We start from the raw sequence: 112472 nt of genomic DNA on the forward strand, positions 1-112472 counted from the left end.
GGATGGTGGTCAAGCTGTACTCCGTTGCAAACATCGCGTTTTCCGCGCGAGCGGGCACATCATTGTGCTAAGGCTTTGCGCCTTACGAAACGAGAAATTTCCGAGGCACGGGTGGTTTCTTCCGAAAGGCCACGCCTGCCATGGCGGCGGTGCCGCTCATGTGATGCACCGCAAACGTGCTGGCATAGCGGTGCTGCCGACATGCTTCCCATCGCACCGCAAACGGGGCCAGATTGTGTTCTATATGTGGCGCAGCCGACGGCAAAGTGCCCGTGATTTCGAAATTTCCGTATCAATTTCAGATTCGTCCTAATGAGATGGCGGTCCAGCGCCCCTAGAGTGAAAACACCTCACCGCTCTCGCCGACCCGCTTGCCGTTCCGTCCGTCCTCTTCTGTTTCGCCACCCGCCACCACGCACCCGCTTCGTGCTGCTGTCGATTCCACCCCACCCGCCGTGCACCCGGCACGTGTCAGCCGCAGCGCGCGTGCGTGGCGGCGCGCGTGCGCCATGGCCCTGGCCGTCGGCCTGTCGCATGGCAGTGTGACCGCGGCGCTGGCGGCGACCGTGCCGGCGTCGGCGCCAGCGGCGCATTCGCATGCGCAACTGCTGGGCTGGTCCACCGGGGTGCTCTGCGTCCTTACACCATGCCTGCTGGCGTGGATCATCGCGCTGTACCGCGAGGTGCGCCGGCGCCGGGCCGCGGAAACCGCCCTGAAGGACCACGTCGCGATCCAGACCGCGCTGCTCGATGGCATTCCCCAGCCGGTCTATCTGCGCGATGCCCGGCTGCGGCTGGTCGCCTGCAACCGCAGCTATGAGGAACTGATGGGCGCCACGCGCGGCACCCTGGTGGGGCAGCCGCTGGACGCACTGCAGGCCTCACATCCCCTTGCCGTCGACATGGCGGACCTGGCGCAGGACTACCGCCAGGTCATCGAAGACGGCGCGCCGCTGTGCGCGGACCGATGCCTGCGCCTGGGTAACCGTACCTTGCATGTGCTGAACTGGCTGACGCCGCTGCGCGGCGCCGACGGCACCGTCAAGGGCCTGGCCGGCGGCTGCGTCGACCTGACCGAGCGCCACCAGATGCTGGCCGAATTGGCCCAGGCCAAGACCGAGGCCGAGGCCGCCAACCGCGCCAAGTCCGCGTTCCTGGCTTCGGTCAGCCACGAGATCCGCACGCCGATGAATGCCATCACCGGCATGCTCGAGCTGACGCTGGCGCAAAGCCAGCTGCCGGACGAGCAGCGGCTGCAGCTCGTCACCGCGCACAAGTCGGCACTGGGGCTGCTGGCGCTGATCGACGACATCCTCGACCTGTCCAAGCTGGAGGCGGGCAAGTTCAGCATCCATCCGGCGCCCGCGTCGCTGTCAGCGCTGGTCGACGATACCCTGCTGATCTTCGGACCCGTGGCCGCGGAAAAAGGCCTGCCCCTGACCAGCGGCGCCAGTCCCGCGCTGGCGCCGCTGCATCAGGTCGACGCGCTGCGCTTCCGGCAGATCCTGGCCAACCTGGTGTCCAATGCGGTGCGCTTTACCGATAGCGGCACGGTCCACGTCCGGCTGGATGCGCAGGCGCCCTGCGACGGCGTCCAGCATGTCGTGCTGACCGTTTCCGACACCGGCGTCGGCATTCCCCTCGAGGCCCAGGCCCGGCTGTTCCAGCCGTTCGAGCAGGTGCACGGCTGCGCGCGCACCCACCCCGGCGGCACCGGGCTGGGGCTGGCCATCTGCCGGCGCCTGGCCACGGCCATGGGCGGCCGCATTACGCTGACCAGCCAGCCGGGCCGGGGCACGCGCGTGGTGGTGTCGCTGCCGCTGGCCATCGCCAGCGCGCCGCAGCCGGCCGAACCGGCCGAGCCGGCGCCGCCGTTGCCCATGGCCGGCTGCCCGCGGCGCAACGCCGGCATCCTTGTCATCGACGATCACGCCCCCAACCGCCTGCTGCTGCAGCGCCAGCTGGAACACCTGGGCCACCGCGTGAGCACGGCATGCGATGGCCGCGAAGCCCTGGTCGCGCTGGACCGCGGCAGCTTCGACGTGATCGTGTGCGACTGCGCCATGCCGGTGATGGACGGCCTCGCCTTCACGCGCGCGGTGCGGGCCCGCGGCGACGCCCACCGTTGCGTGCCCATCGTCGGCTGCACCGCCAGTGCCGTGGCCGGCGATCATGCCGCGGCGCTGGCGGCGGGCATGAACGCCGTGGTGGTCAAGCCGGTGGGCCTTCAGGCCCTGGATGCCGCCGTGTCGCAGGCGTGCGGCGGCCGGCCTGCGCCGCCGCCCAAGACGCCGGAGCCGGACCCAGCCGGCCCCGTCCAGGGGCAAGATCTGGCGCTGTCCGCCGGCACGGCAAGCGGCGCCAGTTCCCGCGGCGCGGCTGCTCCCGGCGCGCGGGCATCGTGGTGTGCGGTCTGCCGCGCGATGAACGTGCAGTGCGACCGCGTCGATCTGCCCGAGGACTGACCGCCCGCCTCAGGGCTCCATCGGCACTGCGCTGGTGCACTTGATCTCGTCCAGGCACACGCTCGACTTCACGCCGCTGACGCCGGGAATGCGCATCAGCGTATCCAGCAGGAAGTCCGACAGCGATTTCAGGTCGCGCGCGACCACCTTCAGCACGTAGTCGATATCGCCCGTCACCGAGAAGCACTCCTGGATCTGCGCCAGTTCCGCCACCAGCCGCTTGAAGTTGGACAGGTCGCGGATATGCCCGCGCTCCATCGTCACGTGGATAAAGGCAACCACGCCGAAGCCCAGCGCCGCGGCGTCCAGCCTCGCTTCATAGCGCTTGACCAGCCCGGCTTCTTCCAGCCGGCGGTGGCGCCGCAAGGTCTGCGCCGGCGACAGCGCGATGGCCTCGGCCAGTTCCAGGTTGGATGCCCGCCCGTTCTCCTGCAGCACTCCGAGCAAGCGGCGATCGGTGCGGTCAAGCTCGATTGATTGCACTTCGGTTTCCTCATCTCAAGTATTCAGGAAATCAAATTTCATAATCTAGGGTTTCCCTGCCTGTTTTACGAAATCCAATTTTGCCGCCCCGAATATACACTGCATCCCAAGCAAGCGCACCGCAAACCCGTGCCGTCACGGGTCCGGTGCCGAGCCGGCTGGCCCCGGCGCGACTGCGCAAGCAAGTGCTGAAGCCACAATATTATTTCCCGCCCCTACGTTCTTACCGAGAAAGCCATGGCCGACCTGTTTGACAATCCGATGCAGCTGATGGGCTTCGAATTCGTGGAATTCGCCTCGCCCACTCCCAACCTGCTTGAGCCGCTGTTCGAGCAGATGGGCTTCACGCTGGTGGCAAAGCACCGTTCCAAGGACGTGGTGCTGTACCGCCAGGGCGAAGTGAACTTCATCGTCAACCGCGAGCCGCACAGCCACGCCGCCTACTTTGCCGCCGAGCACGGCCCGAGCGCCTGCGGCATGGCCTTCCGCGTCAAGGATTCGCACAAGGCCTACGCCCGCGCGCTGGCACTGGGCGCGCAGCCGGTCGAGATCCCGACCGGCCCGATGGAGCTGCGCCTGCCGGCGATCAAGGGCATCGGCGGCGCGCCGCTGTACCTGATCGACCGCTTCGAGGAAGGCAAGTCGATCTATGACATCGACTTCGAGTTCATCGAGGGCGTCGACCGCCACCCGGTCGGCCACGGCCTCAAGCTGATCGACCACCTGACCCACAACGTTTACCGTGGCCGCATGGCGTATTGGGCCAATTTCTACGAAAAGCTGTTCAACTTCCGCGAAATCCGCTACTTCGACATCCAGGGCGAGTACACCGGCCTGGCCTCCAAGGCCATGACCGCGCCGGATGGTAAAATCCGCATTCCGCTGAACGAGGAATCGTCCAAGGGCGCCGGCCAGATCGAAGAGTTCCTGATGGCCTTCAACGGCGAGGGCATCCAGCACATCGCCTTCCTGACCGACAACCTGATCGAAGTCATCGACCGCCTGCAACTGGCCGGCGTGCCGCTGATGACCGCGCCGAACGACTACTACTACGAGGCGCTCGACACCCGCCTGCCCGGCCACGGCCAGCCGGTCGAGCAACTGAAGTCGCGCGGCATCCTGCTGGACGGCACCACCGAAGGCGGCAAGCCCCGTCTGCTGCTGCAGATCTTCTCCAAGACCGCGCTGGGCCCGGTGTTCTTCGAGTTCATCCAGCGCCAGGGCGACGAAGGCTTCGGCGAAGGCAACTTCAAGGCACTGTTCGAGTCGCTGGAACGCGACCAGATCGAACGCGGCACGCTCAAGGTCGAGGCCTGACCGGCATCGACCTGCACTGACCGGCCGCCTTCGTCGGCGCGCCGGTCCGGCAACGCGCACGCCCCGCGCGGCAGACACCCTGCCGCGCGCGCGGCGACGACCCCCAGGCCCAAGCGTCCGACTCCAACAACAGCCAGAGACGCGGGCCCGCATTCCATGAGAATGGGTAGAGGAAACACTGCATGCATTCCAGCAACAATGACGGCTCGCTCAAGCGCGGGCTGAAGAACCGGCACATCCAGCTGATCGCCCTGGGTGGCGCCATCGGCACCGGACTTTTCCTGGGCATCGCCCAGACCATCAAGATGGCGGGGCCCTCGGTCCTGCTGGGCTATGCCATCGCCGGCATCGTCGCCTTCTTCATCATGCGCCAGCTCGGCGAGATGGTGGTGGACGAGCCCGTCGCCGGCTCGTTCAGCTACTTTGCCGACAAGTACTGCGGCCACTTCGCCGGCTTCCTGTCGGGGTGGAACTACTGGGTGCTGTATATCCTGGTGAGCATGGCCGAACTCTCCGCAGTCGGCATCTACGTGCAGTACTGGTGGCCGGAGATTCCCACCTGGGTCTCGGCGCTGGCGTTCTTCGTCATCATCAACGCGATCAACCTGGCCAGCGTGAAGTCCTTCGGCGAGATGGAATTCTGGTTCTCGATCATCAAGGTCGCGGCGATCATCGGCATGATCGGCTTCGGCGGCTACCTGCTGATGTCCGGCAATGCCGGCCCGCAGGCCAGCGTGGCCAACCTGTGGCAGCACGGCGGCTTCTTCCCCAACGGCATGGGCGGCCTGGTGATGGCGATGGCGGTGATCATGTTCTCGTTCGGCGGCCTGGAGCTGGTGGGCATCACCGCGGCCGAGGCGGACTCGCCCGAGAAGACCATCCCCAAGGCCACCAACCAGGTGATCTACCGCATCCTGATCTTCTACGTGGGCGCGCTGGCGGTGCTGCTGTCGCTGTACCCGTGGGAGAACGTGGTCACCGGCGGCAGCCCGTTCGTGCTGATCTTCCACGCGCTCAACAGCAACTGGGTGGCCAACGTGCTGAACGTGGTGGTGCTGACCGCGGCGCTGTCGGTCTACAACAGCGGCGTGTACTGCAACAGCCGCATGCTGTACGGCCTGGCGAAACAAGGCAACGCCCCCAAGGCGCTGCTCAAGGTCAACCAGCGTGGCATCCCGCTGACGGCGCTGGCGTTCTCGGCGGTGGCCACCGCGGCCTGCGTGGTGATCAACTACTTCATGCCCGGCAAGGCCTTCGAGCTGCTGATGGGGCTGGTGGTGTCGGCGCTGATCATCAACTGGGCCATGATCAGCCTGATCCACCTGAAGTTCCGCGCCGACAAGCGCAAGGCCGGCCAGGCCACGGCATTCCAGAGCTGGGGCTATCCGCTGACCAACTACCTGTGCCTGGTGTTCCTGGCCGGCATCCTGGTGGTGATGTACCTGACCGAAGGCCTGCGCATCTCGGTGTACCTGATCCCGGTGTGGCTGGTGGTGCTCGGCGTGAGCTACCTGGTGCGCCAGAAGAAGGCCGGCGCGGCGCTGCAGGGCGGCGTGGCCGCGCAGCAGCTGCGCTGAGCGGCTCCCAGCCAGGGCGGCGCCTGCAGGCTGCGGGCGCCACCGGTTAAAATCCCAGGCTGCGCGGCGCCTTGCGTCGCGGCAGCCGCCCCCGACCCAACTCCATCGCATCCCATGTTCGCACACATCGAGGCCTTTCCCGGCGATCCGATCCTCTCGCTCAACGAGGACTTCCAGCGTGACCCGCGCACCGACAAGGTCAACCTCAGCATCGGCATCTACTTCGACGATGACGGCCGCCTGCCGGTGATGCAGGCGGTGGCGCAGGCCGAGGCCGCGCTGCTGGCCGACATGGGTCCGCGCCCCTACCTGCCGATGTCGGGCCTGGCGGCCTACCGCAACGCCGTGCAGGCGCTGGTGTTCGGCGAGGACTCGCCGGCGCGCGCCGCCGGCCGCATCGCCACGCTGCAGACGCTGGGCGGCTCGGGCGCGCTGCGCGTGGGTGCCGATTTCCTCAAGCGCTACTACCCGCAGGCGCAGGTGTGGATCAGCGACCCCAGCTGGGAAAACCACCGCGTGGTGTTCGAGCGCGCCGGCTTCACCGTCAATACCTACCCGTACTATGACGATGCCACCGGCGGCCTGAAGTTCGACGCCATGATCGACGCGCTGCGCGCGATCCCGGCCGGCAGCATCGTGCTGCTGCACGCCTGCTGCCACAACCCGACCGGCGTCGACCTGAACCAGGACCAGTGGCGCCAGCTGATCGCGCTGCTCAAGGCCAACCAGCTGCTGCCGTTCGTCGACATGGCCTACCAGGGCTTCGGCGCTGGCCTGGAAGACGACGCCTTCGCCATCCGCGAACTGGTGGCGCAGGACGTGCCCTGCCTGGTGGCCAACTCGTTCTCGAAGAACTTCTCGCTGTATGGCGAGCGCTGCGGCGGCCTGAGCGTGTTCTGCAACACCGCGGCCGAGGCCTCGAACGTGCTGGGCCAGCTGACCGGCGCGGTGCGCGCCAACTACAGCAACCCGCCCACGCACGGCGCGCGCGTGGTCGCCAAGGTGCTGACCACGCCCGAACTGCGCCAGCTGTGGGAACAGGAACTGGCCGAGATGTGCGGCCGCATCGCGCGCATGCGCGAGGCCATCCACCACCATCTGCGCGACCATGTCAGCGGCGAGGCGCTGTCGCGCTACCTGACCCAGCGCGGCATGTTCACCTACACCGGCCTGAGCGCCGACCAGGCCGAGCGCCTGCGCGAGCAGCACGGCGTGTACCTGCTGCGCTCGGGCCGCATGTGCGTGGCCGGCCTGAACGAGCGCAATGTCGGCATCGTGGCCAAGGCCATCGGCAGCGTGCTGAAGGGCTGAGCCCGGTCCCATACGGCCTCATGGCGGCGCCTTCGGGCGCCGTTTTTGTTTTCGGCGCCACGCTTGCGGGCAGCGTAATTTCTACACGCACCGCGTGACGTTTTTGACGCTTGCCGCGCCGCGTTGCCGTAGCGCCCACGGCGCCATGGCCGGGGCGCTGCCCGGCACTGAACTTGCAGCCTTCCGGTATTCCCGGCGCCTTCCGACGACATGCCGGGACGCCGACAGAAGGCTCGCCCATGTCCGAAGACAACGTTCCGGCCCATTGCAGCACCACCGCCCCGCCAGGCGCGGCCACCCGCGCGGTCACGCTCCATGTCAACGGCAAGCCCTGCACCCTGCAGCTGGAACCGCGCTGCACGCTGCTCGACGCGCTGCGTGAAATCCTCCACCTGACCGGCGCCAAGAAGGGCTGCGACCGCGGCCAGTGCGGCGCCTGCACGGTGCTGGTCGACGGCCGCCGCATCAACGCCTGCCTGACGCTCGCGGTGATGCAGGAAGGCCGCCACATCACCACCATCGAAGGCCTGGCCAGCGGCGACACCCTGCACCCGATGCAGCAGGCCTTCGTCACCCACGACGCGCTGCAGTGCGGCTTCTGCACCCCGGGCCAGATCTGCTCGGCGGTGGGCATGCTGGCCGAGGCGCAGGCCGGCCATGCCAGCGCGGTGCGGCCGCTGAGCCCCGCGACCTTGCCGCTCGGTGACGACGAGATCCGCGAGCGCATGAGCGGCAACCTGTGCCGCTGCGGCGCTTACCCCAATATCGTCGCCGCGGTCCGCGCAGCTTGCGGCAACGGCGACGGCGACGGCAGCTACTAGGGCCCGGTATGAATCCTTTCGCTTATGAGCGGCCGGGCTCGGTCGACGAGGCCATGCGCCTGGGGAGCCAGCCGGGCGCCCGCTATGTGGCCGGCGGCACCAACCTGCTGGACCTGGTCAAGGCCGGCGTGGAAGCGCCGCGGCTGCTGGTCGACGTCAGCCGGCTGCCGCTGGACCAGATCACGGCGCTGCCCGATGGCGGCCTGCGCCTGGGCGCGATGGCCAGCAACACCGATGCGGCCAACCACGCGCTGGTGCGCGAACGCTATCCGCTGCTGGCGCAGGCGCTGCTGTCGGGCGCCTCCGGCCAGTTGCGCAATATGGCCACGGTGGGCGGCAACCTGCTGCAGCGCACCCGCTGCCACTACTTCTACGACCTGGGCTTTCCGGCCTGCAACAAGCGCAAGCCGGGCTCGGGCTGCGGCGCGCGCGACGGCATCAATCGCATTCACGCCATCCTCGGCGCCAGCGAGCAATGCATCGCCGTGCATCCGTCCGACATGTGCGTGGCGCTGGCCGCGCTCGAGGCCGTGATCGTGGTGCGCGCCACCACCGGCGAGCGCCGCATCCCGATCGGCGACTTCCATCGCCTGCCCGGCGATACCCCGCAGTGCGACACCATGCTGGCGCCCGGCGAGCTGATCGTCGCCATCGACCTGCCGCCCTCGCCCTACGCCGCCCATGCGCATTACCTGAAGGTGCGCGACCGCTCCAGCTTTGCCTTCGCCCTGGTCTCGGTCGCCGCGGCGCTCGAACTCGACGGCAAGCTGGTGCACAGCGCACGGCTGGCGCTGGGCGGCGTGGCACACAAGCCCTGGCGCGTGCCCGCAGCGGAACGCGCGCTGGCCGGCCGGCCGCTGAGCGCGCACAGCGCGGCGGACGCGGCGCGGCTGCTGCTCGACGGCGCGCACCCGTATGCGCACAACGCGTTCAAGATCGGACTGGCGCAGCGCGCCGTCGCCCTCGCGCTGAAGGTTGCCAGCGGCCCGCCAGGAGCTTCGCCATGAGCGTAACCGGCACCCCGCTCGACCGCGTCGACGGCATTCCCAAGGTCACTGGCAGCGCCCGCTACACCGCCGACCACACGCTGCCGGGACTGGTCCATGCGGTGATGGTGACCAGCGCCATTGCCAGCGGCGAGATCGTCGCCATCGACACCGCCGCGTGCGAACGCATGCCGGGCGTGCGGCTGGTGCTGACGCCGTTCAACGCGCCGCACCTGCCCAAGGGCGGCAAGGCGGCCGCGGACATCCCCACCGCCGGCCATGTCATGAGCCTGCTGCAGGACACCACGGTCCACTACAACAACCAGCCTATCGCGGTAGTGGTGGCCGATACGCTCGAGCAGGCCCGCGACGCCGCGCGCTGCCTGCCGGTGCAATACCGGCAGGGCGATGCCGTACTGGACTTCGCGCAGGCGCGCGCGCGGGCGCGCAAGCCTGACGAGGATGAATCGGCCGACAGCCGCCGCGGCGATCCCGATGCGGGCCGGCGCGGCGCCGCAGCCGTGATCGACGCGGTCTACACCACGCCGATGGAAACCCACAACCCGATGGAGCCGCACGCCACCCTAGCCGCGTGGGACGGCGACCAGCTGACCCTGTACGACGCGACGCAATACGTCACCGGCGTGCGCAAGGCCGTCGCCGCCGCGTTCGGCATGGCTGCCGACAAGGTGCGCGTGATCTGCCCCTACGTGGGCGGCGGCTTTGGCTGCAAGGGCTCGGTGTGGTCGCACGTGGTGCTGGCCGCGATGGCGGCGCGGCAGGTCAGCCGGCCGGTCCGGCTGGTGGTGGAACGGACCCAGATGTTCGGCCCGGTGGGCGGGCGGCCATTTACCGAGCAGCATGTGGTCGCCGCCGCCGCAACCGACGGCGCGCTGCAAGCCTTACGCCATGACGTGACCACATGCACTTCCACGATCGAGGAATGGGTCGAATCCGCCGCACTGATCACGCGCCGGCTCTACACCTGCCCCAACCTGCAGACCAGCCACCGGCTGGTCGAGCTGGACATTGGCACACCCACCTTCATGCGCGCGCCGGGTGAAGCCACCGGCAGCTTTGCGCTGGAATGCGCGCTCGACGAACTGGCGGAGCGGCTCGGCCTCGACCCCGTTGCGCTGCGCCTGCGCAACCACGCCGACACCGATCCGGACAAGCAGCTGCCGTTCTCGAGCAAGTCGCTGCGCGAGTGCTATCGCGACGCTGCCGAGCGCTTCGGCTGGGCGAGCCGCGATCCGGCCCCACGCTCGATGCGCGCCGACGGCAAGCTGGTCGGATTGGGCATGGCCACCGCCACCTACCCCACCTACCGCTCGCCGGCCAGCGCGATGGTACGCCTGCTGCCGGACGGTACGGCGCTGGTGCGTTCGGGCTCGCAGGACCTTGGCACCGGCACCTATACGGTGATGACGCAGGTCGCCGCCGATGCGCTGGGCCTGCCGCCGCAACGCGTACGCTTTGAACTGGGCGATACGGCCTTCCCCGAGGCGCCGGTGTCGGGCGGCTCGCAGTCCGTGGCCAGCGTCGCGCCCGCCGTGCAGCAGGCGGCCGAGGCGGCACGGCTGCGCCTGATCCGTCAGGCCGTGGCCGATACCGCCTCGCCGTTGTCTGGCGCGCCGGCGGAAGATGTCGACATCGTCGATGGCTGGTTGCAACGCCGCTCGGATCCGGCGCAGCGCGAACCGATGTCCGCGCCGATCCAACGTGCGGGCGGGCGAGCGATCGAAGCCCGCGCCAGCACCAAGCCCGGCAAGGAACGCCAGGCGTATTCCATGCATGCCTTCGGCGCGGTCTTTGCCGAAGTCCGCGTCGACCCGGAACTGGGCGAGATTCGCGTCCACCGCGTGGTGGCCACCTACGGCGCCGGCCGGCTGCTGAACCGCAAGACCGCGCACAGCCAGCTGATGGGCGGCATCGTCTGGGGCATCGGCATGGCGCTGCACGAGAAGACCGAGCTCGACCTGGCCACCGGCCGCGTCGCCAACGCCAACCTGGCCGAGTACCACGTGCCGGTCAATGCCGACATCGGCACCATCGAGGTCATGGTGGTGGACGAGGACGATCCGCATATCAACGGGCTCGGCACCAAGGGCATCGGCGAGATCGGCATCGTCGGCGTGGCCGCCGCGATTGCCAATGCCGTGTACCACGCCACCGGCCGGCGCGTGCGCGACTTGCCGATCACGCTGGACAAGCTGCTCGACTGAAACGCCCTCCCGTCACCAGGCAGGAATCTGCAAGGCGCGCGCTGGCGGAGCCAGTGGTTGCGCCGGCCGCGATCCGGTGGAAAGATGTCATCCACGGGCCCCGCGCCCGCAACCTGGCTGCCCGCCATGCGGGCATGGAGGCTGCCATGACCGAGCGAATTCCACCGCGTACTTCCTCGTGCATCGCCCTGCTGCTGGCCACCGGCGCGTTGCTGGCCGCGGCCCCGGCCAGCGCCCAGACGCCGGCACCGCTGGCCGAATGGCAGTTCTCCGCCGGCATTCCGCTGCAGAAGCTGTTCCAGGACGACATCCCCGACTGGCAGGTCCGGCTTGGCGCCGCCGCGATGCTGCGGCCGCGCTACGACGGTTCGTCCGAGTACATCGTGATCGGCGGCCCCAGCATCGATATCCGCTACCGCGACCTCGCCTTTGCGTCGATCGGCGAAGGGCTGGGCGTGAACCTGCTGCGCGGCAGGAACTGGCGTGCTGGCATCGCGCTCACCTACAACCTGGGCCGGCGCGGGCAAGAAGACTCTCCCCACCTGGACGGCATGGGCAATATCAACCCGGCGCCCGAAGGCAAGCTGTTCGCAGAATACGCAGTCTCGAAGGAATTCCCGCTGGTGCTGCGCATCGATGCGCGCCGCAGCCTGGGCGGCAGCGACGGCTGGGTCGGCGACATCGGCGCCTATATGCCGCTGCCCGGCAGCTCGGAGAAATTCTTCTGGTTCGCCGGCCCCACCGTCACGCTGGCCGACTCGCGCTACATGAACGCCTGGTACGGCGTCAGCGCCGCGCAGGCGCGCGCGGGCAGGCCGCAGTACCACGCGCGCGGCGGGATCAAGTCATACGGCTTCGGCGTGACCTCGGTGTGGTACTTCGCCAAGCACTGGTTTGCCAGCTCTGACGTGGCCGTGTCGCAACTGGCCGGCGATGCGGCCGACAGCCCGATCACGCGCAAGCGCACCAACGCGGTGTTCGACCTGTCGGTCAACTACGAATTCTGACGATCATCGGGGCCGGCCCGGTTCGGCTATCGCACATTGGATGGCCCGCATCCCCGATTCAGCCGCCCCCAGTGCGGCACCGCACAGACTGCGTCCCGCATAATTGGCCGGCCGGAGCTCCGGCCGCAGGCCCCGCCAGGGGATTGCCAGGCATGCCAAAGAAGGAGACGTAGTTGAAGTCCAGCATCAAGCATCGCGTCGCGCGCAGCGCGCGTTCCATCGCCATCGCCGTTGCCGGCGTGGCCGCCATCCACACCGCCCCCACTGCCCTTGCCGCCGACGCGTGGCCGGCCAAGCCGATCAAGGTGATCGTGCCCTACACCCCGGGCGGCTCCACCGACACGGTCTCGCGGGTCGTATTCGAGCAGGTCTCGCAGCGGCTGGGCCAGCCCATCATCATCGAGAACAAGCCCGGTGCCAACAGCACCCTGGGCGTCGGCGTGGCCGCGCGCTCGGCGCCGGACGGCTACACCTTTGTCTCGGTGCTGGCGGCCTACAGCGCCAACATGTCGCTGTATTCGAAGCTCAGCTACAAGCCCGCCGACCTGGTGCCGGTGGCGGAAATGGCCGAGCTGCCGCTGTTCCTGTTCGCCAGCAAGAAGCTGCCGGTCAAGACCGTGGCCGAGCTGGTCGACTACGGCAAGAAGCATCCCGACACGCTGACCTTCGGCTCCAGCGGCGTCGGCAGCTCCGCCCACCTGACCGGCGAGCGCCTGGCGATGGAGTCGAAGCTCAAGCTCACCCACGTGCCCTACAACGGCAGCGCGCCGATCCTGCCGGCACTGGTGTCCGGCGAAGTCTCGGTGGCGTTCGACCCGTTGCTGGTGCCGATGCCGCACGTCAAGTCCGGCAAGATCAACGTGCTGGCCGTCGCCTCGGCCAAGCGCTGGCCGGGCGAGCCCAATATCCCGACCATGGAAGAAGCCGGCTTTCCCGGCTTTGTCATGAGCTCGTGGACCGGCCTGCTGGCACCGGCCGGCACGCCGCAGCCGATCGTCGCGCGCATGGCCCGGGAAATCGCCGCGGCCACGCGCAGCCCGGAAGTCACGAAGAAGCTGACCGACCTCGGCTTTGTGCCGGTGGGCGGTACGCCCGAGGAATTCCGCAAGCTGATCGAGCGCGATACCAGGCGCTATGCCGAGATCGTCAAGGCCGGCAAGATCACGCTCGACTAAGGCCGAGGGCTGGCCGGCGCCGGGCGCCGCCAGCCACGCCGCACCGCTTACCAGCGGTGCTGGTACATCGCCGTCAGCGTGATGCCCGCCGCCGGCAGCCGGCTGGTGTTGTTGCTGTTGCGCAGCAGCTGGCTGTACAGCGGGTAGTAATTGCGGTTGAACAAGTTCTCGATGCCGACCGTGATCGTGTCCTTGCGCGTCAGCTCATAGCGGCTGATCAGGTCCACGGTGGTATAGCTGCCGACCTCGCGCCGGCCGAAGCTGTTCTGGCCGTTGAGCCGGTAGTCGCGGCTGGCGTAGTAGCTCAGCTGCACGCGGTTGCTCCACTGGCTCACGGGACGGAACTGCAGGTACGCCGTGACCTTGAGCGGCGGAATGCGGTAACCGGTCATGTCCTGGAAGTCCGCGCTGCCCTGCGGCCGCTCGCGTCCGTTGATCCAGGTGATGGTGCCGCCCGCGCCCCAGCGCTCGTCGTCCGAGCGGTAGTCGGCGGCCGCTTCCACGCCCGCGATGCGCTCTTCGGTGCGGGTCAGGATCAGGCCGTTGTTGAAGCTCTGCACGTCGCCAAGCTTGGACGTGGTGTAGAACAGCGCCACGCTCGCCAGCGTATTGCCCAGCGCGCCGCGCCAGCCCAGTTCATAGTTGTTGGTCTTGACCGGATCGAGGCTGGACGAATTGATATCGAAGCCGGCACGCGCGTTGCGGATCTGCAGCCCGATGTCCGGCAGCTGGAAACCCTGGCTGAACGAGGCATAGAACTCCTGGCCCTTGACCGGCGCATAGGCCGCGCCCAGGTTGAACAGCCAGGCGCCATAGTTGACCGTGCCGCCCTTGACCGTGGCCGGGTTGCTCACGCGCGATTGCGACAGCGGCACGAAGTCATCGAAGCTGGCGCTGGCGCGCTCATAGCGCAGGCCGCCCTCGGCCGACCACTGCTCGCTGAACTTGTGCTGCAGCTGGCCGAAGATGCCGCCACTGCGCGTGGTCAGCGGCGGCATGTAGGTGGCCGTGCCGATGCGGTTGAAGACCAGCCCGCCGCTGCTGTCGTAGGCGCGCGGATCGAACAGGTCCAGCGGCATGTCGCTGCGCTCCTGGTTGTAGTCGGCGCCCCACAGCAGCTTGGTGGCCTTGGCCTGGCCCAGTGGCGTGCTGATGGTCAGGCGCCCGCCGAACACGTCGCTGTTCTGGCTGATCTGGTCGACATTGCCGCCGCGCGTGGCCACCGCGCGCGCATCGAAGGGCGGGAAACGCGTGAAATAGTCGCGGTAGTAGAACTGGCTCGATACCGTGCTGCCGAACAGGTCCTGGTGCTGGTAGTCCAGGTTGACCACGGTATTGCGCAACTCGTTCTGGTTGTCCAGCTGCAGGCCGCGGATCGCGCGCGCGGCGGTGGAGCCGGCCGGCGCCCGGGCCACCGACGGATCGGACGCATAGTCGGTGTTCTGCTTCGCCTGGTAACGGCTGACGCTCAGCTGCAGGCGCTGCTGGCCGTCGATGCGCCAGCCCAGCTTGCCGCTCAGGTTGTAGACGTTGGAATCGAAGAGATCGCCCTGGCTGGGCTCCGGCGCAATGCGGTGGCCTTCGGCATCGTAGGGGCTGCCGATGCGCTGCGCGCCGAGGTGGAAGGCATAGTCGATCGGGCCCTGGCTGCCGGAGAAATGCTGCTGCACGTTGGCGCTCAGCCCTTCCTTGCTCAGCCGCGTCAGCGGCGTGCCCAGCGTCACCGTGGTATCCGCGCTCGGCGGTCCGCCGGCCTGGCGCGTGGTGATCGAGATGATGCCGCCGCTGGCGCCCGCCCCGTAGAGCGCGCTGCTGCCGCGCAGCACCTCGATGCGCTCGATATTGCTGGGGTCGATGGTGGCCAGGTTGCGCGCCGAGTCGCGGTTGGTGTTCAGCGGGATGCCGTCGACCAGCACCAGCGCGCTGCGCCCGCGCAGCGTCTGGCCGAAATCCGTCACCGTGCGGCTGGAATCGGCCATGCCCGGGATGACCTTGCTCAGCATGGTGGCAAGGTTGGTCGAACCCGTGCGCAGTTCGTCCAGCTCCTCGCGCTCGATCACCGTGACCTGCCGCATCGGGTTGACCAGGTCGCTCTTGATACGGTCGACCCGGACCTCCACGGCATTCAGGCTGCCCGCTTCCACCGACGCCGCCGGCGCCTGGGCTTGAGCTTGTGCTTGGGCCTGTGCGGCCGAGACAAGCGGCATCGTGCCCGCGATGGCACAGATCAGCAGGGACAGCGGGCGAGGACGAAGGGCGAAACGGATGGAGGTGGCCGGAAGGGTTTGCATGGTGGCTGCAGCTGCGCGCGCTGGCTTTCTAATGATTTGTAACAAAACCCGGAATGATAATGATTCCTGATTGTGTCAGCAAGCGCGGATGTGGCCCTGCTTATGTCTGGCATGGCATATGGCAGCGCAGGACGCGATCGGAGCCCGCCCGGATTGCCGTGATAGAGTCGGCATTCGTTCGCTGCAGTCAACCTAACGTCGCCATCCATCGAGCCAACGACCGAGGAGCACCCATGTTTGACCACGTCAAATTCGGAGTCAGCGACTACGCCGTCAGCAAGACGTTCTTCCTCAAGGCGCTGGAGCCGCTCGGTGTAGCGGTAGCGTCGGAGGGGCCGCCGGCGTACGGCGTCGAACTCAGCGGCAGCGGCAAGGCTTCGCTATGCCTGTTCCAGACCGACGAGAAGCCCGCGCATCTGCACCTGGCGTTTGTCGCCGAGACCCGGCAGCAGGTCGACGCCTTTCATCGCGCAGCGCTGGCGGCCGGGGCCACGGACAATGGCGGCCCCGGGCTGCGGCCGCATTACCATGCGAACTACTATGCGGCCTTCGTCATTGGTCCTGACGGGCACAACATCGAGGTGGTTTGTCACGCGCCCGACGCATAACCCTTCAGACCAACATCCTGTCGTCATCATTGCGCTCCTGGTCGCAATCGACTAGGCGCCACCCTGCCGCTTTGGATTGATGCGCGTCAAGCGCGCATCGACGCCGGCATCTAGGCTGAATAAGGCGCCCGCCACCTTGATTCCGCACATCCCTTCGTCAGGAGACTCATCATGTACCAGCGCATCCTGCTCGCCGTCGATGGCAGCCGCTCTTCGGACCTGGCCCTGAGCCAGGCCATCATCATCGCCAGGGCAACCGGCGCCGAGGTCAAGGCCCTGTTCGTGGCGGACGACACCGATATCTTTTTCGAAGCCAGCTACTTCAACCCGAAAGAACTGGTCGACAGCCTCATCGCGCATGGCCGCAAGGCACTCGATGCGGCCTCCGTCAGGCTCAGCGAGGCGGGCGTGCCGCACCTGATGCAACTGGATGAAAAGCCGGTGGCGCCGGGCCAGATCTCGTCGACCATCGTTGCCGAGGCCGATGCCTGGAATGCCGACCTGATCGTGCTGGGCACGCACGGGCGCCGCGGGGTACGGCGCCTGCTGATGGGCAGCGTATCGGAAGGCGTGCTGGCCAAGACGAGCAAGCCCGTGCTGCTGGTGCGCAGCGAAATCGAAGGCTAGGCCCTGGACCGCAGGCATGTGGCGGTCCAAGCGGGTACGAAACCTGCAACGATTGGCTGGCATCCGTACTCACCACATTCATGCCATGAAACCTGTCACGCTGATTGGCGCCCCCACCGACGTCGGGGCCGGCACGCGCGGCTGCTCGATGGGCCCGGAGGCGCTGCGCGTCGCCGGCCTGGCGCAGGCGCTGTCTCGCAACAAACTGCAGGTCGAGGACGCCGGCAACCTCGACGGCCCCGCCAATCCGTGGGAGCCGCCCCGGGACGGCCTGCGCCACCTCGACGAAGTGCTGGCGTGGAACCGTGCCGTCTATGACGCCTGCCTCGGCACCCTGCAAGCCGGTCGGCTGCCGCTGCTGATGGGTGGCGACCATTGCCTGGCGATCGGCTCGATCAGCGCCGCGGCGCGCCATTGCCGTGACACCGGCAAGACCCTGATGGTGCTGTGGCTCGACGCGCACGCCGACGCCAATATCGGCACCACCACCCCTACCGGCAACATGCATGGCATGCCCGTGGCCTGCCTGTGCGGAGACGGTCCGGCACCGCTGACCACGCTGGCCGGCGCGGCGCCGGCGGTACAGCGCAGCGCGATCCGGCAGATCGGCATCCGCAGCGTCGATGCGGAGGAAAAGCGCCGCCTGCACGAATTACATCTGGCGGTGTACGACATGCGCTACATCGACGAGAACGGCATGCGCCACACCATGCAGCAGGCGCTGGCCGGCATCGACGCGCAGACGCACCTGCACGTCAGCTTCGACGTGGATTTCCTCGACTGCGTGATTGCGCCCGGCGTGGGCACCACCGTGCCGGGCGGGCCGACCTATCGCGAAACCCAGCTGTGCATGGAAATGATCGCCGATACCGGCCGGCTGGCATCGCTCGACGTGATGGAACTGAACCCGGCCTGCGACGTGCGCAACCAGACCGCGCAACTGTCCGTGGACCTGGTGGAAAGCCTGTTCGGGAAATCGACGCTATGGCGTCCGCCGCCCGCTTAAGAAGTTGCACGGCGTGCCTGTCGATACTTCAATGCCGTGCAAGGAAGCCGTCATGACGAAGCGCCGATGAGGTGCTATATTGGGAGCCATCGTTTCCTAATTTGCCAGTCTGCGGCATGACAGCAACCCACCCTCAGGATCCCACGCGCCCACGCAGCCGGGGCCGCCCGCGCGAGTTCAGCGTCGACCAGGCGCTGGATCGGGCCGTGCGCGTGTTCAGCGAACGCGGCTACCACGGCGCTTCGATCTCCGACCTGACCCGCGCCATGCGTCTCGCGCAGGGCAGTCTCTACAAGGCGTTCAAGGACAAGCAATCGCTGTTCCTGGCGGCGTTCGATCGCTACCGCGCGCAGCGGTCGGAGAAGCTGCACCGGGCCATCGACAGCGCCGGCACCGGGCTGGAACGCCTGCGCGCCACGCTGGACTTCTACGCCGACTCCGCCCAGGGTGCCACTGGCCGGCAAGGTTGCCTGGTCGTCTGCAGCGCGGTGGAACTGTCTGCATTCGACAGACCAGTGGCCAGCCACATCGCCGCCGCGATGGCGCGCAACGAGGCGTTGCTGGCCGACCTGATCCGCCAGGGCCAGCAAGACGGCTCGATCCCGGCCCATGTGGACGTCGAAGCGACTGCGCGGATGCTGTTGTGCCTGACGCAGGGCATGCGGGTCGTCGGCAAGACCGGACGCAGCCGCGAACAGATGCAAGCCGTGGCGACGGCCGCGCTGCAGGTATTAGCCTGAAAATTTTTTTCCCATTTAGGAAACAATCGATTCCATTTTAACCAAGGAGAACACCGTGAAGATCGCATTTCTTGGCCTGGGCACCATGGGCCTGCCAATGGCTGCAAACTTGCTCAAGGCCGGCCATGCAGTGCGCGGCTGGAATCGCTCGCCCGCGCCGGTGGCGAAACTGGCAGCGCTCGGCGCGCAAGGCGCGGCCACGCCCGTCGAGGCGGTCACCGATGCGGACGTGCTGATCTCGATGCTGGCCGACGATGCGGCCACCCGTGCCACGATACTGGACGCAGGGACACTGTCCGCGCTGAAGCGGGGAGCCATCCATGTCAATATGGCCACGATATCGGTGGCCCTGGCAGCCGAACTGGCTGCGTTACACCAGGCGCAAGGCGTGGGCTATGTCGCCGCACCGGTGCTGGGTCGGGTAAACGTTGCTGAAGCGGGCCAGCTCAACATCCTGGCAGCCGGCAATTCCGACGCCATTGCAACCGTGCAGCCGCTGCTGGATGTAATCGGCCAGAAGACCTGGCGCCTGGGCGAACGGCCAGAACAGGCCAATGCCGCCAAGCTTGCCGTGAACTTCATGATCGCCAGCGCCATCGGCACGATGGGCGAAGCGGTGGCACTGGCGCACGGCCATGGGGTGGACAAGGCCGGCTTTCTGGACCTGGTCATGTCTACCGCCTTCGCTGCTCCTGTCTACAAGGGCTATGGGCAGGCCATCGCCGAAGAGCGCTTCGAGCCAGCGGGGTTCAAGCTGGCGCTGGGCCTCAAGGACGTGCGCCTGGCGTTGGAAGCGGCGGAACAGGTCAACGTTCCCCTGCCGCTGGCCAGTACGCTGCGCGATACACATATCGAAAGCCTGGCCCATGGCGAAGGCCAGCTGGACTGGGCGGCACTGTCTCGCACGTCCGCACGCCGTGCCGGGCAGGCCTGAACGCCACCACACAGTGACCGCTTCGCAGAGGCTGGCACGAACCAGGGGCCGGCGCATGGCCGGCGCCTTCCTCATTTGAGTTGCTGGATCCGGATCATGTTGCCGGCCGGATCGCGCACCGCAAAATCGCGCACGCCGTAAGGCTGTTCTGTCGGCTCCTGCACGATCTCGGCGTCGCGGTCCTGCAGGCGCTGGAAAACGGCATCCAGGTCCTTCGCGCCAAGCAGCAGCATGGCGAAGGTACCCTTGGCCATCATCTCGGCGATGGTGCGCTTCTCCTCGTCGGTAACGCCCGGGGTCGCATTTGGCGGGTACAGGACGATGGAGGTGTCGGGCTTGTCCTTCGGCCCGACGGTGATCCAGCGGTGGCTGCCAAAGGCGACATCCTTGCGGATCTCGAAATCCAGGGCGTCCCGGTAGAACGCCAGCGAGACCTCCGGATCGGAATGCGGCAGAAAGGTAGAATGAATGGTGAGGTCCATGATCAGTCTCCGTGAGCGGTGAGGGGGTGAGGGTGATGCATGGACGCCAGTCTAGTCGGACGACGGTTCCGACGCTTCTCGATTCCTGACCGGTCGCGTCACCTGCCTGGCGATGCAGGACGGGATGCCCTCGGCCTCGCGCGCGCAATCGCGCCGGTAAATGCTGGGCGAGACGCCGACCAGTTCGGTGAACCTTGAACTGAAGGACCCCAGGGACGAGCAGCCGACCTCGAAGCAGACCTCGGTGACACTCAGGTCGCCACGCCGCAGCAGCGCCATGGCGCGCTCGATGCGCCGGGTCATCAGGTAGGCGTAGACCGACTCGCCATAGGCCAGCCGGAACTGACGGCTGAGATGACCCGCGGACATATGCACGCCCCGCGCAAGCGCCTCGACGTCCAGCGGCTGGGCGTAGTCGCGGTCAATGCGGTCGCGGACCCGGCGCAGCCGGGCCAGGTCACGCAGGACGGTGTCGGGGGTGGCGGCGGGCATCGGCGTATGGCCCGGCTCAGGCCCCGGCGGCCGGAGGCGGCGCGCAGGATTCGCGCAACACCATCTGCGTGGCCAGCCGCACTTCCTGCCCCGCCGCCGCCTTGGTATCGGCCCCGGCTTCGTGATCGCCAATGGCTCTCAGCAGGATTTCAGCGGCGGCCGTGCCCACCGCCTCGAGGTCCCAGCTGACTGCGGTGATGGCCGGCGAATACAGCTGCGGCAGGTCGCCGTCGCCGACGCAGATCAGGCTGACATCGAGCGGCACGCGATGGCCGCTTTGCCGCGTCGCCTGCAGTACGCCGGACAGTATCCGCGTGCCCAGGCAAATGAATGCCGTCGGCCGGTCTTTTGCCGACAGCAGGGCCAGCGCGTCGCTGAAGGAAAAATCCATGGCCGAGCGGCTGGAGCGCACGAGCGCCTGGTCCACCGCCACGCCGCGCTCCTGCAGCGCCGCGCGATAGCCGTGGATGCGTTCGCGGCCGGGGCGCAACGCGGCATCGGAGGTCATCAGCGCGATGCGCGTGTGGCCCAGGTCGAGCAGGTAGCGGCAGGCTTCGTATGCGCCGCGGAAGTGATCGACGTGGACGCCGGAACCGTGCTCGCCAAAATCGCGGTCCATCGCCACGACGGCAAGATCGCGCGAGACCTGGTCGAGGTACTCGGAGCGCTCGGCTTCGCAGGGGCCCAGAATCAGGCCATCGACGCGACGCCGGCGGAACAGGTCCACCATCAGCTCTTCCTGCGCCTTGCTGTTGTGCGTGTTGCCGACCACCATGGCGTAGCCTTCGCGCTGCAGACGGATTTCGACCGCGGTGATGATGCGGGCGTAGAGCGGATTGGCCAGATCGGAAACGAGCAGCCCGACCACGCCGGACGTACCGGTGCGCAGGCTCTGCGCGATCGGGTCGGGGGCATACGCCAGCGCCTTCGCCGCGCGCTCCACCGCCTGCAGGGCCGCGTCGCTGACGGGGCCACTGCGATTCAGCGCCCGCGATGCCGTCCCCAGCGACACGCCGGCCGCCCGCGCCACGTCTCTAATCGTGACGCGTGCAGGTGAGGCGGGGCTGGTAGTGCGGGTTCGGCTGCTCATCGGTGTTCCTGGCGGACAATAGCGGACGCATGCCAAGGGCGCCGCCGCAGGCGTCCCGGCTTGCGATTATCTCCCAAAAGCCGGGGAGCGCCCCGGCCGTGGCCTCAGTACACGGCGCGCCCGCCGCTGATGTCGAAGACGGCGCCCGTGCTGAAACTGCAGCGCGCGGAACACAGCCACGCCGCCATCTCGGCCACCTCCTCGACGCGCACGAAGCGCTTCATCGGCACGCGTTCGAGCAGGCGCGCCCGCAGTTGCGCGCGCTGGCTCTCGTCATATGCCCCGAAGATGTCGGTATCGGCGGCGCTCGGGGTGATGCAGTTGACCAGAACGCCCGCCTCGGCCAGTTCCTTGCCCAGGCTCTTGGTCATCGATATCAGCGCCGCCTTTGATGCCGCATAGGCGCCCGCGAACGGGTTGCCCTCCTTGCCGGCGATCGATGCCACATTGACCACCCGGCCATATCCCTGCTTCACCATCGCGGGCACTAGTGCCTGCGCACATTGCAAGGCGCCGAAGACGTTCACATCGAACACGCGCTTCCATTCGCCCATCGATGCCTCGGCCGTGGGGCCATGGCGTCCGAGAATGGCGGCATTGTTGACCAACGCCGTGGGCGTTCCCAGCGCTTCCGTGGATTGCGCCAGGGCCCGGACGACCTGCGCGCGCCCGGTAATGTCGACGGCGACATCGAGCACTGTTGCGCCGTGATCCCGCAAGGCCTGCGCGGCCTGTGCAAGCTGCCGGGCATCACGATCCCACAGCGCGATCGAGAAGCCGTCGGCGGCAAGCCGCGCGCCAATGGCGAGGCCGATGCCCCGTGCCGCGCCGGTCACCACCGCGACGCGTCGCGCCGGCTCCTTGCTTTCGATGACCGTCATGGCTGCGCTCCGATCCGGCGGATCGGGTCGGCGCCGTCCCAGTGCCGCGCCGCTGCGGCGATCATCGCGAAATATTCGCCCTTGCCGCCGCTCATCTCCGAGATCTCGACGATGTTGCCCGGCAGATCCGTATGCACATAGTAGGCAAAGCGTCCGCGCATGCCCATGCGCCCGCCGTGCCCTTCCACGTATCCACGCGCCCGCAGCCGCTCGGCGAACACGTCGAAGCGGTCGTCCGTCCAGTAGGCCACGTGCTGCATGCCCTCTCCGGCGTTCTTCAGGGAATCCAGATACAGCGACGGGGCATCGTTGCGTTGCTGGATCAGCTCGATCTGGACGCCGCCCGAATTGGCCAGCGCAATCGAAAGGTCTGGCAGCGCCGAAGCTGCGCCGTAGTAGCGGAACTCCGTGGTGCCGACTGCTTCCTTGTAGAACCACGGCCCTACCCCGAGCACCTCGCTCCAGTGCCGCATGGCCTGTTCGATATCGCGAACGACGTAGCCGACCTGGCAAAGACCACCGAACAGCAGGCTCATCGGATCTTCCCCCGATTTACTGGAAACGTTTCCATATTGATAGTCTAGTCAGGTTGACAGATGGTCGCTGCCTAGCGTTAACCATGATTGCGAGCGCGCTGCACGATTACGAAACTTGGTTGGAAACGTTTCCACATGCAGGAACAAACGAAAGACACCCGCGACCAGAATGGGTGATACCCCTTGGAGACCACCATGAACAAAGTCCTGGCAGGCGCCCTTCTCGCCGTAGCCACCACTGGCGCGCTGGCCGCCGACGAGCCTGGCTATCCGGATCGGCCGGTCCGTATGCTGCTGCCCTTCTCCGCGGGCGGCGGCGGCGACATCCTCGGGCGCCTGCTCGCGGAGCGCTTTGCCGCGCATCTCCGGCAACCTGTGGTCGTGGAAAACAAGCCGGGCGCGGCCGGAACGATCGGGACGCACGCGGTAGCTACTGCGGCGCCTGATGGCTACACGATCATGATCGGCGGCATGTCGACCCACCAGCTTGCACCGGCTACCTACAACAAGCTGCCCTACGACCCGGTACGCGATTTCCAGAGCCTTGGCGCGATCGGCAATTCGTCGATCGTCATGATTGCCGCCAACCAGTACCCCGCCAACAACGTCAGGGACCTGATCGCGCAGTCGCGCAAGGACGCCGCGCCGATCCAGTACGCAAGCTGGGGGGCGGGTTCGACTGGCCACTTCTGCGGCGAGGTGCTGAGCCAGAAAACCGGGATTCCGCTGCAGCATGTGCCATACAAGGGCACTGCGCAGATCGTCACCGACATCATCGGCAACCACATCTCAGTGGGCTTCGTCGACATGGTGACCGCCACGCCTTTCGTGCAGGAGGGCAAGGTCAAGGCGCTCGCCGTCTGCACACGCCGCTCGCCAAGCCTGCCGAATGTCCCTAGCTACCAGGAGCAGGGCGTCGACTTCGACCGCGAACTGACCTGGGTCATGTATGTGCCCGCCAGGACGCCGAAGCCTGTCGTCGACAAGCTCTCCCGAATCCTGGAAACCACGCTCAAGGAACCGGAAGTCGCCAGGAAGCTGCTGTCACTCGGCATCACGGCCAAGTACGTGCCGGGCCCCGAGCAGCAAGCCGCCAACGCCCGCGATATTCCGATGTGGAAGGCTATTGCCGCGCAGGCACGAATCAAGCTGGACTAGCCGCGCCAGCGCGGCGCAGGCCTCGTCATTATTCAAATTCCATCATCTCCGCAGGAGCCCTGTCTTCATGTCCAATGCCCTGAACACTGCACGCATCCAGACCGTACGCGATCACATGGCGCTGGAATGCGTGCATGACTGGGACGCCGTGATCGACACGTTCGCCCATCCCCGCTATGAAATGCACGGCAGCGGTGCCGTGTTCGACGGCGAGACCGCGGTGCGCGGATATTTCGACGCGTCGCGCATCCCCTTCCCCGATCTCAGGAATGAAATCATCGCCATTGCGGCGGCCGACGACACGGTCCTGGTGGAATTCTGGCTCCAGGGCACGCATCTGGGGCCGCTGCAGGCCAACGGCAAGACCTTTGCCCCAACCGGCCGAACCTTCCGTGTGCGCATGGCTGCCACGTTCGAGTTCGCGCCGGGCTCGGACAAGATCATCTGCGAGCGACCGTACTCGGCACCCGACGCCAAGCTGAGGGCACTTGGGCTGCTCTGAGCGCCTTTGGCGGCGAACGCCGGACTGGCAGTGCCAATGACGCCTACCCCTGGCGCAACACCCGGCATTCCGCGCTCAATCTCAACGGCGCGCCGCTCAGCGCCGCCACGGTTTCGAACGAAACGCCTTCCGCCAGGCATGTTCGAGCCTCATTGCTGCGGAATGCCGGTGTCCCTAACCACGCGCGCCCAGCGTTCGCGCTCGCTCTTGATAAAGCTGCCGAAATGCGCCGGCGTATCGCCGCCCGGGATGCCGCCCAGTTCCGCCAGCCTGGACTTGACTTCGGGCTCGTCCAGGATGCCGGCGACGGTTTTCTGCAGCCGGTCGATTACCTCCGGCGGTGTGCCGGCCGGTGCCACCAGGCCGAACCATGCCGTCACCTGGAAGTCTTCGACGCCGGCTTCCTTCATGGTCGGCACCTCGGGCAGTTCGGGCACGCGGCTGGCGCTGGTCACGGCCAGCGCGCGCAGCTTGCCCGAGCGGATATGCGGCAGCGAGCTGGGCAGGTTGTCCACCATCATGGTGACCTGCCCCGCCACCAGGTCGGCCACGGCCGGTGCCGCCCCCTTGTACGGAACATGGATCAGGTCGGTGCCGGTGCGCTTGCGAAACAGCTCGCCGGACAGGTGGACCGACTGGCCAGTGCCCGAAGATGCAAAGGAGTACTTGCCTGGCTGCGCCCTGGCCAGCGCAACCAGTTCGGCGACGGTGCGGGCCGGCACGTTGGCATTGACCACCAGCACATTGGGCACCGACACCACCAGGGTGATCGGCGCAAAGTCCTCGGCGCGGTAAGGCAGTTGCCGGTACAGGCTGTAGTTGATGGCATTGGGCCCGACATTGCCCATCATCAGGGTGTAGCCGTCGGCGGCCGACTGCCTGAGCGCCTGCGCGCCGATGATGCCGCCTCCGCCGGCGCGGTTTTCCACCACCACCGACTGGCCCAGCACCTCGCCCATGCGCTTGCCCACCAGGCGCGAGGCGATATCGGTCGTTCCACCCGCGGCCGCCGGCACGATCAGCCGGATCGGCTTGTCGGGATATGCCGCCAGCGCCGCGCCCGGGGCCGCGGCGGCTACACCAAGCGCCAGCCACAGCCCATTGAAAGCCTGCTTCATCGTCGTCTCCTGTTACGGCCTCGCCATGCTTCTTCGATGTGGTCGTGGCGCGGCGTCGATTGACGATAAATCGCCCGCCAGGGCGACGTGAATTCACGTTTGGAGAAAGAAGGCTTTGGCCCGACGGAAGCCGTGCGCACGGGGTGGGCGCGCTGTTGGCGCACTATCGTGCCTCTCGTGAAAAACCCGGACTGTGTATCGAAGTTTCAGCGCGCCTAGACACCGGCATCCGGCATCAACTCAGCGGTTTCCGAGGCTCGATGGCCGTGCGGCAAGCTCAAGTCGGCGCTCGAAGCAGCCGATATCCGCATGGAGCCGGCAGCTTCCCAGGACGAGTTCCAATCGCCGGCGAACCAGGAGAAGTACCACCGTGACAATGATCGAACCGATCGCAGCCAGGACAGCGGCTGCCGTGTCGATGGATACGCCTGCGGCAGCGCCCGCCTCCACCAGCGCAAGCGCCAGTGACGCGCCGGGGATCCGCACCCGGCCGGCGGCCAGTACCGAGATCCATATCTCGGCCCCCGGCCGGGCGCTGGCTGGCAACCAGGCCGCGTCAGTGCGCGACCACAGCGATGTCGACGACAGCGGCCTGCCCGATCAGGCCAAGGATGCGATCAAGCGACTGCGCGAGCTGCGCGCGCAGCTGGCGCGCAAGCTGCAGGAGCTGGAGGCAGCGAAGAACGCCACCACCGGCACGCCGGACCAGAAGCGCATCCGCATCGCGGTGCTGCAGCAGGAAATCGCCAGCCTGGGCGCCGCCATCACCACCACGACGGCGACGCTGAACCAGGCCATTCGCGAGCTCTCGGCAGAACAGCAGATGCTGGCCGGCAGCCTGGCGATGCGTTAGCACGCCAGGCTGCATCGCCCAGTCGCGGCATCGCTTAGTCGCGATACGCCCACAGGTCCACCACGCGGCCACCGTCGTCCGCGATCAGTCGGAACGAGGCCGGCTGGTAGTCGGTATCGATGGCGAGCACACCGCTGGCGCTGGCGGGCAGCGTGCCGCAGGCCGACGTCGACAGCTTCAGGCCCAGCGTATTGGGCATGGCCTGCGCGGCCAGCGTTCCCGATAGCTGGCACGCCGAAGCGCCGGGTGCGATCTTGCCTTCTGCGGTGACGGTGAAGCTGGCACTGGCGCCGCCAGGCAGCACCGTGGTGTAAGTGCCGGCCACGCTGGCAAGGTCGACGCTCCCGGCGGGCACCGCGGCCTGGCTCAGCAGCTTGACGCTGGCGGACGTGTCCGCTCCCGGCGCGGCGCCCCAGCTGCCGCCCTGGTCGCGGCGGTAGATGGCGGTGGCCTTGTCTTCGGCATCGGCCAGGACCAGGTAGCGGCTGCCGTCCGTGCCGGCGTAGTACTTGCCGACGGTCGGGTTGTCGGCATCGCCCACGCTGACGACGTAGGCACCGGGCTCCAGATCGGTGACCGACAGGGTCGCGGTGGCGGGCGGTGCGCCGTTGTCGGGCGCGTCGTTGCCGCCGCAAGCGGCCAGCCCCAGCACGGCTGCCAGGGGAAACAGGGAAATGAGGCGTTTCATCGGGACCTGCCTCACTGGCCGAACAGTTCACCCAGGCGCAGTCGCAGCCATTGCTGGCCGGCGGGACGCTGGTCGAAGCCGATCTGCATGGCGGTGACGGCGGTCCTGGTCTTGTAGACCACGGACTCGTCCTCCGCCTGCGCGGCGGTCGGCGTGCCGCTGCCGGCGCCGATGCCGAGCCCGTACGGCGCCGTGCCGCTGAATTTCAGCGCATAGGCGTCGAAGGTCCCATGCCGCGAGAACGCAAACGGCGTGGCCGCCGTCGGCGCGTTCGGGAAGTTGACGTTCAGCGCCAGTCCCGCCGGCAGCAGCGGGCCGCCGTTGGCCTTGGCCTGCAGCGTGCCGAGCAGTTTGATGGTCAGCTGCGCCACCACGCCGGACACCGGGCTCGCCAGGCCGGCATTGTCGACCGAGTCCGTGCCCGCGCTCAGCGCGATCGACGGAATGCCGCGCGCCGCGCCGAACTGCGCATTGCTGACGGTGCCCGAGCTGTTGACGATGCGGCCGACGTTCTGGCCTTCGTTGGGACCGGACAGCACCAGGTCCGGGGCCTTGCCCCAGCGTGCCGGCGCCAGCACGTCCAGGCCGTACATGGTCGCCATCACCGGCGTGCCGTGGGCGTAGTGGTAGTCGCCATTGGTGTAGCCCGCCTTGGTGAAGGGGCCGACCGCCGGCTCGCCGGTCCTGGCAGCGCCGTTGTGGCAACCGCCCTCGGCCTCGACCTGGGTCTTGTCGTTGTCCGGCACGATGACCGTGGTGCTGTACATCACGATGCCGGCGCCGCGGCCGCTCTGGCCGGTGCAGGGTACGCTGACGATGACGTTGTGGCCGGCACCCTTGAGCGCGTCGTACAGCGCCTTCAGGTTGCTGGTCAGGCCGTCGTCGTTGGTCAGCAGGATGTTCAGGGCGAAGGCAGGACTCGCCGAGGCGGCCAGCAAGGCCGCGGCGATCAGGCGGGATTTCATGTCTGTGGCAGGTCTGGATGGTTCAGGAATGCGGGCCAAGCGTGCCCGCGCGGCAGGCAAGTTACTGCGGGCAGCCCGGTGAGGCTGGCGGGGCGCACGCGCCGGCAGCGCCGATGTAGGTGGCGCGGGCCGGGCGCAGTGCCCTGGGTCGTCCGTGGTGGACGGACGCTACCTTAACCGTGCTTCATGACAGTTGCGTGAACAACAAAGGCGCTGCGCCGACGTAGTGCAGCCACCGGCCCCGGCCATCAAGGACGCCCCCCGGGCCGTTACTCACCTTGGTGGGAGCGAAGTCGATCCTCTGGCATGGATACGCTGCGATGCATGATGGCCTGTCGACCGACGCATGACCTGAATTTCGGGCCAGTACGGGATTCGCAGGAACTTGCTACATTGCTGACTGCTGGCGAAATCAGTCCAGGCAGCTGCCCCGCTCACCGCAAACCGACAAACCAAGGAGACATCGAATGCGCACCGCACTTCAACTTCGTTCGCAAATCAAGAGCAGCGGTGAACTCGAGCTGTCGCTAGAGAGCATCGACACGCCGCGGCCTGGTCAGGATGAAGTGCTCATCCGCATTGAAGCCTCTCCTCTCAACCCGTCCGATCTCGGCCTGCTGTTCGGTGCGGCCGACATGAGCACGGCCAAGGCCAGCGGCACGGCCGAGCGCCCCATCGTCACCGCGCGCGTTCCCGAAGGCGCGATGCGCAGCATGGCGGGCCGCTTGGATGTGTCCATGCCGGTTGGCAATGAGGGCGCGGGCGTGGTCGTCGATGCAGGCTCGTCCCCTGCGGCGCAAGCCTTGATGGGAAAGACCGTCGCTGCCATCGGCGGCGCGATGTACTCGCAGTACCGCTGCATCTCCGCGGACCAGTGCCTGGCCTTGCCCGAAGGCGCCACGCCTGCTGACGGCGCGTCGTCATTCGTCAACCCGCTCACCGCACTCTGCATGGTCGAGACCATGCGGCTCGAAGGACATAGCGCCCTGGTGCACACCGCCGCGGCCTCCAACCTGGGCCAGATGCTCAATCAGATCTGTCTCAAGGATGGCATCAAGCTGGTGAACATCGTGCGCAAGCAGGAGCAGGCGGACCTGCTCAAGGCACAAGGTGCGGTCCACGTCTGCAACTCCGCGTCGCCCACGTTCATGCAGGAGCTCACCGAGGCACTCGCCGCCACTGGCGCAACGATCGCGTTCGACGCCACGGGCGGCGGCAAGCTCGCCGGCCAGATCCTCACCTGCATGGAAGCGGCCTTGAACAAGACGGCCCGCGAGTACAGCCGCTATGGCTCGACCACCCACAAGCAGGTCTACCTCTACGGCGGCCTGGACACAAGCCCGACCGAGTTCAACCGCAACTTCGGCATGGCGTGGGGCATGGGCGGCTGGCTGCTGTTCCCGTTCCTGCAGAAGATCGGGCGCGAGCGGGCCAACGCGCTGAAGCAACGCGTGGTTTCGGAGCTGAAGACCACCTTTGCCAGCCACTACTCGAAAGAGATCTCGCTGGCCGAGGTGCTCGACCTGGAGGTGATCGCCGTCTACAACAAGCGCGCGACGGGGGAGAAGTACCTGATCAACCCGAACAAGGGCCTGGCCGGATAAATCACCGGGGGCGCCTTGCGCGCCCACCGTGTCAAGAACCAGCCGCTGCGCTACAGCCAGCGGCGCGTAGCGGCCGGCAATGAGTGAGCGCTTTCCAGTTCCGCGGCGGTGTGGAAGCTCGCCCGGGTGCTGCCCTGGCAGTCGTAGCGCACCAGCACGCGCAGGGGCAAGTCCAGCGCAACGCTGGGTGCCGCGAGCATCAACGGCGTTCCCCGCTTGGCGTTGCCATGGATCAGGACCTGCGTCGGCGGCATCTGGCTCCTGCCAGTGATGCCGCGGCCGTCTCTGATCGACCCATCTGCGCCGTTCGAGTCTTCCTCAACACGATGACGGCTATCCTTGTCCAACGGTCATCCGCCTGCTGCTGCTTCGGCAGATGGTCGCCATTTCAGTCATTCGGCAATCAGCGCGCCAACGGCAGAAAAAGGATCGTGGCAGCTGTTACAGGTTGCCATGCCTACGGCCGCTTACCACCGCGGACTCAGCCGACCACCATCCGAAATTACCCTGTACTCATGCTTGTCCGGCGCCATCACCCGGCCACTGGCTCCATTTCCGCCCCGCGCCCCTCCGTAAGGTCGCCCAATACATGACCCGAAGTTCCGAAGACAACTCTGCCTCTTCGATTCCGCATCCAGGTGGGAAGCCGCTCAAGTCAATGCCAAGTTCCACCGCCGCAGCTAGACAGATCACCATGCGCCTCGGGCACGCTGAATGCATCTCCGCGCGATAGAGGAGGAGCAGCGCGGCCTGGTATCCGATACCGTGGCGCCTGGACAGATGCCGTGCCTGCCGTGCGGTAGCACCGCGCCAGTCACGCATCTCGCGCAAGATGTCGCCAAGGCGGTCGATCAACCGGTCTTCGCTGCCGATGCGATGCCGGACACGAGTCTTCTGCTCCGCCACGACCGGGCGCTCACGGATATCCCGAATGTGGAGAGCAGGCCCGGCGGGCCACCGAAAAACATTCACGAGGGAACTCACGCCGGTTCGTGGCCGGGCCGGTGAGCGCCGGAGCTTGCTCGTTGCCTGAGGAGGAACTTCTGGATCTTGCCGGTCGACGTCCTGGGAAGGTGGCCGATGACCACCTTCTTCGGCGCCTTGAAGTGCGCCAAGTGGGCGCGGCAATGTTCGATCAGTTCGCGCTCGCCGACCCTGGCGCCATCGACGACTTCGACAAAGGCGCATGGCGTCTCCCCCCAACGCTCGTCCGGCTGGGCGACGACGGCTGCCACGCGCACCGCGGGGTGCCGGTAGAGCACCTCCTCCACCTCCAGCGAGTTGATATTCTCTCCGCCGGAAATGATGACGTCCTTGGAACGGTCCCGGATCTGTACATAGCCATCCGGGCAGACGACTGCGAGGTCACCCGAGTGGAACCAGCCGCCGGCAAAAGCTTCCGCCGTGGCCTCGGGGTTCTTCAGGTAGCCCTTCATCGTCATGTTGCCGCGGAACATGACTTCGCCGATAGTCTTCCCGTCCCGCGGCACCGGCACAAGGGTTTCGGGATGCAGCACGGCCATGCCTTCCTGTGCGGTGTAGCGGACGCCTTGCCGTCCTTTTCGTTCCGCCAGCGCACCGATGCCGAGGTCCTTCCATTCGGGCTGCTCCACGCAAACCGCCGCGGGGCCGTAGACCTCGGTGAGTCCGTAGATCTGGGTGATCCTGATCCCCATGCGCATCAGGCCTTCGATCACCGGGATCGGCGGGGGGGCGCCGCCGATGAGGCCGTGGACCGGATGGCCGATGCCCGCCTTCCACGCTTCGGGTGCGTGGGCAAGCATCGCATGCACGATCGGCGCCCCGCAGTAGTGAGTGACCTGGTGCTCGCGAATCGCATCGAGCACGGCGGCGGCCTCCACCCGCCGCAGGCAGACGCTGGTACCGGCGTTGGCCGCCAGCGTCCAGGCGAAGCACCAGCCATTGCAGTGGAACAGCGGCAGCGTCCACAGGAAGACGGCGTGCCGGGGCATGTCCCAGTCGAGCATGTTCGACAGCGCAGCCAGATAGGCGCCGCGATGATGGTAGACCACGCCCTTCGGGTTGCCTGTGGTGCCGGAGGTATAGTTGAGGGCGATGGCCTGCCATTCGTCGGCGGGCTCGCCGCCCTCCCAGTGCGGATCGCCCCCGGCCAGGAAGCCCTCGTATTCGATATCCGCCAGCCGGCGGCCCCCTTCGACGGCGGGATCGATGATGTCGATCACCAGCGGCTTGTCGTCGAGCAGCGTCAGTGCGGCTTCGACTACGTCAGCGTACTCCGTGTCGGTGACCAGCACCTTTGCCTCCGCGTGCCTGAGCATGAAGGCGATGGCGGCCGCGTCCAGGCGCACGTTCAACGTGTTCAGCATGGCGCCACTCATGGGCACGCCGAAATGCATCTCCAGCATCTCCGGCGTGTTGGCGGCCATCACGGCCACCGTATCGCCAGGCCTGACGCCGGCGGCCACCAGCGCCGACGCGAGGCGGCGGCTGCGGTCCAGCATTGCCCGCCAGCTCGTGCGGCGCTCGCCGTAGACGATGGCTGTACGCTCAGGGTAGACCTCGGCCGTCCTGCGCAGGAAGGAGATCGGCGTCAGGGGCACGAAGTTGACCGGGCTGCGCTCCAGCCCATCCGCGCTGTGTTCGACGTGTTCCATGGATTGCCTCACTGGCTGCAGCCGTGCGTCAGCGCGTTACGTCGCGGGAGATGATCATCCGCTGGATCTCGGAGGTTCCCTCAACGATCTCGAGCACCTTGGCATCCCCGAACGCGCGGGATACCGCGTACTCCGTCATGATCCCGTTGCCGCCGTGGATCTGCACGGCCTGGTGGGCCGCCTCCATGGCCTTTTCGGTTGCGAAGAGCTTTGCCATCGAGGCCTGCCGATCATAGGGCCGGCCCTCGTCCTTGGCCACCGCAGCGTCGTAGAGCATCAGGCGGGCAGCGTGCGCGTGGGTCGCCATGTCGGCCAGCTTGAACTGCAGCGACTGGAACTGGTCGAGCGTCTTGCCGAACGCTGTGCGCTCGCTCATGTAGCGGGCAGAGCGTTCCAGCGAGCCCTGCAGGATGCCCAGGCCCAGCGTTCCGATCAGGATGCGGCCGGTGCTCACCTGTGACAAGGTCTGCCTGAGGCCGGCCCCGACCTCGCCGAGCAGGTGGTTGGCAGGAATGGCGCAGTCCTCGAAGAACAGCTCGAATGTGGTCGATCCGCGCCAGCCGATCTTGTGCAGCTTCTTGCCATGACTGAAGCCGGGCGTACCGTTCGGCACGATGAAGTTCGATATCTCCTTGCGCCCGTCGGGCCGGATTCCCGTCACCGCCGCGATGACGATCGGGCCGGTGATCTCGGAACCCGAGTTGCTGATGAAGGTCTTGGCGCCATTGATAACCCAGCAGCCATCCTTCAGCACTGCGCGGGTCTGGATATTGGCGGCATCGGAGCCGGCGTTCGGCTCTGTCAGGCCGATGCAGCCGACCTGCGTGCCCGCCAGGATCGGCCGCAGGAAGCGCGCCTTCTGGTCATCGGTGCCGTAGTTGTTGAGCAGACTGGCCGCCGTCGAATTGGCCATGATGGCTACCGCCACGGCGCAATCGACGCGGGCGATCTCTTCCAGCGCAATGGCAAAGCCAAGCCAGTCGCCGCCGCTGCCTCCCCAGGCTTCAGGGTACGGCAGCCCGATATACCCCAGTTCGCCGGCCCGGCGCCAGACCTCGTAGGGAAAACTCTCCTCTTCCCACAACCGGTGGGCGACCGGTGCGATCTCTTCCTCGGCGAAACGGCGCACCGCCTCGCGGATCATCTCGTGGTGTTCTGCGATGTATGACATCGTCTTTCTCCTCAATACGATTCGTGCAGCATCGCCAGGTAGTCGTCGACCGTGGCAGTGCGGGGATTGGTGGCGTGGCAGTGGTCCTTCGTGGCGGCGACCGCGATGTCCTCCAACACGTCACGCGGCACGCCCATGGCGCCGAGACGAGCCGGCAAGCCGAGACCGGCGTTGAGTTCGCTGATGGCCTGAGCCGGGTCCCCGCCGGCGGGCAGGCCCATGGCCTGTGCCAGTGCGGCCTGCTTGGCTTGGGTCGCCGGCTTGTTGAAGCGCAGCACGGCCGGCAGCAGCACGGCGTTCAGCGTGCCGTGGTGCAACGAGACGCCGGGCACCGCGCCCAGCGGGTGCGACAGGGCATGCACCGCGCCCAGCCCCTTCTGGAAGGCCAGCGCGCCTTCCATGGCGGCCATCATCATGTTCCAGCGCGCGTCGCGGTCGCAGCCGTCGGCGGTGGCCTTGCCGATATTGGCCATGCCGCGGCGCAGGCCGTCCAGGGCGATCGCTTCGGCGGGCGGGTTGATGGCCGGCGCCAGGAAGGTCTCGATGCAGTGGGCGATGGCGTCCATGCCGGTTGCGGCGGTCAGGGCCGGCGGCAGGCCCAGCGTCAGTTCGGGGTCGCAGATGGCGAGCTTCGGCAGCAGGAACGGACTAAGCAGGCCGAGCTTGCGGCCGGACTCCATGACGATGACCGCGCCCCGGCCCACTTCGCTGCCGGTACCCGCGGTTGTCGGGATGGCCACCAGCGGGGCGACCCGGCTGGTGATCCGGCTCGCGCCGCCTTCCACCGCCGCGTAGGTCTGCAGCGGTGCCGGGTGGGTCGCCAGCAGCGCAGTGGCCTTGCCCAGGTCGATGGGCGACCCGCCGCCCACGGCCGCGATGCCGTCGCAGCCATTGCCCAGGTAAAGGCCGGTCGCGGCGGACACGGCGGCTTCCGTCGGGTTGGGTGGGGTGTCCTCGAAGACGGTGGGGGTGCAATCCGGGCCCAGGGCGTCGAGCACCTTGCCGGCGATACCGGCGGCGCGGATGCCGCGGTCGGTGACGATCAGCGGTCGCTGGATGCCCAGGCGCTGCAGCTCGGCCCCCAGCATCCGGATGGCGCCGAAGTCGATGTGAACGGTGGTCAGGTAGTTGATGACAGCCATGTTTTCCTCGTAGATATGTCGATGCGTCAGGCGCGGAATAGCGTCGGGTCCATGCGCGGAAGCGGCTCCGCCACGCGCACCGGAGGGAAGGCCATCAGGTCCAGTACCTGGGACCTGACGTCGATGCCGGGCGCAACCTCCTCCAGCACCAGTCCGTCTGGCGCCACCGAGAAGACTGCGCGCTCGGTGATGACCTTGGCCTCCTGGCCACGCTCGGCCACGTTGCGCCCCAGTGGATAGGTGATTTCGTCCACGCGCTCGACGAACTTGCGCACGCTCCCCTCACGCCCGACCGACAGGAAGCCGTCGGTGGTGTCGGCGACGAGGCCGCCGGTGGTGAAGGTGCCGGTGAACAGCAGCTTGCGCGCGTTGTAGGCGATGTCGATGAAGCCGCCCGGCCCTGGATTGGCCGCGCCGAAGCGGCTGACGTTGATGTTTCCGCCCCGGTCGAACTGGGCAAAGGCCAGCGCCGCCATCGGGCAGTTGCCGCCGTCGATGAAGTCGAACTGCGACGGGCCATCGATCAAGGCCTCCGGATACTTGTTGGCGGAGAATTGCCAGCCGCTCATCACGACGCCGCCGAAGGGGCCGTGCTCGGTGGTAAAGCTGTAGCGACGCAGGCCTCCGTCGGCGAACAGTCCGTCTTCCATCATCACCGTGGGCACGTCGGAAGAAGCACCGAAGCCGAAGATGCTGACCTCGCCGGGTCTGATTTCGCGGGCCGCCCGCCGGGCGATCACCTTGTCGGCGCCGGGCGGCAGGCGGTCCGAGGCGCGGCCGTCGAAAAGCTGGCCGCCGAGGTAGGCATCGTCGTACCGGATGTCGGTGGTCATCATGGCGTCGGGTTCCACCACGACGCGATCCACCAGCACGCCGGGAATCCGCACCGCGTGCGCCGGCCTGGCGTGGCGCGGCACCAGCTTGCGCACCTGTGCGATCACGGTGCCGCCTGACGCCTTCACCGCCAGCGCCATGGCCAGCGCGCACGACGTGATCGGCTCGTCCTCGAAGCTCAGGTTGCCGTCCTCGTCGGCACTGGTGGCACGCAGGAACCCCACGTCGAGCGGCCAGCTCGGATAGAACAGGTATTCCTTGCCGTCCAGCTCCTGCACCCGCACCAGGTCGTCGGTGGCGCGCGCCGTGTACTTGCCGCCCTGCTGGCGCGGGTCGATGTAGGAGCCGAGGCCGATGCGGGTCAGGTAGCCTGGGCTGCGCCGGGCGACTTCGCGCAGCCAGTGCATGGTGGCGCCGATCGGCCAGCAGTAGGCTTCCACCCGGTTCTCGCGGATCAGACGCATGAACTCGGGGCGCTTGCCGGTGGCCGGATTCACCGCATTGGTAAAGTTGCCCGACACGATCCGCTTCATCAGCCCTTCGACTGCCACGTGATCCATGCCGCGGATGCCCATGCCGTCGCCGACACTGACCGGGAAGAAGAAGGTCAGGTCACGAGGCGACCCGGTCTCGTGGAAGCGTTGCGCCAGCGCCTGGAACAACGCGTCCGGCGTCAGCCAGCCGATCACGCCCACGCTACCCACGCTCTGGCCGGGCCGGATATCCGAAACGGCCTGCGCCGCAGTACAGATCTTGCTCATGCGATCTCTCACCTTTCTCGCCGCTCGCAGCCCGGGCTCAGGCCTGGAAATGGATGATGTGGGTACCGACGCAGACCGTCTCGCCCCGCTGGTTGAGCAGCGTCGCCTCGGCCCACAGGCGCTTCTTCTCGTCGTCGGCGCGGGCAATGCGGTAGTTCACGGTGAGGGTGTCGCCGATGCGAACGGGCTTGGTGAAGCGCACGTTGTCGTAGCCGTAGGAGACCGCCGGGCGCTGGATCATGTCGAGATACTTGGTCACGGCGCCGGCGATGAAACCGACCATCATGGCGCCCTGCGCGATGCGGCCGCCGAAGCCCATGCGCTTGCAGTATTCGTCGTCCATGTGGTTGGGGTGGTTGTCACCGCTGATGCCGGCGAAGGCATAGATGTCGTACTCGCCGAGGGTGCGGGTGTAGCTGGTGTGCGTGCCAATAAGGGTGGATACGTTGCCTTCGTGCGGGATCTTGATGTCGGACATGTGGGTTCTCCGGAAGTGGGTTGGGGTTCAGACCTGGGTGGCGTCGATCCTGCCCGCGAGAATGAGCAGGGATTCGAGGAGAAAGTAGTCGCCCCAAACCAGTTCGTTATCCATGGCGACGCCATTGCGCTTGTTGAAGCAGCCGCCGGTGAGGATGCCAGGCTGCCGTTCATCGTCTGGACCGATTGGGGTCAGGTAGCGGGTCACGAGTTGCTCGATGCTGTCGACGGCAGCCTGGCGGTAGACCGCCGCGCGCTCCGGGACAAGCGCGGCCAGTTTGAGCAGGCTGGCGGCGGCGATGGCGGTGGCCGAGGTGTCGCGGTTAGTGTGCGGGATGGCGGGATCGTCGAAATCCCAGAAGGCCACGCGGTCGGCGGGCAGGTGCGCGACCCACCAATCGGCCACGCGGATCGCGTCGGATTTGAACGCCTGCTCGCCGCACGACAGCGCCTGTGCGAGGCCGAGCATGCCCCACGCCTGGGCGCGGGCCCACGTGCTGCTGTCATGGATGCCCTTGTGCGTGTAGCGCTTCACGAGCGAGCCATCGGCGGCGTTGAATGTGGCGGACTGGCAAACCGAGCCATCCTCCCGCACGCACAGGGCAATGTGCTGGCGCAGGTGCTGGCGGCCGATCTCTCCCGTGCCGAGCGCGGCGTCATGCCGCAGCAGCAGCGCCACGGTGCCCGGAATTGCATCGATGTTGGCCTCGCTCGTCCCCACGCTGGAGGCCTCCTCGGCCTCAGTGCCGAGCGGGATCAGGCGGGCCGCTTCGCTGTACATCTCCGCCAGGCCCCGCGTGCCGTCGAGGGCGAGTTCCGCAGCCTGCGGATCGGCCAGCAGCGAGCCGCCGAGTTGCGCGCCGTACCAGAAGAGGAATCCTTTGAACACCGACTTCGACGTAACCCGCGGTGCCAGCCGCGCGGACCACATGCGGGCGCTGTCGCGGTACTTCTGCTCGCCGGTGCGCAAGGCAGCCAGCCACAGCATCCCGACCCAGAAGCCCCCGGTCCAGTCGCCGGTCGGGGAGCGTGTCCAGGTGCCGTCGGCCGGATTGCCATAATGCGGAAAGCCCGCCTCGTCCTGCGCGATCGTTGCATCGATGCGTTGCAGGATGCGATCTAGCGCATCATCGGTCAGTCTGGAATCCATATCTTTGTCTCCATGGGTACATTGGCTTGTCCGGCCTCCGGTGCCAGCCTTGCGGACCGGCAGGGGTGGAGCGCGGAGCGGGTATGCATGGAATCGTAGGGATTGCACAAACTAGTGTCCAATATATAATTGATCGCTCTTTTATACTCGCAGGATATAGCGATGGACCTTCGCCACCTCCGCTACTTCATCGCCGTCGCCGAGGAACTCAACTTCACGCGGGCGGCCGAGCGCCTGCACATCGCCCAGCCGCCGCTGAGCCTGCAGATCCGCCAACTCGAGGAGGAGATGGATGTGACACTGCTGAACCGCTCGCGTCGGCACGTGGAGCTGACCGAGGCGGGTCGCATTTTCCTGGAGCAGGCGCGGCAGATCCTGCGCGCTACCGAGAGTGCGGTCGTCCAGACGCAGCGCGCGCATCGCGGTGAGACTGGCCGGCTGACGATCGGCTTCTTCGAGCACACGTCCTATACGCTGCTGCCGCCCATCCTGCGCGCCTACCGAAAGCGTTTTCCCTCCGTGGAGATCCTGCTGCGCTGGTTTCCGGTCGTCGAACAGGCAGAAGCGCTGCGGCGGGGTGACGCGGATATCTCCTTCATGCGGCCCGTGCCCGACCTCGAGGACGTGACGTGGGAAACCATCCTCGAAGAGCCATTCGTGCTGGCCGTGCCGGCAAGGCACCCATTCGCGAACGCGGAGTCAATCTCGCTGAAGGATTGCGCGCAGGAGCCCTTCATCATGTACATGCCCGAGGCGGCGCCGGACTTTCACGCCATGAACATGCGCATGTGCGCGTCGGCGGGTTTCGTGCCGAAGGTCGTGTCTGAAGTGGGGCAGGTCTACACGCTGGTCGGGTTGGTCAGCTCCGGTGCGGGCATCGGCTTCGTGCCGGCATCGGTCCGGCAGATGAAGTTCGACCACGTCGTCTACAAGCCGATCAAAGGCCGGCAACCAACCGTCGAGATCATGCTCGGCTATAGCCAGCGCACCCCAACGCCGCTGATGACGGCTTTCATCGAGACGGCGAAAAGCATGCTGTGAAGGTTCCCCCGGGCCTCGCCCGCTGTAACGTTGGCGAGGGCCGGAGAATGGCGCGGACGTTCAGTCGCGCGGCGATGCCGGCAATAGGCAGCAGCCGTACGTGGCGGCCGGGCGCCAGCGAGTTGCCGTCGGCCAGGGCTGCCCGCAACGGGCTTGAGACGAAGTTCTGATAACACACGGGGCACCGGAACCGCTCGATAGCAGCGCTGCCGACCGACGTGCTGCGCGCATCGGACAAAGGGGCGTTTAGATCTTCATGACGTCTTCTTCCCAACCAGCGGGCAGCCACCTTCTTCCACCGGCCTGAACGCCTCGTTGGCGGGAATGGAGGCGATGAGCTTGTAGAAGTCGCCCGCATACTTCGATTCCGACGGCTTCTTCACCTCGAACAGATAGAGCGGGTGGATCTTCCGGCCGTCTTCGCGAATGCTGCCCTTGCCGAACAGCTTGTCGTCGGTGGGCATCGCCTTCATCTTCGCTACCACGGCGCTGCCGTCGCCATCCGCCTTCATCGCCGTCACTGCCTTCAGGTAGTGGATCACAGCCGAGTACGTGCCCGCCTGCGCCATGGTCGGGAACTTGCCGTTGTTGGCAGTGGCGAATTCCTTGCCAAACTTGCGGTTCTCGTCGGTCATATCCCAATACCAGGTCTCGCTCAGCAACAGACCCTGTGCGGCCTTGAGGCCGAGCGCCTGGACGTCGCTGCTGAAGACGAGCAGGCCTGCCAGCTTCTGACCGCCGGCGGTCACGCCGAACTCGGCGGCCTGCTTGACCGCGCCGATGGTGTCGCCCCCGGCGTTGGCCAGGCCCACTACCTGTGCCTTCGAGGCCTGGGCCTGAAGCAGGTAGGAGGAGAAATCGTTGCCCGGGAAAGGATGCCGGACCTTGCCGAGAACCTTGCCACCGTTCTTGACGACGACAGCTTCGGTATCGCGTTCGAGCGAGTGGCCGAAGGCGTAGTCGGCAGTCACGAAGAACCAACTCTTGCCACCCGACTTGACAACCGCCTTGCCCGTCCCATTCGCCAGTGCCCACGTGTCGTAGGCCCAGTGGATGGCATTGGGCGTGCAGGCTTTGCCGGTGAGGTCGGAGGTGCCGCCGCCGGTGACAATCATCACCTTGTTCTTCTCCTTGGCCACCTGGTTGACCGCCAGGACGACCGACGAGGTCGGCACGTCGACGATAGCGTCCACCTTGTCCACGTCGAACCAGCGGCGGGCGATGCTCGCCCCGACGTCCGGCTTGTTCTGGTGGTCGGCGGCCACAATCTCCACCTTCAGACCATGCTTCTCGGGCGCGAAGTCCTGGACCGCCTTCTTCGCGGCCCAGACCGAACCGGAACCAGCCAGCCCGGCATAAACGCCGGTCTGATCGTTGAGCACGCCGATCCGGACCACGCCGTCCGTGATCTCGGCCTGCGCCGTCGAGGCCGCCAGCAGCGCGGCGAGCGAAAGCAGCTTGATGCGATTGTTCATCCTGTGTCTCCTCTACTGTGGGGATGTATATGGGGTGTTCCGTTCAGCGCTTGATTTCATGCCTTTCCTTCCGCGCGCCGGGCATGCACGCCTGCTCCGGCGGGCGTTTCGTCATGACTTGGTGCCGGCACGGCAGCGTGGCGCGGTGCGGGCCGGCCGCGGCGGTTGCCCACGATGTTCTGGCACAACGCGTTCAACTCGCCGACGATGCCGCGGCGGAACGCCAGCACGCACACGACGAAGATGCTCCCCATGATCACGGTGATCATGGAACCGACCTTGTCCGCCAAGGCGTTCTGGATGGCGACCACGATGCCCGCGCCCACCACCGGGCCGAAGGCAGTGCCAAGGCCGCCCAACAGCGTCATCAGTACGACTTCGCCGGAGGTGTGCCAGTGCGCGTCGGTCAGTGTGGCAAACTGAAAGACAAGGGTCTTGGTGGCCCCGGCAAGGCCGGCCAGGCCCGCCGAGAGGACGAAGGCCAGCAGCTTGTAGCGCGCGACGTCGTAGCCCAGCGAAGTGGTGCGCGCCTCGTTCTCGCGGATCGCCTTCAGAATCTGGCCGAAAGGCGAATGGATGATGCGGTGGATCAGCCAGAAGGTGAACAGGAAGATCGCCAGCACGAAGTAGTACATGCGCAGGTCCGACGCCAGGTCGAACAGGCCGAACAGCCTGCCTCGCGGAATGGCCTGCATGCCATCCTCGCCGCCTGTGAACGGCGCCTGCAGGAACAGGAAGTACAACATCTGTGCCAAAGCAAGCGTGATCATCGCGAAGTAGATGCCCTGTCGGCGAATAGCGAGCGCCCCGACGACAAAGCCCGCGGCAGCCGAGACGGCCGTGCCGAGCAGAAGGCCGAGTTCCGGGGTGAGCCCCCAGGTCTTCATGCCATAGCCCGATATATAGGCCGCCGTGCCCAGGAACGCCGCATGGCCGAACGAGAGCAGGCCGGTATAGCCGAGCAGCAGGTTGAAGGCGCAGGCGAACAAGGCGAAGCACAGCACCTTCATCAGCATCACCGGATAGAGCACGGCCGGGGCCGCCAGCGCGCCCAGCAGCAGGACACCGTAGCCAAGATTTCTCATTTTCATACTCGACCTCACTTTTCCTTGCCAAACAGGCCTGCCGGCCGAACCATCAGCACGATGACCATGATCACGAAAACCACCGTGGCCGACGCCTCTGGATAAAACACCTTGGTCAGTCCTTCGACCACGCCCAGCCCCAGTCCGGCGACGATCGCGCCAAGGATGGAACCCATGCCGCCGATCACCACCACCGCGAACACGACGATGATCAGGTTCGACCCCATCAGCGGACTTAGCTGCCCCGTCGGTGCCGCCAGCACGCCGGCCAGCCCGGCTAGGCCCACGCCGAAGGCATAGGTCATCATCACCATCACCGGCACGTTGATGCCGAAGGCTTGGGTAATGCCTGGGTTCTCGGTGGCGGCGCGCAGGTAGGCGCCGAGGCGGGTCTTCTCGATCGTGAACCAGGTCAGCAGGCACACTGTGAGCGAGGCACCGATGACCCACGCGCGGTATTTCGGCAGGATCATGAAGCCGAGGTTGAAGGCGCCGGCCATCTCGTCGGGAATCGAGTACGGCTGCCCCGAGACGCCGAACTGGAAGCGGAACAGGCCTTCGATAATGAGCGCCAGCCCGAAGGTGAGCAGCAGCCCGTACAGGTGGTCGAGCTTGTACAGCCACCGCAGCAGGCCGCGCTCGATGGCGATACCCGTCAGCCCGACCAGCACCGGCGCCGCCAGCAGCGACCACCAGTAGCTGATGCCGAGATACTCCAGGCCCGCCCAGGCGACGAATGCGCCCGCCATGAACATCGCGCCGTGGGCAAAGTTGATGATGTTGAGCATGCCGAAGATCACGGCGAGCCCGAGGCTGAGAATCGCGTAGAACGAGCCGTTTACCAGCCCGAGTACGAGTTGCCCCAACAGCCCCTGTAGCGGGACTCCCAGAATCGTTGTCATGTTGTCTCCTCCGCAGCGGTCTCAGACACCCAGGAGTTCCTGGAGCAGGTGCTGCTTCTCGTGAATCTCGTGCTGGTGGATCTCCGCGGCGATCTGGCCGTGCTCCACCACGTACATGCGGTCGGCCAGCGGCGCGGCGAACCGGAAGTTCTGCTCCACCAGCACGATCGTGTAGCCCTTTGCCTTGAGGTCGCGGATGACCTGGGCGAGCTTCTGCACGATCACCGGCGCCAGTCCCTCGGAGATTTCGTCCAGCAGCAGCAGCCGCGCCCCGGTGCGCAGGATGCGCGCCATCGCCAGCATCTGTTGCTCGCCGCCCGAGAGCCGCGTGCCCTGGCTATGCCGCCGCTCGTGGAGGTTGGGAAACATCGCGTAGATCTCGTCGAGGCTCATCCCGCCGCCACCCACCTGCGGCGGCAGCAGGAGGTTCTCCTCGCACGAGAGGCTGGAATAAATCGCCCGCTCTTCCGGGCAAAAGCCGACGCCGAGACGCGCGATGCGATGGGCCGGCATGCCGATTGCCTCGCGGCCGTCGATCATGACCGAGCCGGCGCGCCGCCCCGTCAGGCCCATGATCGCGCGCAGGGTGGTGGTACGGCCTGCCCCGTTGCGGCCGAGCAGGGTCACGCACTCTCCCTCGTTCACCAGCAAGTCGATGCCGTGCAGGATGTGCGATTCGCCGTAGAAGGCATGTAGGTCGGTGACCCGCAGGTATTCCGTCGCCATGATCAATGCCCTCCCGGCGCAGCGAGCGCGGCATCAGCGCTGCCCATATAGGCCTCGATGACCTGCGGGTTGGCGGAGACTTCCGCGTACGTGCCCTCGGCCAGCACGCTGCCGCGCGCCAGCACCGTGATGGCGTCGCAGATGCCGGACACCACTTTCATGTTGTGCTCCACCATCAGGATGCTGCGATTGGCCGAGACCTTCTTGATGAGCTGCATGACGCGGTCAACGTCTTCGTGGCCCATGCCCTGCGTAGGCTCGTCGAGCAGCATCAGCTCGGGGTCGAGGGCCAGCGTGGTGGCGATTTCCAGCGCGCGCTTGCGGCCGTACGGCATCTCGGCGGTCGTCATGTCGGCGAAGTCCTCCAGTCCGACGTCGGCGAGCAATGCCATGGCCCTGTCATCGAGCGATGCGAGGACTTTCGGCGAGCGCCAGAACTGGAAGGAAATCCCGAGCCTGCGCTGCAGCGGGATACGCACGTTCTCAAGCACGGTCAGGTGCGGAAACACCGCCGAGATCTGGAAGGAGCGCACCACGCCCCGGCGTGCGACCTGCGCCGGCTTGTCGCCGGTGATCTCGGCACCGTTGAACCGGATGGTGCCGCGCGTGGGATCCAGGAACTTGGTAAGGAGGTTGAAGCAGGTGGTCTTGCCTGCACCATTCGGACCGATCAGTGCGTGGATGTGCCCACGCCTGACCTTGAGACTGACGTCGTTTACGGCGACAAATCCCTTGAACTCCTTCCTCAGTCCGACGGTTTCAAGAATGAGATTGCTTGCCATGGTCATTTCCGCGCCCGTTGTTGGGTCTGCTGGAGAATATGGCCGCAGCTAGATCACGTCCAATATATTATTTGTCAGTCATTGACACTTTTTGTGTATATATGTCGGAGGCGGCGCAGTTCGCACGCCTCGCGGATTGTGGCGACGAAGTATTCAAGATCCAGGCCGAGGACAATCTGGAAGCGGTCCTGGCGCTTCAATACCCCCGCCGATCCGTGATCTTTACCCATCAACCACAGATTCTGAGACGTTAGGACACGAAGGCCATGTCGAAGCGCCACAGAGGCGACAGAAACGAATGCGAACAAGGGTCTGTTGCTTGAGCGAAGCGGACGCACAAACGTCCGCGCGTTGGTGAAGGCAAATGACCCTTCATGGCCGATAGGCGCCCCTCGCCAGCCAAGACTCTTTCGGCCCCCCGTCGCCCCAACGTTAGAGCCGGCATCGACGATACATGGCTTCAGCAACGTTCCGAATAAAGTTGCGATCGCGCCCTGGCCGGCATACCTGACCAGTATGTCAAAATTCGTTTCTGAATGATCTGATCCATTGCCGCTCCGGCGTGGGTGTTCGAGAATGGTTTGTCGCCAATCCAATGGCGATCAGGTTTAGCAGCCTGCATACCACACGACGGACAGCGCCGCACGAGCGGCGCTGTCCGTCGCGCCTCCGAACGTCCACACCTGCGGGCGGGCCTTGGCGGGGGAGCCTTCGGGCTCGCCGGTTTGGTGTGCCGGTCTGCTGATATGACTCCCCGTGTCAATCGAGATTGGTTGGTTCAGTTACAGGTTCCCATGTTGGTTCCAGTTTCCTGAGGGCGACGTAGCAGTAAGTCTCGACGGTGGATCACGCTGATATCCGCGGGTTGGTTACCGCATTACAGAGGTCCGCCCAATGAGCCAGCCGCTATCTAACGTCGCAAGTCGGATGTAATCCGTTGCCTAGCAGACCCGCGGGTTGCTCGTGTTGCCGGGCTACGCCGCCTCCAGGAAACTGGCCTCGCAGTAGTGTCATAGGTTGATACCGGTCTGGGTTACGCTGCGCGCGCTTCGTTCGGTACGGCAAGAGACATCGCGAGCTGGCTGATATCCCAAATAAATCCGCTCAGTTCGCGGGCCACTGCGACCACGGCAATGTTCGGGTTCTTGCCGCGGGCGGCAAGTTTCCGATAGCGCCGGCACAGTCGAACCTGAGCGTCCCAAGACCGGTCAACGATGGCCTTTGGGAGGCCTTCGTGCCGGCGCTGGATCTGGGGACTCACACGTGCCGGGTGCCGGTAGCTCCAGGCGGCTTCTATCAATAGCTTTCTTGCATAGCTATTGCCGTTCTTTGTGATGCTGCCCTGGCGCCGCTTTTCTCCCGATGAGTGCTCAGCGAGCGTCACGCCGTGCCAGGCCATCAGTTGGCGCGGATGGGCAAAGCGCGAGAGGTCGCCCAACTCGGCGAGAATGCCTATCGCCGTAGTCAATTGCACGCCGCGCATGGCCTGCAAGCCCAATATGGCTGGGTAGAAGCGCCAGTTGACCACTGCTTCGCGCAAAGCTTCTTCGAGACGGCTGCATTGCGCGAGCCGATCCTCGATGGCACGTCGGTATTCGTCAAAGGCGAGTTGTTGCCACACAGTGTCGAACGCAAAGGCACTGATCCAGCGCCGGTGCGCCGGGCCCCAGTCGGCTTTGCCGGTGTAACGAACACCGTGTGAGAGCAGAAAGGCCTTAAGCCTTTGTCGAGCACGCTTCAGATCATCTTTAGTGCTCACCCACGCCCGTGATAAATCCCGGAACGCTTCGTCCTCCACGCTGGGCACGTACACCGCCGAGAGATCGCCGGCGCGCAGCGATCGCACGAGTTTGAGCGCATCGCGTCGATCGGTCTTGATGCGTTCACCGGGCTTTTTCGGGATCAACGACGGCGCACACACCATGCAGTCGAATCCCTTTTGTGTGAGCTCGCGGTAAAGACCATAGCCACAAGGGCCTGCCTCGTAGACGATTCGGATGTGGCGTGCTTTGGACTGCAGGCGCTTGCACAAGCGGTCGGTATCAGCCTTCGACGTACCGATCTTGCCAAGCTGTTCCACCTCACCCATGCCGAGTGCATAGGCAACCGTGATCGAGTCCTTATGAACGTCCAGACCGACATACAAAGTGATATCGTTTTCCATGCTGGCCTCCGCGCTGGAAATCGCCGGGTGTGGCACTGTCCACACCGTGCGGCTCTGGCAGTCATGCTAACCCGCGTTTGATTCCTCACGGCGGGCCAGCCCTCCTTGCTCCAGGGGAGTCATACTGACTAACCCTGCCCCGTGCTCGCCCACCCGATTAGCAGCGGACGACGGGCCTCCATCCCTTTAGTTCGGAGGTCACCATGCCAAGCAACACCCCGGCTCCCCAAGAGCCCACCATTACCCGAAAAGCTCAACTGGCCGAGAACCTGGCCAAAGTGGACCGCGCCCAGGCCCGCCCCCACGCCAAAGCCGCTCCGCCCCCACCCAGCAAAGCCGTCACCCTGGAGGAGCAAATCCTCGAGGCCACTGACGACATCCTGCGCGTCAGCGCCGGCCTTCAGTCCTTCCTGAGCTTGCTGGACCTGCAGAGCGACACCATCCCCCAAGGCATCGGCCTCCACGCCCTGCTTTTGCCGCTCAAGCAACAGTTGGACGAGAGCGCAGATCGCCTGCAGGCACTGGTCTGACCAGGGAGAGCCTGCTTGCCCGCCCGACGGATGAGCAGCGCTGAAAAGCAAACGGCGCGAGCCAGCTAGTCTCGCGCCGTTTGCATCTCCCTCATTGGCGCCGTGCGTCTCAATGAAAATCCCGGCTCCCCACCAGCAGCCGCCCCAGCATCGGGCTCAGGTCCACCAGTTCCTTGGCCACCAGGTGGCGCACGTCGCCCTGGCGCTGCCAGGTGCCGACCACGCCCAGCAGCGTGGCGCCCAGCACCTCCTTGCGCTGGCGCTCGACCAGGTCGGGCCACAGGATCAGGTTGATGCTGCCGGTCTCGTCCTCGATGGTGGCGAAGATGGTGCCGCTGGCGGTGGACGGGCGCTGGCGCACGGTGACGATGCCGCAGGCGCGCACGCGGCGGCCGTTGGCGCAGCGTTCGAGCTGGCTGGCGGTGACAAAGCGCATCGCCGCCAGCTTGTGCCGCAGCAGCGCCAGCGGGTGCGACTTGAGCGACAGGCCCAGGCTGGCATAGTCCGCGGTCACGTCTTCGCCGAGGCGCGGCGCGGGCAGCGCCAGCGCGGCTTCGGCGGGCGGCGCTTCGTACAGCAGGTCGCGGTGCGCGGCATGCGCGGCCGCGGCGCGGGCCTGCCAGCGGGCCTGGCGGCGGTTGCCGGCGAGCGGCGCCAGCGCGTCGGCGGCGGCCAGCACATCGATGTCGTGGCGGTCCAGGCCGGCGCGCAGCGCCAGGTCTTCGACACTGTCGAAGGCATGCTGCGCGCGCGCCGCCTCGATGCGCAGCGCGGCGGCCTCGCGCATGCCCTTGACCCGGCCCAGGCCCAGGCGCACGCGCGGATGCGGCGGCCGCTCCTGCCGAGTGCTGACCGCACTGGCCGCATCGGACTCCGGCACCGGCTCCAGCGTGCTGTCCCAGCGGCTGATGGTGACATCCACCGGCAGCACCTCCACATCATGGCGGCGCGCGTCCTGCACCAGCTGCGACGGCGAATAGAAGCCCATCGGCTGGCTGTTCAGCAGCGCACACAGGAAGGCCGCCGGATGGTGGCACTTGAGCCACGAACTCACGTACACCAGCTTGGCGAAGCTGGCCGCATGGCTTTCGGGGAAGCCGTACTCGCCAAACCCCTCGATCTGCTTGCAGATCGCCAGCGCGAAGGATTCCGGATAGCCCTTGCCGGTCAGCGCGCGCACCAGCGCGTCCTGGTGCTTGCGCAGGTCGCCGCGCCGCCGCCACGCCGCCATCGAGCGGCGCAGCTGGTCGGCCTGCCCGGGCGAGAAACCCGCCGCGTCGATGGCCAGCTGCATCACCTGCTCCTGGAAGATCGGCACGCCCAGCGTTCGGCCCAGCACTTTCTCGATCACCTGGTTGAAGTAGACCGGCGGCTTCTGCGTGCGGCGAAAGGCCTCGCGCCGCTTCAGGTACGGATGGACCATGCCGCCCTGGATCGGGCCCGGCCGCACGATCGCCACTTCCACCACCAGGTCGTAGTACTCGCGCGGCTGCAGCCGCGGCAGCATCGATTGCTGCGCGCGCGACTCGATCTGGAACACGCCGATGGTGTCGGCCTTGCAGATCATGTCGTAGGTCGGCTTGTCCTCCTTGGGAATGTCCTCCATGCGCGCCGGCAGCCCCGCGCGCGCCGGATCGATGCTGGGGTTGGGGATCATCTCCAGCGCGCGCCGGATCGCCGACAGCATGCCCAGCGCCAGCACGTCGACCTTGAGCAGCCCCAGCGACTCCAGGTCGTCCTTGTCCCACTGGATCACGCTGCGGTCGGCCATGGCCGCGTTCTCGATCGGCACCAGCCGCGACAGCTTGTGGCGCGCGATCACGAAACCGCCCACGTGCTGCGACAGGTGGCGCGGAAAGCCGCGCAGCTGCGCGGTCAGGCTGGCCCACTGCTGCACCGCCGGGGACTCGGGATCGAGCCCGTAGCGGGCGATCTTGTCGACAAAGCCCGGGCCACCGTCCCACCATGCCTGTCCCTTGACTACCTGCTCGACCACGCTGGCGTCGATGCCTAGCGCGCGGCCAACGTCGCGCAGGGCGCTGCGCGAACGGTAGGTGATCAGCGACGCCGCCAGCGCGGCGCGATGGCGGCCGTATTTGTCGTAGATGTACTGGATCACCTCTTCGCGCCGCTGGTGTTCGAAATCCACGTCGATATCGGGCGGCTCGTCGCGCTCGCGCGACAGGAAGCGGCCGAACAGCAGGTTGGCCTGCTCCGGGCTGACCTCGGTCACATACAGGCAGAAGCACACCAGCGAATTGGCTGCAGAGCCGCGCCCCTGGCACAGGATCCCGCGCGAGCGCGCAAAGCGCACGATGTCGTGCACCGTGAGGAAGAACGGCTCGTAGTGCTTTTCCTCGATCAGTTCCAGCTCTTCCTTCAACTGCGCTTCCCACTCCGGCTTGAGGCCGTTGGGAAAGCGCTCATGCTTGCCACGCTCGACTTCCTTGCGCAGGTAGGAGATCGGTGTTTCATTGGGCGGCACCAGTTCCTCGGGGTACTCGTAGCGCAGCGTGCCCAGCGAGAAATCGCAGGTCTCGGCAATCTTCAGCGTCTGCGCCAGCACCTCGCGCGGGTACAGGCGCGACAGCACCTGGCGCATGCGCAGGTGCTGCTCGGCATTGGGCGCCAGCGCCATGCCGCACTCGGCCAGCGGCTGGCCCAGCCGGATCGCGGTCAGCACGTCGGACAGCGGCTTGCGCGAACGCACATGCATGGTGACCGCGCCGGCCGCGGCCAGCGGCACGCCGGTCTGCGCCGATACCGCTTCCAGGCGCGCGCGGTGCACGGCATCGGCATGGCCCTGCAACTGTTCCAGCGCGATCCAGGCGCGCTCGCCGAACACTGCGCGACACCACTCGGCCTGCTCCAGCAGCCGTTCCGGCTCGGCGCAATAGTCGGGCAGCAGCAGCGCCACGCAGCCGGGCATGCCGCGCAGGTGGGCGACGTCGCCGGCCGGCGCGGCGAGGTCTTCGGGATGCAGCCGGTAGCTGCCCTTCTGCGCGCGCCGGCGGCCCAGCGTGATCAGCTCGCTCAGGTTGCCGAAGCCCTCGCGGTGCTGCGCGATCAGCACCAGCCGCAGCGGCGCCTGCTCCGGTCCATTGGCCGGGGTCAGGCTGAAGCGGCTGCCGATCAGCAGCGAGAACGCATCGGCGGCGCGCGCCAGCGCCTGCAGCCGCTGATGGCGGCTGGCGTGGAAGCCGGGATCGTCGTCGCCGCTGCCGAAGGCATCGGCGTCGTCGAGCAGCGGTTCGTCGATGCCGTCATCGACACCGTTATCGACACCATCATCGGCACCCGCGGCGCCCCGTGCCGCGCTGCGCGCCACCGCGTCGTGCAGGCGCTTGCGCAGGGTCTCGATGGCATCGTGCGCGCGCGCAGTGCCGGCCACCGAGCATTCATCGGTCAGCGCCAGCCCGCTGTAGCCCAGGCCGAAGGCGCGCTCGATCAGCTCGCCGGGGTGCGAGGCGCCGGTCAGAAAGGTGAAGTTGGAGATGCAGTGCAGTTCCACGTAATCCGGCAACGCCGGCAGCAAACCCGGCAACGAGGCGGACAGCGAGGCGGACAGCGAGTTGGGCAAAGGCGGCGCGCTCATGCGAACAACCCATGCAGGAACCAGCGGTATTCGCCGCCATCGTCCTGCGCGCCATGGCCCGGACGCTCGCGGAAGATCCAGCAGCGCAGGCCGTCGGCGCGCTCGGCGATAAAGTAGTCGCGCGTGGCCAAGGCCCCGTCCCACCAGCCGGCCTCGATGCGCTCGGGCCGGCTCAGCAGCGCCAGCGGGCCGCCGTGGCAGGGCCGGTGGCGCTGCACCGGCAGCGGCAGCGGTTGCGGCAGCAGCCACAGCGGGCGCTCCGGCGGCGGCTCGGGCAGGCTGGCGGGCTTGCCGCCGGGCTCGTCGACCGGACACCAGCGGTTGGCGCGCTCGGGCCGGTGGTCGGCCAGCGGGCGCGGCTGCAGCACGTTGTCGCGGCCCAGCCGCGCCATCAGCGTATCGAGCAGGCGGCCCAGGTCTTCCGGCGTGCCGCCGGGCTCGGGGAACAGCGCATCGCTTTGCGGCACGCACGCGGCCATGGCCTCCACGCGCAGCGCCAGGCCGGTGACGGGGGCATGGAAGCTGAGCTGGTCGAGCTTTTCGCGCAGCAGCCGCGACAGGTGCGCGGGATCGCGGCTGGGCTGGGCCAGGCCCAGTGGCACCGGGGTGCCTTCGGTCGCCGCGCCGCGCCGGTAGCGCTCATGCTCCAGCACCAGCACGCAGCGCGTGACGCCGGCCTGCTGCACCGCCAGCCAGCCCGCCAGCGCCAGCAGCAGCCGCTGCGCGCCGGCCAGCACGGCTTCGGCGGATTCGATCCGGCCCGGCAGGTCCATGCGCTGCGCAAACGCGGGCGGCGCCAAAAACCAGACAAAGCGCGCCGGCGCCTCGCCATAGGCCTGGTCCAGCCGCGCCAGCAGCGCCGGACCCAGCCGGCGCGTCAGGCCCGCGCGCGGCAGGCGCCGCACCTCGCCCAGCGTGCGGCAGCCGACGCCATCCAGCCAGGCCGGGTCGGCCAGCGTGTGCAGCGCCTCCACCGGCAGGCGGTCGAGCAGCCGGTGCAGGCGCGCCATGCCCACCGCCCGGCGCCCGGGCCGCACCACGCCGCGCCGCGTGCGCCGCAGCGGCTGGCGCGCCAGCCAGGCGGCGCCGTGCGCGGTCGGGCCACACCCCACCTGGGCCACGGTGCCCAGCTGGCGCACGCAGGCACGCACCGCGCGGCACAGTGCGCGATGGCCGCCGAACAGGCGCAGGCTGGCGCTGACATCGAGCATCAGCGTGGCCGACTCCGGCTCCTCGTCGACGGTCACGCCCGGCGTGAAACGCAGCAGCGCCAGCGCCACCGCTTCCATCAGCGCGGCTTCGGCGGCCGGGTCGCGCTCCAGCTGCACGATATCGGCCGACAGGGCCTGCACGCCGCCGCGGCGCATGCCATAGCGCACGCCCAGCTGCATCGCCGGGCCATTGGCCAGCACCACCTGCTCGCGCGCCATCACCGCCACCGGCAGCGCATGGTGCAGGGTGGCGGCGGCAGGCGGGCTCGCGGCGGGCGCCGGCTCAGGCCAGTTGGGCTGCAGGGCGTCCAGGGGCAGGCGCGGCAGGTGCACCGCGATCCAGTACGGCATCGGAAGAAAGCTGAGAAGACTGCGCCAGCGGTTCGGGCCCGGCGGGCACCGCCGCAGTTGCCCCTGCCGGCACCGGCCAGGCCGCCGCGCGCGTGGCCGCCGCCATGCCGTCCAGGCGCAGCAGCAGCGGCGTGTCCCGCACCGGCCCGCGGCGCTTGTGGAAGGTGATCGACAGCATGTTGCCGGGCAGCGGCGCCAGCAGCAGCCGCAGCACCGCGGGCGACGACTCGCGCAGCGCCGCGGCCGGGCGCAATGCCCAGGCCACCGCGTCGCCGGCCTGCGCCAGCACCTGCAGCCGCCGCAGCGCCTCGGGGCGCGCCGCCGGCAGCCACACCAGCACGCCGCCAAAGGCCTGGCTGCGCAGCACCTGTTCGGCGGCCCACAGCATGTCGGCCTGCTGCGCGGCCCTGGCCGCTTCGGCCGGAGCACGCACCCAGTAGCACTGCCGCGCCGGCAGCCCGGCCGCGGCCAGCGCCATCGCATTGGGCAGGTAAGGCGGCGCCACCAGCGCAATGCGCCGCCCCGCCCCGGCCAGCGTGCGCAAGGCCGGCAGCAGCAGGCGCATTTCCCCCGCGCCGCCCTGCGTGGTCAGCAGTTCGGTCAGGCCGCCGGCCGGCCAGCCGCCGCCGGGCAGTTCCGCCGACAGCGCGTCATACCCGGTCGGGCACACCGCGGCCCCGCCGGCGCGGCCCAGCTGGCCGGCCCGCCACAGCCCGGGATAGCGCTGCTCGAGCGCGGACAGCGCCTGCTGGCGCTCGGCCGCGGCAGGCCAGGCGGACCCTGAGGCCGCCGGCGCAGGGAAAGGCAGACCCTCCGCCGCCCTTGGCGGGGCTGCGTGCAATGGCGCAGTCATGTGAAGTTAGCATCGCTCGCCGCCACGGCGAGGATTTAGGATATTTACGATGACTGTATATTTATACAGTATCGATGATAAGGCAAGGGGTAACAGCAGGAGGTGGAGGCCGCGGCACTGCGGAGCGTTTCGACGAGGCGCCAGCCCTCTCGCGCACGCAGCTCTCTGGCCACCGAAGCTGCCATGTACTATCATTCCATAGAATTATTTCTTACTGAAAAAGCTTCTATCGAATGAAATGCATGAGACCTGCCAAGATCGGTATCATTCCAAAGAATGATTTTTACCATTGACTAATGCTATGTCATTAATCTCCCAATGCCGCCAGCTGCGCGAAGCCAGGGGCAAGAGCCTGGGCGAACTCGGCCGCATCCTCGGCATGGCGGCGCAAAACCTGTCGGCCATCCTGCTCGGCAAGAAGGACAGCCGCGCTTCCACGCTGGAAGCGCTGGCCGCCGCGCTCGACGCGCAGTGGGTGCTGGTGCCCAACGAACGCCTCGCCGAAGTCCGCCAGGTGCTGGAAGGCAAGGGCAGCGGCCCCGACCGCGGCGCCCGCGCCGCGCTCGACATCTTCCTGGATCAGGAATGAGCTACGCCCTGCATCCCCGCTTTCTGGAGGTTCGGCTATATGACCGGCTCTGCGGCTACCTGTGCGAGGCCGGTGGCAATGTCCGCTTCGTGCCCGCCGATGAATTCCGCGGTGACACCGACCGCCCCACGCTGAGCCTGTCGATCACCGTGCCGACCGAAGCCGGCCGCCGCGCCACCGCCGAGGTGCTGGACAACCCCTTCCATCCCGCGGTCTACAACACCGGCCATGAGTTGCCGCCCTACTTTGCCGGCCTGCTGCCCGAAGGCGAGCTGCGCAAGCGGCTGGAGGCCACCCGCAGCCACCCCGAAGACAAGGACGACTTCGGCATCCTGGCCTCGGCCGGCAACGACCTGCCCGGAGCCGTGGTGGTGCGGCCGGCGGACATCGGCGCCCTGCCCGCCTATGCCCGCGCCTATGGCGTGACCGGCGGCGCCGACAACCTGGAGATCGCCGTGGTCGAGGGCGCCACGCAAGGGGCCGCGTCGGTGTCCGGGGTGCAGAACAAGCTGGCGCTGTCGACGGTGCAGGACGGCAAGCGCTACACGCTGCCGAGCCACGGCAAGCTGTCCGACATCATCGCCAAGCTGCCGGCCAGGAACGACGACGCGCAGGTGTTCAACGAATCGGTCTCGATGCAGCTCGCGGCTGCCGCGGGCGTGCATGTCGCGGCCACGCGCGTGCTGCCCATGTCGACCATCGCGGTGGAGGGACTGGCCGAGGCCCTGGGCGAGGACCTGCACTACCTTGCCGTCGACCGCTTCGACCGCACCCCGGCCGGGCGCGTCCATGCCGAGGACGGCTGCCAGATGCTGGGCCGCATGCCGGCCCGCAAGTACGCCAGCATCGACGGCTACGTGCAGCTGGTTGCCACGCTGTACCGCCTGAGCCCGAGCGGGGTCGAGCATGTGCGGCAGTTCTTCCTGCGCCAGGCGGTCAATACGCTGATCGGCAACAGCGACGCGCACCTGAAGAACTTCTCGGTGATCTACCCCAACGGCGTACTGCCGGTGCTGTCGCCGGCGTACGACATCGTCTGCGTGGCCGCGCTGCCCGGCTTTGCCTCGTACGGCCAGAACGTCGCCATCGACCGGCTGCAGCGCGAGGAAACCCTGGCCATGTACGAGGCGATCGCCGAGAAGGCCGGCGTGCCGCGCCGCATCGCCACCGCCGCGGTCAGGGAAGCGGTGGCGCTGGCGCATGCGCGCTGGCCGCGCCTACTGGACGAGCTCGACGCACCGCCTGCCATCCGCGAGGTCGTCACCGGGCGCCTGGCGACGCTGCCGCTGGCGCGCGCCGCGCGCGCGGGCCGGTGAGTGCCCGTGCCGCGTAGCGGCACCTGAAGCATCGCCATCGCGGATAATGCGCCATCCACCCATTCACCTCACCCCATGTCCACCAGCAGCCCCGGCACCCGACGCATCGACTGGACCACCCTGTTCCTGCTGACCTTTCCCCCGCTGAGCTGGGCCGGCAACGCCATCGTGGGCCGGCTTGCCGCCGGCACGGTGCCCCCGGTCGCGCTGAACTGGGCGCGCTGGGTGCTGGCCGGCATGCTGCTGGCACCGTTTGCCTGGCGCGGCGTGGTCGAGCACCGCGCGGTGCTGCGCCGGCACGCGGGCGTGATCACCGCCATGGGCATCCTGTCGATCGCCAGCTATAACGCGCTGCAGTACCTGGCGCTGACCAGCTCGACGCCGATCAATGTGACGCTGATCGGCGCGTCCACGCCGCTGTTTCTGATCGTGATCGGCGCGCTGTGTTTCGGCGAGCGGGTCCGGCCCTGGCATGTCGCCGGCGCGCTGCTGTGCATGGTCGGCGTGACCTTCGTGCTGGTGCGCGGCGAACTGGCGCGGCTGGCGCAGCTGGACCTGGTGCCCGGCGACCTGTTCATGCTGGCGGCCACCATCGCATGGAGCGCCTACACCTGGCTGCTGCGCAAGCAGCGTCCCGCGCTGCCGCTGCCGGTGCTGCTGTTCGCGCAGATCGTCACCGGCGTGCTGGCCAGCGCGCCCGTGACCGCATGGGAACTGCTGACACTGGAGCAGCCGCTGCAATGGAACGGCAAGGTCGCGGGCATCCTGCTCTATGTCGCGACCATCCCGTCCCTGCTGGCCTACTTTGCCTGGGACCGTGCCATCGCCCGTGCGGGCGCGCAGCTGCCGGTGTTCTTCATCACGCTGACGCCGGTCTTCGCCGCGCTGCTGTCGACGGTGCTGCTGGGCGACTGGCCGCGCTGGTACCACGGCGTCGGGCTGGCCGCGATCGCGGCCGGGATCTGGCTGGCGCAGCGGCGCTGACGGCGGCCGGTCCACTCGGAGCCCTCAGCGCGCCCCCCTCAGCGCGCCATGACCTTGTCCGGCGTCATCGGCGTGCTGCGCAAGCGCCTGCCGGTGGCGTGATAGATCGCATTGCTGATCGCGGCGGCAACGCCCACCAGCCCGATTTCGCCCACGCCCTTGGCGCCCAGGCTGCTGACCACGCGGTCGTCCTCGTCGACGAAGATCACGTCCAGGTCCTGGATATCGGCGTGCGAGGCGATGTGGTACTCGGCGATATTGCGGTTCATGAAGCGGCCGAGCGCATGGTCGCTGTGCGTTTCCTCGTGCAGCGCCTGGCCGATGCCCCACACCATGCCGCCGAGGATCTGGCTGCGCGCGGTCCTGGGGTTGATGATGCGGCCCGCCGCCACCGCGCTGACCACGCGCGTCACGCGCACGGTGCCCAGCGCCTCGTCGACACGCACCTCGCAGAACACGGCCGAGTGCGCGGCGCGCGTGTACTGCTTCTGTTTGAAGATATTGGGCAATTGCAGGAACGATGCCTCGATCTGCTGGCGCCGGGTCGCTGCCAGGATGCCGGTCAGCGGCAACGACACGCCGGGGCTGGCGCGCAGGCTGACCCGGCCGTGCTCGAACACCAGGTCCTCGTAGCGCGCGCGTTCGAAGCCGGCACCCTGCATGCGCCGCGCCATGTGCCACAGCATCCGGCGCAGCTTGTCGCACACGCCGTCGACCGCACTGCCGACCGTGGCCACATGCGCCGAGCCGCCCTCGACCGGCGCCACCGGCAGCTCCGAATCGCCCAGCACGAACGTCACCTGCTCCAGCGGCAGGCCCAGCGACGCGGCGGCGATCTGGCTCATCACCGTCAGCGTGCCGGTGCCGATGTCGGTGGCCGCGCTGGCTACTTCGAGCCGGCCATCGGCGCGGAACACCGCGCGGGCACGGCTGAACATCTGCAGCGCATCCCAGGTGCCGCTGGCCATGCCCCAGCCGATCAGCTCGTGGCCATCGCGCATCGCACGCGGCTGCGGCGGCCGCCCGGCCCAGCCGAACCGTTGCGCGCCCTGCGCGTAGCATTCCCGCAGTGCCTTGCTCGAGAACGGCAGGCCGCTGGCGCCGTCGCGCTCGGCGTAGTTTTTCAGCCGCAGCGCGAGCGGGTCCATCCCCACCGCATAGGACAACTCATCCATCGCCACCTCGATCGCATGCACGCCGTGCGCGGCGCCCGGCGCACGCATGTCGGCCGGCGTGGGCTGGTCCAGGTCGACCAGTTGATAGTCCTGCCGGCTGTTCTCGGACGCATAGAGCTGCGTGGACCAGTTGACCACCACTTCGACGTAGTGCTCCATGCGCGAGGTCTCGGCCACGGCTTCATGGATCAGGCTCACCAGCCTGCCATCGGCGTCGGCACCCAGCCGCACGCGCTGCCAGGTCTCCGGCCGGTGGCAGAAGGTGAACATCTGCGGCCGCGTCAGCACCACGCGCACCGAGCGCTCCAGCGCCAGCGCCGCCATTACCGCCAGGATCAGCTGGTACTGCGGCCGCAGCCCCGAGCCGAACGCGCCGCCCACGTATTCATTGCGCACCGTGACCTTGCGCTTGGGCAGCCCGAACACGCGCGACACCATCCAGCGCGAATTCTGCGAGCCCTGGGTCTTGTCATAGATGGTCAGGTGGCCGTCGCCGCCGCGGATCACCGTGGTGGCGTGCATCTCCATCGGGTTGTGGTGCTCGACGCCGCTGTAGAACTCGGCGTCGACCTGGCAAGGCGCGCGCGCGAAGGCGGCGTCGGCATCGCCGCGCGCCCTCGGTGGGCTGGAATAGCCCGCCTTGAAGCGCATCGGCTTGCCGGAGCGGCCCAGGTGGGCCAGCAGGCTGGTCTCGTGCCGCCACGCCTGGTAGCGCACGCGCACCAGCGTCGCGGCATGGCGCGCCGCCTCGAAGGTCTCGGCCACCACCAGCGCGACCGGCTGCCCGCTGTACCAGATGCGCGCGTCGTGCAGCGGCTTGAACGGCGAACCGGCGGGCGCGACCATGTCCTTGTAGAACAGGTCGAGCGAGCGCATGCGCGGGCGGCGCTCATGGGTCAGCACCTCGAGCACGCCCGGCACCGCCAGCGCCTCGCTACAATCGATCGACACGATGCGTCCGCGCGCAATGGTGCTGTTCACCACCACGCCGTGCGCGAGGTCGAAGGCCGGATGCTCGGCGGCATAGCGCGCGGTGCCGGTGACCTTGGCCACGCCATCGACGCGCGGGACCGGCGTGCCGATGCCGACCGGCCCCGTGCCGGGCCGTGCGCGCGGCGTGCATTGCGGGATCATGTCGTTCATGGCTGCTCCTCCTCGCTGAAGGCGTCTTCGCCGGTATTGCTGAGCACGCCGGCGACTGCCATTTCCAGCGCGCGCACGATGGCGCGCTCGGCCAGCGCAATCTTGAAGCTGTTGCCGGGCAGGCTCTCGGGCACGGCCGGGCCGCCCCAGGCGCGCGCATCGCGCAGCACGAAGCGGGCCGCGGCGGCAAAGTGTTCGGCCGTGGCGGGCCGGCCCTGCAGGTGCGCCTCGGCTTCGGGATCGCGCCACGGCTTGTGGGCCACGCCGCCCAGCGCGAGCCGCGCGGCGCGCACGGTGCCATCGTCGGCGAGGTCCAGCGCGGCGGCCACCGACACCAGCGCGAACGCAAACGACGCGCGCTCGCGGATCTTCAGGTAGCAGGCATGGCGCGCGAACCCGGCGGCGGGCGGCAGCACGATATGGGTGATCAGTTCGTCGGGGCGCAGCGTGGTGTCGATATGCGGCCGGTCCTCCGGCAGCCGATGGAATTCATGGAACGGGATCTCGCGGGGGCCGCTGGCCGATGCCACGTGCACCACCGCGCCCAGCGCCGCCAGTGCCACGCACATATCCGACGGGTGGGTGGCGACGCAATGCTCGCTCGCGCCGAGGATGGCATGCTGGCGCGCCAGCCCGGTCGCCGCCGGGCAGCCGCTGCCGGGCTCGCGCTTGTTGCAGGGCACGCCCGGATCGTAGAAGTAATAGCAGCGCGTGCGCTGCAGCAGGTTGCCGCCGTTGGTCGCCATATTGCGGATCTGTGCCGAGGCCCCGGCCAGGATCGCCGCGCGCAGCAGCGGATACTGCGCGCGCACCAGCGGGTGCTGCGCGGTATCGGCGTTGCTGGCCAGCGCACCGAGCCTGAGCCCGCCCTCCGCCGTGGCCTCGATCATCCGCAGCGGCAGTTGCCTGACATCGACCAGCGCGGCCGGATGCATCATGCCGCCCTTCACCAGGTCGATCAGGTTGGTGCCGGAAGCCAGGAAGTGCGGCGCGTGGTCGTCGCCAAGGCTTTGCACGCCGGCATCCCGCTGCGCCGCGGCGATCGACTGCAGCGCCGCTTCCACCGTGGCCGCGCGCTCATAGCGGAACGGGTTCATGATGGCTCCTGGTCGCGCTCGGTCAGCCCGGCGACTTCGGCGATCGCCTCGACGATCTGCGCATACGCGCCGCAGCGGCACAGGTTGCCGCTCATGCGCTCGCGGATCTCCTGCCGGCTTGCCGGCGGATGCTCGTTCAGCAGGCCCAGCGCCGAGCACAGCTGTCCCGGCGTGCAATAGCCGCACTGGAACGCGTCGTGGTCGATAAAGGCCTGCTGCAGCGGATGCAGCGCGCCCGTGTCGCGATCGGCCAGCCCCTCCACGGTGGTGATGTCGGCGCCGTCATAGGATACGGCCAGGCACAGGCACGACTTGATGCGCCGGCCGCCGACCAGCACCGTGCAGGCGCCGCATTGGCCGTGGTCGCAGCCCTTCTTGGTGCCGGTGAGCTGCAGTTGCTCGCGCAGCAGGTCCAGCAGGATCACCCACGGAGCCAGCAGCAGCTCATGGGTGATGCCGTTGATGTGCAGCGTGGTGGGGATCTGTTGCAGTGCGCCGGCCTGGGATGCCGGGGGAGCAAGCGGGTCTTCCAGTGCCATGGGCGCCTCCGCTGGGTCACGTTCATGGGGAATGGAACGAAGGCAGCAAGCGTCATGCCATCAGGCTTCGCCGGCTTCACCACGTTGCATCGGACGAGCGGCGCGTGCCGCCGTGCCGGCCGGCTTTGCACATATTGCCGCCGGCGCCTTGCACGAATTACCGCAGTGCCGCCGGCTTACCCTGTGGCCTTGCCCTGGCTGGCACGCCTGAATTGCGTGGGCGCGTGTCCGGTCCAGCGCTGGAAGGCGCGGCGAAAGGCTTCCTCGCTGGCAAAGCCAAGCTGCTCGGCGATCCTGCCGACGCTCCAGGAGGTGGTGCGCAGGCATTGCTCGGCGTATTCCTGCAGGCTGTGCTCGCGCAATTGCCGGTAGCTGCTGCCGTCCGCCGCGAGCCGGCGGCGCAGCGTTGGTTCGCTGACATCGAAGCGCGCTGCCAGCTCCGCCAGCGTCGGCAGCCGCGCGCCATGCACCAGCGCCGCGTGCAGCGTGCCGCGCACTTGCTGGCTCAGCGACACCACTTCGACCGGCGCTCCGACCAGCCGGTAAGGCAGGTCCTTCAGGAAAGCCTGAAGCTCCGCGGCCTGGCGCACCACCGGCCGGTCGAGCAAGGCCGGGTCGAAGTCGAAGCCGTAGGCCGGGTTGCCGGACGTCACCGGCGCATGGAACAGGCCGAGGAACGGCAAGGCGTCCTCGCGCCGCGGATGCGCTAGGCTGACCCGGGTCGGGCGTATCGGCTGGCCCACCAGCCAGCCGAACAGCAGCAGATAAAAGAAGAGTCCCGTCAGGTCCACCAGGCAGGCGGCCGACGATTTCACCCGCCGCAACGAGTCCATCTGAAAGACCGCCTGGCCCGCGCGCTCGCCCAGGCTGAGCGCGCCGGCGCGCGGATACAGCATCGCGCAAAAATCGGCCGCGCAGTGGATCGCCTCGCGCAGCGTCTGGCAACTCAACACGCAGCGGCACAGCAGATCGACTTCCTGCTTGCACATGGGCGGGTGGCCGTCGCCTTTGGCGACCAGCGCTTCCAGCCGCTCGATCGCGGCGCGATAGAGCGCGGTGAACTGTGCCGGCCGCGGCGGTTCTGTGCCAGCGGCCGGCACCTCGACGCCCTGCCGTTTCAGCTCGTCCAGCAAGCGCTGCACCATGCCGTGCGGAACAGGGACGGGATTCCCCGGGATGTGGGCGTTCATGGGCGCTGGTCGTGATTGCTTCGGTAGCGGTGATTGATCGTCCGGGTAGGGGTGCGTGGCCAACGGGCCTTCCATAATCGTCCCGGCGGCCATGGAGGTTGCCATGCGCGCAACACCATGCCTATACGGGACAACCCATGAGAGAACCCACGCAGCCATGATCCACGTACTCGATGAAATCGTGCTTGCACCAGCCCACCTGCCCACGGTGCTTGACCTGCTGGAATCCCGCTACCTGCCCGGCAGCGCCGCCAGGGGCCTGACGCTGCTGCAGCGCTGGGTGTCGCCACCCGTGGCGCTGCCAGATGCGCCCAATACGTTGTGGCTGCTGTGGCAAGTGCCGGATGCGCCAGGCTATTACGCCATGCGCGCCGGCATTGATGGTCCCGCCCTCGCTTTCTGGTCGACGGTCGGCTCCCTGTGCGAATCCCGCCGCCGCCATGTAATGGCCGCGGCGACCCCCGTGCTGCCGCAACCGAAGGAGCCTTGCGATGCGCCTTGAGACTGCGCAACTGCGCCTGCGCACCGGCATTTGCGACGGGATGCCCGACCCCGGGCCAGCCCTGCTCGACCGCGTTGAAAGGCTGCCCGGCCTGCACCAGGTGGCGCTCGGCCGCAACCTGACGGGAAGCTGGGGCGCCGGCGACTACACGCTCGATCTGCAATTCAAGACCGACTCGTCCGGCGCACAGGCCGATGCCTCCGGCCTCGCCGCGGCGCTGGACGGCATCGCAACGGCCGATCACGTCGCCTATCGCGCGATCGCGGGCGGCACGCGTGCGCCGCAACTGCGCGACGGCGTCTGGCGCACGCTGATGTTCCGGGTCCGCCCTGAAGCGCCGCCCTGGCAGGTCCACGCGCTGGAGCAGGACCTGCTGCGGATGCCGGCGTACATGCCCGGCATCCGCAACTGGCGGCTGGCCCGCGTGTTGTCGCCCGGCGCATGGACCCATGTCTGGCAGCAGGAATTCGCCGGCACGGACGACCTGCTTGGCGAATACCTGATGCACCCGTTCCATTGGGGACGGGTCGACCGCTGGTTCGACCCGGAGTTTCCGGAATGGACGGTCGAGGCGATCTCCCATGCCTTCTGCCCGCTCGCGACCAGCCTGATTGTCAGCCAGATTGCCAGCCACAACCACAAGGAGGAAAGCGCATCATGACCGCACACGGAACACTGGCAGGAAAGATCGCACTGGTGACCGGCGCCAGCCGCGGCATCGGTCGTGCCATCGCGCAGCGCTTCGCGGCGGAAGGCGCGCTGGTGGTGGCCAGCGCACGGCGCATCGGCAACTCCGGGGACGATCCTGGCACGCTGGCCGAGACCGTGGCGCTGATCACGCAGCAAGGCGGCCGCGCCATGGCGCTGGCGGCGGATCTGGAGGATCCCGCGCAGCGCGACCATCTTGTGTTGCGGGCCGCCGAGGCCGCTGGTGGGCTCGACATCCTGGTCAACAATGCCGGCCTGGCCGAATACAGCCCCATCGACGCGATGCCGCTGGACACCTTCGACCGGACCGTGGACCACTACCTGCGCATCCCGTTCGTGCTGAGCCGCGCCGCGATACCGCTGATGCGCGCGCGCGGCGCGGGCTGGATCCTGAACCTGGGCTCTGTCACCGCGCTGTCGCCGGCGCGACCCTACCAGGACTTTGACCGCACCGGCGGCGTCACCGCCTACGCTGCCGTCAAGGCGGCCATCAACCGGTTCACCGAAGGCCTGGCCGCGGAACTGGAGGCCGATGGAATCGCCGTCAACTCCGTGGCGCCGAGCACCGCGATCCTCACGCCGGGCAGCGAGCGCTATATTCCCGACGGCTATCCCACCGAGCCCGTGGAATACCTGGTGGAAACCGCGCTGACGCTGTGCAGCGTGCCGGCACGACTGCACACCGGCCAGATCGCCCATAGCCTGCACTTCCCGCTTGCGCACGGACTGCAGGTCCGCGCGCTCGACGGCAAGGGCAAGCTGCCGCCGCCCGTCATCCCGGCCTGGGCGCATCCGGCGCTGGGCCAGCCCCAACCGTCGGCGAGGTAGGCCTCATGCAAGAGAACATGCGCGCGGTCCTGATCGACCGTCACGGCGGCCCCGAGGTCATCCGGCTTGGCCAGGTCGCAAGGCCGGAGCCGGCTGCCGGCGAAGTGCTGATCCGCGTCGCCTGCGCCGGCGTGAATCCCGCCGACTGGAAATGCCGCGAGGGTTATCTGAACGCCTTCATGCAAGCCAGCTTTCCCTTCGTGCTCGGCTTCGATGCCAGCGGCGTGGTGGCCGCGGTCGGCGCCGGCGTCACGGGCTTCGTGCGCGGACAGCGGGTGTTTGCGCAAACCGGGGTCGGCGCCGGCCAGTGGGGATCGTATGCGGAATACGTTGCCGTCGGCCAGGATTGCGTGGTGCCGATTCCCGACAACGTCGGGTTCGACGAAGCCGCGGCGGTGCCGACCCCCGCGCTGGCCGCCTGGACCGGACTCTTCGATGACGGCGGACTGCGCCCGGGCCAGACTGTGCTGGTGCACGGCGGCGCGGGCGCGGTCGGCACGTTCGCCGTGCAGCTGGCCAGGGCCGCCGGCGCCACCGTCGCCGCCACCTGCAGCGCGCCCCGCCGCGACGCGCTGCTGGCGCTCGGCTGCGACCTGGCCATCGACTACCGCGCAAGCGATATCGGTGGCGCCGTGCGGGCCTGGGCGCCGGCTGGCGTCGACCTGGTCCTCGACACGGTCGGATGCGGCACCTTGCCGATGGGGCTGGACCTGCTCCGGCCCGGCGGCATCCTCGTGGCCATCCTGACGCTGGCCAGCGGCGACCACGGCCCCGATCCCGCCGAGGCGGCGCGGCGCGGCGTGCGCAGCGCCGTCGCGTTCAGCAAGATGCCAAGCGGCGTGCGGCTCGCGGAAATCGCCGCGCTGATGAACGACGGGCGTTTGCGGCCGCCTCGCATCGAATGCCTGCCGCTGGAACAGGCCGGGCACGCGCTCGAGCTGGTGCGATCGGGCCAGGCGGCGAGCAAACTGGTGCTGCGTGTCGCCGGGCCGTGGAACGCGTGAAGGATCGAGCGGGCGCGTGCTGCCGCTATCCGGTCCGGGCGGGGCTTCGCGCCCGGATTGCGTCCTCGAGCATGTCGAGCCGGTCCTGGCCCCAGAACAATTCGCCTTCGAACACATAGGTGGGCGATCCGAACACGCCGGCGCCGACGGCCTCATCGGTGTAGCGCCGGTACCGCATTCCCGCTTCGCTGGCGCGCGCCAGCTCCATCACACCGCTGCCGTCCAGGCCGAGGCGTTCGAGGATGGCTTGCAGCGTCGGCTCGGCCGAGATGTCCAGGTCCTCGCACCATTCGGCGCGGAGAATTGCCTTGTACAGCGCCAGCACGGGCAAGCCCAGCCCATCGGCAGCGATCACGATACGAGAGGCGAGCTCCGCGTCCGGACACATGTACCTGGGCGTGGGGTTAACGTAGATTCCGAGCTTCCGGCACCATCGCTCCAGCTCGACGATCCGATAGCGCTGCCGCTCCGCTGAACGCTGGCCCAGCAGCACGCCTCCGGTCCGCGCATACACTTCGGGAAGATCGACCGGCTTGTGCCGGATTTCCACTCCCGTGCGGCGAGCCAGCGCATCGAGCCTGTCGGCGCCCAGGTATGCCCAGTCGGAATTGAGCCAGAAGTAGTAGTCGATATGCGCACCGGCGTTCATACCCGCTCTCCCTTTGCCAGCGGGGCCGCGTGCCTGGCCCCGTTCACATCGCGCATCAGTGCCGTACTGACAAAGGCGATCACGCTGAGCGCACCCAGGTACCAGACGATGTATGCGGGATCGCCGCCGCCATGATTCAACAGCGACGTGGCCACGATGGGCGCCAGGCCCCCGCCGATCGCACCGGACACCTGCACCGCGATCGAGATGCCGCTATAGCGCACCTCGGGCGGAAACTGGGCGGAGAACAGGCTGCCTTCAGGGCCGTACAGGCAGGCGTAGACGAGACCGATCGCAATCGCCATGGCGATCGTGACGTTGCCCGCATCGAGCGTTTGCAGCAGCGCGAAGAACTGCGGCGCAAAGACCAGGATCCCTACGGTGCCGGCCATGAATACCCACTTGAAGCTGAAGCGGTCTCCCAGGATGCCGAACAGCGGCATGGTGAACATCGCGACCGCGGCGCCCCAGACCGTGGCATCGAGCATCACGGTCTTGGCTATGCCGAGCGTGCCCGTGGCGTAGGCCAGGGCAAAGGTCACCACGGTGTAGAACCACGTGACTTCCGCCAGGCGGCCACCGACCACGGTCAGGACCTGGCGCGGATAGCGGCGCAGCACCACCAGCGCCGGCATCTCGACCTTCTCGCCAGACTTTTTCATCTGCTCGAAGTCCGGCGATTCGCTCACCTTCGCACGGATGAACCAGCCTACCGCCAGCAGCACCACGCTCGCCAGGAACGGCACGCGCCATCCCCACGTCAGCATGTCCTGCTCCGGCAGCGTCGCGACCATGCCCATCGCCAGCGAGGACAGGATCAGGCCCGGCGCCACCCCGGCCTGCGGCAGGCTGCCAAAGAAGCCCTTCTTGCCTTCGGGGGCGTGCTCGACCGCCATCAGCACCGCACCGCCCCACTCGCCCCCGACCGCGACGCCCTGCAGAAAGCGCAGCAGCACCAGCGCGACCGCGGCCCAGTAACCGATGCTGTCATAGGACGGGATCAGCCCGATCAGGATGGTCGGGATGCCCATCATGAACAGCGTGATCAGCAGCATGGACTTGCGTCCGACCCGGTCGCCGAAATGGCCGAAGACGATGCCCCCCAGCGGGCGCGCGAAGAAGCCGACCGAGTAGGTGGCGAACGCCGCCAGGGTCCCGGTCAGCGGATCGAAAGAGGGAAAGAAAATCTTGTTGAAGATCAGGGCCGCGGCGGTGCCGTAGAGGAAGAAGTCATACCATTCGATGGTCGTACCCATCATGCTGGCGAGGCCTGCCGTGATGTAGTGGCGGCGCGAGCGCGTGCCTTGTTGCGTGGTCATCGTCTTGTCTCCTTGTTTGTTCTGATGCGTGCTGCCCGCGCGTCACGGCTTGACGTACGGCGCGATGCCGTGCGTCTGGCGCGCCCAGTACGCGAAAGTGGAGTTGACGATGGACGGCTTCAGCAAGTAGTCGTGCGCCTCCCTGGCCAGCGCGTCATCGACCGGCGTGAGCGGACCGAATGCCTGCGCGCGGATCTGCATGCGCGCAGCGCGCTCGAGATAGACGGACAGGTAGGTCGCCTCTTCGCAGGTCTTGCCTGCGGTCAGATAGCCATGGTGCGCGAGGATGATCGCACGCTTGTCACCGAGCGCTTCCGAGATGATCACGCCCTCCTGGTCTGCGATCGGAACCCCCGGCCAGTCGCCGAGGAACGCGCAGTCGTTATGCAGGGGGGTCATGTCCATCTGCGCGATGACCAGAGGCTGGCGCGCGGCAGCGAGCGCGCTGGCCCACGGCGAATGGGTATGGATGATGGCGTTGACGTCCGGCCGGGCGTCGTAGACCCACAGGTGGAAACGCGTCGCCGGATTGGCCATGCCGCCGCCGGTGAGCGTGTTGAGATCGCGGTCGACCTCGATAAAGTCCGCCGGCGTCGCTTCGTCGAAGCCGAGCCCGAAACGCAGCGTCCAGTAAGCGCCCGGCCGTTCGGAACGGACACTGATCTGTCCCGCCAGGCCGGCCTCCTGCTCCGTCATGGCGAGGATGCGGCAGGCATAGGCCATGGTTTCCTGCGTGCTGCGCGACTGGCTCGGCAGGTGCTTCGCCATGTCGCTGGACGCGCGCTGGTCGAAATACGACTTGTCTCTGAGGGGGGCGTTCATACTGGTTGTCTCCGGGTTTTCCCTGCGACGAGAGGTCGTCGAAAGGATCGGGATCCAGTATGGGATTGGGGTTCCAGGCGAGCTACGGAGCCGGCCTCATAGCAGCTATGTCATGGCTTCACGTGTCCAGCGCCCTGGCAACCTGGAGCGCACATGACAGCAGCGCGGCGGCCAGCGGCAAGGGTTGGCGCTCGGGATGCGCCACCGCCACCATGCGCCGCTTCAACAGCGGCGTACGGATCTTCACCTTGCACAGGCCATACTCGGCCAGCAGCTTGTCGGGCAGCCGGCTCGGCAGGATGCAGGACCCTACCCCGGCGGAAACCAGCTTGAGCATGGCGTCCACCGTTTCCGCCTCCGCGACATAAGACCCCTTCAGGCCGGCGCTATCGAGCATCCGTCTCAGCGCATAGCCATGCGGGAAGGCAACCAGGCGCAAATCGCGGCCGCCCAGGTCGACGCCGGGATCGTCCGCAGCCGGGGCAATGCTGCCCTGCTCCACCAGGCACATCGTATCGTCGAAGAGCGGATAAACCGCCAGCGAGGCCGTGTCCACCGCGGTATCGTAGGCCACGCCCAGATCCGCCTTGCCGCTTTCCACCAGCGCCACGACCTCCGGCGAACTGCGCCCCATCATCGACAGGTTGACCCCGGGATGCGCACTGACGAAACTCGCCACCACATCGCCGATGAAGTAGTAGCTGACCGTATGGACCAGGGCCAGCCTGACCGTGCCTTCGGTACTGCCATGCGCATCGCGGATGGTGTCCACGGCGTGATCGATGGCGCGATAGGGCCCTTCGATCGCTTCCTGCAGCTTTTGCCCCGCTTCCGTCAGGGCAACGCCCCGCCCCGTTCGCGTAAACAACGCCTTGCCAAGGTGGGCTTCGAGCGCGGCCAGTTGCTTGCTGACACCGGACTGCGTCTGGTTCAGGTCATCCGCAGCCTTCGACAGCGACTTCAGCGAGGCAATACGCAAAAAGCTGCGCAGCAGGCGGTCTGGCGTTTCCATGTCGGGGGCAGGTAGTTTTGCTGCCATTCTGCATGGGGCGTGGCCCTGGCCGCAACCGACACAATGAGGATCAGTCCAGTCCCTGCGTGACGAACAGGTAGAACTGCTTCGCCATGGCCTGTTCCAGCCTGCGATCCGTCAGCGCGTAGCTGCCGGTCCGGTTGATCAGCGTGAAGACGAGCGTGCCGATCATCGACTGATAGGCAAAGCGGATGACGCTTTCGAGCTCCGGTGACGGGCCGCGCGGGTGCATCTTCGCCAGGCGGGGCACCAGTTGCTCGACATACTCCAGGTTGACCGCCCGGATCGGGTCATGCGTGGAGGCCCGCTCCACCAGCGAGGCGCGCAGCACGCCTTCATTGCGGCACACCCAGAGCCTCAGGTTGCGCGCCAGCACTTCGGTGACCTCCCGCAGCGTCCAGGGCCTGGCATCGAGCTCAGCCATGCGAGCGGTGGTGGCTTCCCGCAGCTTGGCGATCAGCAAGGTCTGCAGTGCCTTGAAATAAGCCTCCTTGCCGTCAAAGCGTTTGTAGAAGGCACCCGTGGTGACGTTGGCACTGGCGCAGATCTCCTGGATCGAGACCTCGTCGAGGAAGCGACGGCGCAGTAGCCGGCGACCCGCCTCGAGCAGTTGCTGCGTGGTGCGCATGCCGCGCGTGTTACGGGGCACGGAATATCCGCTGTGGCCGGCAAGGACAGTGAGGCTTTCACTCATGAGGGGCGGGCTTAGGGTAAGGTCAAGGCGCAGCTTGACAATTCTAACAGGCCTCCGTAATCTAAAAAGGTAATGGTAATTATCTTTACCAAAGAAGAACGAGATCTGGAGACAAGCATGACGCTACCGCCCGCGCCGTCGCAGACTGCGATTCCCCACGTCGATGCCGCCGAGCGCCAGGTTCGCATCGATCTGGCCGCGTGTTACCGGCTGGTAGAACTGTCCGGCTGGAGCGACCTCATCGCCACGCATATTTCCGCGCGGATACCGGGTCGCCAGGAGTTCCTGATCAATCCGTTTGGCCTGGCATTCGGCGAGATCACCGCCTCCAGCCTGTTGAAGGTGGACCTGGACGGCAACCTGATCGGCCCGTCTGCGTACCACGTCAACCAGGCCGGCTTCACGATTCACAGCGCCGTGCACCAGGCGCGGCATGACGCCGGCTGCGTGATCCACCTGCATACGGCGGACGGCATGGCGGTGTCCGCGCTGGCCGAAGGACTGCTGCCGCTCAACCAGACGGCGATGTTCCTGACCGGCGATCTGGCATACCACGACTACGAGGGACCCGCGCTGCATCTCGAGGAACGCGCACGCCTGCAGCGCGACCTGGGCGGCCACAGCCTGATGATCCTGCGCAACCACGGCACGCTGGCGCTAGGGGCCTCCGTCAGCGAGGCCTTTGTCCGCATGCACATGCTCGAGCGCGCCTGCGCCGCGCAGGTCCGCACGCTCGCCATGGGACGCCCGTTGCATCAGGCCTTGCAGGCCGCCCGCAGCACCACGGAGTCGATGGGCGCGGGCGCCATGTTCGCACGCTACGGCGCCCTGTCCTGGCCGGCGCTGCTGCGCAAGCTCGAGCGGGAATCGCCGGGCTACGCCGAATAAGCCGCGATAGCCACGACACGGCTCGCGAGCAAAGACGCTGGCTGACAGAGCGAGACCATAACCCTACTGGTGGAGACAATATGAACTTCGATCGTCGCACGGCGCTGCAGCGCCTCGGCGCGGCAGCGCTTGCGCTCGCGGCCGCGCCCCTTGCGCGCCATGGGCTGGCGCAATCCGGTTATCCCAGCCGCCCGGTGCGCCTGGTCGTGCCGAATCCCCCCGGCGGCGTGCTCGATGTGCTGGCACGCGCGGTGGCCGACCCGCTTGGCAAGCAATGGCAGCGTCCGGTGGTGGTGGAAAACCGCCCCGGGGCGAGTGGCCTGATCGGCGCCGATGTCGTTGCCAAGGCACCGCCCGATGGCCATACGCTGCTGATGACGGTTACCGCCGTGGTGCAGACGCCCTACATGTATGCCAAGCCTCCGTTCGACCCGCTGCGGGACCTGGCAGCGGTGACCCAGCTGTGCTCGACCCATATGGTGCTGGCCGCTTCGGCGGCGGGGCCCCGAACCGTTGCCGAGCTGGTACGCCAGGCCAGGGAGAAGCCGGGCAAGCTCACGTATGGCACCTATGGCAAGGGCACCGGCTCGCATCTCTACATGGAGGTGTTCGGCAGCGCCAGCGGCGCCGAGCTCACCCATGTCCCCTACAAGGGCGAAGCCCAGATCATCAACGACATGCTGGGCGGACAGATTGCACTCGGCACGCTGTCGCCGATGACCGTGCGCCAGCACCTGAAGAGCGGCAAGATCGTCCCGCTCGCGGTTGCAGGGAGCAGCCGCGCCCCGCTGCTGCCGGAGGTCCCCACCTTCCAGGAACTCGGCTACCAGGGCCTCTCCGGCCCGGCCTGGTTCGGGCTCTTCACCACCGGCGGCACCCCGGCGGCTATCGTCGAGAAGATCTCCGCCGATGTCGGCGCCATCGTCAACGCACCGGCCCTGACGCAGCGCATGGCCGATCTGGGCCTGATTGCCAGGACCTCGCAGCCCGCCGCCTTCGCTGCGCTGGCACGCAACGACCAGGCGTTCTGGTCAGCGGTGATCCGCAAGTACGACATCCGACTTGATTGAGCGCAGGCCCGGCCGGCTGCAGCGCATACGCGCCGGCCCTGCCCCCGTTGAGTGCCCTCGATACCACCGCCGGTATTGAATCCCGTCCGCTCCCTAAAACAAAGGAGACAGCCATGAATACCTCTACCGAAGCCCTTCCGCGTCAGCCTAGCTATGCTACGCCCACGCCTCACCCCAGCCTGGGCGACGACGTCGTCCTGCAATTGCACCCGAAGGGCATCCCGATGTTCGTGATGCCCGCTTCGGAGCGCTTCAAGACCGATTTCCAGGCCTTCCGGCAGTGGTTCGTCGAACACGAGGACACGCTCGACGAACTGCTGCGGACCTATGGCGCACTGCGCTTCCGCGGCTTTCCCATCCGCGAGACCGAGCAGTTCGCTGCCATGACCGCGCACTACCCGCCGGCGCAAATGGGCTATACCGGCGGCGGCACGCCCCGTGCAGCAGTGGCGGGCAAGGTGTTCGAATCGACCCGCGTCGACGAGCGCTACTCGATCCGCCTGCACCAGGAAATGAGCTACCTGCCCCATTTCCCGTACAAGCTGGCCTTCTACAGCAAGGTGCCCGCCACCACCGGCGGCGCGACTTCGATCTGCGACATCCGCAAGGTCGAGGCGCTGGCGCCGCAAGCCTTGCTGGATGACGTCGAACGCAGAGGCGTGATGTACCGACGGAACTTCCGTGACGGCAGCGCTTCGACCGAAGGCTGGCATCCGGTGCTCGTGGATGTGCATCGCTCGTGGCAAGACGCATTCGGCTCCGCCGACAAGGCCGAGGTGCAGTCACAGGTCGAGGCAATGGGGCTGCAAGGTGAATGGCTGCCGGACGGGAGCCTGCAGACCACCTACGTCAACACAGGCTTCGTCGTGCATCCGGTGACACGCGAGCGGCACTGGTTCAATCAGATCAATCAGTACATGCCGACCGACGCCGACGCGATCTGGCCGGCCCTTTGCCAGCAGTACGGCGACGGCAGTCCCAAGTACAGCGAGGTACGCTACGGTGATGGTGAGCCGATTCCGCTGGCCTTGCTGCACGAACTGCGCCGTGCAAACTTCCTGGTCACCGTCGACGAGCCCTGGCTCGAGAACGAAGTGATGATCCTCGACAACATCATTTGCTGCCACGGCCGCCAGCCCTACACCGGCAAGCGCGAAACCCTGGTGCAACTATTCGGGAGCGGAAGCCATGACTGAGCACGCCACCTTTGCCCACATCGGCGAGAGCACGCGCGAGGACTGGGCCATCATCACGGGCGAGTTCCGCCCCTACGCCGCCAAGCTGGCCGAGCGGGTCATCGAACATCTCAAGGTGCTCGACGGCGATTGCGGCGGCTTCCCGGTCGACCGCCTGACCCACTGCCTGCAGACCGCCACGCTGGCGCACCGCGACGGCCGCGACGAGGAGTATGTGGTTTGCGCGCTGCTGCACGACATCGGCGACACGCTCGGCAGCTACAACCATCCCGACATCGCCGCCGCGATGCTCAAGCCCTTCGTCAGCCCCGAGAACCACTGGATGGTGCTGCACCACGGCATCTTCCAGGGCTACCACTTCTTCCACAACCTGGGGCTCGACCCCAACCTGCGCGACCAGTACCGCGACCAGCCCGAGCTGTTCGAGCGTACCGCGGAGTTCTGCGCCAGATACGATGCGCCGGCCTTCCGCAAGGACTACGACACCTTGCCGCTGTCGTTCTTCGAACCCATGCTGCGTCGCGTGTTCTCCCAGCCCCGCCATTCGATGTACGTGAAAAAGGATGCGCAGGCCACGGCATGACCGCCAGCGCGCGGCCGCTCCCGCGCCGCGCGCGTCAGCACCAGACAGATGCTATGACGACCAATAACTTCATCGACACAGAAGCCCTGAGCCGTTCCGTGCCCGACCCGGCACGCGTGGCCATGCTTACGGAAGCCGTCCAGCAAGGTGATCCGCTTGCCGAGGCCGTGATTGCCGAACTCGATGCGCTAGGCGCGGCCGCGCGCGACAAGCTGGCCCACGCCCTGCGCCATGGACTGGATGCGGTCGATGCGCCGCCACCAGCCATCGCGGCCTTCGTGCGCGCGCTGGAGCAGGTGCCGCCCGGTATCGACACCGCGCTGGTGGCAGCCGGCGACCGGGCTTCGATCTCGATTCCGCCGTTCTGGCACTCGATTGCGCTGGCGCTTGCCTCGCTGCTGCCGAACTACACCAACATCCGGGTGGCGAAGGTGCTGGCCAACACCGGCAACCTGGCTTATGCCGCCGGCCGTCGCCTGGCGGAAACCGCGACGTGGCGCATCCACGCAACCTCTCCCGGCGGGCTCGCGCGCGGCCAGGCGGGCTACATCGGCACCATACAGGTCCGCTTGCTGCATGCGCGCGTGCGTACCGCGTTCCTGCGCCGCGGCTGGGATGTGCGGGCCGACGGCGTGCCGATCAATCGCGCCGACACGCTCAATACCTGGCTCGACTTCACCGTGGTGCCCTTCAGCGCGCTGCAGCGCCTGGGCATAGACCTGAGCGCGGATGAGGAAGCCGCGCTGTACCGCTACTGGGGATACGTCGGTCACCTGCTAGGCATCGATCCGGACTGGTGCGCGCAGATCACCAGCCACAAGCAGGGCGCTGCCTGGCGCGAAGCCTTGCTGGCAACCCAGCAGATCGGCCTGGACGACAACGTTCGCGCGATCCAGGGCGCCCTGGTGGACACCGTCGCCGAACGGCTGGCCGCGCTGATGCCCAACGGCCCCGCTTCGGTCGCCCGCGAGCTGGTGTTTGCGCTGGCACGGCGAGTCCTTGGCGATGCTGCGTGCGATGCCATGGAATGCGAGCCCTCCACGCTTGGCGGCGTGGTCGACATGTTCGTTGCGCAGAACGCCGCGTCGCGGCGCGAGTACCGCGAATCCCAGCAAACGTGGGGCCGCTATCTCGAGCGAAACAGCGAGCAGTATCTGCAGATGGCCGCGCACCTGCAGGGACCGACGACTTACCAGAAGTCGCTTGCCGATCCACCGGCAGCGGGTACGACGCCTGTCACGGCGGCCTAGGATGGCAGGGGGCCATCGGCCGGCACTGCAGTTCGACCGCCGTCGATCTGGCATGCTTGACAGGGGTACAGGGCTGCTCCCGCAGCGGTCACTAACGCTGACTTACCGTGACCGGCACGATCTTTTCCAGCCGGTCCAGCAATAGCTCCTTTTGCTGCTCGGGCAGTCTGACCAGGCTGGGATACATGTTGATCAATGCCATCCGTTGCGCGGGTGACCGGGTACGCAGCAGCATGAGCAAGCCTGCCTTCTCACGGTCCGACAGCGATGACAGGTGCGGTAGCGCGCCAAGTTGCGCAAGTTCGGGGGAATCTGCAGAAGGCACGGCGGTTTCGTCGGCCACGGCCGAAGGTGCCTGGATTTCCCGCGCAGGCGGCGTGCCTTGCGCGGCGAACGGACTCTGCCCTGATAGCGCTTGCTGCGGGGCTGTCATGGATACGGGAGCCGGATCTCCTCCTCCGCATCCGGCGAGCAGCAGGCTGAACCCCAGCATCCACGGGATCTTCCAGTAGTGGTGCGGCGCAGGTGAGACGGCCCGCACGCAGTCATTGAGATGAAGGTCTTGTCGCATGGCGAATCATCCGATGATTCAGGAAAAGGCAGGCGTGGTACCGCACGCAATGACGGTACCCGCCGTAGCCGATTGCGGCGTGCCCGCAGTGCTGGCACGCCTTCCCAATGGCTCAGGACGCTCTCGCCGGTGTCGGATATTCCGGTATCAGTCGAATGTGCCGAAGCCTGTGCCAGGCCGATCAGGGACCGACGATGCTGATATACGGCTGGCTGAAGCCGGCGAAGGTAACCGTGTACACGAAGCTCGTAAGGGTCGGCCCCCCTAGCAGCACTTTGGTCCAGTTCCCGTTGGGGCAGACCGCTGCAGCCTGCAGTTCCTCGGCGGTCGGCGCCGTCGTGCTGAGCGGAGGCACCACCAGTTGCCCATTCCTGGAAGGCCTCAGGGTGCCGGAGGACGTTGCCTCGGTGGTCTGGGTTTTTACGTCGACGATCTGGCCGCCACGGTTCCGGCACTGCACCGTGCCGGAGTAAGTCGCGGACAGTATTGCTGTCGCATTGGTATTGCCGACCCCGCCGATAGTGGTGCCGGTACAGCTGACGTCCTGGGACGAATCTATCGCGCAGACCGGCTCGGCAGAGCCGCTTGCGTAATGTGCTCCGCTTGGCCCATTGGCGGGGATGGTTTCGGCCCAGGCTGCGGGAGCGGCCAGCAACGCAGCCAATGAAACCAGGGCTAGATTCTTCATGTTCGTCTCCAGAGAATCTGTTGAGCCCCCGGATGAGAAATAACGGCTTGCTGTTTACGTTGCTCTCCTTTAATCGGTCAAGGAGTTGGCAGTTTTTTTTTGGGACCGAGCTGTTCTGTAATTACCTAATACCAAATGGAGTTTCCCGCGAGCCACTATCCCTGGTCACAAGCGCTGGCTGGGATCGTCTGCTGATCCGCTGCGCGCACGTAGGACCGGCAGGCGCCATGACGAGGCCGGCACGGCTGGTCCAGCCCGTACAAAATGCTTCAGAGAAAAAAAATTACTCGGCCGGCGACGGGTTATTAGATAATCTCCGAAGCGCCCCTGGCGACGTCCAAAAGTATAGTTAAAGCGAGGCCTTTGGCCGGGGATTTTTTCTTCTCATTGCGTGCATTTTCGCACCGAGATCTGGCGCGCGCCGCTGCCACGCCAGCTATGCTTAAACGCTTTGACCGCGCGTCGTCCACCAGGCGCTGGATGCGGTGAACGATGACGTGATTTGCCGATTCATCCCTTTGTCGGGCACGCCCGTTGGCGTGCCCCCGTCGCCGGGCCGATGCGCTGCCTCGAGCCTCAGCGGTCAGGCCGCATCCCGCCGCGCCGCCCCCCGATACTGCGCCAGCAGCGTCTCGCGCCGCACCGCCGCCGCGGCCATGCTGGCCTCCTTCACGTGACCGTAGCCACGGATATCGTCCGGCAGCGCGGCCAGGGCCAGCGCGGTGTCGAGGTTGTCCGCGCTCAGTGACCCCGCGAACTCTTCGACCATGGCCAGGTAGTCGCTGACCAGCGCACGCTCGGCGCGGCGCTCGGCGGTCTTGCCGAAAACATCCAGCGCAGTGCCGCGCAGACTCTTCAGGCGCGCCAGCAGGCGGAATGCCGTCATGGTGCGGGGACCGAAGCGACGCTTGAGCAGATGGCCCTTGGCGTCAGTCTTGGCCAGCAGCGGCGGTGCCAGCCAGAAATTGAGCTGGTAGTCGCGGCCGGGCTCGCCTTCGAACTGCGCGCGCAGCTTGTCGAGGAAGGCCGGGTCGGTGTAGAGGCGCGCCACCTCGTACTCGTCCTTGTACGCCATCAGCTTGGCCAGGTTGCGGGCCACGGCCTCGGTCAGCGGCAGCTTGCGGTCGATCCCCAGCTGCTGCTCCGCGGCGCGGATGCGCGCCACGGCGTCGCGATAGCGCGCGGCATAGGCGGCGTTCTGGTAATCGGTCAGCATCGACTCGCGCTTGCGGATCAGCGCGTCGAGCGTCTGCGGCATCGCCACGACCTGCGCGCTGGTGGCGGCCGGCGCAGCCGGCAGCAGCGCCCTGACCGCGCCCTCGCCGTGGTGGGCGAGGTAACGGCCCCATTCGAAAGCGAGGCGGTTCTTGTCCACCGACACGCCATTGAGTTCGATCGCGCGCACCAGGCTTGCGTGCTGCAACGGGATCCAGCCCTTCTGCCAGGCATAGCCCAGCAGCAGCGGGTTGGAATAGATGGCGTCGGCCAGCAGGGTCACCGCCCAGGCGCTGGCGTCGAAGAAGGCGCAAGCCTCGCCCACGCTGGCGCGCAGGTCCTGCTCGGCGCTGGCGCCGGGGAACTTCCACTTCGGGTTCTTGATGAACTCCGCGGTGGGGGTGTTGGCGCTGTTGACCACGGCGGCGGTCAGGCCGTGCCGGACCTTGGACAGCACTTCGGCCGAGGCCGAAACGATGGCGTCGCCGCCGATCACCAGGCGCGCCTCGCCGGTGGCGATGCGGGTCGCATGCAGGTGCTCCGGAGCGGATGCGATCTGCACGTGGCTGATCACCGCCCCGCCCTTCTGCGCCAGGCCGGCCATGTCGAGCACGGTCACGCCCTTGCGCTCCAGGTGCGACGCCATGCCCAGCAGCCCGCCGATGGTGACCACGCCGGTGCCGCCGACGCCGGTGACCAGCACGCCGTAAGGCCGCTCCAGGGCGGGCAGCCGCGGCTGCGGCAGCGCCGCGAAGTCGGCGCCGCTGCCCTTGCCGGCCGCCGCCGCGGGCTTGCGCACCTGCGCGCCCTCGGCCGTGACGAAACTCGGGCAGAAGCCGTTGACACAGGAGAAGTCCTTGTTGCACGACGACTGGTTGATCCTGCGCTTGGTGCCGAGCTCGGTCTCGAGCGGCTCCACCGACAGGCAGTTGGACTTGGCCGAGCAATCGCCGCAGCCTTCGCACACCGCGTCGTTGATAAAGGCGCGCTTGGCCGGATCCGGATAGGTGCCGCGCTTGCGGCGGCGGCGCTTCTCGGTGGCGCAGGTCTGGTCGTAGATCAGGATGGTGACGCCTTCGGTGTCGCGCAGCTCCAGCTGCACGGCATCGAGCTGGTCGCGATGGAGCACCGCCACGCCGGACGGCAGCATCGCGCCATCGCCGTACTTGGCGGGCTCGTCGGTGACCACCACCAGCTTCTTCGCACCCTCGGCCAAGACCTGGTGCGCGATCTGCGGCACCGTCAGCACGCCGTCGATGGGCTGGCCGCCGGTCATCGCCACCGCGTCGTTGAACAGGATCTTGTAGGTGATGTTGGCCCGGGCCGCAATCGACGCGCGGATCGCCAGCAGCCCCGAATGGAAGTACGTGCCGTCGCCCAGGTTGGCGAACACGTGCTTGTCGTTGGTGAAGTGCATCTGCCCGGTCCACGCCACGCCCTCGCCCCCCATCTGGCTGAAGGTCTCGGTATTGCGGTCCATCCACAAGGTCATGTAGTGGCAGCCGATGCCGGCCAGTGCGCGCGAGCCCTCCGGCACGCGCGTCGAGGTATTGTGCGGGCAGCCCGAGCAGAACCACGGCTTGCGCTCCACCGCGATGCGCGGCTGCGCCGCTTCGCGCTCCTTGGCCTCGATCAGCGCTACGCGCGCGGCGATGCGCGCGCGCACCTCGGCCGGCAGGTCGAAGCGTTCCAGCCGGCGCGCGATGGCCTTGGCGATCAGCGCCGGCGACAGCTCGTAGTGCGCCGGCAGCAGCCAGTCGCCGCGCGGCACCGACCACTCGCCGCCGTCGTTGCCGCGCTGGTCGAACTTGCCGAAGACCTTGGGGCGCACATCCTCGCGCCAGTTGTACAGCTCTTCCTTCAGCGCGTATTCGAGGATCTGGCGCTTCTCTTCGACCACCAGGATCTCTTCCAGGCCGGTGGCGAATTCGCGCGCGCCGTGCGCCTCCAGCGGCCACACGCAGCCGACCTTGTAGACGCGGATGCCGATGCGGGCGCAGGTGTCGTCATCCAGGCCCAGGTCCACCAGCGCCTGGCGCACGTCCAGGTACGCCTTGCCGGCGGTCATGATGCCGAAGCGCGCGTTGGGCGAATCCAGCACCACGCGGTTCAGGCGGTTGGCGCGCACGTAGGCCAGCGCCGCATACCACTTGTGATCGAGCAGCCGCGCTTCCTGTTCCAGCGGGGAATCGGGCCAACGGATATTGAGGCCGCCCGCCGGCATGGCAAAGTCCTGCGGCAGCGCGACCTGCACGCGGTTTGGGTCGATCTCGACCGAGGCGGTCGACTCGACCACGTCGGTCACGCACTTCATCGCCACCCACAGCCCCGAATAGCGGCTCATGGCCCAGCCATGCAGGCCGTAGTCCAGGTATTCCTGCACGTTAGCGGGGTACAGCACCGGGATGCCGGCCGCCTGCAGCACGTGCTCGGACTGGTGGGCCACGGTGGAGGACTTGGCGGCATGGTCGTCGCCGGCCAGCAGCAGCACGCCGCCATGGCGCGACGAGCCGGCGGAGTTGGCGTGCTTGAGCACGTCGATGGAGCGGTCGACGCCGGGCCCCTTGCCATACCACATCGAGAACACGCCATCGCGCCTGGCGCCGGGGAACAGGTTGACCTGCTGGCTGCCCCATACCGCGGTGGCGGCCAGGTCTTCGTTGACGCCCGGCTGGAACACCACGTCGCTGGCCGCCAGATGCTGCTTGGCCTTCCACAGCGCCTGGTCGACGCCGCCCAGCGGCGAGCCGCGGTAGCCCGAGATAAAGCCGGCGGTATTGAGCCCGGCGGCGCGGTCGCGCGCTTTCTGCAGCATCGGCAGGCGCACCAGCGCCTGCACGCCGCTCAGGTAGACACGGCCCTGGTCCAGGGTGTACTTGTCGTCGAGGCTGGCGCTGGCCAGGGCTTCGAGCAAGGCGGGATTGAGCGGGGCATTCACGATGTGGGTCTCCGGGCTTCGTTCTGGTTGCTTTATCTGCTATCCGAAGGAGTGTAGAAATCGGCGCGGTCATCGTAAAATCATGAATTCCAACACCTGATATCTGCAAAACGGATACCTCGGAGACACCATGTTCAAGGCGCGCGAAGGTTCGGAAAGACTGGCCAAGGAAGTCACGCTGCGGCAGTTCCGCTATTTCGTCGCGGCGGCGGAAACCGGGCAGTTCTCGATGGCGGCGACCGCCGAGCACGTGTCTCAGTCGGCCGTGACCAATGCCGTGCTGGCGCTGGAGCAGCGCCTGGGCGTGCGCCTGTTCGAGCGCCGGCCGCATGGCGTGACGCTGACCGCCGAAGGCCACCTGTTCTTCCAGCATGCGCGCCAGATCCTGGATTCGGTCGAAGACGCGCTGCGCGAGCCGCGCTTCCAGGTGCACGGGCTGCAGGGCAGCGTGCGGCTGGCGGCGTCCTACACCGTGCTGGGATATTTTTTGCCGGGATTGCTGGCGCGCTTCCGCACCAACTATCCGGATATCGAACTGGATCTGCTCGACATGGACCGCCCCGACATCGAGCGCGCCGTGCTGGCGGGCGAGATCGAGTTCGGCATCGCGCTGCTGTCCAACCTGGAGAAGCCGCAGCGCTTCCAGCGCCATACGCTGATGCGGTCGCGGCGACAGCTATGGACCTCGGCCAGCCATCCACTGCTGGAGGTGGAGCGGCCTTCGCTGCGCGATATCGCGGCGTATCCGTACCTGCTCATCACCGTCGACGAGGCCGAGGACTCAACGCTGCGCTACTGGCGCAGCCACCGGCTCGCGCCCAATATCGCCTTCCGCACCGGTTCGATGGAAGCCCTGCGCGGGCTGGTGGCGCATGGCTTCGGCGTCACCGTGCTGTCCGACATGGTGTATCGGCCCTGGTCGCTGGAAGGCAAGCAGATCGAAGCCCGGCCGATTGCCAATGCGGTGCCCGACATGGAGGTCGGCATGCTGTGGCAGCCCGGCCGCAAGCTGGGCAAGCCGGCCGATGCGCTGCGCGAATTCCTGATCCACGCTTGCGGCAGCTGAAGCGCGCAAGCGTGTGGCGGGCCGGCTTGCGCAGGGCCCGGAGCCTTTAGTTCAGCGTGGCGCCAGCCTGCTTGACGATGCGCGCATGCTTGTCCAGTTCGTTCCTGAAGAACGGCACCGCCGCGTCGGCGCCGGTGCCCGTCACCACCAGCCCTTGCGCCGACAGTTGCTCCTGCACTTCGCGTTCGCGCAGCGTGGCCTGGATCTTCGCCTGGAGGTCCTGCACACCAGGCTTCGGCATGCCCGCGGGGCCGACGATCGCCAGCCACGCATCGAAGCTGTAGCGCGGCACACCCGATTCCGCCAGCGTTGGCACCTCGGGCAGCGCCGGCACCCGCTGCGCGGTGGACACGGCGATCGCCCGCAGCTTGCCCGCCTTGATCAGCGGCAGCACCGCCTGCACGGTCAGGAAGCCCATCTGCACCTGGCCGCCGACCAGATCCGTAGTGTAGTTGCCGGCGCCCTTGTACGGCACATGGCGGATATCCACCCTGGCCTCGCTGGCCAGGAGTTGGCCGGCCAGGTGCAGCACCGTGCCGTTGCCCGACGAGCCGTAGTTCAGTTCGCCCGGTTTCGCCTTCAGCAGCGTGAGCAGTTCCCTGGTGTTGTGCGCGCTCACCGCGGGATTGACCACCAGCACCAGCGGCAGCGTGCCGATCACGGTGATTGGCGTGATGTCCTGCAGCGCGTCGTACGGCAGGCTCTTGTAGATAAACGGGTTGATGACGTGGTTCGATGAGATCAGGCCCAGCGTCGAGCCGTCTTTCGGCGCGCGCACGATCTGCTGGGTGCCCGGCACGCCGCCGGCGCCGGCGATATTCTCGACCACCACCGACTGGCCCAGCTGCTTGCCCAGCGGCTGGCTCAGCGCGCGGGCCACGGCATCGGCCTGTGAGCCGGGCTGGGTCGGCACGATCAGCCTGAGCGGCTTGCCATCCTGCGCATGGGCTGGAACGGCCTGGCCGCCAAGCATTGCCAGCGTGGTCAGGGCCGCAAGCGCCTTGCACGCCTGTCGAAACAGCGAGATCTGCATGGTTTGTCTCCGTGGGTCGAATCGACCGTGAATCGCACCGTGGACGGTGGCTTTGGCACGGAGTGTAGGGTTGCGACGCGGCGGTGGCCGAGTGCTAATCCGCTGGACCGGGTATCTCAGCCCGGCATAGCGTCGGTTCCAGCCTTTGGCTGCAGCGCCTCGATCATCGCGGCAATCGCCCGCAGCCGCGGCTGCTTGTATGGCGCATAGATGCGCAGCTGGCGCTGGCGCCACGGTTCATCCAGCGGCACGCGCACAAAGCGCCGCGTTCCGGCATAGGCCACGCCGGCACTGGCCGGCAGCACGGCGATGCCCAGCCCCGCCTCCACCATGCGGCAGGCGGCCTCGAAACTGGAGACCGCCACGCCCTGGTTGAACGGCAGCCGCAGGTTGGCCGCCTGCTCGCGCAGGTCCTGGTCGAGCGCGCCGCCCGGCTGCACCACCACCAGCGGATGTTCCAGCACCTCGGCATAGCGCATGCGCTTGCGCCGGGCCAGCGCATGCGACGACGGCACCACCACATTGAGCGGATCGCTGGCGAAGGCCCATGATTCCAGCCCGCCCGGCGCCTTGGCCGCGACGCCGATGCCGACGTCGGCGCGGTCATCCAGGCAGGCACGTAGCGTTTCCGCGGTGGAGCGCTCGTACAGCGCGATCTCGACCAGCGGATGCGCCGCCTTGAACGCATGCAGGCGCTCCGGCAGGAACCCGATGATGGCCGACGGGCTGGCCGACACCCGTACCACGCCGGCGACCCGGTCGCCCAGGTCCTGCACCTCGCGTGCAAAGCTGGCGATGTCGTCGTTCAGCTTGCGCCCCAGTTCCAGCGCGCGCGCGCCGGCATCGGTCAGCACCACGCCGGCGGGCGAGCGCACGAACAGCACCACCCCCAGGCTGCGTTCCAGCTCCGCGATGCGCCGGCTCAGCGCCGACTGGGCAATATGCTCGGTTTCGGCCGCGCGCTTGATCGAGCCCTCGCGGGCCGCGGCCAGGAACAGCTGGATATTGACGGGATCGATGCGGTGCATGGGTCAGTGCGCCCGGGTGGGCAGGCCGGAATGTCGCCCGATACTAACCTTGCGGCGCACACTGAGCATGATCCCCGCGCATGACCATCGGGTTTACCCTGATATGTTTGACGCAGATAGCCGCGATGCCGCATCAGCGCTTCGTGCGCGCGCGCCAGGGCCGGTAGAGTTGCGCCGAAATGCCTTCGGAGACCTGCATGAGCGCCATCGGGGCCACGGCCCGCATCCTGTTCCTTGCCGACTCGGCGTCGGCCATGACGACACAGCTGCAGGGGCAGCCGATGACGCTGGCCGCCGCCGGCGCGCTGCGCGACGACGTCTCGACAGACGAGATCACGCCGGTGCCGATCCTGACGCACTATGACGACGCGCTCGGCCGCTTTCCCTATACCGGCTACAAGGTCGAAGGTGCCTGCCTGGTCCCGGCCGGCGCGATCCGCGACGGAGGCTTCACCGTGACCGTTGCCGGCAACCGCTACGGCAAGGGCTCGTCGCGCGAGCATAGTCCGGCGGCAGAGAAGCTGGCCGGCATCCGCCTCGTCATCGCTCGCAGCTTCGAGCGCATCTACCGCCAGAATGCCGACAACATCGGCCTGTTCACCTCGACCGACTTCGGCCTGCTGACCCGGCTGGAGCAAGGCGAGGCCATCGACGCGGACACGCTGGTGGCCGGGCGCGACGCCCTGGCCGCCGCCATCCTGCGGCATGGCGGGCTGCTCAGGTTCGGCCAGGCCTACCTGAGCGACGTGGAACCCGCGTCCACCAGCCACCCCTCCGGCCCGCAGACCCTGTTCGAGAAAATCGTGCAGCGGCATCTGCTGGCGACGCCGGTGACGCCGGAGCGCCCGCTTGCGGGCGACGGCATTTTCGTGCGGGCCGACTGGCGCTTTATCCACGAGTACTACACCGGCATGTGCGCCCACATGCTGCACGCGGCGTTCGGCAAGCCGCTGCAGCTCAGGGATGCGGACCGCATCGTGGTGTTCGAGGACCACACCTCCTATGTTGGCGAAAGCCCGGCCCACGTGCGCGGCGGGCTGGTCGACAACGTCGCCCGCATGTGCGCAGCGCAACGCGACTTCGTGCGTGACTACCAGCTCCGGTGCCACCGCACGCTGACCGAGGACGAGTCCCGCGGCGCCGCGGTCGCGCGTGCGGCCGGCATCTCGCACGCCATGATGGCCGAGCGCTATGCCCTGCCCGGGCAAGTCGTGGTCGGCACCGATTCCCACACCCCGCACAGCGGCGCGCTGGGCTGCGTGGCGTTCGGCGTCGGCACCACCGACATGGCCAATGCCTTCGTGACCGGCGCGGTGCGCATGACGCTGCCGCAATGCCTGCTGGTGCGCCTGGATGGCGCACTGGCGCCGGGCGTCACCGCCAAGGACGTGGTGCTGCATCTGCTGGCCCGGGCCGACATCAAGGCCGGTGCCGGCGTCGGCAAGGTATTCGAGTTCACCGGACCGGCGGTCAGCGCGATGTCGATCGACGAGCGCGCCACGCTGACCAATATGTGCGCCGAACTGGGCGGCTTCACCGGCATCGTCGCGCCCGACGCCGAGACCGTGCGCTTCCTGAAGGAACGGCGCGGCATCGATTTCGAGATCGAGCCCTGGATGCGCAGCGATGACGGCGCCGCGTTCGCCGACACGCTCGACATCGACTGCGGCACGCTCGAACCCATGGTGGCCCGCCCCGGCGATCCGGGCAACGGCATGCCGCTGGCCGCGCTGACGCAGCGGGTGTCCGTCGACATTGCCTACGGCGGCTCCTGCACAGCCGGCAAGCGCGAAGACTTCGACTGGTATCACCAGGTCCTGCACTGGGCCGTGCAGCGCGGCCTGCGTCTTGCGCCGCAAGTCACGCTCTACCTGCAGTTCGGCACCACCGACGTGCGCGACTATTGCATCCGCCAGGGCTACCTGGAGACCTTCCAGGCCATCGGCGCGCGCATCCTCCAGCCGTCGTGCGGCGCCTGCGCCAACTGCGGCCCGGGATCGTCGGAGCGGCCGGAGCAGGTGACGGTCAGCTCGATCAACCGCAACTTCCCCGGGCGCTCCGGTCCGGGACAGGTCTGGCTGGCCAGCCCGCCAACGGTGGCGGCCAGCGCAATATGCGGGGAGCTGGTGTCGTTCGAGGAATTGCAGCGGCGTTATGCCAACGGTGCGGCCTAGGGGCACTCCTGCCGGCATCAGCCACCCGGACCCGTTTTTGAATAATCCATGCCGAAGTCCGCCAGGCAGTGCAGGTCCTGTGCCCGGATCGCCTCTGTCATGAAGTCGACGAACACGCGGATGCGCGACGGCAGGTGCTGCCGGCTCAGGTAGCAGAGATAGTGGCCGCGATCGTCTGGCGCATGCCGGCCCAGCGCGGTGACCAGCGCACCGCGGGCGATCGGCTCGCACACCTGGTAGCCTGCCATTTGCGCCAGGCCCAGTCCGTCCAGCACCGCCGCCAGCACCAGGTCCGGGTCGTTGAAGGTCAGCCTGCCGGCAGGCAGCAGCTTGCGCAGGTGGCCGTCGACCTTGAACTCCCATTCCAGCACGCGCGCGCCGCCGACCCGGGTATGGATGCATTCATGCCTTGCGAGATCGTCCAGCGTCAGCGGCAAGCCGTGCCGCGCGGCATACGCCGGCGACGCGCACACCGCCATCTGCATCGGGATCAGTTGCCTGGCGATGATGCTGGAATCCTCGATACGGCCGTTGCGGAACGCCACGTCGATCTTTTCCGTCGCGAAATCCAGCGGGCGGTCATCCAGCAGCAAGTCGAGCGAGATCTCCGGATAGGCTGCCGAGAACCGCGTCAGCAGCGGCGCCACCACCTTGCGCCCGAAGCCGGTAGCGGCGCTGATGCGCAGCAGGCCCCTCGGCGGGCCCTGGCGCAGCGCCAGCATATCGTTCATGGCATCGACGATTTGCGCCACGCCCTGGTGGCAGTTCTCGAAGAAGCGCTCGCCCTCGCGCGTCAGCCTGGTTGAACGCGTGGTGCGCAGGAACAGCCGGGTGCTGAGCTGCGCTTCCAGCTTCTGCACATTGCGGCTGACCGCGGAGCGGCCGATGCCCAGCCGCTCGCCAGCCCTGGAGAAGCTGCCTTCAGTGGCGACCGCCATGAAGGCGATGATGCCGGCATAGCTGGCGGCGAAGCTGGCGGACAAGCCGTCCGCGCGGTCGGTGGCGCGGTCAGAAGCGCGATCGTGCGCACCCTCGCGCCGCCCGTGCTGCTGCCCCCGTTGCAACAGGCCGGGTGTGCCCGTGTCCGGGCCAGCGCGCCTGGCGGGGGACGCCGGACGGAGATCGGGTACGACGATGTCCATGTCTATGCCTTTCGGCGCAATGCCAGGGTTCAGGTCCACGCTGCGTGGCGCATGACCATGCCGGGATCTTAATGAGCCGCCGCGCGCCGGGTAAATGCCAGATGCCCCTCGATTTCTGCCAGCCGGCGGCTGCGGCACGCAACAATGCAGACATGGCGATGCGCCAGGCCTGGCCGCAGCCGCGTCGTGCCGCAGGCGCCGCACGACGCGCGACAGCGGCCGTCGCGCCTTGCCGCGGATCGCGCGCCTGGCATAACATCGACCGACTTTCGCGATCCTTGCCATGGCCCCTTCCGCCTCCGCGCCCGCCGCACACGACTCTGCCCTGCCGTTCGACCACCACCCGCGCGGCCTGCTGTTCGTCGCCTTTCCCGGCATGAGCGTGCTGGACCTCACCGGGCCGCAAACCGCGTTCTGGGCGGCGTCGCGCTACGCGCGCGAACGCGGCCTGGCCGGCTACCGGATTTACCTGGCCAGCGAGCATGGCGGCCTGACCGCCTCGGCCGAAGGCACGTCCGTGGATACTTTGCCGCTTGCGGCCATCGACCTGCGGCGTATCGACACCATCGTCCTGCCCGGCGCGCCCGAGATGCTCACCCTGCTCGACAGCGCCACCTCCCTGGTCGCCTGGTTGGAGCAGGCCGCCGCCCAGGTGCCCCGCGTCGCGTCGGTCTGCAGCGGCGCCTTCCTGCTGGCGCAGGCGGGCCTGCTCGACGGCAAGCGCGCGGCCACGCACTGGGCCATGCACGAGGCGTTCCGCGCGCGCTTTCCCGCGGTCACGCTGGACCAGGATGCCATCTTCGTGCGCCAGGACCGCATCTGGACCTCGGCCGGCGTGACCACCGGCATCGACATGGCGCTGGCGCTGGTCGAAGCGGACTACGGCCACGACATCTCGCTGAGCGCGGCGCGGGAACTGGCGGTGTTCATCAAGCGCCCCGGCGGCCAGCCCCAGCTCAGCGAAATGCTGCTGACGCAGAGCCGCCAGGTGCCGTTGTTCGAGGCCCTCCATCTCTGGATCGTCGAGAACCTGTCGCGGGAAACGCTCTCGGTCGAGCAGCTTGCCGAGCAGGCCGGCATGAGCCCGCGCAACTTTGCGCGGGTGTACAAGCAGCAGACCGGCCGCACGCCCGCCAAGGGGGTGGAGCATTTCCGGCTGGAAGCCGCGCGGCGGCTGCTGCAGGACCCGCACCGGCCGGTCGACCAGATCGCCAGGCAGTGCGGCTTCGGCAGCGAGGAACGGATGCGGCTGACGTTCCAGCGCCACCTTGGCCTCTCGCCGAGCGCGTACCGCGCCGGGGTGACCGGCTGAAAACCTCCTTGCCGCAGCCTGGCGACGATTGGTGCGGGACGGGAAACAGCGTGCATCCGCCCGCGGCGCTACCGCGTCGATCCTCGCTCACCTAGCATGGGACATGGGTCGACGGCCCATCCCTTCCAACCGAACCGAGGTGCGTGATGAAGATCGTTGTGATTGGCGGTACCGGACTGATCGGCAGCAAGGTCGTGGCCCGGCTTGCCGCGCAGGGCCATGAAGTGGTGGCGGCATCGCCACAGACGGGCGTGAATGCGCTGACCGGCGAAGGCCTCGGGCAGGCGCTTGCCGGCGCGAAGGTGGTCGTTGACGTGGCCAATTCCCCGTCGTTCGCCGACGATGCCGTGCTGCATTTCTTTGAGACCTCGGGCCGCAACCTGGCGGCGGCGGAGAAAGCCGCGGGGGTCGGGCACCATGTGGCGCTGTCGGTGGTCGGCACCGACAAGCTCGCCCAAAGCGGCTACTTCCGCGGCAAGATCGCGCAGGAAGCGCTGATCCGCAACGCCGGCATCCCCTACACCATTGTCCGTTCCACGCAGTTCCTCGAATTCCTCGGCGGCATCGCCGAATCGGGCGCCGACGGCGACGCGATCCGCCTGTCGTCCGCATCGATCCAGCCGATCGCTTCCGACGACGTGGCCGAGGCCGTGGCCGACCAGGCGCTTGCCGATCCCGCCAACGGCATCATCGATATCGCCGGGCCGCAGCGCTTTGCGCTGAGCGAGCTGGTGCAACGCTATCTCGAAGCCACCGATGATCCGCGCAAGGTGGTCGTCGACGCCGGGGCGCGCTACTTTGGCGCCGAGCTGGACGATGGCACGCTGGTCCCCGAGGGCCCCGCGCGGCTGGGCAAGACCAGCTTCGAGGCATGGCTGCGACAGCGCCAGCAAGCGCGCGCCTGACCCCAGGGCCGGCCCATGGCGAACCGGAAGCTGCAAGCCCCGCCGTTGAGCCTGCTCGACAAATACCGCGGGCCTGGCTTCGATCCGCTCTACACCACCACCGTCACCGTCACGGGCGGCGAAACCGGACACGGGCGCGCCTCCGGCGTGGCCCGCTCCGATGACGGCAACCTCGTCATCGACCTGCGGCTGCCGGCCGCGCTGGGAGGTCCGGGCAACGGCACCAACCCGGAACAGCTGTTCGCCGCGGGCTATGCCGCGTGCTTCCACGGCGCCCTGCACTTGCTGGCCCGGCGCGCCGGCCTCCACATCGACAACATCGCCGTGGAAGTCGAAGTCGCCTTCGGCCGCGACCCCGTGGACGGCGCCTATGCGCTGTCCGCGGATGTCCGCGTCAGGATGCCGGGCGTGGCCCGCGCGCTGGCCGAAGAACTGGTGCGCAATACCGAGCGCTTCTGCCCCTATGTGAAGATGGCCCGGCAAGGCATTGCCAGCGTCGTGGCGGTGGTGGACTGACGCAGCTGGTCCGATACCTGCCGCCACGACTCGCCGGCAGTACCTTAGTCGGCAATGGCTTCCAGCGCCCTGCCGCGGGTTTCGATGCCGAACCGGAGCACGATTGCCGCCGCGGCAAGGAAACACAGCGCGCCCAGGCAGAACACGCCAGCTTGCCCCGCGACGGGCAGCACCACGCCCACCAGCGTCGGCCCCAGCAGCGAGCCGATGCGCCCCACCGTCGAAGCCATGCCACAGCCAGAAGCGCGAGCGCGCGTGGGATAGAGCTCCGGCGTGTAGGTATAAAGCACTGCCCACATGCCGAACATGAAGAACTGCATCATGCCGCCGGAGAGGAATAGCGCAAGCTGCTCCGACGCCGAGCCAGCGACCCGGCCATAGATAAAGACCATGCACGCCCCCCCGACCAGCGTCGCCACGCAGGCAGGCTTGCGTCCCCAGCGCTCCACCACCCACGCCGCCCAAAGGAAGCCCGGAATCCCGCCGATCGAGATATACACCGTGTACAACACGGACTTGGTCACATCCAGCCCGGATTGCTGCAGCAGCGCGCCGATCCATGTATTGAGGCCATAGAACCCCAGCAGGGCAAAGAACCACAGCCCCCAGACAGTCAGGGTCCGGCTGCGGTATGCGCGCGACCACAGCACCCGCAATCCCGTCGCCTCCGGCTCCGCCGCCGCAGCCGCCGCGGTGACTTCCGGTAATGCATCAAGCTTCATCCGCCGCATCACCGACTGCTCGATACGTTCGACGATCGCTGCGGCTTCCGCATGGCGCCCCTGCGATTCCAGCCAGCGCGGAGACTCGGGCACGAAGCGCCGGACCACGATCAGGAAGAGCGCCGGCACCGCACCAAGCAGGAACATCGTGCGCCAGGTATAGGCGCTCAGCACGTAGTACGACATCAGGCCAGCGCAGATGAACGCGATCGGCCAGTTGCCGTCCATCAATGCCAGGTACTTGCCGCGCTGCCGCGCCGGAATGAACTCCGACATCAGCGTCTGTGCCAGCGGCAGTTCCATGCCCATGCCGATTCCGAGCAGGAGCCGGTATGCGCCTAGTTCCATGGGGTTGCTCGCGGTCGAACAGAGATAGCTGCCCACGCCCCAGATGATCATGCTGACCTGGAACACCGGCTTGCGTCCGAACCTGTCGGCAAGCATTCCCGAACTGAGCGCACCGACGGCCATGCCGACAAAGCTGGCGCTTCCCAGCATGCCCGCTTGCGCAGCGGTCAAGCCAAACTCCGTGCGTATCGAACCCAGCAAATACGTCATCATGGCCAGGTCGAGATTGTCGAAGAAGAAGGCCAGCGCAATGATTGCAAACAGAAGGCGGTGATACCCGCATACGGGCAGCCGTTCCAGCCGGTCGCCGGTGCGCACGCGCATCAGCTCGAGAGGGGTGTGCTTCATCTTGTCTCCAGTCGTTCTAGTGCCAGTGCTCTATGGCACTGGCGGCAAGCGATAACGCGTGGCTGCGCTATCGTTCGCTACTGTCGCTTGCGGGCGAGTGCGCTACGCGCGCCGGAACGCCAAGGTCTGTCTCGCAGGCGCCAAGGCATTGGAGGCGCTTGTCCCAAGCCACCGGACATAAAAAAAGAGGTGCCGAGGCACCTCTTCATGTCATGCGATGGCGAACCCTACTTCGCCGCAAACCGATGGGGATCGAACGCTTCCGGCGGCAGACCGGACAGCGTCGCACCGGACTGAAACGGATAGCGCAGGTACGGCGCGCGTGGCTGCCCTGGCGGCGAATACTGTCCGTCAGCCAGGATGCGCTTCTTCGCGCTCAACTCGCGGATCTCGCAGCGATAGGCCACGATCTGGCTGGCCGCGCCATCCTCGATCGGCGAGTAGTCCTTTTCGGGCCGGAACTTGTCCAGCGCCTGGTACTGGTGCGCGCGCACTTCATCGGTACTGTCACGCAGCCGGACTTCACAGCGCGCGATGACGCTGAAATACTCGAGGCTGGTGTTCTGGCCCTTTGGCGCCTTCAACAAGGCCACCGGCCGATCGATTTCGATCGTGACCAGCGGGTTCGCCCGGATCGCCGCGGCAAGCTTGCCGAACCTGGAACTGTGGATCAGGAACGCGTCTCCGGTAAAGGTAAAGCTCTGCGCGGTGATGTAGGGGTAAGGCTCGTCATGCACCGCAACCCGGCAGATCAGCTCGTTCTTCAGGAAGGCTTCAATGGCCGGCCAGTCGGTCCAGGCCAGGTCGGTCCGGCGCATCTCGCTGCGCAGGTAGGCAGGGGTCGTGCTTGTCATGGTGTGGTCTGCTGGGTGGGTTCAAGAAGCCGCATCTGCGTGCGTTCCGGTCCTAGTCCGATGCCGCGCAAGGGTCGGCCGATCGCCTGCGCCAGCCATTCGAGCAGCACTTCAAGCTGCGGGGGCAGCGGCGAGGCGGCATCCGTCGGTATGGCGTCCTGCGCGAACGCCGGAAATTGCAACACACGCTGGCTTGCGCTACCGGCGCTACCGGCCTCGCCAGCGACGACTGGAATGCAACCCTCGGGCGTATGGGAAAAGGCGGCCAGGCTGTCGCATTTGTTGAGATACACCTCGTCGACACCGGCCTGCTGTATCGCGAGCCGCAGTTGCGCAACGTCAAGCAGGCCCACGCGCCGTGGCCGGCCGGTGCCGGTGCCGTACTCGTTCGCCAGCATCCGGATAGCCATGCCGGTCGAGAATGCATCCGCTTCGGCGAGCAACTTCAGGGGATCGTGGCTGGCCGCTTCCTCGGCGCGGCCGCGGCCCGCATGCGCCGCCGCGGCGCAGTAGGCCTCGGAACGCTGCCCGCCCAGTTCGGTCGGCAGCGGGCCGTTGCCGACCCGGGAGACGATGGCCTTGGCCACGCCGATGGTCTTGCGGTGATACCGGCACGGCAGGTCTCCGCCCACGTAGGCATAGGCGGGCAGCGTATGGCTGGACGTGACCCACGGCTGGACGCCATGAACCACATCGAGCATCACCGACTGTGCACCCTCGAACAGTACCCTTGCACCGGCCTCGACCCGCCGCAACAGCGCGACAGCATCATTCGTCACGAACGGCCGAACCACCCTCCACGCGCGGCGCATGCCGTCCACCATCGCCGCTATGGCCTCGTCATCGTCGTCGGCTTGCGATGCCAGCCGGGTCATCAGTTCGAACACGCGCTCCTCGTCACACCACAGGTCGCGCAACTGGAACGCAACGCGCTCGGCGCCCTGTATCCGGGCCGCCATATCGGCGTAGCACGGACCGATGCCGTTGCCGGTGGTGCCGATCCGCGCGCCATCGCGGCGGTCCGCCAGCACATGCCGCGGCTGAACCAGCGGACACCTGTCGCTGATTGTCAGCCGTCCCTCCATGCTGATACCTTGGGCCGCCAGCATCGCAATCTCGGATGCCAGCTGCTCCAACCCGACCACGCAGCCCGAGCCGATGTAAAGCGCAACGCCAGCGTGCAGCACCCCAGAAGGCACTTGCCGCAGCCGCAGCGAACCGGCGGGCGTGGCGATGGTATGTCCGGCGTTGGCCCCGCCATTGAAACGCGCAATCACGTCATACCCGGCAGCGAGGTGATCAACGATTCGGGCCTTGCCCTCGTCGCCATATTGAAGGCCCACCAGGACGTCGGCGTAGCCGGCCCTTGTCGCGGCGCCCATCGCCTAGGCGTCCAGCGCAAAGGTTGCCTCGATCTCGACCGGGGCACCGAACGGAAGGCTCGCCACGCCGAGCGCAAGGCGGGCGTGGCGCCCCCGCTCGGCAAAAATCCGGTTGAGAAGCTCCGACGCGGCGTTGATCACCAGCGGCGCATCGTTGAAACCCGGATCCGCTGCAACGTAGCCGCCTACCCGCACGATGCCCCGGATCCGTTCGAAATCGCCATCGACCGCGGCGGCCACCCAGCCCAGCAGGTTGGCCAGGCAAAGCCGTGCCGCCGCCTGCGCCGCTTCGACGCTGACAGTGCCAGGCACCTTGCCGACGAACATGGGCTTGCCGTCCTGCAGCGGCAGTTGGCCTGATACCGTCAGCAAACCATGGTGCAGCGTGTACGGGACATAGAGCGCCCTGGGCATTTCCGCGGTTGGCAGCACGATGCCTACCGCCTGGATACGATCCATCACTGACATATTCACTCCTCGACATGAACAAATGCCGACGGAGTGAGCACGGTGCTGGCGATCCGTCGGCACCTAGACTGTGCCGCACGGACCTGCCGTCGATTCGCGCCCGGACGCCAGTTGATGTCGCGCAGATGCCAACCAGCGAGAACCGCGCCTAGTCGCCGGTGCTGTCGCGGAAATATTCGGTGGGAGTCATGCCAAGCGCCCGTCTGAACATGGCGCTGAATGCGCTTGGACTCTCGTATCCAAGCTGCAGTGCGATGTCCGTGACATGGCAGCCCTCGGCAAGCAGGCGAACCGCGGCCATTAGCCGCGCCTGCTGCTTCCAGCGGCTGTATGTCATCCCCGTTTCTTCCGGAAACAGACGGATGATGGTCCGCTCGCTGGCGCCAACCGAGCGGCTCCACGCTTGCACCGAGGTCTCGTCCGAGGGATCGTCGAGGATCTTCGCGCAGATCTTGCCCAGGCGTGGGTCCCGGGGCATTGGCAGATGCAGCGGGACCACCGAAAGCGGACGCAACTCCTGCAGCAGAAGCTGCACCACCAGGCCGTCGCGGCTGCCTTCGTCATAGGCCAGCGGCATGCGCACGGCGGCCGAGATCAGCTCGCGCAGCAGCGGCGGGACCGCGACCACGCAACAGCCGTGCAACTCGCCCGGCACGGCATCTTCGCGGACGTAGATGGTGCGCATCTCGACATCGCCGCACGCCTGCATGGCGTGCTTGATGTTGCAAGGCACCCAGACGGCGCGCTGGGGCGGCACCACCCACGAACCGAAGTCGGTGGTGACCAGGATAGCCCCCACGTAGGCATAGATCAGTTGCGCGCGCGGATGCGAATGCGGGGCGATATAAAACCCATCCTTCAGCTTGCGCGCCATGCCGCCGACCGGCTGCGCTATCGCCTGGTAGTCATCGCGGTTTTCGCTCTTTCCGAACATGGCGTCTTTGCGATAGTGGTTGTCATCCAGCGGCGCGCGCCGCACAACGCGGATACGTATCTTTGGCCTGACGCGACAAGCGTCGCAACGACCCAATGGAATCGAAGCATCGATCCCAACGTCTGGAGCCAAATTTAATGTCAGTGTATCGAAACTTCAACCAGGAAGAACTGGACCAGCAGTACAACGTCAGGGCTGGAATCCCCGGGTTCCAGGACATCTTCAAGCGATGGGACGACACCAGCGCCGCGTTCCGTCGCAACCATCTGGTCAAGCCGGATCTTGCGTATGGTGCACACGCTTTGCAGGCGCTCGACTTCTTCCCGGCAGCCACCGCAAAGCGCCCGCTGCTGGTCTTCATTCATGGCGGTTATTGGCAATCGCTGGACAAGTCCGACTTCAGCTTCGTTGCCGCGCCCTACCTGCAGCGCGATATCAACGTCGCGGTGGTGAACTACCGCCTGGCACCGGATGTGGGCATGGCCGAAATTGTCCGCGACAATCAGGAGGCAGTGGCATGGCTCTACCGGCATGCCGACGAACTGGGATTCGATCCGGATCGCATCTTCTTGTCCGGCCACTCAGCCGGCGGCCATCTCACCGCCACGCTGGCGGCAACGGACTGGGCTGCCTTCGGCGTACCGGCGGATATCCTCAAGGGAGGTTGCGCGATCAGCGGCTTGTATGACCTGGAGCCGATCCGGCTGTGCTACCTCAACCAGGTGATCGGGCTGACCGAGGCGGACGTTGCCCACTACAGCCCGATCCATCATGTCCCGAAAGCCAAACTGCCCATGATCCTGACCGTCGGCGGCGATGAATCGCCGGAGTACCACCGGCTGCAGCGCGAATACCAGGCGCTGCTGGGCGAATGCGGCTTCGCCGTGCAGGTGGTGGTGCAGGAGCGCGGCCACCATTTCGATGCGGTCGACCTGCTGGGCCAAGCCGAAGGTCCACTGGCCGACGCGGTGTTGCGGATGATTGCGCGCGCCTGAGGCATCGGCCGGAGATCGCGGCACAAGCCAGCAAACGCGCCATCAGCTTTCACGGCTGCGACAGCGCGAACTCGTAATCCGAAGTATCCAGCCTGGAGACGCGGTACTCGACGCGCTCGTTCTGGTAGGACGACGCCACCCGCAGTATCTTCAGCATCGCGGTGCCGACGGGGATGCCCAGAAGTTCATGGTCTTCCTCGTCGGCCAGCGCGGCGCGCAGGCGCTCTTCGGTGCGGATGATGTTGATGCCGAAGACGTCCTGGTAGAAGTTGTAGAGTGTGTTCGGCCGCTCGCGCAGCAGCTTCTCGGTCAGCGTCTTGAAGCGTTCCGCCGGGACGGTGATGGCGTCGATCATGACCGGGCGCCCTTCCAGCGACAGCACGTTGGTGAAGCGGAACACGGCTTCGCCGAGCGGCAGACCCAGCGCCGCGGCTTCTTCCTTGTCGGCCTTGGCGCGTCGGAACTTTGCCAGCTGCACCGTCGGGAACTCCCGATACCCGTCCTGGCGCACGATGCGGAAGAAGCGGAAGAAATGGTCTTCCTGCCGGTGCGTCGCGACGAAGGTTCCCCGCCCCTGGTGGCGGATCATGATGTTCTCGGCCACCAGTTCGTCGATGGCCTTGCGCAGCGTGCCGATGGAGACGCCAAAGCGCTCGATCAGCTTGCGCTCCGACGGAATCGCCTCTCCCGGCTTCCACTCGCCCTCGGCGAGGGCGGCCAGGATGGCGTGCTTGACGTCCTTGTACAGCACGCCGCCGATGGCTGCGCCGGCATCGAATCTGGAACCCACGTTAGTGTCCTTTGCAACGCCGCCTGCGGGGCGGCCGGCCGATCCATGACTGACTCATATAGATAAGACGAATCATACTAAAGCCAACCGCCGCCACCGCAGGGCAGCCTTTCCCGGCGCGGCGGCCGGGACGCGGTGCTATTCGACCCGGATGTTCTTCTCCTCGATCAGCCGGGCCCAGCGCGTCACCTCGCCGCTGAAGTAGTCGGCAAACGGGGGCCCGCCGGCCGCAGGGCTGAAGCCCGCGCTGACGATGCGCCCGCGCACCGACTCGGTGACCAGCATGCGCGCGACCGAAGCCGCCACCTTGTCGACGATCGGCCGGGGCGTGCCGGCCGGCATCATCAGGCCGGTCCAGTTCTCGACGATCAGCTCCGGATAGCCAGCCTCGGCCACGGTGGGCACGTCGGGCAGCAGCGGATGGCGTTCGCGCGTGGTCACGGCCAGCGCGCGCAGCTTGCCGCCCTTCACATAGGCGAGCGACTCGGGGAAGTTGGAGAACACCACGTCGATCTGGCCGCCGATCAGGTCGGTCATCGACGGCGCGCCGCCCTTGTACGGCACATGGGTGAAGCTGGTGCGGGTCTGGCTTTCGAACAATGCCAGCGTCAGGTGCGGCGGCGTGCCGTTGCCGCTCGAGCCGGCGTTCAGCTTGGCTTTCTGCGCCGCCGCGGCCAGGTCCTTCATCGACTTGATCGGCGAGCTGGCAGGCACCACCACCATCATCGGCGACGAGGCGATGCGCGCCACCGGCACCAGGTCTTTCTGCATGCTGAACGGCAGCTTGGGAAACAAGGTCACGTTGGACGCGTGCGTCAACGTGACCGCCAGCCAGGTGTAGCCGTCGGGCGGCGCCTTGGCGACCTGCTCGGCGCCGATATTGGCATTGCCGCCCGGCCGGTTGTCCACCACGATGGGCTTCTTCCACTCTTCGGAGAGCTGGTGGCCGACCATGCGCGCCATGATGTCGGTCAGGCCGCCGGCCGCGAACGGCACCACGTACCGGATCGGCTTGCCCGGAAAGTCCGCGGCGGCGGCATCGCTGCCGCCCTGCGCGGCGGCAGGCCGCGGCGCCAGCGCAGCAAAGGCCGATACAACTGACAAGGCAAGCAGCACGCGGTTCAGGTGCCTGCGCGCGCCGCACATCAAGCGTCGATCCATGGTTTGTCTCCGGTAGTTGTAGCCGGCCCATCTGAGCGTGGGTCCGTTGTGAGGAAATCAATGCGGTGCGCCAGCCTCCTCGCCCGCAAGCGATTGCAGTTCGCGCCAGAGCGCGTCGGACACGTCAATGCCGTGCGCGGCCGCCTGCGCCTGCGCGGTTTCACGGCGGGCGCCCGGCACGCGCGTGCCTTCGTCGTCCAGCATCGCCGCCAGCAGCGCTTCCACGCGCGCGGCGTAGACCTGCGAGCCGGCGAAGGCGCCGGGGTCCAGCACGAAGAACAACTGGCCGATGCGCGGCCGGTTGCCGGCATCGCTGAAGAAGGAATCGGCCTCGGCGCCGAACTGCGCGCCGGCCAGCGACGTCACCAGCAGCTCCACCAGCAGCGCCAGCATCGCGCCCTTGACGCCGCCCGCCGGCAGCATCGAGCCGCGCAACGCGGCCTGGGCGTCGGTGGTCGGCTGGCCGGCCTCATCCAGCGCCCATCCGAGCGGAATCGGCTTGCCCTGCTTGGCCGCCACCATGATCTTGCCGCGCGCGACTTCCGACAGCGACAGGTCGATCACCACCGGCGCGTGGCCCTGCCGCGGGAATACCGCCGCAACCGGGTTGGTGCCGAACAGCGGCCGCTTGCCGCCCCACGCCGGCATGGCCGCGGGCGAATTGCCCATGGCGATGCCGACCATGCCGGCGCGCGCCACCGCCTCCAGCGGCAGCGCTGCGGCACCGAAGTGATGGCTGTTGGTGACCGCGGCCACGCCGACGCCGGTTGCGCGCGCACGTGCCACGGCTTCGGCGATGGCCAGGTCGCACGCCGCGAAGGCAAAGCCGCAGCGCGCGTCGACCAGCACCGCGCTGGCGCGCGTGCCCTGTACCGTCGGCTCGGCATTGCCGTCGACCCGGTCATGGCGCAGGTGCGCCACGTACATCGGCACGCGCGAGACCCCGTGCGACGGCAGTCCCGCGGCATCGGCCCGCACCAGCGCCGCCGCCGTCGCCCGCGCCTGCAGGGCGCTGGCGCCGGCCCGGCGCAGGCCCGCAGCGGCCACGCGCTCCAGTTCCTGCAACGCAATCCGGCTCATGGCATCTGCTCCAGCGATTGCCGCACCTCGCGGGCGATCATCATCGATACGCGCGCATTGGCTTCGCGCGTCACGCCAGCGACGTGCGGTGTCAGGATCAGGTTGGGCACGCCCCGCAGCGCGCTGCCCGCGGGCAGTGGCTCGCTGTCGAACACGTCCAGCGCGGCGCCGGCGAGGTGGCCGGCCCGCAGCGCATCGGCAAGCGCCGCCTCGTCGACCACGCCACCGCGCGCGGTATTGATCAGCACCGCGCCGGACTTCATCGCCGCCAGGCGGCCGACATCGATCAGGTTGCGCGTGGCGGCCACCAGCGGCACATGCAGGCTGACCGCGTCGGCCTGCGCCAGCAGCGCGTCGAGCGGCACGCGGGCCACCCCGGTGGCGGACCAGACCGGATCGTCGGCCGGCAGCATCGGATCGCTGGCAATGACCTCCATGCCGAAGGCGCGCGCCAGCGCCGCGGTCTGCCGGCCGATGTCGCCAAAGCCGATCAGGCCCAGGGTCTTGCCCAGCGCCTCCCGGCCCTCCGACAGCCTGGCCCGCGGCCATTGGCCGTCCGCCACCTCGGCGCTGGACAGGTAGGCGCCGCGCAGCAGCACGGCGGCCGTGGTCACCACGTACTCCGCCACCGAACGCGCATTGGCCCCGGCCGCGGGAATCACGCGGATGCCGCGCTCGCGGCAGGCGGCCACGTCGATATTGTCTAGCCCCACGCCGAGCCGCCCCACCACCCGCAACGCCGGCGCGCTGGCGAGCAGCGCCGCATCCACCTGGGTGCGGTTGCGCACCACCAGCGCGTGCGCCCCGTCCAGGACCTCGAGCAGTTCGCCGCGCCTGTCCACCCAGCCCGGCTCGTAGCGCAGGTCGAAGCCGGTGCTCAGCGCCTGCACCGCGGCCGGGTCCATGAACTCGCTGATGCAGATGCGCTTCATCATGCCGACTCGTGGATGCGGGTCAGCACGAACTCGCGATGGCCGAGCGCCTCGGCCGCGGTCCAGCGGCCGTTGATGGTGGCCAGCATGCATTCCAGCAGCTTGTCGCCGGTCTGGTCCAGCGTCTGCTCGCGCTGCAGCAGGCCCGAGCAATCGACGTCCATGTGCTCGCTCATCAGGCGCACGGTGCGCGGGTTGGCGCACAGCTTGATCACCGGCACGATCGGGTTGCCGATCACGTTGCCCTGCCCGGTCGGGAAGAAATGGACCACGTAGCCGGCCGCCGCGCACAGCGTGACCATCTCGGCCGCGGCCGAAGACGAATCCATGAACCACAGCCCCGGATGCGTCGGCGCCTCGGCCTTGTCGAGCACGCCGTCGACGGTGCACTTCTTGCCGATCTTCTGGATATTGCCCAGCGCCTTCTCTTCGATGGTGGTCAGGCCGCCGGCGATATTGCCCTTGGTCGGCTGCGACTCGGACAGGTCGGAGGTCTTCCAGCGGTCGATCATGCCCTGGTAGCGCTCGAACATCGCCATGAACTGGTGGCGCACGTCGTCGTTGGCGCAGCGCGCCGCGACGATATGCTCGCCGCCGGTCAGCTCGGAGGTCTCGCCGAACACCAGCGTGGTGCCCAGCGGATGCAGCTTGTCGAAGGCATTGCCGACGGTCGGGTTGGCGCCGCAGCCCGAGGTGGTGTCCGATTCGCCGCACTTGGTCGACACCCACAGCTCGTTGATCGGGCACTCCACGCGGTGCAGCGCGGTGGCGTACTGCACGAACTCGCGCGCGGCCCTGGAGGCGCGCATGATGGTGTCATGGTCGCCGTGGCCCTCGATGCCGAAGCCGACCACCGGCTTGCCGGTCTGAGCGATGCCATCGACCACTTTCTTGGTCCAGCCCTCCTCGATGCCGATCACCACCACCGCGGCGACGTTCGGGTTGCTGCCCGCGCCGATCAGCGTGCGGAAATGCAGGTCCAGGTCCGGCCCGAACTGCAGGCGGCCGTATGGGTGGGGAATCGCCATGGTGCCCTTGATCGCGGCGGCGACGGCCTCGGCGGCGGCATTGGACAGGTCGTCCAGCGGCAGGATGATGACGTGGTTGCGCACACCGACGCGGCCGTTGTCGCGGCGGTAGCCCCAGAAGGTGGTGTTTTGGTCGATCACGGACATGACGTGGATCCTTTGGATGCGCGATGGAAGCGGAGTTGAAGCGGAAGGAAGTCGAATGGAACCGGGACGTGGCGCGCCCGGCTTACCAGCGCTTGGTCTTGATGTTGTGGACGTGGGCGTGCTGGCCGGCCTTGATTGGCGCGACCACCTTGCCGATGTCGATGCCGTACTTGTAGACCGTCTCGTTCACTTCCATGTCGCGCAGTGCCACCTTGTGGCCGATGGGAATCGGCTGCAGCGCGGTCACCGTCACGATCTTGTCTTCGTCCATGATCCAGGCATTGAGCTGGGTGCCGGGCTGGATCCCTTCCACCACGGCCACCGCGACGGTGTCCCTGGCGTCATGAAGCACTACGTGAATCATCGTTGTCTCCTCTCTGTGGGTCGTGCGTGAAATTCATGGTAGGCGCTGGATTCATCCATGTCAACCAACTCATATATATGAATTTCGATTGACCATTCGGGTCTGGCGCCTATGGGTATATGGCGACTCAAGGGCACAGTCACATAGTGATCGTCCGCAGAGCGGATGAGCGACAATGTCGGCACTGCACTCGGGCTAGTGTCGCGGGGAGGCGAAAGTGGAAGACGTGCCGCGGCCTGCCTTGGGTGTTCAACCCGAAACGGAGACATGACTTGACGATGAAAAACCGATTCGCGCTGGGCCTGCTGGCAGCGTCGGCCCTGTTCGTGGTCACAAACGCCAACGCACAAGACCCCTGGCCCGCAAAGACCATCCGCTTCGTCGTGCCGTTCGCCGCGGGCGGCGCCAACGACCTGATGGCACGCGCGGCCGCCGAAGGCGCCAGCAAGGTGCTGGGCCAGACCGTGCTGGTCGAGAACCGGCCCGGTGCGGGCGGCACCGTGGGCGCCGACCTGGTGGCCCGCAGCGCGCCGGATGGCTACACCTTCCTGATCAGCGCCGCCGGCGTGATCTCCAACAGCATGATCAAGAAGTCGATGCCGTTCAAGGACGACGCGCTGGTGCCAGTGGCGATGATCGGGCTGGCGCCGTCGGTGATCGTGGTGCCGAAGAACGCGCCCTACAAGGACCTGCGCGACTTCGTCGAGGCTTCGAAGAAAGGCAATGGCTTCAATTTCGCCACCGCCGGCACTGGCAGCACCCCGCATTTCGTGGCGGAGATCCTGAACGTGAAGTACGGCGCAAGGCTGCAGCCGGTGCCCTACAAGAGCGGCTCGGAAAGCACCACCGCCGTGCTGGGCGGTCAGGTCGAAGGCACCTCCGAGGCCAGCATCATCGCACTGCCGCATATCCTGCATGACGGCAAGTTCAAGGCGTTGGCCACCACCTGGACCCAGCGCATCTCTGCCTACCCGCAACTATCCACCGCGGTGGAGCAAGGCTTTCCGGACCTGCAGATCGCGCACTGGGCCGGCGTCCATGCGCCGAAGGGCACGCCCGACGCCATCCTCGACAAGGTCGCCGCGGCGGTCGACAAGGCCATGAAAGACCCCGCCGCCGCTGCCAAGCTCAAGCAAGTGGGCATCGAGCCGATTGGCGGCACGCGCGCGGACTTCATCAAGTTCGTCGACGCGGAACGCCGGCGCCTGGGCGAGATCGTCAAGGCGGCAAAGATGCAGGAGAAGTAGGCGGGGTTGCTGCCTTGCCACGGCTGGGCGGGGGCACATTGCGGCGGCCCCAGTTCTCGGCCTGCCGCTCCAGGTGCTGGCGGATAAAGTCCATCAGCGTGCGCGTGGCCAGGGTCGGAAAGCGGTTGGGCGCGGTCAGCATGTAGACGCTGTCGCCCACGCCTTCGGCTTCGCACTCGGCCAGCACCTCGCGCATCTGCCCTGATTGCAGTTGCCGCCAGACCGCATAGCGCGGCAGCAGTGCCACGCCCAGCCCGCCCATGACCGATTCGAACAGGAACGGATAGTCGCCTGACTGGATCCGCGGCGACACCCGCAACGTCATCGGCGTGCCGGCCAGCCATACCTTCAACGTAAAGCGGCGCCCCAGCGAAGCCGGCGCAATCATGTCGCATCGTTCGAGGTCGGCCACGGTACGCACCGGCCCGTGGCGGTCCAGAAACGATGCCGATGCGCACAGGCACCAGCCCACCTCGCAGATGCGCCGGGCCACATGGTCGTCGGGCGGCTGCGAAGTGATCTTCAGCGCCACGTCGACCTCGGCCGGAATCAGGTCGCCAATGCTGTCGTTGATCACTACGCGCAGCGAAATCTGCGGATAGCTGCGCGCGAATTCCAGCAACAGCGGCGTCAGATAGAGGTGGCCCAGTCCGGTAGGCAGGCGGATCCGCACATCGCCGCGCACCACCTTGCCAAGGCTGTCGATGGCGGTGTGGGCGGACTGCAGCTCATCCAGCATGCGCAAGCCATGCGCATACAGCAACTGCCCCGCTTCGGTCAGTTCGACATGGCGCGTGGTGCGGCGCATCAGCTGCGCGCCCAGATGGTGCTCCAGCAGCTTCAGCCGGCGCGACACGTTCGAGCGCGTCATGCCGCTGCGCTGCGCCGCCGCCGTCAGCGTACGCGACTCGACCATGGTGACGAAGAGCCGCACCAGGTTGAGATCGAAATCATTGTCAATCATCAGTCAACACCATTGGCACAATTCGAGGGATTGTTTCGGCGGGAGGCCAACCCTAGCATAAAGCTCCTGTTTATCCCTGCCGACGACCTCATGCCCCCACCCTCCACCACCAGCCCGGACGACACCGACCTGCCCTTTGCCGGCCTGCGCGTGCTGGACATCAGCCAGGGCATTGCCGGCCCGTATTGCGCCCACATCCTGTGGCAGCAAGGCGCGGAAGTCATCAAGATCGAGCCGCCCGCGGGCGACTGGGGCCGCAAGGTCGGTGTCGTGCGCGGCAATACCAGCGCGCTGGCGTTGGCCTATAACGGCGGCAAGCGCAGCGCCTGCCTCGATGCCACCACCGATACCGGCAAGGCAGTTCTGCTGGCCCTGGCGCTGCAGGCCGACGTGCTGGTGCAGAACTTTCGCCCGCAGGTGGCCGAACGGCTGGGCGTGGGTTATGCCGCGCTGGCCGCGCAACGACCTGAGCTGGTCTATGTGTCGATCAGTGGCTATGGCCCGGACGGTCCGTATGCCGACTATCCGGCGTCGGACTCTGTCATGCAGGCGGACTCCGGATTGATGTTCGCCAACCGGGACGCCGATGGCAGCGCGCGCCGCATCGGCATGCTGCTGGCCGATGCCGCCACCGGCCTATACGCCGCGCAGGCGTGCGCCGCGGCACTGTGCCGGCGCTATCGCAGCGGGCGCGGCGGCCATGTCGAGCTGAACCTGTTCGAGGCCTGCTGCTCGCTGCAGGCCAACAACCTGCTCGAGCATGCCATCGGCGGCCCGTCCGCCGCGGGGCCAGTCAGCGCGCCCAACGGCGTCTATGCCAGCAGCGACGGCAGCCTGACGCTGCTGGCGCTGAACGACGCGCAGTTTGGCAAGCTGTGCCGGGCGCTGGACCATGCCGACTGGCTCGCAGACCCGCGCTTTGCCGACAACGCTGCACGCATGGCTCATGCCGCGCTGCTCAACCAGCTGGTGGCGCGCTGCATCGCCACGCGCACCACCGCGCAATGGCAGGACATCCTCAGCCGGCATGACGTGCTGCATGCCCCGGTGCGCACCTATGGCGACGTGCTCGCGCATCCGCAGGCCGCGCATCGGCAAACCTTCCAGGCCATCTCGCAGCCCGGGCTGGGGCCGCTGCCCTTTGCCGGCATCCCGGCGCGCGGCTTGCGCCGGGATGCCGGCCCGGCGCCGGCCAACGGCGAACATACCGTCGAGATCCTGCGCGAGGCGGGATTCAGCCAGCTGGCCATCGACGACTGGCTGCGCCAGGGCGTGGCGCTGCAGGCCCCAGCGGCCAGGGCAGGTGTCCAATGAAGGCGCTGGTGTGCGAACAATTTGGCAGTGTGCACGACGTCGCCGTGCAATCCATTCCCGAGCCGGCGCTGGCTGACCCGCATGCGGTCACGATCGCGGTCGAGTATGCCAGCGTAAGCCACGCCACCGGCCTGATGATTGCCGGGCAGTACCAAAGGCGCCCGCCGCTGCCTTTCGTGCCGGGGACCGAGGCTGTCGGCCGCGTGGTCGCCTGCGGCGATGCCGTCACGCGGCTGCGCCCGGGAGACCGCGTGGTGGCGATCGCGGACTGGGGCTGCTTTGCCGAACGGGTCACGGTGCCCGAATACACGGTCTATCGCGCGCCGGACGCGCTGCCCTCGACGGTCGCGCTGCCGATTCCGATTTCGTACGGCACGGCCTATTGCGGGTTGGTGTGGCGCTGCGCGCTGCGCCCCGGCGATACCGTGCTGGTGCTGGGCGCCGGCGCGGGCGTGGGCCTGGCCGCGGTGGAGATTGCGCGCGAGCTCGGCGCCACCGTGATCGCCTGCGCCAGCACCGAGGCCAAGCGTGCCGACGCGCTGCGGCGTGGCGCCACGCACGCGGTGGCGCCGGCGGACCTGGCCAGCGCGGTCAAGGCCCGGACCGGCGGCCGCGGTGCCGACGTGGTGGTAGACCCCGTCGGTGGCGAGCTGTTCCAGCAGTCGCTGCGCGCAGCGGCGGCCAACGCCCGCATCCTCAGCATCGGCTTTGCCAGCGGGACCATCCCGCAGGCGCCCGTGAACCTGCTGCTGGTCAAGAACCTGACGCTGCACGGATTCTTCTTTGGCCGCTATATCGGCTGGACGCCCGCCAACGAGCGCGCACAGCACGCCGCGGCGCTGCAGGACGTCATGGCAACGCTGTTCGAGTGGGCCGCGCAGGGCAAGCTGGCGCCGACCGTGTCCGCGACATATCCGATCACCGGCCTGGGCGATGCCCTGGCAGCGCTGGAATCCCGCCAGGTGGTGGGCAAGGTAGCGATAAAAATCAAGGAGACAGAGACGTGAACACCCGATATCCGAAACCACATGCGATATGGACGCGGCTGCGCGCGGCGCTGGTGCTGTCGGCAGCGAGCGCGCTGCTGCCCGCTGCCGCCGGCGCGGAGGAATTTCCGCAACATCCTGTGCGTATGGTGCTGCCCTACCCCGCCGGCGGACCCACCGACCTGCTGGCGCGCGTGGTGGCGGTCAAGATGGGCGAAAGCCTGGGCCAGGGCGTGGTGGTCGACAACAAACCCGGCGCCAGCGGCATGATCGGCGCCGAAGCGGTGGCGCGCGCGGCCCCCGACGGCTACACCATCCTCGCCAATGCCTCGCTGCACGTGATCAACCCCAGCATCCAGCCGAAGATGCGCTATGACGCGTTCAAGGACTTCGTGCCGATCACGCAGCTGGCCGACGTACCGCTGGTGCTGGTGGTCAACAACGCCTCGCCGGTGAAGACCGTGCAGGACCTGATTGCCTATGCCAGGCGCGAGGGCGGCGCGCTCAACTTCGGCTCGGCGGGCAATGCCTCGGCGCAGCACCTCGCCGGCGAATCATTCAAGCTGGCGGCCAAGGTGCCGATGCAGCATGTTCCATACAAGGGTAGTGCCCCTGCACTGACGGACCTGATGGGCGGCCAGATCCAGCTGATGTTCGATTCCATGCCGTCGGCCATGCCCTTCATCAAGTCAGGCAAGCTGCGCGCCGTGGCCGTTACCACGCCGCGCCGTGCGAGCGCGCTCCCGGACATTCCGACTGTCGCCGAGTCCGGCCTGCCTGGCTTCGACATCAGTACATGGTATGGGCTGTGGGCACCGCGCGGCACCCCGCCGGCAGTGGTGGAAAAGCTCGCCTCGCACGCGGCGGCCGCGCTGAAACGCCCGGATGTGCGGCAGCAATATGCCGACATGGGCGCGGAGGCGGTCGGCTCTTCACCAGCCGACTTTGCCCGCTACAACGCCACGGAAGGCCGGAAATGGGCGGAAATCGTGCGCCGGTCGGGGGCAAAGGCGGACCAGTAGGGACATCTGCGCTCCTCGCGGCCGGTCATGCCGCCATCGCGTGCCGCCACCCTCACCGCCTGAACCACAGCATCGACAACCCGCACGCCAGCGCCAGCAACACCACCGCCCCTGCGGCGAACAAGGCACCCAGCTCGGTTTCCCTGCGCTCCAGCGCAAAGCGCGCGCTGAGCTGGCGGTACACCTGGCTCAGGTCGGCAGCCGAGCCGGCGTGGAAGTATTCCCCGCCGGTAATGTTGGCGACCGCACGCAGCGCCGGTTCGTCCAGCTGCATGAAATACGCAAGGCTGGATTCCGGTGCGCTCGTGACCTGCTGCGAGCCAAAGCCGACGGTGTAGACGCGCACGCCGCGCTGGGCGGCCATGCGCGCGGCGTCGAGCGGATCCGGGCCGGTGGTGCGCCGGCCGTCGCTGAGCAGGATCACCGCGCCGTGCGGGTACGAGCCGGGCTGCGCCGCCTGCTGGTTCTGTTCGCGCCGGCGTGCGGCGTCGGCCGCGGCGGCCTCGTCGAGCGAGGCGCCGCGTCCGGCACGGTCAGCGCGGCTGCCGAACAGGATCACTTCGAGGTCGATGCCATCTTCGGGAAACAGCACCGCCAGCGCCTGGAACAGGCCGCTGCCGGTGGCGGTGCCGCGCTGCAGCTGGAAACGATCGATCGCGTCGAGCATGTCCTGCCGGTTGTCGGTGGGCGGCAGCACCACCGCCGCGGTGCCGGCGAAGGAGACGATGCCCAGCCGCACGCTGGCCGGCAGCCCCACCACCAGATCGCGCGCGGCCTGCTGGGCGGCGCTGATGCGGTTGGGCGGCACGTCGGCGGCCTCCATGCTGCGCGAGGTATCCATCGCCAGCACCAGGGTCACGGTGTCGGCCGGCAGCGTGATGGTGGCGCTGGGGCGCGCGCAGGCCAGTAGCGCCGCGGCCAGCGCGAAGAAGAACAGCAGCGGAGGAATGTGGCGCCGCAGGCGTTGGCGCGGGCCGAGCGCGGCGCGCGGCAATGCAAGGCTTGCATACAGCAGCGCGGCCTTCTTGCGCCGCGCGAGCAGGTACAGGTAAGCGGCTGCCAGCACCGGAAGCGCAAGCAGCAACCAGAGCATCTGCGGCCAGAGAAACTGCATGCCCTGCTCCTTGGCGCGTGGGTAAGAGGATGGTACTGTATTTTTTAAGGCGGGACGGGACCTCGGGGGCTGCGATGAAACGGGTGACGATCTACGGATGGGTCTCGGCGACCGTCGCGCTGGTTCTTGCCGCCGGCGTGGGCTCGGCGTGGCTGTTGCAGCTCAAGCCGCGCGCGCTCACGCAGAAGGACATCGATGCGGCCGTGTTGCACACGCTCGAGACCAAACCCCTGCCCTCGCGCACCGCCATGGCGGCCGAGGCAGTGCGGGAATCGGTGGTCGAGATCCGCAACTTCCCCGCCCCCCAGAAAACCGCCGATGCGGCTTCCGCGCCGCAGGCCGGGCGTGACGTCCCGGCCACGCCGCCCGAAGCCTCACCGTCGACTCCCCCCGCCCCGACCGCCCCGCCACTGCCCAACGAACGTCCGCCCGGCAACAGCGCGGAGAACAAGCCGGAATCCCGCCACATCGGCTCGGGCGTGGTGGTGACCGAGCGCGGCGTGATCCTTACCAGCCTCCACGTGATTGCGGGAGCGCGGCGCCTGGAGCTGACCTTCCACGACGGGCACACGTCAGAGGCCACCGTCCTGCAGACGATTCCCGAGAAGGACCTGGCGGTGATCCAGGCCAAGTCGATACCCGACGACCTGCCGGCGGCGACGCTGGGTTCCAGCCGCGACCTGATGCCCGGGTCCGAAGTGGTTGCGGTGGGCTTTCCGTTCGGCATCGGGCCGTCGGTATCCGCCGGCGTGGTGTCCGGGCTGGACCGCGAGTTCGTCGCGTCGGACAGCAAGCGGAACCTGGACAAGCTGATCCAGTTCGACGCCGCGGTCAATCCGGGCAACTCGGGCGGCCCGCTGGTGAACATGAATGGCGAGGTGGTGGGCATCGTCACCGCCATCCTCAACCCGGGCAACAGCGGCACCTTCATCGGCATCGGCTTCGCCACCACGATCGAAAGCGCCGGCGTATCCATCGGAACTTCTCCTTTCTGACGCGGGGACCTATGAACGACCAAGCCAGGGGCGCAGCCGACAGCGCCAACTTGATGGAACGCCTGCTGTACGAGGTGAAACGCGTGGTGGTCGGGCAGGACCACTTTCTCGAACGGGTGCTGGTGGCCATCCTGTCCGGCGGCCACCTGCTGGTGGAGGGCGTGCCGGGGCTGGCCAAGACCCTGACCGTCAACACGCTGGCGCGGACCATGAGCGGCACCTTCAAGCGCATCCAGTTCACGCCGGACCTGCTGCCGGCCGACCTGGTCGGCACGCGCATGTACAACCAGGGCACGGGCGAGTTCTCCACGGTGCGCGGCCCGGTCTTTGCCAACCTGCTGCTGGCCGACGAGATCAACCGCGCGCCGGCCAAGGTGCAGAGCGCGCTGCTGGAAGTGATGCAGGAAAAGCAGGTCACCATCGCCGGCGAGACCCATCGCGTGCCCGCCCCGTTCCTGGTCATGGCCACGCAGAACCCGATCGAGACCGAGGGCACCTACCCGCTGCCCGAGGCGCAGGTCGACCGCTTCATGATGAAGGTGCTGGTGGGCTATCCGTCGGAAGAGGAAGAAGTGGTGATCGTCAACCGCGTCACCGGCCCGCGCATCAGCGTCAGCCCGGTGGCCACGCCCGAGCACCTGACCGCGCTGCAGGAGGCCTGCCGCAAGGTGTATGTCGATCCCAGCCTGGTCCAGTACGCGGTGCGCGTGGTCGCGGCCACGCGCAAGCCGGGCGACTATGGGCTGGCGGACCTGGACCGCTACGTGTCGTTCGGCGCCAGCCCGCGCGCCACCATCGGCCTGGTCGAAGGCGCGCGCGCGCTGGCCTACCTGCGCGGCCGCCACTACGCCCTGCCCGAGGATGTGGCCGACCTGGTGCCAGACGTGTTGCGCCATCGCCTGTCGCTCTCGTATGAGGCCATGTCCGACGGCGTGACCGCCGACCAGCTCATCTCCCGCATCACGCAGGCGCTGCCGGTTCCCGAGCGGCCCATGGAATCCCATGTTCGGGCGGCGGACTAGGCGGCGCGAGCCAGACAGCGGGCCCGGCGCCACACCTGGCGCTCCCGCTGTCGCGCTTGCCGGCGTCGGCGCAAACCAGACCGACGCCCTGCTGCGGCGCCTGGAATGGACCGTGGTGCGCCGCCTCGACGGACTGCTGCAAGGCGACTACCGCACGCTGTTCCGCGGCTTCGGCCTGGACTTTGCCGACCTGCGCGAGTACCACGCCGGCGACGACGTGCGCCATATCGACTGGAACGTGACCGCGCGGCTGCAGACGCCGCATGTGCGCGAGTACCAGGAAGACCGCGAGGTCGCGGCCTGGTTCTTGCTGGACCTGAGCGGCTCGATCGACTTCGGCTCGGGCAGCGTGCGCAAGCGCGACCTGCTGAGCGACTTCACCACGGTGATGGCGCTGCTGCTGACGCGCTATGGCAACCGGGTGGGCGCCGTGCTTTATGGCGGCGCCGCCCATGCCGACCCCACGGTGGTGCCGGCGCGCGCCGGGCGCCGCCAGTTGCTGCACCTGCTGCACCGCATGCGCGCCACGCCCGCCGCATCGCCGGGCGACACCCGCCTGCGCGACCTGCTCGAGCGCGCCCGGGCGGTGGCAAGGCGGCGTTCGGTGGTGTTCGTGGTGTCGGATTTCATCAGCGCGCCGGGCTGGCAGGCATCGCTGGGCATGCTGGCGCGGCGGCATGAAGTGGTTGCGGTGCGGCTGGTCGATCCGCTCGAAACCGCGTTGCCGGACCTGGGACTGGTGGTGCTGCAGGATGCGGAGACCGGCGAGCAGTTGTTCGTCGATACCCATGACCCGTCCTTCCGCAAGCGCTTCGCCGCCGCCGCCGAGGCGCGCGAGGCGGAGCTGCGCCAGGCCTTCGCGCGCGCCGGGGTGGCGTGCCTGACGCTGTCGACCTACGCCCGGCTCGACCTGGCGCTGCTGAGCTTCGCGCGCCAGCGCCGGCGCCAGCAAGGCAGCGCCAGGGCCGCCAACATTGCCGGGGGGGCCGCATGATCGATGCCATCAGCCGCCTGCCCGTGTTCAGCTTCCTGTGGCCAGGCATGCTGTGGCTGTTCGCGCTGGTCGGTGGGCTGGCGGCGGGCTATGTCTGGCTCGACCGGCGCAGGCGGCACGCAGCCGGGCATTACCCGGCGCTGAAGACCGCGGGCGTGGCGACGCGTGGCGGCAGCGGCTGGCGCCGCCACGTGGCGCCGGTGCTGATCCTGCTGGCGCTGGCGGCGCTGATCGCGGCGATCGCGCGGCCCCAGGCCGTGATGATGCTGCCTTCGCGCATCGAGACGGTGGTGCTGGTAATGGACCTGTCCGGCAGCATGCGCGCCCAGGATGTCAAGCCCAGCCGCCTGGGCGCCGCCCAGCAGGCCGCCACCACCCTGCTGGAGGCGCAACCCGCGGGCGTCAGCGTCGGCGTGGTTGCGATGGCTGGCACCGCCGCCGTGGCGCAGGCGCCGACCCGCGCCAGGGAGGCCGTGGCGACCGCGATCGAGCGCCTGCAGCCGCAAGGCGGCACCGCGCTGGGCAACGGCATGCTGATTGCGCTGACCACGCTGCTGCCGGAGCTCACGCCCGATGCCGAGCGGCTGATGAACGACGACACGCCGCCGCCAAGAAGACCGCGGCCGCTGGCCAATCCGCCCGCCGACAGCGAGCCGGTGCAGCCGGGCTCCTATACCGCCGGCGCGATCGTGCTGTTCTCCGACGGCGAAAGCAACGCCGGCCCGGCCGCGATGCGCGCGGCCCAGCTTGCCGCCGAGCACGGCGTGCGCATCTATACCGTGGGCGTGGGCACCCCCGAAGGCGTGGTGCTCTCGGTCGACGGCTGGTCGGCCCGCGTCAGGCTGGACGAGAAGGTGCTGAAGGAAGTCGCCGATGCCACCAGCGCCGAGTACTTCCGGCTGGAGGATGCCACCGAACTGAAGCGGGTGTACCGGGCGCTCAACGCGCGGCTGGCGTTCGACAAGCGCAGCCAGGTCGAGATCACCGCGCTGTTCGCCGCGCTGGGCGCGCTGCTGGCGGCGTGCGCGGGGCTGTTGTCGCTGTGGTGGTTCGGGCGCGTGATGTAGCGGACGGCCACCGGCAACTCAGCGCGCATTGCGCGGCGTGACCGAGATCGCGATCGCCTCGGTGTAGACCGCCTGCACCTGCTCGCCGGCGCGGACCGCCTTCAGTTGCTTCGGGTCGGCGACATGCACGTCCACCATCCGGCCCTGCGGCCCCTTCAGCGTGACCATGCCGGTCTTGGTGTCGACCGCCACCACGTCCGCAGTGACCGTGACCTCGCGCCCGACCATGCCGCCCGGCTTCGCGCCCGGCGCGGCGCGCTGCGTGATCTCGCGCTCGCTGCTGGAGCGGATGCCGCTCTGGCGGTTCAGGCTCACCGACAAGGCCTGCGTGTATTCCGCCGTGACCGCATCGCCCACGCGCAACTGCCCGAAGTTGCGCACATCGTCGCCGACCTGCACGTCGGTAAGCTTGCCCTGCTCGTCCTTGAGGGTGATGGTGCGCGTGGCGGCATCGATGGCCGCCACCGTGGCCGTGGCCTTGACCGTGCCGGTGGTGCGCGACGCGCCCACGCCGGAAACCGAGTCGACGCGGGTCTCGGGTTGCGCCATCGCCATGGCGGGCGCGAGGGACGCGGCGGCAAGCGCCGCCGCCACCATGAGCTTGCCGGGTTTCATGCCGTTCTCCCTGGTTCCAAGGTTGCCGTGCTGCACCGCGCGCGATGGCGGCGAGGGGCCGGCGCGCGTGACGGACAGGCCTGTTAACCATAGCAGAGGGAAAGGCAGTCTGTTGGCGGCGGCCGGGTCAGGCGAGCCAGCCCCTGATCGTGTCCGCCATCACGTTCGCCGAAATGCCGTAGCGGTCGTGCAGCGTGGGCAGCGCCCCGGCATCGAGGAAGGCATCCGGCAGCCCCACCTGCCGGAACGGCACGCAGGCGCCCGCGCGCATCAGCGTGGCGGCCACGGCTTCTCCCAGGCCGCCGATGACGCTATGGTTCTCGGCCACCACGACCAGGCGGCCGGTGCGCCGCGCTTCGCGCAGGATGGTTTCGGTATCGAGCGGCTTGATGGTCGGCACGTGCAGCACCGCCACGCCGATGCGGTCCTGCTCCAGCGCCTTGGCCACCTCCAGCGCGCGCATGGTCATGATGCCCGACGAGATCACCAGCACCTCGGCGCCGTCGCGCAGCAGGCTGGCCTTGCCGAGCTCGAACTTGTAGTCGTACTGGTCCAGCACCACCGGCACGTTGCCGCGCAGCAGGCGCGCGTACACCGGGCCATTGTGCGCGGCGATGGCCGGCACCATCTGCTCGATCTCGACCGCATCGCACGGGTCGATCACGGTCATGTTGGGCATGGCGCGCATCAGCGCCAGGTCTTCGGCGGCCTGGTGGCTGGGGCCGTAGCCGGTGGTCAGGCCGGGCAGCGCGCACACGATCTTCACGTCGAGGTTGTCCTCGGCGATGGCCTGGTGCATGAAGTCGTAGGCGCGGCGCGTCGCGAACACCGCGTAGGTGGTGACGAATGGCTGCGCCCCTTCATGCGCGAAGCCGGCGGCGGCGCCCATCAGCAGCTGCTCGGCCATGCCCATCTGGAAATAGCGCTCGGGGAACGCCTGCGCAAAGATATGCAGGTCGGTGTACTTGCCCAGGTCGGCGGTCATGCCGATCACGTTCTGCTTGTGGCGGCTGAGCTCCACCAGCGCGTGGCCGAATGGCGCGGAGCGGGTGGCCTGCCCTTCGCCGGCGATGGAGGCGATCATGGCCGAGGTCTTCAGCTTCGGCTTGGCGGTGGTGGTGGTGGTGGTAGCGGTGGTGCTCATGCTTGTCTCCCGGCTTCCAGGGCCTGCAGCGCGAGTTGCCATTCGTGGGCATCGACGCGGATAAAGTGGTTCTTCTCGCGCTGCTCGAGGAACGGCACGCCGCACCCCATGCGCGTATCGCAGATGATCATGCGCGGCTGCGCGCCGCGGTGCTCGCGCGCCGCGCGGAAGGCGGCGGCGACGGCGTCGATGTCGTTGCCATCGACGCGCTGGGTGAACCAGCCGAACGCTTCCAGCTTCGGCACCAGCGGCTCGAACGCCATCACCTGCGTGGACGGGCCGTCGGCCTGCTGGTTGTTGACGTCGACGATCGCGATCAGGTTGTCCAGCTTCCAGTGCGCGGCGGAGAGGATGCCCTCCCAGATCGCGCCCTCGTCCAGCTCGCCGTCCGAGAACAGCGTGTAGACGAAGTTATCGGAGCCCTTGTGCCTGAGGCCCAG

General features: G+C 67.5%; 103 protein-coding genes and 1 pseudogene (2 of these 104 running past the window's edge). 46 read left to right on the forward strand and 58 right to left on the reverse strand.

From position 1 onward, the window contains the following. Positions 1–13, reverse strand: the 5' portion of a protein-coding gene (locus C7416_RS18995; RefSeq protein ID WP_111520493.1) for a response regulator transcription factor. It extends 611 nt beyond the left edge of the window; 13 of the gene's 624 nt are visible here — the first part of the coding sequence; the start codon lies at positions 11–13; the stop codon falls past the left edge of the window. A 496-nt stretch (positions 14–509) separates the two neighbouring features. Here C7416_RS18995 and C7416_RS19000 point away from each other — a divergent pair, with 496 nt between their 5' ends. Beyond that, positions 510–2465 (forward strand): PAS domain-containing hybrid sensor histidine kinase/response regulator, encoded by a 1956-nt coding sequence (locus C7416_RS19000; protein ID WP_181461272.1) that lies wholly within the window; start codon positions 510–512, stop codon positions 2463–2465. 9 nt (positions 2466–2474) lie between these two features. Here the strand turns inward: C7416_RS19000 and C7416_RS19005 are convergent, their stop codons facing one another. Next, positions 2475–2948, reverse strand: a complete 474-nt coding sequence (locus tag C7416_RS19005) for an Lrp/AsnC family transcriptional regulator (protein ID WP_025581629.1) — start codon at positions 2946–2948, stop codon at positions 2475–2477. A gap of 237 nt (positions 2949–3185) precedes the next feature. On the opposite strand from C7416_RS19005, the gene hppD reads away from it, so the two are divergent. The 8 genes from hppD to C7416_RS19045 all read left to right on the forward strand — a co-directional run bounded on the left by hppD (position 3186) and on the right by C7416_RS19045 (position 13367). Continuing rightward, positions 3186–4265, forward strand: a complete 1080-nt coding sequence (gene hppD / locus C7416_RS19010) for a 4-hydroxyphenylpyruvate dioxygenase (protein ID WP_018007493.1) — start codon at positions 3186–3188, stop codon at positions 4263–4265. 182 nt (positions 4266–4447) lie between these two features. Beyond that, on the forward strand, positions 4448–5842 hold the full coding sequence (locus C7416_RS19015) for an amino acid permease (protein ID WP_111520364.1): 1395 nt from the start codon (positions 4448–4450) through the stop codon (positions 5840–5842). A 114-nt stretch (positions 5843–5956) separates the two neighbouring features. Then, positions 5957–7153, forward strand: a complete 1197-nt coding sequence (locus C7416_RS19020; protein WP_111520365.1) for an amino acid aminotransferase — start codon at positions 5957–5959, stop codon at positions 7151–7153. Positions 7154–7320: 167 nt separating this feature from the next. After that, complete coding sequence (locus C7416_RS19025) at positions 7321–7974, forward strand: (2Fe-2S)-binding protein (protein ID WP_373425140.1); 654 nt, start codon at positions 7321–7323, stop codon at positions 7972–7974. A gap of 8 nt (positions 7975–7982) precedes the next feature. Further along, positions 7983–8981, forward strand: coding sequence for an FAD binding domain-containing protein (locus C7416_RS19030; protein ID WP_111520367.1), 999 nt, complete (start codon positions 7983–7985; stop codon positions 8979–8981). Continuing rightward, positions 8978–11185, forward strand: a complete 2208-nt coding sequence (locus tag C7416_RS19035; RefSeq protein ID WP_111520368.1) for a xanthine dehydrogenase family protein molybdopterin-binding subunit — start codon at positions 8978–8980, stop codon at positions 11183–11185. The genes C7416_RS19030 and C7416_RS19035 overlap by 4 nt, the downstream gene beginning before the upstream one ends. 146 nt (positions 11186–11331) lie before the next feature. Beyond that, positions 11332–12192 (forward strand): MipA/OmpV family protein, encoded by an 861-nt coding sequence (locus C7416_RS19040; protein WP_373425092.1) that lies wholly within the window; start codon positions 11332–11334, stop codon positions 12190–12192. A 173-nt stretch (positions 12193–12365) separates the two neighbouring features. Next, the gene (locus C7416_RS19045) at positions 12366–13367 is read left to right on the forward strand and encodes a Bug family tripartite tricarboxylate transporter substrate binding protein (protein WP_062803305.1); all 1002 of its coding nucleotides are present in this window, start codon (positions 12366–12368) and stop codon (positions 13365–13367) included. 47 nt (positions 13368–13414) lie between these two features. On the opposite strand, the gene C7416_RS19050 is transcribed toward C7416_RS19045, so the two are convergent. Then, complete coding sequence (locus C7416_RS19050) at positions 13415–15658, reverse strand: TonB-dependent receptor (protein WP_111520370.1); 2244 nt, start codon at positions 15656–15658, stop codon at positions 13415–13417. Positions 15659–15891: 233 nt separating this feature from the next. Here C7416_RS19050 and C7416_RS19055 point away from each other — a divergent pair, with 233 nt between their 5' ends. The 5 genes from C7416_RS19055 (at position 15892) to C7416_RS19075 (ending at position 19573) form a co-directional block, all read left to right on the forward strand. Further along, a complete protein-coding gene (locus tag C7416_RS19055) occupies positions 15892–16266 on the forward strand; it encodes a VOC family protein (RefSeq protein ID WP_111520371.1) in 375 nt (124 codons plus the stop codon). Positions 16267–16437: 171 nt separating this feature from the next. Next, the gene (locus tag C7416_RS19060) at positions 16438–16893 is read left to right on the forward strand and encodes a universal stress protein (protein ID WP_111520372.1); all 456 of its coding nucleotides are present in this window, start codon (positions 16438–16440) and stop codon (positions 16891–16893) included. Positions 16894–16978: 85 nt separating this feature from the next. After that, positions 16979–17899, forward strand: a complete 921-nt coding sequence (gene rocF, locus C7416_RS19065; RefSeq protein ID WP_111520373.1) for an arginase — start codon at positions 16979–16981, stop codon at positions 17897–17899. A 116-nt stretch (positions 17900–18015) separates the two neighbouring features. Next, positions 18016–18639, forward strand: coding sequence for a TetR/AcrR family transcriptional regulator (locus C7416_RS19070; RefSeq protein ID WP_111520374.1), 624 nt, complete (start codon positions 18016–18018; stop codon positions 18637–18639). Between the two features lie 55 nt (positions 18640–18694). Beyond that, positions 18695–19573 (forward strand): NAD(P)-dependent oxidoreductase, encoded by an 879-nt coding sequence (locus C7416_RS19075; protein WP_111520375.1) that lies wholly within the window; start codon positions 18695–18697, stop codon positions 19571–19573. Positions 19574–19644: 71 nt separating this feature from the next. On the opposite strand, the gene C7416_RS19080 is transcribed toward C7416_RS19075, so the two are convergent. The 5 genes from C7416_RS19080 to C7416_RS19100 form a co-directional block, all read right to left on the reverse strand. Then, the gene (locus C7416_RS19080; RefSeq protein ID WP_111520376.1) at positions 19645–20055 is read right to left on the reverse strand and encodes a VOC family protein; all 411 of its coding nucleotides are present in this window, start codon (positions 20053–20055) and stop codon (positions 19645–19647) included. A gap of 51 nt (positions 20056–20106) precedes the next feature. Next, positions 20107–20547 carry a helix-turn-helix transcriptional regulator gene (locus C7416_RS19085; protein ID WP_111520377.1) on the reverse strand — a complete coding sequence of 147 codons (441 nt, stop codon included), beginning with the start codon at positions 20545–20547 and terminating at the stop codon, positions 20107–20109. Between the two features lie 16 nt (positions 20548–20563). Further along, the gene (locus C7416_RS19090; RefSeq protein WP_111520378.1) at positions 20564–21637 is read right to left on the reverse strand and encodes a LacI family DNA-binding transcriptional regulator; all 1074 of its coding nucleotides are present in this window, start codon (positions 21635–21637) and stop codon (positions 20564–20566) included. Between the two features lie 104 nt (positions 21638–21741). Next, complete coding sequence (locus C7416_RS19095) at positions 21742–22518, reverse strand: SDR family NAD(P)-dependent oxidoreductase (protein WP_111520379.1); 777 nt, start codon at positions 22516–22518, stop codon at positions 21742–21744. Continuing rightward, a complete protein-coding gene (locus C7416_RS19100) occupies positions 22515–23054 on the reverse strand; it encodes a VOC family protein (protein WP_111520380.1) in 540 nt (179 codons plus the stop codon). The genes C7416_RS19095 and C7416_RS19100 overlap by 4 nt, the downstream gene beginning before the upstream one ends. Before the next feature lie 195 nt (positions 23055–23249). Between C7416_RS19100 and C7416_RS19105 the strand changes: the two genes are divergently transcribed. Both C7416_RS19105 and C7416_RS19110 read left to right on the forward strand, forming a co-directional pair. Further along, positions 23250–24212, forward strand: coding sequence for a Bug family tripartite tricarboxylate transporter substrate binding protein (locus tag C7416_RS19105; RefSeq protein ID WP_111520381.1), 963 nt, complete (start codon positions 23250–23252; stop codon positions 24210–24212). A 67-nt stretch (positions 24213–24279) separates the two neighbouring features. Then, positions 24280–24714: an ester cyclase gene (locus C7416_RS19110; RefSeq protein ID WP_111520382.1), complete on the forward strand. Its 435-nt coding sequence runs from the start codon at positions 24280–24282 to the stop codon at positions 24712–24714. Between the two features lie 149 nt (positions 24715–24863). Here the strand turns inward: C7416_RS19110 and C7416_RS19120 are convergent, their stop codons facing one another. Further along, the gene (locus C7416_RS19120) at positions 24864–25832 is read right to left on the reverse strand and encodes a Bug family tripartite tricarboxylate transporter substrate binding protein (protein WP_111520383.1); all 969 of its coding nucleotides are present in this window, start codon (positions 25830–25832) and stop codon (positions 24864–24866) included. 376 nt (positions 25833–26208) lie between these two features. Here C7416_RS19120 and C7416_RS19125 point away from each other — a divergent pair, with 376 nt between their 5' ends. Beyond that, complete coding sequence (locus tag C7416_RS19125) at positions 26209–26685, forward strand: hypothetical protein (RefSeq protein ID WP_111520384.1); 477 nt, start codon at positions 26209–26211, stop codon at positions 26683–26685. 34 nt (positions 26686–26719) lie between these two features. On the opposite strand, the gene C7416_RS19130 is transcribed toward C7416_RS19125, so the two are convergent. Both C7416_RS19130 and C7416_RS19135 read right to left on the reverse strand, forming a co-directional pair. After that, positions 26720–27373, reverse strand: coding sequence for a YajG family lipoprotein (locus C7416_RS19130; RefSeq protein ID WP_111520385.1), 654 nt, complete (start codon positions 27371–27373; stop codon positions 26720–26722). An 11-nt stretch (positions 27374–27384) separates the two neighbouring features. Continuing rightward, complete coding sequence (locus tag C7416_RS19135) at positions 27385–28338, reverse strand: 5'/3'-nucleotidase SurE (protein WP_111520386.1); 954 nt, start codon at positions 28336–28338, stop codon at positions 27385–27387. A 467-nt stretch (positions 28339–28805) separates the two neighbouring features. On the opposite strand from C7416_RS19135, the gene C7416_RS19140 reads away from it, so the two are divergent. Next, positions 28806–29942 carry a zinc-binding dehydrogenase gene (locus C7416_RS19140; RefSeq protein WP_111520387.1) on the forward strand — a complete coding sequence of 379 codons (1137 nt, stop codon included), beginning with the start codon at positions 28806–28808 and terminating at the stop codon, positions 29940–29942. 139 nt (positions 29943–30081) lie between these two features. Here C7416_RS19140 and C7416_RS29350 read toward each other — a convergent pair. From C7416_RS29350 to C7416_RS19180, 7 genes and pseudogenes are all read right to left on the reverse strand, one after another. Beyond that, positions 30082–30196, reverse strand: a pseudogene (locus C7416_RS29350) (DUF302 domain-containing protein); the annotation flags it as partial. 726 nt (positions 30197–30922) lie between these two features. After that, positions 30923–32578, reverse strand: coding sequence for an acyl-CoA synthetase (locus tag C7416_RS19155; RefSeq protein WP_063239479.1), 1656 nt, complete (start codon positions 32576–32578; stop codon positions 30923–30925). Positions 32579–32606: 28 nt separating this feature from the next. Further along, a complete protein-coding gene (locus C7416_RS19160; protein WP_063239480.1) occupies positions 32607–33749 on the reverse strand; it encodes an acyl-CoA dehydrogenase family protein in 1143 nt (380 codons plus the stop codon). An 11-nt stretch (positions 33750–33760) separates the two neighbouring features. Beyond that, a complete protein-coding gene (locus tag C7416_RS19165) occupies positions 33761–34891 on the reverse strand; it encodes an iron-containing alcohol dehydrogenase (RefSeq protein ID WP_111520389.1) in 1131 nt (376 codons plus the stop codon). A gap of 26 nt (positions 34892–34917) precedes the next feature. Then, a complete protein-coding gene (locus tag C7416_RS19170; protein ID WP_063239482.1) occupies positions 34918–36486 on the reverse strand; it encodes an acyl CoA:acetate/3-ketoacid CoA transferase in 1569 nt (522 codons plus the stop codon). 37 nt (positions 36487–36523) lie between these two features. Next, complete coding sequence (locus tag C7416_RS19175) at positions 36524–36964, reverse strand: MaoC family dehydratase (protein ID WP_022538176.1); 441 nt, start codon at positions 36962–36964, stop codon at positions 36524–36526. A gap of 27 nt (positions 36965–36991) precedes the next feature. Then, on the reverse strand, positions 36992–38113 hold the full coding sequence (locus tag C7416_RS19180; protein ID WP_111520390.1) for a glycoside hydrolase family 88 protein: 1122 nt from the start codon (positions 38111–38113) through the stop codon (positions 36992–36994). 162 nt (positions 38114–38275) lie between these two features. Here C7416_RS19180 and C7416_RS19185 point away from each other — a divergent pair, with 162 nt between their 5' ends. Continuing rightward, entirely contained in the window at positions 38276–39154 is an 879-nt protein-coding gene (locus C7416_RS19185) for a LysR family transcriptional regulator (protein ID WP_063239484.1), read from the forward strand. Positions 39155–39408: 254 nt separating this feature from the next. Here the strand turns inward: C7416_RS19185 and C7416_RS19195 are convergent, their stop codons facing one another. The 6 genes from C7416_RS19195 to C7416_RS19220 all read right to left on the reverse strand — a co-directional run bounded on the left by C7416_RS19195 (position 39409) and on the right by C7416_RS19220 (position 46288). Further along, complete coding sequence (locus C7416_RS19195; protein ID WP_063239485.1) at positions 39409–40629, reverse strand: ABC transporter substrate-binding protein; 1221 nt, start codon at positions 40627–40629, stop codon at positions 39409–39411. Between the two features lie 56 nt (positions 40630–40685). Further along, on the reverse strand, positions 40686–41714 hold the full coding sequence (locus tag C7416_RS19200; protein ID WP_063239486.1) for a branched-chain amino acid ABC transporter permease: 1029 nt from the start codon (positions 41712–41714) through the stop codon (positions 40686–40688). Between the two features lie 14 nt (positions 41715–41728). Further along, complete coding sequence (locus tag C7416_RS19205) at positions 41729–42616, reverse strand: branched-chain amino acid ABC transporter permease (RefSeq protein ID WP_063239487.1); 888 nt, start codon at positions 42614–42616, stop codon at positions 41729–41731. 21 nt (positions 42617–42637) lie between these two features. Further along, entirely contained in the window at positions 42638–43342 is a 705-nt protein-coding gene (locus C7416_RS19210) for an ABC transporter ATP-binding protein (protein ID WP_029043246.1), read from the reverse strand. Between the two features lie 2 nt (positions 43343–43344). Further along, on the reverse strand, positions 43345–44124 hold the full coding sequence (locus C7416_RS19215) for an ABC transporter ATP-binding protein (protein WP_063239488.1): 780 nt from the start codon (positions 44122–44124) through the stop codon (positions 43345–43347). 1033 nt (positions 44125–45157) lie between these two features. After that, positions 45158–46288: an IS110 family RNA-guided transposase gene (locus C7416_RS19220; protein ID WP_111520391.1), complete on the reverse strand. Its 1131-nt coding sequence runs from the start codon at positions 46286–46288 to the stop codon at positions 45158–45160. A 203-nt stretch (positions 46289–46491) separates the two neighbouring features. On the opposite strand from C7416_RS19220, the gene C7416_RS19225 reads away from it, so the two are divergent. Continuing rightward, a complete protein-coding gene (locus C7416_RS19225) occupies positions 46492–46818 on the forward strand; it encodes a DUF1484 family protein (RefSeq protein WP_111520392.1) in 327 nt (108 codons plus the stop codon). Positions 46819–46927: 109 nt separating this feature from the next. Here the strand turns inward: C7416_RS19225 and C7416_RS19230 are convergent, their stop codons facing one another. The 3 genes from C7416_RS19230 to imuA are packed head-to-tail and all read right to left on the reverse strand — an operon-like array spanning position 46928 to position 52828. Next, positions 46928–50413: an error-prone DNA polymerase gene (locus C7416_RS19230; protein ID WP_181461273.1), complete on the reverse strand. Its 3486-nt coding sequence runs from the start codon at positions 50411–50413 to the stop codon at positions 46928–46930. Then, the gene (locus C7416_RS19235) at positions 50410–51975 is read right to left on the reverse strand and encodes a Y-family DNA polymerase (protein ID WP_111520393.1); all 1566 of its coding nucleotides are present in this window, start codon (positions 51973–51975) and stop codon (positions 50410–50412) included. Before C7416_RS19235 ends, C7416_RS19230 begins: the two co-directional genes overlap by 4 nt. Further along, entirely contained in the window at positions 51908–52828 is a 921-nt protein-coding gene (gene imuA / locus C7416_RS19240; protein WP_111520394.1) for a translesion DNA synthesis-associated protein ImuA, read from the reverse strand. The genes C7416_RS19235 and imuA overlap by 68 nt, the downstream gene beginning before the upstream one ends. A 301-nt stretch (positions 52829–53129) precedes the next feature. Between imuA and C7416_RS19245 the strand changes: the two genes are divergently transcribed. The 3 genes from C7416_RS19245 (at position 53130) to C7416_RS19255 (ending at position 55717) form a co-directional block, all read left to right on the forward strand. Then, on the forward strand, positions 53130–53417 hold the full coding sequence (locus tag C7416_RS19245) for a helix-turn-helix domain-containing protein (RefSeq protein ID WP_174549330.1): 288 nt from the start codon (positions 53130–53132) through the stop codon (positions 53415–53417). Then, a complete protein-coding gene (locus tag C7416_RS19250) occupies positions 53414–54733 on the forward strand; it encodes a type II toxin-antitoxin system HipA family toxin (RefSeq protein WP_111520395.1) in 1320 nt (439 codons plus the stop codon). The genes C7416_RS19245 and C7416_RS19250 overlap by 4 nt, the downstream gene beginning before the upstream one ends. A gap of 75 nt (positions 54734–54808) precedes the next feature. After that, on the forward strand, positions 54809–55717 hold the full coding sequence (locus tag C7416_RS19255; protein WP_111520396.1) for a DMT family transporter: 909 nt from the start codon (positions 54809–54811) through the stop codon (positions 55715–55717). 38 nt (positions 55718–55755) lie between these two features. Here the strand turns inward: C7416_RS19255 and C7416_RS19260 are convergent, their stop codons facing one another. The 4 genes from C7416_RS19260 to C7416_RS19275 form a co-directional block, all read right to left on the reverse strand. Next, the gene (locus C7416_RS19260; protein ID WP_111520397.1) at positions 55756–58035 is read right to left on the reverse strand and encodes a xanthine dehydrogenase family protein molybdopterin-binding subunit; all 2280 of its coding nucleotides are present in this window, start codon (positions 58033–58035) and stop codon (positions 55756–55758) included. Further along, positions 58032–59132 carry an FAD binding domain-containing protein gene (locus C7416_RS19265; RefSeq protein ID WP_111520398.1) on the reverse strand — a complete coding sequence of 367 codons (1101 nt, stop codon included), beginning with the start codon at positions 59130–59132 and terminating at the stop codon, positions 58032–58034. Before C7416_RS19265 ends, C7416_RS19260 begins: the two co-directional genes overlap by 4 nt. Continuing rightward, on the reverse strand, positions 59129–59671 hold the full coding sequence (locus C7416_RS19270; protein ID WP_111520399.1) for a (2Fe-2S)-binding protein: 543 nt from the start codon (positions 59669–59671) through the stop codon (positions 59129–59131). Before C7416_RS19270 ends, C7416_RS19265 begins: the two co-directional genes overlap by 4 nt. Positions 59672–59847: 176 nt before the next feature. Beyond that, a complete protein-coding gene (locus C7416_RS19275) occupies positions 59848–60861 on the reverse strand; it encodes an AraC family transcriptional regulator (protein WP_240988266.1) in 1014 nt (337 codons plus the stop codon). Between the two features lie 157 nt (positions 60862–61018). Here C7416_RS19275 and C7416_RS19280 point away from each other — a divergent pair, with 157 nt between their 5' ends. Genes C7416_RS19280 through C7416_RS19295 form a run of 4 tightly spaced genes read left to right on the forward strand, consistent with a single transcriptional unit; the run spans position 61019 to position 63903 of the window. Continuing rightward, positions 61019–61363: a hypothetical protein gene (locus C7416_RS19280; RefSeq protein WP_111520401.1), complete on the forward strand. Its 345-nt coding sequence runs from the start codon at positions 61019–61021 to the stop codon at positions 61361–61363. Continuing rightward, a complete protein-coding gene (locus C7416_RS19285; RefSeq protein WP_111520402.1) occupies positions 61353–62024 on the forward strand; it encodes a Dabb family protein in 672 nt (223 codons plus the stop codon). Before C7416_RS19280 ends, C7416_RS19285 begins: the two co-directional genes overlap by 11 nt. Next, entirely contained in the window at positions 62021–62899 is an 879-nt protein-coding gene (locus tag C7416_RS19290) for an SDR family NAD(P)-dependent oxidoreductase (protein WP_111520403.1), read from the forward strand. The genes C7416_RS19285 and C7416_RS19290 overlap by 4 nt, the downstream gene beginning before the upstream one ends. Positions 62900–62904: 5 nt before the next feature. Further along, the gene (locus tag C7416_RS19295; RefSeq protein ID WP_240988265.1) at positions 62905–63903 is read left to right on the forward strand and encodes an NADP-dependent oxidoreductase; all 999 of its coding nucleotides are present in this window, start codon (positions 62905–62907) and stop codon (positions 63901–63903) included. 25 nt (positions 63904–63928) lie between these two features. Here the strand turns inward: C7416_RS19295 and C7416_RS19300 are convergent, their stop codons facing one another. From C7416_RS19300 to C7416_RS19320, 5 genes are all read right to left on the reverse strand, one after another. Next, positions 63929–64552 (reverse strand): 2-hydroxychromene-2-carboxylate isomerase, encoded by a 624-nt coding sequence (locus C7416_RS19300; RefSeq protein ID WP_111520404.1) that lies wholly within the window; start codon positions 64550–64552, stop codon positions 63929–63931. Then, the gene (locus C7416_RS19305) at positions 64549–65871 is read right to left on the reverse strand and encodes an MFS transporter (RefSeq protein WP_111520405.1); all 1323 of its coding nucleotides are present in this window, start codon (positions 65869–65871) and stop codon (positions 64549–64551) included. Before C7416_RS19305 ends, C7416_RS19300 begins: the two co-directional genes overlap by 4 nt. A 42-nt stretch (positions 65872–65913) precedes the next feature. Then, positions 65914–66693 carry an aldolase gene (locus C7416_RS19310; RefSeq protein WP_111520406.1) on the reverse strand — a complete coding sequence of 260 codons (780 nt, stop codon included), beginning with the start codon at positions 66691–66693 and terminating at the stop codon, positions 65914–65916. 118 nt (positions 66694–66811) lie between these two features. Then, positions 66812–67705, reverse strand: a complete 894-nt coding sequence (locus tag C7416_RS19315) for a LysR family transcriptional regulator (protein WP_111520407.1) — start codon at positions 67703–67705, stop codon at positions 66812–66814. A 70-nt stretch (positions 67706–67775) separates the two neighbouring features. Then, positions 67776–68375: a TetR/AcrR family transcriptional regulator gene (locus C7416_RS19320; protein ID WP_258401125.1), complete on the reverse strand. Its 600-nt coding sequence runs from the start codon at positions 68373–68375 to the stop codon at positions 67776–67778. Positions 68376–68537: 162 nt separating this feature from the next. Here C7416_RS19320 and C7416_RS19325 point away from each other — a divergent pair, with 162 nt between their 5' ends. From C7416_RS19325 to C7416_RS19345, 5 genes are all read left to right on the forward strand, one after another. Further along, positions 68538–69308 carry a class II aldolase/adducin family protein gene (locus tag C7416_RS19325; RefSeq protein WP_198035625.1) on the forward strand — a complete coding sequence of 257 codons (771 nt, stop codon included), beginning with the start codon at positions 68538–68540 and terminating at the stop codon, positions 69306–69308. 80 nt (positions 69309–69388) lie between these two features. Then, entirely contained in the window at positions 69389–70378 is a 990-nt protein-coding gene (locus tag C7416_RS19330; RefSeq protein ID WP_111520410.1) for a Bug family tripartite tricarboxylate transporter substrate binding protein, read from the forward strand. A 113-nt stretch (positions 70379–70491) separates the two neighbouring features. Next, entirely contained in the window at positions 70492–71574 is a 1083-nt protein-coding gene (locus C7416_RS19335) for a TauD/TfdA family dioxygenase (RefSeq protein ID WP_111520411.1), read from the forward strand. Next, entirely contained in the window at positions 71567–72157 is a 591-nt protein-coding gene (locus tag C7416_RS19340; RefSeq protein WP_111520412.1) for an HD domain-containing protein, read from the forward strand. Before C7416_RS19335 ends, C7416_RS19340 begins: the two co-directional genes overlap by 8 nt. 53 nt (positions 72158–72210) lie before the next feature. After that, the gene (locus C7416_RS19345) at positions 72211–73407 is read left to right on the forward strand and encodes an oxygenase MpaB family protein (RefSeq protein ID WP_181461274.1); all 1197 of its coding nucleotides are present in this window, start codon (positions 72211–72213) and stop codon (positions 73405–73407) included. Positions 73408–73498: 91 nt separating this feature from the next. Here the strand turns inward: C7416_RS19345 and C7416_RS29355 are convergent, their stop codons facing one another. From C7416_RS29355 to C7416_RS19360, 3 genes are all read right to left on the reverse strand, one after another. Next, positions 73499–73978, reverse strand: coding sequence for a hypothetical protein (locus C7416_RS29355; protein WP_240988263.1), 480 nt, complete (start codon positions 73976–73978; stop codon positions 73499–73501). A 181-nt stretch (positions 73979–74159) separates the two neighbouring features. After that, a complete protein-coding gene (locus C7416_RS19355; RefSeq protein ID WP_111520414.1) occupies positions 74160–74666 on the reverse strand; it encodes a hypothetical protein in 507 nt (168 codons plus the stop codon). Positions 74667–75249: 583 nt separating this feature from the next. Continuing rightward, positions 75250–78819, reverse strand: coding sequence for an indolepyruvate ferredoxin oxidoreductase family protein (locus C7416_RS19360; protein ID WP_111520415.1), 3570 nt, complete (start codon positions 78817–78819; stop codon positions 75250–75252). A gap of 130 nt (positions 78820–78949) precedes the next feature. Between C7416_RS19360 and C7416_RS19365 the strand changes: the two genes are divergently transcribed. Then, entirely contained in the window at positions 78950–79885 is a 936-nt protein-coding gene (locus C7416_RS19365; RefSeq protein ID WP_018007449.1) for a LysR substrate-binding domain-containing protein, read from the forward strand. 46 nt (positions 79886–79931) lie between these two features. Here C7416_RS19365 and C7416_RS19370 read toward each other — a convergent pair whose 3' ends face one another. Further along, entirely contained in the window at positions 79932–80918 is a 987-nt protein-coding gene (locus tag C7416_RS19370; protein ID WP_111520416.1) for a Bug family tripartite tricarboxylate transporter substrate binding protein, read from the reverse strand. A gap of 116 nt (positions 80919–81034) precedes the next feature. Then, entirely contained in the window at positions 81035–81946 is a 912-nt protein-coding gene (locus C7416_RS19375; RefSeq protein WP_111520417.1) for a LysR family transcriptional regulator, read from the reverse strand. Positions 81947–82143: 197 nt separating this feature from the next. On the opposite strand from C7416_RS19375, the gene C7416_RS19380 reads away from it, so the two are divergent. Then, entirely contained in the window at positions 82144–84120 is a 1977-nt protein-coding gene (locus tag C7416_RS19380; protein WP_181461275.1) for an aconitase family protein, read from the forward strand. Between the two features lie 17 nt (positions 84121–84137). Here the strand turns inward: C7416_RS19380 and C7416_RS19385 are convergent, their stop codons facing one another. Continuing rightward, a complete protein-coding gene (locus C7416_RS19385; RefSeq protein WP_240988262.1) occupies positions 84138–85262 on the reverse strand; it encodes a LysR family transcriptional regulator in 1125 nt (374 codons plus the stop codon). Positions 85263–85545: 283 nt separating this feature from the next. Here C7416_RS19385 and C7416_RS19390 point away from each other — a divergent pair, with 283 nt between their 5' ends. The 3 genes from C7416_RS19390 to C7416_RS19400 all read left to right on the forward strand — a co-directional run bounded on the left by C7416_RS19390 (position 85546) and on the right by C7416_RS19400 (position 87995). Then, entirely contained in the window at positions 85546–86574 is a 1029-nt protein-coding gene (locus C7416_RS19390) for a GlxA family transcriptional regulator (protein WP_111520420.1), read from the forward strand. 146 nt (positions 86575–86720) lie between these two features. Next, entirely contained in the window at positions 86721–87479 is a 759-nt protein-coding gene (locus tag C7416_RS19395; protein WP_111520421.1) for an SDR family oxidoreductase, read from the forward strand. A 15-nt stretch (positions 87480–87494) separates the two neighbouring features. Beyond that, on the forward strand, positions 87495–87995 hold the full coding sequence (locus C7416_RS19400; RefSeq protein WP_111520422.1) for an Ohr family peroxiredoxin: 501 nt from the start codon (positions 87495–87497) through the stop codon (positions 87993–87995). A gap of 44 nt (positions 87996–88039) precedes the next feature. On the opposite strand, the gene C7416_RS19405 is transcribed toward C7416_RS19400, so the two are convergent. From C7416_RS19405 to C7416_RS19425, 5 genes are all read right to left on the reverse strand, one after another. Next, the gene (locus C7416_RS19405) at positions 88040–89413 is read right to left on the reverse strand and encodes an MFS transporter (RefSeq protein WP_111520423.1); all 1374 of its coding nucleotides are present in this window, start codon (positions 89411–89413) and stop codon (positions 88040–88042) included. A gap of 227 nt (positions 89414–89640) precedes the next feature. After that, complete coding sequence (locus C7416_RS19410) at positions 89641–90267, reverse strand: pyridoxamine 5'-phosphate oxidase family protein (RefSeq protein WP_181461276.1); 627 nt, start codon at positions 90265–90267, stop codon at positions 89641–89643. Next, positions 90264–91649, reverse strand: a complete 1386-nt coding sequence (locus C7416_RS19415; RefSeq protein ID WP_111520424.1) for an adenylosuccinate synthetase — start codon at positions 91647–91649, stop codon at positions 90264–90266. Before C7416_RS19415 ends, C7416_RS19410 begins: the two co-directional genes overlap by 4 nt. A gap of 3 nt (positions 91650–91652) precedes the next feature. After that, positions 91653–92117, reverse strand: coding sequence for a RidA family protein (locus C7416_RS19420; protein ID WP_181461277.1), 465 nt, complete (start codon positions 92115–92117; stop codon positions 91653–91655). A 148-nt stretch (positions 92118–92265) separates the two neighbouring features. Further along, the gene (locus C7416_RS19425) at positions 92266–93051 is read right to left on the reverse strand and encodes an AraC family transcriptional regulator (protein WP_111520500.1); all 786 of its coding nucleotides are present in this window, start codon (positions 93049–93051) and stop codon (positions 92266–92268) included. A gap of 137 nt (positions 93052–93188) precedes the next feature. Here C7416_RS19425 and C7416_RS19430 point away from each other — a divergent pair, with 137 nt between their 5' ends. After that, positions 93189–94046 carry an alpha/beta hydrolase gene (locus tag C7416_RS19430; protein WP_111520425.1) on the forward strand — a complete coding sequence of 286 codons (858 nt, stop codon included), beginning with the start codon at positions 93189–93191 and terminating at the stop codon, positions 94044–94046. Positions 94047–94095: 49 nt separating this feature from the next. Here the strand turns inward: C7416_RS19430 and C7416_RS19435 are convergent, their stop codons facing one another. The 6 genes from C7416_RS19435 to C7416_RS19460 all read right to left on the reverse strand — a co-directional run bounded on the left by C7416_RS19435 (position 94096) and on the right by C7416_RS19460 (position 99548). After that, entirely contained in the window at positions 94096–94836 is a 741-nt protein-coding gene (locus C7416_RS19435) for a GntR family transcriptional regulator (RefSeq protein ID WP_111520426.1), read from the reverse strand. A 138-nt stretch (positions 94837–94974) separates the two neighbouring features. Then, positions 94975–95997 (reverse strand): Bug family tripartite tricarboxylate transporter substrate binding protein, encoded by a 1023-nt coding sequence (locus C7416_RS19440; RefSeq protein ID WP_111520427.1) that lies wholly within the window; start codon positions 95995–95997, stop codon positions 94975–94977. 57 nt (positions 95998–96054) lie between these two features. Beyond that, complete coding sequence (locus C7416_RS19445; RefSeq protein WP_111520428.1) at positions 96055–97077, reverse strand: Ldh family oxidoreductase; 1023 nt, start codon at positions 97075–97077, stop codon at positions 96055–96057. Continuing rightward, the gene (locus C7416_RS19450; protein WP_111520501.1) at positions 97074–98009 is read right to left on the reverse strand and encodes a hydroxyacid dehydrogenase; all 936 of its coding nucleotides are present in this window, start codon (positions 98007–98009) and stop codon (positions 97074–97076) included. Before C7416_RS19450 ends, C7416_RS19445 begins: the two co-directional genes overlap by 4 nt. Further along, positions 98009–99184, reverse strand: a complete 1176-nt coding sequence (locus C7416_RS19455) for a UxaA family hydrolase (protein WP_111520429.1) — start codon at positions 99182–99184, stop codon at positions 98009–98011. The genes C7416_RS19450 and C7416_RS19455 overlap by 1 nt, the downstream gene beginning before the upstream one ends. An 82-nt stretch (positions 99185–99266) precedes the next feature. Continuing rightward, positions 99267–99548 carry a UxaA family hydrolase gene (locus C7416_RS19460; protein WP_111520430.1) on the reverse strand — a complete coding sequence of 94 codons (282 nt, stop codon included), beginning with the start codon at positions 99546–99548 and terminating at the stop codon, positions 99267–99269. Positions 99549–99826: 278 nt separating this feature from the next. Here C7416_RS19460 and C7416_RS19465 point away from each other — a divergent pair, with 278 nt between their 5' ends. Further along, positions 99827–100795: a tripartite tricarboxylate transporter substrate binding protein gene (locus C7416_RS19465; protein ID WP_111520431.1), complete on the forward strand. Its 969-nt coding sequence runs from the start codon at positions 99827–99829 to the stop codon at positions 100793–100795. On the opposite strand, the gene C7416_RS19470 is transcribed toward C7416_RS19465, so the two are convergent. After that, positions 100767–101759 (reverse strand): LysR family transcriptional regulator, encoded by a 993-nt coding sequence (locus C7416_RS19470; RefSeq protein WP_111520432.1) that lies wholly within the window; start codon positions 101757–101759, stop codon positions 100767–100769. The genes C7416_RS19465 and C7416_RS19470 overlap by 29 nt on opposite strands. 90 nt (positions 101760–101849) lie before the next feature. Here C7416_RS19470 and C7416_RS19475 point away from each other — a divergent pair, with 90 nt between their 5' ends. From C7416_RS19475 to C7416_RS19485, 3 genes are read left to right on the forward strand one after another with little or no spacing between them, the layout of a single operon-like run. After that, on the forward strand, positions 101850–103073 hold the full coding sequence (locus tag C7416_RS19475; RefSeq protein ID WP_111520433.1) for a CaiB/BaiF CoA transferase family protein: 1224 nt from the start codon (positions 101850–101852) through the stop codon (positions 103071–103073). After that, a complete protein-coding gene (locus tag C7416_RS19480) occupies positions 103070–104080 on the forward strand; it encodes an NADPH:quinone oxidoreductase family protein (RefSeq protein WP_111520434.1) in 1011 nt (336 codons plus the stop codon). Before C7416_RS19475 ends, C7416_RS19480 begins: the two co-directional genes overlap by 4 nt. Next, positions 104077–105081: a tripartite tricarboxylate transporter substrate binding protein gene (locus tag C7416_RS19485; protein ID WP_111520435.1), complete on the forward strand. Its 1005-nt coding sequence runs from the start codon at positions 104077–104079 to the stop codon at positions 105079–105081. Before C7416_RS19480 ends, C7416_RS19485 begins: the two co-directional genes overlap by 4 nt. A 52-nt stretch (positions 105082–105133) precedes the next feature. Here the strand turns inward: C7416_RS19485 and C7416_RS19490 are convergent, their stop codons facing one another. After that, positions 105134–106195 (reverse strand): VWA domain-containing protein, encoded by a 1062-nt coding sequence (locus C7416_RS19490; protein ID WP_111520436.1) that lies wholly within the window; start codon positions 106193–106195, stop codon positions 105134–105136. Between the two features lie 74 nt (positions 106196–106269). Between C7416_RS19490 and C7416_RS19495 the strand changes: the two genes are divergently transcribed. The 4 genes from C7416_RS19495 to C7416_RS19510 are packed head-to-tail and all read left to right on the forward strand — an operon-like array spanning position 106270 to position 110273. After that, positions 106270–107190, forward strand: coding sequence for a S1C family serine protease (locus tag C7416_RS19495; RefSeq protein WP_111520437.1), 921 nt, complete (start codon positions 106270–106272; stop codon positions 107188–107190). Positions 107191–107201: 11 nt separating this feature from the next. Continuing rightward, the gene (locus tag C7416_RS19500) at positions 107202–108212 is read left to right on the forward strand and encodes an AAA family ATPase (RefSeq protein ID WP_111520438.1); all 1011 of its coding nucleotides are present in this window, start codon (positions 107202–107204) and stop codon (positions 108210–108212) included. Continuing rightward, entirely contained in the window at positions 108193–109206 is a 1014-nt protein-coding gene (locus C7416_RS19505) for a DUF58 domain-containing protein (RefSeq protein WP_111520439.1), read from the forward strand. The genes C7416_RS19500 and C7416_RS19505 overlap by 20 nt, the downstream gene beginning before the upstream one ends. Further along, a complete protein-coding gene (locus C7416_RS19510; protein WP_111520440.1) occupies positions 109203–110273 on the forward strand; it encodes a VWA domain-containing protein in 1071 nt (356 codons plus the stop codon). The genes C7416_RS19505 and C7416_RS19510 overlap by 4 nt, the downstream gene beginning before the upstream one ends. An 18-nt stretch (positions 110274–110291) precedes the next feature. On the opposite strand, the gene C7416_RS19515 is transcribed toward C7416_RS19510, so the two are convergent. The 3 genes from C7416_RS19515 to C7416_RS19525 all read right to left on the reverse strand — a co-directional run. Beyond that, a complete protein-coding gene (locus C7416_RS19515) occupies positions 110292–110888 on the reverse strand; it encodes a hypothetical protein (protein ID WP_111520441.1) in 597 nt (198 codons plus the stop codon). 127 nt (positions 110889–111015) lie between these two features. Further along, positions 111016–112032, reverse strand: coding sequence for a transketolase family protein (locus tag C7416_RS19520; protein WP_111520442.1), 1017 nt, complete (start codon positions 112030–112032; stop codon positions 111016–111018). Further along, positions 112029–112472, reverse strand: the 3' portion of a protein-coding gene (locus C7416_RS19525; protein ID WP_111520443.1) for a transketolase. Its footprint extends 402 nt past the window's final position; the window shows 444 of its 846 coding nt (coding positions 403–846); its start codon lies off the right edge, out of view — the gene reads right to left on this strand; it ends in the stop codon at positions 112029–112031. The genes C7416_RS19520 and C7416_RS19525 overlap by 4 nt, the downstream gene beginning before the upstream one ends.

The sequence above is a fragment of the Cupriavidus phytorum genome (genome assembly GCF_003254285.1).
Taxonomy (GTDB): domain Bacteria; phylum Pseudomonadota; class Gammaproteobacteria; order Burkholderiales; family Burkholderiaceae; genus Cupriavidus; species Cupriavidus phytorum.

Coding starts and splice junctions, on each gene's coding strand:
- C7416_RS19000 (WP_181461272.1), top strand. CDS start 510: ATGGCCCTGGCCGTCGGCCTGTCGCATGGCAGTGTGACCGCGGCGCTG.
- hppD (WP_018007493.1), top strand. CDS start 3,186: ATGGCCGACCTGTTTGACAATCCGATGCAGCTGATGGGCTTCGAATTC.
- C7416_RS19015 (WP_111520364.1), top strand. CDS start 4,448: ATGCATTCCAGCAACAATGACGGCTCGCTCAAGCGCGGGCTGAAGAAC.
- C7416_RS19020 (WP_111520365.1), top strand. CDS start 5,957: ATGTTCGCACACATCGAGGCCTTTCCCGGCGATCCGATCCTCTCGCTC.
- C7416_RS19030 (WP_111520367.1), top strand. CDS start 7,983: ATGAATCCTTTCGCTTATGAGCGGCCGGGCTCGGTCGACGAGGCCATG.
- C7416_RS19035 (WP_111520368.1), top strand. CDS start 8,978: ATGAGCGTAACCGGCACCCCGCTCGACCGCGTCGACGGCATTCCCAAG.
- C7416_RS19040 (WP_373425092.1), top strand. CDS start 11,332: ATGACCGAGCGAATTCCACCGCGTACTTCCTCGTGCATCGCCCTGCTG.
- C7416_RS19050 (WP_111520370.1), bottom strand. CDS start 15,658: ATGCAAACCCTTCCGGCCACCTCCATCCGTTTCGCCCTTCGTCCTCGC.
- C7416_RS19055 (WP_111520371.1), top strand. CDS start 15,892: ATGTTTGACCACGTCAAATTCGGAGTCAGCGACTACGCCGTCAGCAAG.
- C7416_RS19060 (WP_111520372.1), top strand. CDS start 16,438: ATGTACCAGCGCATCCTGCTCGCCGTCGATGGCAGCCGCTCTTCGGAC.
- rocF (WP_111520373.1), top strand. CDS start 16,979: ATGAAACCTGTCACGCTGATTGGCGCCCCCACCGACGTCGGGGCCGGC.
- C7416_RS19070 (WP_111520374.1), top strand. CDS start 18,016: ATGACAGCAACCCACCCTCAGGATCCCACGCGCCCACGCAGCCGGGGC.
- C7416_RS19080 (WP_111520376.1), bottom strand. CDS start 20,055: ATGGACCTCACCATTCATTCTACCTTTCTGCCGCATTCCGATCCGGAG.
- C7416_RS19085 (WP_111520377.1), bottom strand. CDS start 20,547: ATGCCCGCCGCCACCCCCGACACCGTCCTGCGTGACCTGGCCCGGCTG.
- C7416_RS19090 (WP_111520378.1), bottom strand. CDS start 21,637: ATGAGCAGCCGAACCCGCACTACCAGCCCCGCCTCACCTGCACGCGTC.
- C7416_RS19095 (WP_111520379.1), bottom strand. CDS start 22,518: ATGACGGTCATCGAAAGCAAGGAGCCGGCGCGACGCGTCGCGGTGGTG.
- C7416_RS19100 (WP_111520380.1), bottom strand. CDS start 23,054: ATGAGCCTGCTGTTCGGTGGTCTTTGCCAGGTCGGCTACGTCGTTCGC.
- C7416_RS19105 (WP_111520381.1), top strand. CDS start 23,250: ATGAACAAAGTCCTGGCAGGCGCCCTTCTCGCCGTAGCCACCACTGGC.
- C7416_RS19110 (WP_111520382.1), top strand. CDS start 24,280: ATGTCCAATGCCCTGAACACTGCACGCATCCAGACCGTACGCGATCAC.
- C7416_RS19120 (WP_111520383.1), bottom strand. CDS start 25,832: ATGAAGCAGGCTTTCAATGGGCTGTGGCTGGCGCTTGGTGTAGCCGCC.
- C7416_RS19125 (WP_111520384.1), top strand. CDS start 26,209: ATGATCGAACCGATCGCAGCCAGGACAGCGGCTGCCGTGTCGATGGAT.
- C7416_RS19130 (WP_111520385.1), bottom strand. CDS start 27,373: ATGAAACGCCTCATTTCCCTGTTTCCCCTGGCAGCCGTGCTGGGGCTG.
- C7416_RS19135 (WP_111520386.1), bottom strand. CDS start 28,338: ATGAAATCCCGCCTGATCGCCGCGGCCTTGCTGGCCGCCTCGGCGAGT.
- C7416_RS19140 (WP_111520387.1), top strand. CDS start 28,806: ATGCGCACCGCACTTCAACTTCGTTCGCAAATCAAGAGCAGCGGTGAA.
- C7416_RS19155 (WP_063239479.1), bottom strand. CDS start 32,578: ATGGAACACGTCGAACACAGCGCGGATGGGCTGGAGCGCAGCCCGGTC.
- C7416_RS19160 (WP_063239480.1), bottom strand. CDS start 33,749: ATGTCATACATCGCAGAACACCACGAGATGATCCGCGAGGCGGTGCGC.
- C7416_RS19165 (WP_111520389.1), bottom strand. CDS start 34,891: ATGGCTGTCATCAACTACCTGACCACCGTTCACATCGACTTCGGCGCC.
- C7416_RS19170 (WP_063239482.1), bottom strand. CDS start 36,486: ATGAGCAAGATCTGTACTGCGGCGCAGGCCGTTTCGGATATCCGGCCC.
- C7416_RS19175 (WP_022538176.1), bottom strand. CDS start 36,964: ATGTCCGACATCAAGATCCCGCACGAAGGCAACGTATCCACCCTTATT.
- C7416_RS19180 (WP_111520390.1), bottom strand. CDS start 38,113: ATGGATTCCAGACTGACCGATGATGCGCTAGATCGCATCCTGCAACGC.
- C7416_RS19185 (WP_063239484.1), top strand. CDS start 38,276: ATGGACCTTCGCCACCTCCGCTACTTCATCGCCGTCGCCGAGGAACTC.
- C7416_RS19195 (WP_063239485.1), bottom strand. CDS start 40,629: ATGAACAATCGCATCAAGCTGCTTTCGCTCGCCGCGCTGCTGGCGGCC.
- C7416_RS19200 (WP_063239486.1), bottom strand. CDS start 41,714: ATGAGAAATCTTGGCTACGGTGTCCTGCTGCTGGGCGCGCTGGCGGCC.
- C7416_RS19205 (WP_063239487.1), bottom strand. CDS start 42,616: ATGACAACGATTCTGGGAGTCCCGCTACAGGGGCTGTTGGGGCAACTC.
- C7416_RS19210 (WP_029043246.1), bottom strand. CDS start 43,342: ATGGCGACGGAATACCTGCGGGTCACCGACCTACATGCCTTCTACGGC.
- C7416_RS19215 (WP_063239488.1), bottom strand. CDS start 44,124: ATGGCAAGCAATCTCATTCTTGAAACCGTCGGACTGAGGAAGGAGTTC.
- C7416_RS19220 (WP_111520391.1), bottom strand. CDS start 46,288: ATGGAAAACGATATCACTTTGTATGTCGGTCTGGACGTTCATAAGGAC.
- C7416_RS19225 (WP_111520392.1), top strand. CDS start 46,492: ATGCCAAGCAACACCCCGGCTCCCCAAGAGCCCACCATTACCCGAAAA.
- C7416_RS19230 (WP_181461273.1), bottom strand. CDS start 50,413: ATGAGCGCGCCGCCTTTGCCCAACTCGCTGTCCGCCTCGCTGTCCGCC.
- C7416_RS19235 (WP_111520393.1), bottom strand. CDS start 51,975: ATGCCGTACTGGATCGCGGTGCACCTGCCGCGCCTGCCCCTGGACGCC.
- imuA (WP_111520394.1), bottom strand. CDS start 52,828: ATGACTGCGCCATTGCACGCAGCCCCGCCAAGGGCGGCGGAGGGTCTG.
- C7416_RS19245 (WP_174549330.1), top strand. CDS start 53,130: ATGTCATTAATCTCCCAATGCCGCCAGCTGCGCGAAGCCAGGGGCAAG.
- C7416_RS19250 (WP_111520395.1), top strand. CDS start 53,414: ATGAGCTACGCCCTGCATCCCCGCTTTCTGGAGGTTCGGCTATATGAC.
- C7416_RS19255 (WP_111520396.1), top strand. CDS start 54,809: ATGTCCACCAGCAGCCCCGGCACCCGACGCATCGACTGGACCACCCTG.
- C7416_RS19260 (WP_111520397.1), bottom strand. CDS start 58,035: ATGAACGACATGATCCCGCAATGCACGCCGCGCGCACGGCCCGGCACG.
- C7416_RS19265 (WP_111520398.1), bottom strand. CDS start 59,132: ATGAACCCGTTCCGCTATGAGCGCGCGGCCACGGTGGAAGCGGCGCTG.
- C7416_RS19270 (WP_111520399.1), bottom strand. CDS start 59,671: ATGGCACTGGAAGACCCGCTTGCTCCCCCGGCATCCCAGGCCGGCGCA.
- C7416_RS19275 (WP_240988266.1), bottom strand. CDS start 60,861: ATGAACGCCCACATCCCGGGGAATCCCGTCCCTGTTCCGCACGGCATG.
- C7416_RS19280 (WP_111520401.1), top strand. CDS start 61,019: ATGATCCACGTACTCGATGAAATCGTGCTTGCACCAGCCCACCTGCCC.
- C7416_RS19285 (WP_111520402.1), top strand. CDS start 61,353: ATGCGCCTTGAGACTGCGCAACTGCGCCTGCGCACCGGCATTTGCGAC.
- C7416_RS19290 (WP_111520403.1), top strand. CDS start 62,021: ATGACCGCACACGGAACACTGGCAGGAAAGATCGCACTGGTGACCGGC.
- C7416_RS19295 (WP_240988265.1), top strand. CDS start 62,905: ATGCAAGAGAACATGCGCGCGGTCCTGATCGACCGTCACGGCGGCCCC.
- C7416_RS19300 (WP_111520404.1), bottom strand. CDS start 64,552: ATGAACGCCGGTGCGCATATCGACTACTACTTCTGGCTCAATTCCGAC.
- C7416_RS19305 (WP_111520405.1), bottom strand. CDS start 65,871: ATGACCACGCAACAAGGCACGCGCTCGCGCCGCCACTACATCACGGCA.
- C7416_RS19310 (WP_111520406.1), bottom strand. CDS start 66,693: ATGAACGCCCCCCTCAGAGACAAGTCGTATTTCGACCAGCGCGCGTCC.
- C7416_RS19315 (WP_111520407.1), bottom strand. CDS start 67,705: ATGGAAACGCCAGACCGCCTGCTGCGCAGCTTTTTGCGTATTGCCTCG.
- C7416_RS19325 (WP_198035625.1), top strand. CDS start 68,538: ATGACGCTACCGCCCGCGCCGTCGCAGACTGCGATTCCCCACGTCGAT.
- C7416_RS19330 (WP_111520410.1), top strand. CDS start 69,389: ATGAACTTCGATCGTCGCACGGCGCTGCAGCGCCTCGGCGCGGCAGCG.
- C7416_RS19335 (WP_111520411.1), top strand. CDS start 70,492: ATGAATACCTCTACCGAAGCCCTTCCGCGTCAGCCTAGCTATGCTACG.
- C7416_RS19340 (WP_111520412.1), top strand. CDS start 71,567: ATGACTGAGCACGCCACCTTTGCCCACATCGGCGAGAGCACGCGCGAG.
- C7416_RS19345 (WP_181461274.1), top strand. CDS start 72,211: ATGACGACCAATAACTTCATCGACACAGAAGCCCTGAGCCGTTCCGTG.
- C7416_RS29355 (WP_240988263.1), bottom strand. CDS start 73,978: ATGCGACAAGACCTTCATCTCAATGACTGCGTGCGGGCCGTCTCACCT.
- C7416_RS19355 (WP_111520414.1), bottom strand. CDS start 74,666: ATGAAGAATCTAGCCCTGGTTTCATTGGCTGCGTTGCTGGCCGCTCCC.
- C7416_RS19365 (WP_018007449.1), top strand. CDS start 78,950: ATGTTCAAGGCGCGCGAAGGTTCGGAAAGACTGGCCAAGGAAGTCACG.
- C7416_RS19370 (WP_111520416.1), bottom strand. CDS start 80,918: ATGCAGATCTCGCTGTTTCGACAGGCGTGCAAGGCGCTTGCGGCCCTG.
- C7416_RS19375 (WP_111520417.1), bottom strand. CDS start 81,946: ATGCACCGCATCGATCCCGTCAATATCCAGCTGTTCCTGGCCGCGGCC.
- C7416_RS19380 (WP_181461275.1), top strand. CDS start 82,144: ATGAGCGCCATCGGGGCCACGGCCCGCATCCTGTTCCTTGCCGACTCG.
- C7416_RS19385 (WP_240988262.1), bottom strand. CDS start 85,262: ATGGACATCGTCGTACCCGATCTCCGTCCGGCGTCCCCCGCCAGGCGC.
- C7416_RS19390 (WP_111520420.1), top strand. CDS start 85,546: ATGGCCCCTTCCGCCTCCGCGCCCGCCGCACACGACTCTGCCCTGCCG.
- C7416_RS19395 (WP_111520421.1), top strand. CDS start 86,721: ATGAAGATCGTTGTGATTGGCGGTACCGGACTGATCGGCAGCAAGGTC.
- C7416_RS19400 (WP_111520422.1), top strand. CDS start 87,495: ATGGCGAACCGGAAGCTGCAAGCCCCGCCGTTGAGCCTGCTCGACAAA.
- C7416_RS19405 (WP_111520423.1), bottom strand. CDS start 89,413: ATGAAGCACACCCCTCTCGAGCTGATGCGCGTGCGCACCGGCGACCGG.
- C7416_RS19410 (WP_181461276.1), bottom strand. CDS start 90,267: ATGACAAGCACGACCCCTGCCTACCTGCGCAGCGAGATGCGCCGGACC.
- C7416_RS19415 (WP_111520424.1), bottom strand. CDS start 91,649: ATGGGCGCCGCGACAAGGGCCGGCTACGCCGACGTCCTGGTGGGCCTT.
- C7416_RS19420 (WP_181461277.1), bottom strand. CDS start 92,117: ATGTCAGTGATGGATCGTATCCAGGCGGTAGGCATCGTGCTGCCAACC.
- C7416_RS19425 (WP_111520500.1), bottom strand. CDS start 93,051: ATGTTCGGAAAGAGCGAAAACCGCGATGACTACCAGGCGATAGCGCAG.
- C7416_RS19430 (WP_111520425.1), top strand. CDS start 93,189: ATGTCAGTGTATCGAAACTTCAACCAGGAAGAACTGGACCAGCAGTAC.
- C7416_RS19440 (WP_111520427.1), bottom strand. CDS start 95,997: ATGGATCGACGCTTGATGTGCGGCGCGCGCAGGCACCTGAACCGCGTG.
- C7416_RS19445 (WP_111520428.1), bottom strand. CDS start 97,077: ATGAGCCGGATTGCGTTGCAGGAACTGGAGCGCGTGGCCGCTGCGGGC.
- C7416_RS19450 (WP_111520501.1), bottom strand. CDS start 98,009: ATGAAGCGCATCTGCATCAGCGAGTTCATGGACCCGGCCGCGGTGCAG.
- C7416_RS19455 (WP_111520429.1), bottom strand. CDS start 99,184: ATGTCCGTGATCGACCAAAACACCACCTTCTGGGGCTACCGCCGCGAC.
- C7416_RS19460 (WP_111520430.1), bottom strand. CDS start 99,548: ATGATTCACGTAGTGCTTCATGACGCCAGGGACACCGTCGCGGTGGCC.
- C7416_RS19465 (WP_111520431.1), top strand. CDS start 99,827: ATGAAAAACCGATTCGCGCTGGGCCTGCTGGCAGCGTCGGCCCTGTTC.
- C7416_RS19470 (WP_111520432.1), bottom strand. CDS start 101,759: ATGATTGACAATGATTTCGATCTCAACCTGGTGCGGCTCTTCGTCACC.
- C7416_RS19475 (WP_111520433.1), top strand. CDS start 101,850: ATGCCCCCACCCTCCACCACCAGCCCGGACGACACCGACCTGCCCTTT.
- C7416_RS19480 (WP_111520434.1), top strand. CDS start 103,070: ATGAAGGCGCTGGTGTGCGAACAATTTGGCAGTGTGCACGACGTCGCC.
- C7416_RS19490 (WP_111520436.1), bottom strand. CDS start 106,195: ATGCAGTTTCTCTGGCCGCAGATGCTCTGGTTGCTGCTTGCGCTTCCG.
- C7416_RS19495 (WP_111520437.1), top strand. CDS start 106,270: ATGAAACGGGTGACGATCTACGGATGGGTCTCGGCGACCGTCGCGCTG.
- C7416_RS19500 (WP_111520438.1), top strand. CDS start 107,202: ATGAACGACCAAGCCAGGGGCGCAGCCGACAGCGCCAACTTGATGGAA.
- C7416_RS19505 (WP_111520439.1), top strand. CDS start 108,193: ATGTTCGGGCGGCGGACTAGGCGGCGCGAGCCAGACAGCGGGCCCGGC.
- C7416_RS19510 (WP_111520440.1), top strand. CDS start 109,203: ATGATCGATGCCATCAGCCGCCTGCCCGTGTTCAGCTTCCTGTGGCCA.
- C7416_RS19515 (WP_111520441.1), bottom strand. CDS start 110,888: ATGAAACCCGGCAAGCTCATGGTGGCGGCGGCGCTTGCCGCCGCGTCC.
- C7416_RS19520 (WP_111520442.1), bottom strand. CDS start 112,032: ATGAGCACCACCGCTACCACCACCACCACCACCGCCAAGCCGAAGCTG.